Source organism: Paraflavisolibacter caeni, assembly GCF_025628885.1.
GTDB lineage: Bacteria > Bacteroidota > Bacteroidia > Chitinophagales > Chitinophagaceae > Flavisolibacter > Flavisolibacter caeni.
On the sequence record NZ_JAOTIF010000005.1, the window covers coordinates 173,015 to 261,572 of the forward strand.

Annotated in this window: 62 protein-coding genes (1 of these 62 only partly in view); 32 read left to right on the forward strand and 30 right to left on the reverse strand. The window is 42.0% G+C overall.

The genetic code is table 11. The annotated features are described in order from the left end of the window. The 9 genes from OCK74_RS09695 to OCK74_RS09735 all read left to right on the forward strand — a co-directional run. On the forward strand, positions 1-1,428 hold the 3' portion of the coding sequence (locus tag OCK74_RS09695) for an aspartate ammonia-lyase (RefSeq protein WP_279296828.1). Its footprint begins 66 nt before the window's first position; only the last 1,428 of its 1,494 coding nucleotides appear in the window; the start codon falls outside the window, past its left edge; the stop codon is at positions 1,426-1,428. A gap of 21 nt (positions 1,429-1,449) precedes the next feature. Continuing rightward, the gene (locus OCK74_RS09700; RefSeq protein ID WP_279296829.1) at positions 1,450-2,586 is read left to right on the forward strand and encodes a type II asparaginase; all 1,137 of its coding nucleotides are present in this window, start codon (positions 1,450-1,452) and stop codon (positions 2,584-2,586) included. A gap of 68 nt (positions 2,587-2,654) precedes the next feature. After that, positions 2,655-2,828, forward strand: a complete 174-nt coding sequence (locus OCK74_RS09705; protein ID WP_341483183.1) for a hypothetical protein — start codon at positions 2,655-2,657, stop codon at positions 2,826-2,828. Positions 2,829-2,844: 16 nt separating this feature from the next. Then, complete coding sequence (locus OCK74_RS09710; protein ID WP_279296831.1) at positions 2,845-4,134, forward strand: OprO/OprP family phosphate-selective porin; 1,290 nt, start codon at positions 2,845-2,847, stop codon at positions 4,132-4,134. A gap of 364 nt (positions 4,135-4,498) precedes the next feature. Continuing rightward, the gene (locus OCK74_RS09715; protein ID WP_279296832.1) at positions 4,499-5,824 is read left to right on the forward strand and encodes a DcaP family trimeric outer membrane transporter; all 1,326 of its coding nucleotides are present in this window, start codon (positions 4,499-4,501) and stop codon (positions 5,822-5,824) included. Between the two features lie 63 nt (positions 5,825-5,887). Then, entirely contained in the window at positions 5,888-6,967 is a 1,080-nt protein-coding gene (gene glsA / locus OCK74_RS09720; RefSeq protein WP_279296833.1) for a glutaminase A, read from the forward strand. Positions 6,968-7,024: 57 nt separating this feature from the next. After that, on the forward strand, positions 7,025-8,380 hold the full coding sequence (locus OCK74_RS09725; protein WP_279296834.1) for a hypothetical protein: 1,356 nt from the start codon (positions 7,025-7,027) through the stop codon (positions 8,378-8,380). A 43-nt stretch (positions 8,381-8,423) separates the two neighbouring features. Continuing rightward, positions 8,424-9,584, forward strand: coding sequence for an amidohydrolase family protein (locus tag OCK74_RS09730; RefSeq protein WP_279296835.1), 1,161 nt, complete (start codon positions 8,424-8,426; stop codon positions 9,582-9,584). A 20-nt stretch (positions 9,585-9,604) separates the two neighbouring features. Further along, a complete protein-coding gene (locus tag OCK74_RS09735; RefSeq protein ID WP_279296836.1) occupies positions 9,605-10,399 on the forward strand; it encodes a bestrophin-like domain in 795 nt (264 codons plus the stop codon). Between the two features lie 34 nt (positions 10,400-10,433). Here OCK74_RS09735 and OCK74_RS09740 read toward each other — a convergent pair whose 3' ends face one another. After that, entirely contained in the window at positions 10,434-10,685 is a 252-nt protein-coding gene (locus OCK74_RS09740; protein WP_279296837.1) for a hypothetical protein, read from the reverse strand. A 13-nt stretch (positions 10,686-10,698) separates the two neighbouring features. Next, entirely contained in the window at positions 10,699-11,433 is a 735-nt protein-coding gene (locus OCK74_RS09745; RefSeq protein ID WP_279296838.1) for an OmpA family protein, read from the reverse strand. Between the two features lie 280 nt (positions 11,434-11,713). Here OCK74_RS09745 and OCK74_RS09750 point away from each other — a divergent pair, with 280 nt between their 5' ends. From OCK74_RS09750 to OCK74_RS09765, 4 genes are all read left to right on the forward strand, one after another. Then, positions 11,714-12,568, forward strand: a complete 855-nt coding sequence (locus OCK74_RS09750) for an OmpA/MotB family protein (protein WP_279296839.1) — start codon at positions 11,714-11,716, stop codon at positions 12,566-12,568. A gap of 65 nt (positions 12,569-12,633) precedes the next feature. Next, positions 12,634-13,404 (forward strand): DUF3575 domain-containing protein, encoded by a 771-nt coding sequence (locus OCK74_RS09755; RefSeq protein ID WP_279296840.1) that lies wholly within the window; start codon positions 12,634-12,636, stop codon positions 13,402-13,404. A gap of 91 nt (positions 13,405-13,495) precedes the next feature. Then, entirely contained in the window at positions 13,496-13,621 is a 126-nt protein-coding gene (locus OCK74_RS09760) for a hypothetical protein (protein ID WP_279296841.1), read from the forward strand. Beyond that, positions 13,611-14,051: a helix-turn-helix domain-containing protein gene (locus OCK74_RS09765; protein WP_279296842.1), complete on the forward strand. Its 441-nt coding sequence runs from the start codon at positions 13,611-13,613 to the stop codon at positions 14,049-14,051. Before OCK74_RS09760 ends, OCK74_RS09765 begins: the two co-directional genes overlap by 11 nt. Before the next feature lie 7 nt (positions 14,052-14,058). Here OCK74_RS09765 and OCK74_RS09770 read toward each other — a convergent pair whose 3' ends face one another. Together OCK74_RS09770 and OCK74_RS09775 are read right to left on the reverse strand one after the other, a co-directional pair. Continuing rightward, complete coding sequence (locus OCK74_RS09770; protein ID WP_279296843.1) at positions 14,059-14,481, reverse strand: secondary thiamine-phosphate synthase enzyme YjbQ; 423 nt, start codon at positions 14,479-14,481, stop codon at positions 14,059-14,061. 53 nt (positions 14,482-14,534) lie between these two features. Further along, complete coding sequence (locus OCK74_RS09775) at positions 14,535-15,287, reverse strand: sulfite exporter TauE/SafE family protein (RefSeq protein WP_279296844.1); 753 nt, start codon at positions 15,285-15,287, stop codon at positions 14,535-14,537. Positions 15,288-15,587: 300 nt separating this feature from the next. On the opposite strand from OCK74_RS09775, the gene OCK74_RS09780 reads away from it, so the two are divergent. Beyond that, positions 15,588-16,691 carry a hypothetical protein gene (locus OCK74_RS09780; RefSeq protein ID WP_279296845.1) on the forward strand — a complete coding sequence of 368 codons (1,104 nt, stop codon included), beginning with the start codon at positions 15,588-15,590 and terminating at the stop codon, positions 16,689-16,691. A gap of 102 nt (positions 16,692-16,793) precedes the next feature. On the opposite strand, the gene OCK74_RS09785 is transcribed toward OCK74_RS09780, so the two are convergent. From OCK74_RS09785 to OCK74_RS09845, 13 genes are all read right to left on the reverse strand, one after another. Further along, a complete protein-coding gene (locus OCK74_RS09785) occupies positions 16,794-17,270 on the reverse strand; it encodes a YybH family protein (protein ID WP_279296846.1) in 477 nt (158 codons plus the stop codon). 148 nt (positions 17,271-17,418) lie between these two features. Then, positions 17,419-19,944, reverse strand: coding sequence for a beta-galactosidase GalB (gene galB, locus OCK74_RS09790; RefSeq protein ID WP_279296847.1), 2,526 nt, complete (start codon positions 19,942-19,944; stop codon positions 17,419-17,421). Between the two features lie 183 nt (positions 19,945-20,127). Beyond that, positions 20,128-21,849, reverse strand: a complete 1,722-nt coding sequence (locus OCK74_RS09795; protein WP_279296848.1) for a LamG-like jellyroll fold domain-containing protein — start codon at positions 21,847-21,849, stop codon at positions 20,128-20,130. 47 nt (positions 21,850-21,896) lie between these two features. After that, on the reverse strand, positions 21,897-23,927 hold the full coding sequence (locus OCK74_RS09800; protein WP_279296849.1) for a M60 family metallopeptidase: 2,031 nt from the start codon (positions 23,925-23,927) through the stop codon (positions 21,897-21,899). A gap of 48 nt (positions 23,928-23,975) precedes the next feature. Then, positions 23,976-25,760 (reverse strand): LamG-like jellyroll fold domain-containing protein, encoded by a 1,785-nt coding sequence (locus OCK74_RS09805; protein WP_279296850.1) that lies wholly within the window; start codon positions 25,758-25,760, stop codon positions 23,976-23,978. 29 nt (positions 25,761-25,789) lie between these two features. After that, complete coding sequence (locus tag OCK74_RS09810; protein WP_279296851.1) at positions 25,790-27,442, reverse strand: DUF5008 domain-containing protein; 1,653 nt, start codon at positions 27,440-27,442, stop codon at positions 25,790-25,792. 46 nt (positions 27,443-27,488) lie between these two features. Next, positions 27,489-28,211: a hypothetical protein gene (locus tag OCK74_RS09815; protein WP_279296852.1), complete on the reverse strand. Its 723-nt coding sequence runs from the start codon at positions 28,209-28,211 to the stop codon at positions 27,489-27,491. 45 nt (positions 28,212-28,256) lie between these two features. Then, a complete protein-coding gene (locus OCK74_RS09820) occupies positions 28,257-29,870 on the reverse strand; it encodes a RagB/SusD family nutrient uptake outer membrane protein (protein ID WP_279296853.1) in 1,614 nt (537 codons plus the stop codon). Next, the gene (locus OCK74_RS09825; RefSeq protein ID WP_279296854.1) at positions 29,842-33,009 is read right to left on the reverse strand and encodes a SusC/RagA family TonB-linked outer membrane protein; all 3,168 of its coding nucleotides are present in this window, start codon (positions 33,007-33,009) and stop codon (positions 29,842-29,844) included. The genes OCK74_RS09820 and OCK74_RS09825 overlap by 29 nt, the downstream gene beginning before the upstream one ends. A gap of 45 nt (positions 33,010-33,054) precedes the next feature. Beyond that, a complete protein-coding gene (locus OCK74_RS09830; protein WP_279296855.1) occupies positions 33,055-34,104 on the reverse strand; it encodes a DUF5007 domain-containing protein in 1,050 nt (349 codons plus the stop codon). 41 nt (positions 34,105-34,145) lie between these two features. Continuing rightward, positions 34,146-34,853 (reverse strand): fasciclin domain-containing protein, encoded by a 708-nt coding sequence (locus OCK74_RS09835; protein WP_279296856.1) that lies wholly within the window; start codon positions 34,851-34,853, stop codon positions 34,146-34,148. A gap of 52 nt (positions 34,854-34,905) precedes the next feature. Beyond that, on the reverse strand, positions 34,906-36,474 hold the full coding sequence (locus OCK74_RS09840) for a RagB/SusD family nutrient uptake outer membrane protein (RefSeq protein ID WP_279296857.1): 1,569 nt from the start codon (positions 36,472-36,474) through the stop codon (positions 34,906-34,908). A 40-nt stretch (positions 36,475-36,514) separates the two neighbouring features. Beyond that, complete coding sequence (locus OCK74_RS09845; protein ID WP_279296858.1) at positions 36,515-39,457, reverse strand: SusC/RagA family TonB-linked outer membrane protein; 2,943 nt, start codon at positions 39,455-39,457, stop codon at positions 36,515-36,517. A gap of 435 nt (positions 39,458-39,892) precedes the next feature. Here OCK74_RS09845 and OCK74_RS09850 point away from each other — a divergent pair, with 435 nt between their 5' ends. Together OCK74_RS09850 and OCK74_RS09855 are read left to right on the forward strand one after the other, a co-directional pair. After that, positions 39,893-40,924, forward strand: a complete 1,032-nt coding sequence (locus tag OCK74_RS09850; RefSeq protein WP_279296859.1) for an LLM class flavin-dependent oxidoreductase — start codon at positions 39,893-39,895, stop codon at positions 40,922-40,924. Positions 40,925-40,974: 50 nt separating this feature from the next. Next, on the forward strand, positions 40,975-41,175 hold the full coding sequence (locus OCK74_RS09855; RefSeq protein WP_279296860.1) for a DUF1737 domain-containing protein: 201 nt from the start codon (positions 40,975-40,977) through the stop codon (positions 41,173-41,175). A gap of 106 nt (positions 41,176-41,281) precedes the next feature. Here OCK74_RS09855 and OCK74_RS09860 read toward each other — a convergent pair whose 3' ends face one another. From OCK74_RS09860 to OCK74_RS09875, 4 genes are all read right to left on the reverse strand, one after another. After that, entirely contained in the window at positions 41,282-41,578 is a 297-nt protein-coding gene (locus tag OCK74_RS09860) for a hypothetical protein (RefSeq protein ID WP_279296861.1), read from the reverse strand. A 323-nt stretch (positions 41,579-41,901) separates the two neighbouring features. After that, positions 41,902-42,618, reverse strand: coding sequence for a 3-ketoacyl-ACP reductase (locus OCK74_RS09865; protein ID WP_279296862.1), 717 nt, complete (start codon positions 42,616-42,618; stop codon positions 41,902-41,904). A 45-nt stretch (positions 42,619-42,663) separates the two neighbouring features. Next, positions 42,664-43,344 (reverse strand): type 1 glutamine amidotransferase domain-containing protein, encoded by a 681-nt coding sequence (locus OCK74_RS09870; RefSeq protein WP_279296863.1) that lies wholly within the window; start codon positions 43,342-43,344, stop codon positions 42,664-42,666. A 155-nt stretch (positions 43,345-43,499) separates the two neighbouring features. Beyond that, positions 43,500-45,056 carry a peptide ligase PGM1-related protein gene (locus OCK74_RS09875; RefSeq protein ID WP_279296864.1) on the reverse strand — a complete coding sequence of 519 codons (1,557 nt, stop codon included), beginning with the start codon at positions 45,054-45,056 and terminating at the stop codon, positions 43,500-43,502. A 502-nt stretch (positions 45,057-45,558) separates the two neighbouring features. Here OCK74_RS09875 and OCK74_RS09880 point away from each other — a divergent pair. The 14 genes from OCK74_RS09880 (at position 45,559) to OCK74_RS09945 (ending at position 65,932) form a co-directional block, all read left to right on the forward strand. Continuing rightward, positions 45,559-48,522, forward strand: coding sequence for a SusC/RagA family TonB-linked outer membrane protein (locus OCK74_RS09880; RefSeq protein WP_279296865.1), 2,964 nt, complete (start codon positions 45,559-45,561; stop codon positions 48,520-48,522). A 24-nt stretch (positions 48,523-48,546) separates the two neighbouring features. Next, positions 48,547-50,160 carry a RagB/SusD family nutrient uptake outer membrane protein gene (locus OCK74_RS09885; RefSeq protein ID WP_279296866.1) on the forward strand — a complete coding sequence of 538 codons (1,614 nt, stop codon included), beginning with the start codon at positions 48,547-48,549 and terminating at the stop codon, positions 50,158-50,160. Positions 50,161-50,244: 84 nt separating this feature from the next. Beyond that, entirely contained in the window at positions 50,245-52,026 is a 1,782-nt protein-coding gene (locus OCK74_RS09890) for a hypothetical protein (protein ID WP_279296867.1), read from the forward strand. A gap of 60 nt (positions 52,027-52,086) precedes the next feature. Continuing rightward, the gene (locus tag OCK74_RS09895; RefSeq protein WP_279296868.1) at positions 52,087-53,376 is read left to right on the forward strand and encodes a DUF4861 domain-containing protein; all 1,290 of its coding nucleotides are present in this window, start codon (positions 52,087-52,089) and stop codon (positions 53,374-53,376) included. 14 nt (positions 53,377-53,390) lie between these two features. Beyond that, positions 53,391-54,755 carry a glycoside hydrolase family 88/105 protein gene (locus OCK74_RS09900; RefSeq protein WP_279296869.1) on the forward strand — a complete coding sequence of 455 codons (1,365 nt, stop codon included), beginning with the start codon at positions 53,391-53,393 and terminating at the stop codon, positions 54,753-54,755. Between the two features lie 51 nt (positions 54,756-54,806). Next, on the forward strand, positions 54,807-55,748 hold the full coding sequence (locus OCK74_RS09905; RefSeq protein WP_279296870.1) for a class II fructose-bisphosphate aldolase: 942 nt from the start codon (positions 54,807-54,809) through the stop codon (positions 55,746-55,748). Between the two features lie 5 nt (positions 55,749-55,753). Further along, positions 55,754-56,635, forward strand: coding sequence for a 5-deoxy-glucuronate isomerase (gene iolB / locus OCK74_RS09910; protein ID WP_279296871.1), 882 nt, complete (start codon positions 55,754-55,756; stop codon positions 56,633-56,635). Between the two features lie 2 nt (positions 56,636-56,637). Further along, positions 56,638-57,684, forward strand: a complete 1,047-nt coding sequence (iolC, locus tag OCK74_RS09915; RefSeq protein ID WP_279296872.1) for a 5-dehydro-2-deoxygluconokinase — start codon at positions 56,638-56,640, stop codon at positions 57,682-57,684. Positions 57,685-57,695: 11 nt separating this feature from the next. After that, positions 57,696-59,561, forward strand: a complete 1,866-nt coding sequence (gene iolD, locus OCK74_RS09920) for a 3D-(3,5/4)-trihydroxycyclohexane-1,2-dione acylhydrolase (decyclizing) (protein WP_279296873.1) — start codon at positions 57,696-57,698, stop codon at positions 59,559-59,561. A 21-nt stretch (positions 59,562-59,582) separates the two neighbouring features. Beyond that, positions 59,583-61,055 carry a CoA-acylating methylmalonate-semialdehyde dehydrogenase gene (locus tag OCK74_RS09925; RefSeq protein WP_279296874.1) on the forward strand — a complete coding sequence of 491 codons (1,473 nt, stop codon included), beginning with the start codon at positions 59,583-59,585 and terminating at the stop codon, positions 61,053-61,055. A gap of 11 nt (positions 61,056-61,066) precedes the next feature. Continuing rightward, positions 61,067-61,966 (forward strand): TIM barrel protein, encoded by a 900-nt coding sequence (locus OCK74_RS09930; RefSeq protein WP_279296875.1) that lies wholly within the window; start codon positions 61,067-61,069, stop codon positions 61,964-61,966. A 25-nt stretch (positions 61,967-61,991) separates the two neighbouring features. After that, on the forward strand, positions 61,992-63,056 hold the full coding sequence (gene iolG / locus OCK74_RS09935) for an inositol 2-dehydrogenase (RefSeq protein WP_279296876.1): 1,065 nt from the start codon (positions 61,992-61,994) through the stop codon (positions 63,054-63,056). Positions 63,057-63,120: 64 nt separating this feature from the next. Further along, positions 63,121-64,752, forward strand: a complete 1,632-nt coding sequence (locus OCK74_RS09940) for a sodium/sugar symporter (protein WP_279296877.1) — start codon at positions 63,121-63,123, stop codon at positions 64,750-64,752. 157 nt (positions 64,753-64,909) lie between these two features. Further along, complete coding sequence (locus OCK74_RS09945) at positions 64,910-65,932, forward strand: LacI family DNA-binding transcriptional regulator (RefSeq protein WP_279296878.1); 1,023 nt, start codon at positions 64,910-64,912, stop codon at positions 65,930-65,932. Positions 65,933-66,079: 147 nt separating this feature from the next. On the opposite strand, the gene OCK74_RS09950 is transcribed toward OCK74_RS09945, so the two are convergent. Beyond that, a complete protein-coding gene (locus OCK74_RS09950) occupies positions 66,080-68,176 on the reverse strand; it encodes a carbohydrate-binding protein (RefSeq protein WP_279296879.1) in 2,097 nt (698 codons plus the stop codon). A 382-nt stretch (positions 68,177-68,558) separates the two neighbouring features. Here OCK74_RS09950 and OCK74_RS09955 point away from each other — a divergent pair, with 382 nt between their 5' ends. Together OCK74_RS09955 and OCK74_RS09960 are read left to right on the forward strand one after the other, a co-directional pair. Beyond that, entirely contained in the window at positions 68,559-72,371 is a 3,813-nt protein-coding gene (locus tag OCK74_RS09955; RefSeq protein ID WP_279296880.1) for an ATP-binding protein, read from the forward strand. A gap of 3 nt (positions 72,372-72,374) precedes the next feature. Next, positions 72,375-72,764 carry a response regulator gene (locus OCK74_RS09960; protein WP_279296881.1) on the forward strand — a complete coding sequence of 130 codons (390 nt, stop codon included), beginning with the start codon at positions 72,375-72,377 and terminating at the stop codon, positions 72,762-72,764. Positions 72,765-72,825: 61 nt separating this feature from the next. Here OCK74_RS09960 and OCK74_RS09965 read toward each other — a convergent pair whose 3' ends face one another. The 8 genes from OCK74_RS09965 to OCK74_RS10000 all read right to left on the reverse strand — a co-directional run bounded on the left by OCK74_RS09965 (position 72,826) and on the right by OCK74_RS10000 (position 88,374). Beyond that, positions 72,826-73,155 carry an RNA recognition motif domain-containing protein gene (locus OCK74_RS09965; RefSeq protein WP_279296882.1) on the reverse strand — a complete coding sequence of 110 codons (330 nt, stop codon included), beginning with the start codon at positions 73,153-73,155 and terminating at the stop codon, positions 72,826-72,828. Between the two features lie 232 nt (positions 73,156-73,387). Beyond that, entirely contained in the window at positions 73,388-74,029 is a 642-nt protein-coding gene (locus OCK74_RS09970; RefSeq protein WP_341483184.1) for a pseudouridine synthase, read from the reverse strand. A gap of 214 nt (positions 74,030-74,243) precedes the next feature. Then, on the reverse strand, positions 74,244-78,755 hold the full coding sequence (locus OCK74_RS09975; RefSeq protein WP_279296884.1) for an alginate lyase family protein: 4,512 nt from the start codon (positions 78,753-78,755) through the stop codon (positions 74,244-74,246). A gap of 226 nt (positions 78,756-78,981) precedes the next feature. Then, positions 78,982-82,362: an alginate lyase family protein gene (locus tag OCK74_RS09980; RefSeq protein ID WP_279296885.1), complete on the reverse strand. Its 3,381-nt coding sequence runs from the start codon at positions 82,360-82,362 to the stop codon at positions 78,982-78,984. A 36-nt stretch (positions 82,363-82,398) separates the two neighbouring features. Then, positions 82,399-84,357 (reverse strand): glycoside hydrolase family 127 protein, encoded by a 1,959-nt coding sequence (locus OCK74_RS09985; protein ID WP_279296886.1) that lies wholly within the window; start codon positions 84,355-84,357, stop codon positions 82,399-82,401. Position 84,358: 1 nt separating this feature from the next. Further along, entirely contained in the window at positions 84,359-86,002 is a 1,644-nt protein-coding gene (locus tag OCK74_RS09990) for a hypothetical protein (RefSeq protein WP_279296887.1), read from the reverse strand. A gap of 66 nt (positions 86,003-86,068) precedes the next feature. Then, entirely contained in the window at positions 86,069-86,365 is a 297-nt protein-coding gene (locus tag OCK74_RS09995) for an MFS transporter (protein ID WP_279296893.1), read from the reverse strand. Positions 86,366-86,475: 110 nt separating this feature from the next. Further along, the gene (locus tag OCK74_RS10000; RefSeq protein ID WP_279296888.1) at positions 86,476-88,374 is read right to left on the reverse strand and encodes a glycoside hydrolase family 97 protein; all 1,899 of its coding nucleotides are present in this window, start codon (positions 88,372-88,374) and stop codon (positions 86,476-86,478) included. Positions 88,375-88,558: the final 184 nt, after the last annotated feature.

Here is an 88,558-nt window from a genome sequence, read left to right on the forward strand (position 1 = left end):
CATGCACAGACCCGGACGGAAAAAGATCTATTAGGTGAAAAACAGATTCCCATCGATGCTTACTATGGTGTGCAAACAGCACGGGCGCTCGAAAACTTCCAGGTAAGCGGGGTAACCACCAAATTTTATCCAGATTATGTAAGGGCTTATGCTATGGTGAAACTGGCAGCAGCGCGTGCTAATACGGATGTTGGCAGGATGAGTAAAGAGAAACTTGCAGCTATTGAAAAAGCCTGCCAAGCTGTTATTGATGGTAAGTACCATGAACATTTTCTTGTTGACTTATACCAAGGTGGTGCGGGAACCTCAGCTAATATGAATGCGAATGAAGTACTGGCCAACATTGCCCTGGAAATGAGCGGTCATAAAAAAGGTGAATATCACGTTATTGAACCACATGACGACCTGAATATGGGGCAATCGACCAATGATGTGTATCCTACCACTATCCACGTAGCCTTACTGCTCCATAATGACAAGGTGGTAAAAGAAGCAAAGGCGCTGTCGGCTTCCTTCCATAAAAAAGGCGAAGAGTTCAGCAAGCTTCTTAAAATGGGACGTACCGAAGGCCAGGATGCTGTGCCCATGACCCTGGGACAGGAATTCCATGCGTTTGGATATCAACTAGATGCAGCCATCGAAGGGCTAGTGAAATCGGAGGCATACTTGTATGAAGAGAACATGGGGGCCACAGCCATTGGTACTGGTATTACGGCTTCTCCTGGCTATGCTGAGAAATGTGCTGCACACCTGGCCAAAATCACCGGTAAGCCGATGATGCTCAGCAAAGACCTGGTAGCCGCCACCTCCAGTATGCAAGGCTTTGTCATGTATTCTTCAGCCCTAAAAAACCTTGCAGTAACCCTGTCTAAAATCTCGAGTGACCTAATATTCCTTGCTACCGGACCACGTACAGGTATTTTCGAAATCAACCTCCCTGCACTTCAGCCTGGTTCTTCCATCATGCCCGGAAAGGTGAATCCAGTGATGCCAGAGTTGATGAATGAAATTTGCTATAAGGCCATTGGTAACGATGCCACGGTTACGATTGCCTCACAAGACGGGCTCCTTCAACTGAATGCCTATGAGCCAGTAGTTGCCGTTGCCATTATGGAATCGCAGGGGTTGTTTTTTAAAAGTATGCCATTGTTCCGAAAACAATGTATAGATGGGATTACTGCCAATGAGCAGGTGTTGAAGCATTACATGGAACGCAGTGTAGGCATTGTTACAGCATTGAACCCAATATTAGGCTATGATAAAACAACTGAACTGGCTAAAGAGGCTCTGGAAAAAGATAAAGGCATCCTGGAATTGATCCGGGAGAAAAAACTGCTGACTGAGCAGCAAATCAAAGAACTGATGGATCCAGTAAAAATGACAGCTCCAACAGGTCCAACAGGCCCGGCAAAAGCTAAACCATATTGATCTACCTTAAACTGAAATAAAATGAAAAAGTTCAGTATTTCTTTGAGCACTTTCTGCACCAGTGTATTGCTGTTCACCAACATTATGGCGCAGACACAATACAGAGAACTACCTGATGCAACACGAGTAGCACCTCCCATTGAAAAAACAGTAGCACCAGGTGATAAATACCTACCTAATATTGTTATACTCGCTACGGGGGGTACAATTGCTGGTTCTGCCGCCAGTTCCACCCAAGCTGGATACACATCAGGGCAGGTAACCATTGATGCCATGATTGCAGCAGTACCCGATGCCAAAAAGCTGGCTAACATCAAGGGTGAACAAATCTCCAATGTTGGCTCACAGGACATGAGCTTCGATATCATGTTAAAACTGGCCAACCGCATCAACGAACTTACCAAATCAAATGCAGCGGACGGTATTGTGATCACGCATGGCACTGATACTATGGAAGAAACCGCATACTTCCTGAACTTAGTGGTAAAAACTGATAAGCCTGTTGTACTGGTAGGCTCCATGAGGCCGAGCACTGCTTTGAGCGCCGATGGTCCTTTAAACCTGTATGATGCTATTGCCGTAGCCGCAGATCCGGAGGCAAAAGGCCATGGTGTTATGCTGGTGATGAATGACCAGATCCACTCAGCACAAAGCCTAGTCAAGGTGAGCACAACGGCTGTTCAAACTTTTATGTCACCGCTCCGGGGCATCATAGGCTCGTCAGCATATGGCCATAATGAGTTTTATCGCATTCCCCATAAAATATATGGTGCTAATAGTGAGTTTTCCGTTGAGGGCGTAAAAACTCTACCTCGTGTTGATATCGTATATGCATGTGTCGACATGCCAGCTGATCTTATTGATGCATCTGTTCAACGTGGAGCAAAGGGAATTGTTATTGCCGGGGTTGGTAATGGAAACATGACCAAGGCCGCCCTTGACGCCTGCCAACGTGCCGTCCAAAAAGGCGTGGTCGTAGTCAGGAGTTCAAGAGTAGCTACCGGTGATATAGGCCGTAATGTGGAGGTGGATGATAACAAAATAGGCACCATAGCTTCTTATGAGTTGAACCCACAAAAATCGAGAATACTGCTGTCTGTTGCCCTTCTGAAGCAACGTAAGCCAGAAGAAATTCAAAAACTGTTTATGGAATATTAATAGCCCCCGGAAGTATTAACTATACATTCTAGCACCCGGCTGCGCGTACGATATTGATCCCACTGGGTATGGCCATTTTTACTGGTCTTGAACAACAGGCAGTAATTGTTGCAGGCCTCCCAGCTTCTACGGCATTGTTCCTTCCAGTATCCACACCACCCAATGCTATCATATACAGCACCGGATTTTTGACGCAAAAGGATTTCAGGACAGGTGGCATTCTGATCGGGCCACGAAATTGATAAGTATTAAATTCTAATGAAACCTAGTTTATTTTTTATAGCTTTTTTTGTGTTACTCAGCCATTTATCACCTTGCAGATTATACAGTCAAGACACACTAAAACAAACCCCTGATGGCACAACAGGATTATTTCTCACTATTCGTGAATGGGATTCAATCAGGTTGAAAAGCCTGCCAATAAACGAATTTGAAGGCGCTCATTCCTCCTTTAGAATTGGACTTGGCTATATTCATGATTTCACTACATATGCTCAAAGTGAGGTATTCAAAGAGCAAATGGACTCATTAAAACTATCCTTAAGCCCAACCTTCAAACTAAGAGATTTCCGGATACTTGGTAGCGGGGTGCTTAAAACCAAAAGACCGATCTCCTGGAAATTTGCTTATATGTGGGATGGCGACAAGAAAATTTGGATGGCCCGTGAAACCGGACTTACTATTGGTGTACCTGAGTTAGCAGGACATATTTTTATCGGTCGGACAAAAGAAGGATATTCTATGATCAAGGTCATGAATGGTCATTCCGGAGTGACCAATGAAAGGCAAATGGCATTGGATCCCATTCCTATTTTGGCAGATGGAATTAAATGGTTTGGTTACCTGCCAAAATCGAGAATATTCTGGAACCTTGGAGCTTTTAGTGATTTGACCTCTAAAGGCCAGGGATTCGCCACCTATGAATGGCAATTTGTGGCGCGGGTTGGGTGGATGCCGGTATATGATAAAGCAGACAATAAACTGATCCATATAGCGACCAATCTTAGATATGGCAAGCCCCTGAATGGGAAATTTACAGTTAAATCGCGGCCTGAATCCAATCCAACTCCCCATCTTATTAACACAGGAGAATTTCAGACTGATCATTCCAGTAGTATAGGAGCTGAAATCTTTTATAGTAACAACAGCCTGACATTAGGTTCAGAAGTTATGGTTCATAATTTCTATTCAGAAAAATTTGAAGACCATAAATTTTATGGCGGAGATTTCATAGCCAGCTATTTCTTTACAGGCGCTAAGCGACCTTATAACACTGTAGGGAGCATATATGGATTTGTACCTGTGAAAAAATCTGTTTTTAAAGGAGGCCTGGGCGAAATAGAAGGCGTTCTACATGCTTCTACCTTCAACTTAAATGACGGGTCTATCCAGGGAGGTCAATTTTGGCGTATTACGCCAATGGTCAACTGGTATCTTTCGAAGGCTATCCGATTGGAATTGATTTATGGCTATGGTGTGCTTGACCGATTTCAAAAAAAGGGAGCCGTTCATTTCTTCGAAAGCAGATTCCAATTAACTGCTATGTAAATTAATTACATCTTCCTGAAGGGTTATTTGACATTCTTCAAACCATAAAATCAGTCATTAACGTCAAAAGAATGGCTTTATATCTCTTGTTACATCCTTTGGCAAGTATAAACGAATGCTGCCAAAATTTATAATTTTTGGCAATTGAAGGACCTATTTTTTTTGTATCGCAGAGAGAAAGATAAAACTTGCACTTTGATTGTATCGGATTCACTCATGGCTTGGCTATAACTAGAACTGCGACCCTGCTGATATCATTTTCTTACACCCCTACTTATTTTATTGTGGTAAACAGATCGAATGATTTATTAAAAGTTTACCTCAACCAGGCTTTATAAAATCGCAACCTCAAAAACAAATATGTATGGATTCAAACTTCACCGATATTGTATTCTATCCAAAATGGAATACACCGGCTGCATACACAACTGCTCCTTATCTTGAAAATGCTGCTCACAAACTTATCTCAATGTTTAAAAATTTAAAAAGAGGTCTTATTACTTTATTGGTTTGTGCACTTGCCAGCAATGCAAATGCACAAGAAAGCGACAACCAGAAGCAGGTTAGCATGGAGCTATATGGCTTTGCCATGATGGATGCCGGCCATAATTACAGACAAATTGATCCAGACTGGTTTGATGTGATGCGTGTGACCAAATTACCAGCATCTAAAAACCAGTTCGGGGCTGACGGGTTTACTTATTTTAGTGTAAGGCAAACCCGTTTTGGGGTAAAAGGTTATTTACCAACTGCACTAGGAGAACTTAAAACCATATTCGAATTTGAAATGTTTGGAACTGGTGTTGATGCCGGGCAAACCACTATCCGTCTTCGCCATGCATACGGGGAACTGGGGAAGGTTGGTGCGGGTCAATACTGGAGTCCATTTATGGACATTGACGTATTTCCCAATTCGCTTGAATACTGGGGCCCAACTGGGATGGCGTTTTTCCGCAATGTGCAAATACGATATATGCCCATACAAGGTGATTCCCGTCTAACCTTTGCCCTTGAGCGTCCTGGCGCCAGTTCTGACCAGGGAGTTTATGCTGGTCGTATAGAGCTACAAGGTGTAAGGCCAAAGTTAGACCTTCCGGACTTTTCTGCTGAATACCGGCATGGCAGAAACTGGGGTTATGTAGAATTAGCGGGAATATTAAGGCGTCTGAAATGGGAAGATATTGATAACGTTGCTCCAGACCTTAGCGATACAAAGTTGGGATGGGGCTTAAACCTGAGTTCAGGACTTAAATTCTTAGAGAAAGATTTGCTGCACCTGTCAGTGGTATACGGAGAAGGTATACAGAATTACATGAACGATGCTCCAGCGGATGTGGCTATTGAGAGAAAAGACGGAAATGTAGTTGAAGGTGTGGCGCTCCCCGTTTTCGGTGCAGTTGCCTTTTACGACCATTACTGGAACAAAAAATTCAGCAGTACAATTGGCTATTCATGGGTAGATATCGATAATTCAAATGGGCAATCTGCCAATGCTTTTAAAAGAGGAGATTATGGTTTGGTTAACCTTGTTTATTACCCGGTCGATAATGTAATGGTCGGTGCGGAATTCCAGTACGGTAAACGTAAAAATCACAGTGATGGTTGGGAGGTTGAAGGGTATAAATCACAGATTTCCTTTAAATATAATTTCTCGCAAAAGTTCTACCGAGATACTAAAACTGCTCCATAAACACAAAGTCACTTACAGGTAAATCACTTATTCACAAGGATCATTCAATTCAAAAGAAATATTATGAAATACCTTTCTTTAAGTCATCGCCTTGCACTTGCATTTGTTTCATTTATACTGTTCTTTTCCGGTTTCTTTTTAGATATTCAAGCCCAGGAAAAGAAAAAAACACAAGGCAAGAAAACAGAAGGTGTTATGAGTGCCGACAAAGGAATGATTGAAGCGGCGTTAACTGAAGCTTATAACAAATTCAAGGATTTACAAGAAGGTAAAAACGCCGACTATATTAAAGAGCTGGCGAACGTAGACCCCAACATTTTTGGCATTGCCCTCGTCACTACGGATGGACAGGTTTATACTCAAGGCGATATCACCTCCATGGTTTCTATCCAAAGCGTATCGAAAGTATTTACTATGGCCAAAGTCATTGAAGAGCAAGGCCCACAGGCTGTACGGGACAAGATAGGCGTAGATGCAACCGGTATGCGTTTCAATTCTATTGTAGCTGTTGAATTACAAAAGGGAAAAGAAATCAATCCTTTGGTAAACCCGGGAGCTATCGCTGCCAGCAGCCTTATTAACGGCAGCGATTCTGCAGCCAAATGGAAAAGTATTCTTGATATTCATAGTGATTTTGCCGGCCGGCCGCTTACTGTAAACGAACCCGTATATATCAGCGAAGCCGGTGACAATTTGCGTAACCAAGCCATTGCGCACTTACTGAAGGCATACAACCGTATGTATTTTGACCCTGTACAGGCAACCGATATCTACACAAAACAGTGCGCCATCAACGTGAATGCAAAAGACCTGGCAACGATGGCAGCCACATTGGCCAACGGAGGTGTGAACCCGATTACAAAAAAGAAAGTGGTTAGCCCAGAAACAGTAATGTACACCCTACCGGTTATGGCTACAGCAGGCTTGTATGATGATTCCGGGCAATGGCTATACACTTCCGGCCTGCCCGCTAAAAGCGGTGTGGGAGGAGGTTTGTTAGCTGTTTGTCCCGGCAAGTTTGGAATAGCAGTTGTATCTCCACCATTGGATGCAGCAGGTAACAGTGTAAAAGCACAAAAAGCCATCGCTTATGTAGTAGAAAAATTGAAGGCAGATCCCTATTTGATTCAGCCTAAATTATAATAGGAAGCTTACACCAATTAAAACAGAAAGGAATTTTTATTGAACAAAAAAAGGTTTATGAAGACATGTAAACGTGTGTCCGCACATTTGTTTTTCACAATTGGTCTCACCCTATCAATTTGCAGCCTTTTCGCCCAAGATGATGCGAAGTATGATGTATATGACACTACAACACTCAGTACCGAAAAATATCCCTATGAAATTAATACAGAAAAAAGCTTACCCGCTGAGACTGCTGGTGAATATACGCCTGGTAAAGGCTTCACTATTTATCAAAACAAATTGATTAGTCTTAATTTAAGTTTTTATGGACTGATCCGGTACACCAATCAACTACCAGCCACCCAATCTTTCACCGATCACCTGGGCCGGGAAAGGGCAATTGATACCCGCCATGATATTCAATGGCACCGTACATTCATCTGGGCATCAGGATACTTCTTTACCCAACGGCTACGCTATACAATAAGTGTTTGGGGACTTGGTTCAACCGGGCAGACCCTGTTATTCGGGAACATGCAATATCAATTTAATAAGGCTTTTAGACTTGGAGCGGGTATTGGCCCTAACCTTGGTGTCCGGTCTTTACAGGGGCCCTGGCCCTATTTTGTAGGAACCGACAGGCAAATGGCTGAAGAAGCCTTACGCCCGGGCTTCACCGGCGGAATCTGGTTGAATGGACAGATCTTGCCCAAATTTCATTACTGGCTAATGCTTGGTAATAATTTGAGCCAGTTGGGTATTAACAATACGCAAATGACCAGACACCTGACTCCAAGCGCCAGCGTCTGGTGGATGCCAACCACTGGTGAGTTTGGCCCCCGCGGTGGCTACGGGGATTTTGAGTATCATACCAAACCGGCTACTCGGTTTGGCGCTTCAATCAACCATGCCCGTGAAGACCGCTTTAATGAGGTTTCAAATCCAAACCCGGCCGAAACCCAGATCCGACTATCCGACGGTGTCCTCTTCTTTGAAACTGGCGCCCTAGGTGATGATATTACTATACAAAGAACCAACTATGATATAATGTCTTTTGATGCCGGCGTAAAATACAAAGGACTACATGTCCAGACAGAATTTATCCGGCGAAAGCTTTCAAATTTCCTGTCCGACAAACCTGTACCACTTTCTAAAATTGTAGACAATTCATTTTACGTGACAGCATGTTACTCTTTAATAAAGAGGAAACTGGATGTGTACGGTGTGTATGGCAAGTTGATCGATGAATTTGACCGGAAGCCGTGGGAGGTAACAGGTGGGATGAGCTTTTTTCCCTCAGGGACCCGCAGTTTGCGCATCAACCTGCACGTCATCCGGATAGAAAAATCACCAGCAGGCTCAACCTTTGGATATTATATAGGCGGCCAGAGCGGAACAACAATTTCTCTTTCAACCGATTTACTTCTATAAGGACCTCATGAAAAGATTTCTCAAATACTGAAACCATTCAAGTGTGAAACATTCAATGATCGAACGATATATACACACCATCAATTATAAGAATGTTTATAAGACAATCCTAAGCATCCTATTGGTCATTATATTGACCCGTGCTGCTGAAAGCCAAGAAAGCAGCAAGAAACCCCCGCCACCAGCCAATGATTTCAATGACTCCCACTTTCACCTGACCAATTACATACAAGAAGGTGCCGATATTCACAAGTATCTAGAGATCATGGGTAACCGAGTAGGACGTTCTACCTTATTTGGTATTCCCCTACAGCAAATGTGGTCTTACCAGAATTCCGGTACTTACGGGCCAACCTATTATTTACAAAGTGATGCCCCCCTTTATTATTATTCATTCACCGATGCTTATATAGCCAGCGTATACAATTCACTTTCTCCTACAGAAAAGCAACGCTTCGATCCCATGATCACGGGTTTTAACCCGGCTGATATGTATGCAAAGGCGCACATCAAAAGGGTGTTACTTACATTTCCAGGTGTATTTTCGGGTATTGGTGAATTCAGTATTCATAAAGAATTTGTTTCCGCTAAAGTTGCCGGAGAAGCAGCCAGCCTTACCAACCCTGCGCTCGATAGCATACTTGATTTTGCAGGGGAAGTTGGCCTGGCAGTAATCTTACATAATGACATGGATATGCCTTTTGCCAAAGCCGGGGCTGAACCTGTATACCTTGCTCAAATGAAGGACTTGTTGAAGAGACACCCTAAAACAACAATTATCTGGGCACATGTGGGCTTAGGCCGTGTAGTGCACCCGGTGCAGCAATCCGGTTCTGAGCCAATCAACAACCGCAACCCCAGGCAATTGCAGATTGTAGAAGATATACTTACGGATCCGGCCTTGAAGCATGTATATTTTGATATATCCTGGGATGAAGTAGCTAAATATGTTATCGCCTCGCAACAGTCCTTGCAAAATACCATTACTATTATCAATCGTTTCCCAGACCGCTTCCTGTTTGGAACAGATGTGGTAGCGCCAACCAGCCCGGAAATGTATTATGCGGTGTTCAACATGTACGAGCCGCTCTGGAAGGGGTTAACTCCTGAAGCAAGCGAGAAAGTACGGAAAAGAAATTATGAAAGGATCTTCAACGAAGCCCGGCAAAGAGTTAGAGAATGGGAGAAAGCCCATTTGAAATGATAAAAAAGATATGGCCTAACATGAATATAACATCGTTTATCAATTTTATGCCATCATGGATGTTATTCATCCTGATTATAATCGTAGGTATGCTTATTGCCGAAGCCGGTGCCTACATTGCCGGAAAAAGATTACAGAAAGGAGAAAAAGAGCCGGATACTCCTGTTAACTCCGCCTTAGGAGCCATGCTGGCCTTATTAGGATTTATGCTGGGCTTTACTTTCTCTATTACAGCGAACAGGTTTGCCGAACGAAGGGAATTGGTTATTCGACAGGCCAACGCTATTGGTACCTGTTATCTGCGTACAAGTATGATCCCGGAAAGACAGAAATCAGAAGTCAGGAAACTTTTCCGGGAATACGTTGACAATTTACTCCAAATCCAGAAGACTGAAAATGTGAATGTGCCAAAGAGCATATCCAGAATGAACGATATTCACTTATTGATCTGGAACCAGACAGCCTCCTTAGCAAAGGAAGATATGGACTCAGAATTACGGTCGCTTTTTACCAGTTCGGTAAATGAAGTCATAGATATAGCTTCTGAAAGAGAAACAATTGCCTTACTTGTAAGAATTCCATCTATCCTGTGGATTTCCCTTATCGCACTTTTCATTATGAGTATGTTTCTCGTGGGTTACCAAATCGCTTCATTTGACATACGCAGGATATATAGTTTACCTTTACTGATAGGGGCTGTTGCTATGGTCCTTGTATTGATTGCCGAAATGGACTCCAGTGAAAAAAAAGGCTTCCGGATCAGTCAGAAACCGCTGGAGAATGTCCGGGAAATGTTGCAAACAAATATTCCCTAATTAAACATTTGTTCAGAACTATCTTAGGTTATCATTATTTAAATAACTTCCAGCGTTTACGGTCCTTTTGCTGTTTCGCATCCTTATTACATCCACCAAAGCAAGCAAACTGAGGTGTAAACAACATGATGCCAAACTCAAACCCCGCACCAAGGTTACCGTTAAATTCCTGTCCATGGGTTACCTTACCATGAGGCTTTGACAGCCAACTATCTGAATTAAACTGTTGAGCACTGGTCTGGCTAATAGCTAAGACCAGTATATAAACCAGCCAGATCCGAAACATAAGCAGTTCATTGTTATTGAGCAGTTTCCCACACTCGCTTTAGATCGGGATTCAAAATAATCTCTGTCCGCCTGTTTTTGGCCTTTCCTTCTGCTGTTGCATTATCGGCAACAGGAGCATATTTTCCTTGCCCTGCAGCAACAAGGCGTTCCGGGCTTACACTATAATCATCTCTCAGGGCACGTACAACACCATTGGCTCTTTCCGTACTTAAACTCATGTTATCTGTATTAATGCCTTTTTTAAAAGGCACATCATCAGTATGCCCAACCACAATCACCTGCAGGTTAGGATATTGGTTTAAGGCTGAAGCCAGTCCCTCCAATGCTTTTTTGCCATTTTCAGTCAACTTAGAACTACCGCTCGCATACATGAGATTATCCTGCATGTTTACATAGACACGACCGTCTTTTCCATAAACATCAACACCCTTTTCTTTGAAATCAGCCTCGGCAGCTTCCAATGCCTTTTGGACTTCCATCATTTTGTCCCTAGCCTCCGCCAAGGCATTACGGTATTCTTCATACTTCTTTTGCTTTGCCTCACAATCTGTCTTGTAACTGCTATATTCTGAGCTCAATGACTTATTAGTGGCCGTAAGTTCGTTTACTTGTTGTTGCAGTGTACTGATTTGAGCATTTAACCCATCTACAGTGGACATTGCACTTTTGTATTTCTTACTGGACACGCAAGAAGAGATCATAATAGTTGCTATCAATAAAACCGGCAGCAAGGATTTGTTCAACATTGTATTTGGTTTTAGTATGGAAAAATTGTGTTTACAAATTTTATTCTTTTCACCGCTTCTATAATAAAACTCAGGCGCTTGAATTGCCAAAAATTATAATTTTTGGCATATAAAGGGCCTGGCGATTTTGAAGTATGGCCAGGTTGACAAAACTTGCATATCCTAATATCCCATTGCAAAGTGATACACTTTGCCTTATGTGGTGATACCGTTATCAATGCTCTATTGATTGCTTTTCCAGATCCGGGTATATTATTTCATCAATTCAATTATCACAACTATGAATTTTCCAACTTTCATTTTCGTGGTTGTTCTCTCCTTTGCGGGGAGCGCTTGCGTAAGCAGTAAAAAGTATAAAAGCCTTTCCAAGGAATATGAAACATTAAACAGCCGTCAAACCTCGTTACAGACAGAGCTAACCCAATGCAATACAGACAAAAGCAAGCTGATGGGACAGCAGCAAGCTCTTAGTGAGCAGGTTACCTTTCTGAAAGAAAACAATACACAGGCATTATCACAATTGGAAAACATGTCTGTGATTTCAAAACAGCAGGCGGAAAGTATACAAAAGTCCATGGAAAATATTGGGGTGAAGGATGCCTACATCCAAACTCTGCAGCAACAAATGGCTAAAAAAGATTCACTCAATATGGCGTTGGTGATGAACCTGAAAGGGGCTATTGGTAATTTGGCAGATGAGGATATCAACATTAAAGTAGATAAAGGAGTGGTTATTATTGACATTTCTGATAAGATGTTGTTCAAGAGCGGCAGCTATGATATAACCGATAGAGCAAAGGAAGTATTGAGCAAGGTAGCAAAGGTGCTCAAAAACCAACCTGATATTCAGTTTATGGTAGAAGGACATACAGACAATGTTCCTTATAAGGGCAATAAAATACTGACTGACAATTGGGACCTGAGTGTCAAAAGAGCCACCACTGTTGTCAGGTTGCTACAAAATGAATACGGCATGGATCCTAAAAAAATGCTGGCAGCCGGGCGCAGCGAGTACAACCCAGTAAGTGAAAATACATCAGCAGAGGGAAAGGCTCTTAATCGCCGGACAAGGATTGTGATCTTACCAGAACTAGACCAGTTCTTCAAATTACTGGAACCACAACAAAAAACATAACACTTCTGCAGGGGAGAATTATTTATTAGCAATAGAAATCACTTTCCATTCAAACTATTCAGTTTATGAAAAATATTCACTGTTTATTTCTAATGACCGTTGCTTTTTGCATTGCAACACTTCGTCTACAGGGTCAAGCTACACAAGAAACAACAGGTAAAGCCTATAAGAATGTCATCCGGTATGATTTGTCAGGAGCCTTACTTTATGGACCAGACCGACATATCGTTTTTGGATATGAACGCGTACTTAAGAATAATCAAAGTATTTCTATTAATGTTGGTAAAGCGTCCCTCTTCACAGCTGACAGAAATGATATTAAAACCGATTCCTTTAGTTTTAATGATGATTTAAAAAATAACGGTTTTAAAATAAATGCTGATTACCGGTTTTACCTGAAAAAAGAAAATAAATATCAGGCGCCTCATGGCGTTTTTATAGGTCCCTATGCTGCTTTTGCCCAATTCAAAAGAGACAACCAATGGGCTTATACTGATCCTAATTCACAAGGCAAACTTGTGCAAACAAACTTAACAATGAACATATTTACAGTAGGTGGAGAAATGGGCTACCAGTTTATTTTGGGAAAGAGAGTTGCTCTTGATTTTGTTTTGATCGGACCTGGATTTGGCTACTATAAAATCAATGCAAAAATAAAAAGTGACCTTAGCCAAGCACAAAAAGAAGAATTACGTGGGGCAATTAAAGACCTTATTACTGAGAAATTTCCCGGGCTAAATAATATACTGGCTAATAAGAATTTTGATAATGAAGGAGACATCCGTACATGGAATTTTGGCTACCGTTATATAATTCACATAGGCTATGTATTTTAATGCTTTGATCCCCTAAAGTTCTAACCGAAGATACTGGTAACATCAAGTTCTAATGCAAGAACAGATATCACTTTGCCAACAATTAAAAATCATGGCAGAAGTCTGTGCAATAGATGTATGGGGTATTCAACCAGTTGCTTATTTTGGCATCAACCAACACTTTGATATAAGCATTCTTCATACCCAGGGCTCCTTATCAGCTAACGGTGGCGCATGATAAATTACCATACAGTAAGTTGCTTTCCTTTTTAAGGGAAGATGATCCGCAGGAAGAGAAGCTATACTTGTCACCAGTTAAAGTAAAAGAGCTTCAAAGGCGTATAGATCAGCTCATGGAGGAACAAAAGCCATTTTTGCGGCAGCATTACACCATGACCGAAATGGCTCATGACCTAGACATACCATCCTATCAACTCTCAGCATTTGTCAACAAAGTGATGGAGCGGCGCTATACCGACCTTGTGAACCGCTACCGTATTGCGTACTGTTTGAATTTCATTAATAACAATTCATACACTACACTCAAAGTGCACCAACTTTCATTGGCCTGTGGCTTTAGCAATCGTAATACCTTTATCAGTGCTTTTAAAAAGTTCACAAACTATACACCGCATGAATATCTCTCTCAATTGAAAACAGCAAGGTAGAACAACATTACTCACCCCATGCAGTAATTACCAGGTTTCTTGATCCGCCATGATTACGATGCTCACACAAATAAATACCCTGCCAGGTGCCTAAGGCCAACTTTCCATTATGAATGGGTATCACCACAGAACTACCCAATAAAGAGGCCTTCAAGTGGGCTGGCATATCATCTGCCCCTTCATAATCATGTTCATAATCCAGATCATTTTCCCTGACGGTCTTGTTGAAAAACATTTCAAAGTCGATACGCACTGTTGGATCGGCATTTTCATTGATAGTGAGCGCAGCAGAAGTATGTTGAATAAACACCTGGCAAAGGCCTGTTTTGATATCTGCAATCTGAGGCGATGACCTAACTACTTCCGTAGTGATCAAATGAAATCCTCTTCTTTTTTCTGGTAATGATACTGCTTGCTGGTAGACCTTCATATGCTTCAAAGTTAAAACTAAATACCTGGCATGATGGAGAGTGACCGCATTCATTATCGTTTCAAGAAAATAAACACGGCGCCTATCATTGTCAGGAGGATCACGACTTTGCGATAACTGTCATCTTTGATTTTCGAAACAATGCGAATACCCGCAAAGAAACCAATGAAAAGTGCGGGCAATAATAAGAGGTCTATTTTCAATGTATTGAGCGTAATATTGTTCCAGTAAACAAACTGGAATGGTAATTTAAAAAAGTTAATCACTAAAAACACCCAAGCCGCAGTACCTATAAAATCATTCTTTTCCATGCGCATGGCCAGGAAGTAGATGCTGGAAAAGGCTCCTGCCAGGTTACCAAACATTGTGGTAAAGCCGGAGATCAATCCCATTAAGGCTACAAATAACTTGTTGTGAGGAATGGTGAAACGTTTATAAAATTCCAGCAGCAACATGATGACAACAGTAAGGATGATAATAAAGGCCATGACCTTCCTGAAGATGCTTTCATTCAAATCTTTGCCAATAATTACGCCTATTAAAATACCCACTACCATCCAAGGTAATAGTTTCCAGAAATGATTCCATTGGGCATGGCGATGGTAATAATTTACCGCCATTACATCTGCTATACACAACAACGGCAATACAATACCTGTAGAGGCTTTGCCACCAAACACAATAGCCATGATGGTCACGTTCATCATGTCGAGGCCTTTCATGCCAGATTTGGACAATCCGATGATCAAAGCTGACAGAAAGATCAGGAACCAATGGAGCATGGATCCTTCAAATAAACCATTCATAATCGACGAAAATAAAACAATCGCTCCAGGCAGGCTGCTTAAAACTGTGCTGTTTCAGCATTTCATTGTGAAGTTTTTATTGAGGGAAAATCAAAAATATATTGTAAATTGTTACAAGCAGCAACTTGAAATCAATACAGAATCCGGAACTGAACCAAACAGGATCTCGCCCTTTAAAATAAATATTCCTCTGCCTTACACTATAAAAACGAATTAAGAACGGTGTAAGTTTTACAGGCAAACCCAGGTACAAAGAGCTTAGTGATCGCTTACACTCTTCGATTTAAAAATGACCATATTATGAAAAAATTTCTTTTGCCATTTTTAGCGGCAATAATGAGTTTGTTAAGCTTGCAGGCTTTTTCTCAAGAAAAAGAGGATACATCTGCTATGTTAGGCTTACCGGGAGACAACCTGGATCTTTATGCCGTATTGGATGTGTTTCAAAAGTCAAAAACAATTGAAGAATTTGAAAAATCAATAAATGATGAAAAAGCAAAAATCAATAACCTGGATTTAAACCTGGATAAAAAAATTGATTTTATCAAAGTGGCTACTAAGAAAAAAGATGAGTCGTATCAATTTATACTCCAGGTTGATGTCAACAAAAAAGAAACACAGGATGTTGCAGTGATCTTATTAGACAAAGATAAAAGTGGGAAAGTCAGCATGCAGATTGTTGGTGACGAGGAGTTGTATGGTAAAGATTATGTTATTGAGCCAAAAGGAAATTCGTCCGTTACCGCTAACCCAGGGTATACTGGTGAAAACCCTGTAACAGTGAATGTACCGGCAACAACTACTGTAGTTGTTCAATCTGCACCAATCGTACAGTATGTGTATTCACCAGCCTATGTACCTTATTACCCGCCTTATCATTATGGATATTATCCGCCCTGGTTTGGGTTTGCAACAGTTATGGCAGTGGGCATATATCGTAGCAATCATTATTATCACCACCATGGTTATTATGGAGGTCATTATGGCGGTGGCAATACGGTAGTTATTAACAATAATAATAACTTCAATAATTATAATAGTAATAGAAACAGGTCTACTACCGTCTCGAATAATATGAATAAGGGTAGTTATGGCAATCGAACAACAAATAGGGCTGGAGATAGATCTTCTGCATCAAACCGACAATCTCCATCGGCATCCAACAGGGCTGGAGACAGAGCTTCGGCCTCGAATCGTCCGTCTGCCTCTACATCAGATAGGGCTGGAGATAGATCTTCTGCATCGAATCGTCCTTCTGCATCAACACGACAGTCATCAAACTATTCTTCTCCGTCATCCAGGTCTAGTTCAATGGGAGGAGGTGGTCGTTCCATGGGCGGCGGCGGAGGTCGTTCAATGGGCGGCGGAGGCTTTGGTGGTGGTGGCGGTGGAAGAAGACGTTAATTATGTACCGAAAACTAATGATCACATCAAAACCACTTTATAAACAAAAAGGCTGTGCGAAAATGCTTTTCGCACAGCCTTAAAAATATATACTGAGTCTTCTTATTCAATTGGCATATCAGAAGCACTCATATCTCTTAAAGCAACATATTTTCCATCTCTTTTTTCAAATAAGCTCATATAATTTCCCGAGTTAATTGGAGTATTGACAGAATCAACCACTTTAAAAGAACCAATTTCTACAACCTGATTTCCATCATTGGATACAAATACTTCTTTCGTTGTAAATGAAATCTTATTAGGATTTGAAATGACATCGGCTTTTAAAAAAGATATTATTGAATCCTTGCCCACTAAAGGTGCTCTGTTTTGAAAAAAGCTGATTGCATCATCTGCATAATAGCCTATATTTCTCAATTCTCCGCTATTGTAAACCGCAGCAAATGAATCTTCTTTAGCCTGAATTTCATTTTTGATTTGTTCTTTATCAATCACTACTGCTTCCGGTTCTTCTTTTTTTGCATTACACGCGAACAATAAACTGATGATACACCCTAATGATATCTCTTTTACAGTCATGTTTTTAAGAATTAAATCACCTTTAAGTTATGAAAAATAAACCTGATTTTTTAAAATTAATTCTAATAACCAGCTCCCTAACAATAACCAGCACGGTCAAATGAAGCAAAATCGTAAATCAACAATGTGTTTGCTATGATTCAACTGGCTACCTAATATCAATTGCTTGCTCAGCAGATCTAAGTCCATTTGCTTTCACCAATAACCGGCATCGACCCTTGGTTCCTGACTTTGCTTTGATGATGACCAGCAATTTTCCATTGAATGCAGGACGCACAGGAGAAGCAAATGCAAGCAGGCTGGTTGGATCGCCATTGTCGGTCGCTACAATCCCGCCGGCACCTCCTATGCTGCAGTGGATGGTATCTTTTGCCGTAGGCATTATGATGCCATCTTTATCTGTCACGTCAACTGTAACAAAAACCAGATCGACGCCATCTGCTTTCAAAACCGTTTTATCGGCAGTTACCTTCAGTCTTGCAGCAGTCCCGCTAGTCTTTACCAATGTATCTGCCCATCGTTTTCCATTCTTGTACGCAATTGCTTTTAATTCACCGGGTTCATACACTACAGAGTCCCAACGCAGGCGATATTCATACTGCCCCTTCTTTTTGCGCCCCAGCGATTTGCCATTCAAAAACAATTCAGCTTCATCTCCCGAAGTATAAATAAATACCGGTGTTACTTTACCGATACGATTGGGAAAGTTCCAATGCGGCAAAATATGCACCATGGGAAGATCTGGACGCCAGCGTGCCTGATAGAGGTAGAAGCGGTCTTTAGGAAATCCAGCCAGATCAATGATGCCAAAATAACTGCTACGCGATGGCGGACGGCTCTTCTGAATTTGCTCCAGCTTCTGTTTTTCTTTTTCTAATTCTTCCGGGCTAAGTGTTGAATGGTTCAGTAACACACTGGCATCACTGTTGAAGGGCGTTGGCTCACCCAAATAATCAAAACCTGTCCATACAAACTCACCACAGATGGCAGGCGTACGATCAAGCTCTTTAAACTCTGCATCAGGTAAAGAACCCCAGCCTGGTTCAGTAAGGTCATAAGAAGACACTTGAAACCTGCCGGGGAAGTATTCTCCTCTTGTGCTAATAGTAGAGCTGGTCTCGCTGCCATATCCCGGTAAATGCTCATGACCATTAAAGTCTAAAAAACGCTGATACAATCCATCTCCGCCGTATCCCTTACCGGAAGCATAGTTCATGCCATGCACATCCACATTCAGTTCTACACCACTGAAGGCTGTTTTATTTGGCGCTGAAATACCGCAGGTAGCCGGACGGGTCGTATCATATTTGCGTATGATATTTCGCATCTCTGCAAACAGGTAAAACTTATCTTTAGAATACTGCTCTGGAATTTCATTTCCCGAACTCCACATGATAACAGAGGGATGATTTCTGTCCCGCAGAATCAAGTCTCTCAAATCAGTTTCATGCCATTGATCAAACCAACAGGCATAATCATTTTTGTTCTTAGTTTTTGAAATCCGAAAACAATCAAAAGCTTCATCCATTACCAAAAATCCCATCTTATCTGCAAGGGCCAGCAGTTCTGGAGCAGGAGGATTATGTGAGGTACGCAATGCATTACAACCCATGGATTTCAAAATTCGTAACTGCCGCTCCAAAGCATGAATATTCATTGCAGCACCTAATGCACCAAGATCATGGTGATTACAGGTTCCATTCAACTGCACTCTTTTACCATTCAGTAAAAACCCGTTATCGTGTGTAAATTGAATGGTTCTAAACCCAAATGACTCACGATATTCATCTACCAGCTTGTTATTCACATAAACTAAAACCCTGGCCTGATACCTATTGGTGTGTTCTATATCCCACAATAAAGGTTGGGATACATCAAGAATAAAGTTTCCTGTCTGGCTCTTCAACGCCGCTAACTGCATAGACTGTTTTGAGCTGGAAGCAACTTTCTTGCCCGGCTTGTCATTAGCATCTAACTGGTAGATTTCAGCAGCATAACTAATGCTTTGGCCCTTCGATGTATTATTATCAATCGCAACATCAATTTTTGCCACACCTTTTTTATCAGAAATGCTGGGCGTTGTTACAAACACACCCCAGTGGCCAACATGCACCGGATTGTTTTTTACCAATCGCACATGACGATAGATACCAGCGCCGGGATACCATCTTGAACCCAATTCTTCTGTATTCAGGCGAACAGCTATTACGTTGTCTTTTCCCAACAAAATATGCGGTGTAAGATCGACACGAAACGAACTATATCCATAAGGGCGCTCCCCTATTTTATGTCCATTCAGCCATACTTCTGCATTGGCCATGGCGCCATCAAAGTCCACATAAAACTGTTTTCTTTTTTCTGAAGGAGCAATTGTAAAATGTTTCCGGTACCAGCCAATTCCACGCCAGGGAAGTTTTCCTGTTTTGCCATCAAGATCTTCTCTAAATGGACCTTCAATACCCCAATCATGCGGTAGGTTTAACTGACGCCAATCAGCATCTTTAAAATTAGTTTGGAATACCTGTTCCGGCTCTGCTTTGCTTGAACCATCAGGCTGTGAACCATAACGAGCAAACAACCATCCCCGGTCAAAATTATCTTCCACATGCACTGATTGGCAATAAACTGATTTGAGGCAGCACAACAGCAAGGCCACCAATAATTTTCTTTTCATTTCGAATTTTCAAGTCGTTAAAGTAATGATACCATATTTATACTCGGAAGTTATTCTGATGCTTTTATCATCATTGTCTCTCACAAGGAAGTTTGCAACCATTGTTGTTCGAAAAAAAAAAGGCTGTTCCAATACTAATTTGGAACAGCCTCACTTTATCAATAATTATTGAAGCTGACTATATTACAACTTTACAAACTCCATTTCATATTGGTTTAACCAAACCGAGCCGTCTAATTTCCAAGTAGACTGAACAGGTATTTTCAACCAATACATTAAAGTAGTAGCTACGTCCAAAGATTTTGCCCATATAGGAGCTTTTGCCGGATCACCCACAGGTGCTGTGCATGGGAAGGAAGAAGGCGTACTCCAAGCATAAGCTCCCTTTAGCATAATGTCTTTATTAACCTGGCCGGGAGCTCTATTTCTGAAAAGTTTACCATACCCCTCGTTACAAGGCCAATAACCGACAAGGTTACCATACTTAGGATGCTTTGTAATATCCTGTGCACAAACCATGTCCTGTACTTCAGCATCAGTTAAAGCTTTATTAAAGATCATGCAGTCAGCATAGTAAGCCGTAATACCACCATACCCGGGATCTGCTCCCCAGCCTAAAGTAAGAGGAGAAGTACTAGAAAGAGAATTGGCAACTCCTGCGCCAGTCAAGTCCGTAGCTTCCAGCCTATTACCATCTGTATATCTAACAACCCAACGCTTACTAGCACTATCCATAAACTTAAAGGTGAGTGTATGCCAATTATTATCAAATACGTTAGAAGTTGCAGGCTCTATTTTTTTAGTAGAAACAGCTAGATTCCAATTCCCGGCACTATTCGTATATAAAGTCCAGCCATTTCCTGTAAAAGCTTTCTGTTGTTTTGAGAAAAAGTGAGGCCAATTTGCTTCTTTGGAAGAGCACTTAATCTTAACAGAAATAGTTTGCTCTCCTGTACTACCGAGATTATAGAATCCGCCATCATCTGGAATTGTAGCATTCACAGCAGATGTACCCTTACCCGTTATCTGCGCTCCGTTATATCCTGGCTTAACAAGCTCAGTGGGCTTAAATTTCTCATTGTAATAAAATGCAACAGTGTTCACTTCTTGTGTAGTGGAACCACCATAAGTAGTGCCGGTTCCACCATGTGTACCCAATATAATCACCAACCACTCTTCTTTTGTACCATAGCCAGGTCTGCTCTTAAGCGCGGTCATGATATTGCCAATATACCCATCGACTGTTGTTACGGCATCTTTATATCCCTGTGCCGTTGCCGAAAAACCACTGATCTTACCGGCTTTGGCTACGCCATTAAAGTGGACAATAACAATATCTGAATTACTGGTTGGCAATTTAGCCACAGCAGAGTCTTTTACAGCGGCATCATCGACACCAAGTATTTTATTCTCAGCCTCTGCAGCTAATTTACTCATCAGAGTACTCCAACTTGATATAACTGTAGTACGGGTGTCAGACTTTGAAGAACTAAGAATATAGTTCAGGAAAGATGGATAGTTCTTAATGGCTCCGTGCTCATCTCCATCCTGAGGTTGCGTATACACCAAGGAGCTGTCCGATATCTGATGTTTAGCGAAAGGCACACCGCTCATCAGCGTTTTCCAGGAAGAGGCATCTGTTGTGGACTCATCAGAAAAACCATCATAGGTGTACTTGCTATGTAGCTTCATGCCTTCCAGTACTGTTGGCTGAATCGTTTTATACTCAGCCCCAACAGCTCCATCAATACCAATAATGAGCACTTTCCTTTTTAGAGGAGCAACTGTATCTGTATTATTCTCAAAATATGGAGGAGGATCATAATAACGTACACAGGAAGGAAGTGTAGCTAATGCCAGCATCAACACCGGCAGTAGAAAATTTATTTTAATTCTTTTGATCATATCTTATTTTTTACACGATTGTTTTCTGTTGCTTACACTACTTATTATTAATACAAGACATTAAGTTCAGATAATGCTGCGTTAGGACCATTATAAAGATCGGTGGTGCCGGATGGTATAATGAACCTGAAATAACGCATTTTTATGCTAGCTCCACCAGATAGGTAAAAGTTTTGAAACTTCTGAACATTCGCAAGCTGAACACTATAACCTGTTGGCGGTTGTAGCGTTAGCGTAAATTGCGATTTGTCAATTAAATTATAGGTTACGCCATCCGTGCTATAATATAACTGCATATTCTTAATAGCTCTGGATGTTCCTGTTCCGTTCTCCCTTTGAGCAAAGGCAAAGCCCTTAACATCAACAGGTGTCAACATATCAACATCTATTTGGTATGGAGCCGCTGTAACACCGCCACCTGTACCGTAGTTGGTATGCCAATAAGTAGTGAAGTTACCATCTAACATTTTAGGTAACGGGCCATTACTATTTGCCTCTTGAGTTGAATATGACCCGGTTAATGTCCATAAAGACCTCAGGTCGGTAAGTATAGTATTACCTCCTTGTCCTGTAAGAGGATTGTAGTTCCAAATATCCTGCCTCATTAAAGGATATTTAGACATCTTGGCAGAGGATATATTACTAATATTGATACCCCATTGCTTAAAGAAAGGAAGCCAATTCAACCCTGTGAAGTTACACACCGTTTCATACACGAAATCTCTTTTGTCCTGATCATTCTGGGAGATGCGTACTGCCTGTCTTGCCTTTGAATATAGCTCACCCATGATGTCCCATCCATTATAGTTAGCACCTGCTGGTACTTTTTCAAATAACTGCAGGAAAGGTGTCAGGCGGGCAAAGGGATCATTAATTCTAGAATCCGTACCATCAAAGTTTTTGCCGGAGGTATTGTCTGCGGCAAATGTCAATGCAGACGGTATCATGGTTGCCAAAGCAGGATGCTTGGCAGGCCATGCGCCCGGATAAGTTGCAGACTGACGCTTAGCAGCCTTAAAGACAAACAAGTTGTTGGAGGTTTCACCCAAGGATGACCAGCTCCAGTATTTGCCCTGCTGGTTATTATGCCCCAATTCATGGTAGATACCCCAACAGCCGCCACCTCTAACCTGGGAAATATCCGTCATCATGGCAAACCAGTTATAGTCATTATACGTTACCACAGGATAACCGGCGTGCCCATAACCTGCAACCGGCTTGATATCCATCACAACACGCCAAGGCAGTAAAGGAGCTTTATCTGCGGGGTTAGCAGGATTGGCAGATAGTTTTTCCCATTGATAAAAATCATACTTAATGGAGTTGTCCCATTCTGTCATCAATGCAACAGGATCTGCTATTGGTTTGGAGATGCAATACTCTCTAGGCACTGTAAAGATGGCATTCTCGCTACGCAGCTCCAGCCAGGGAACACAAGAACTTTGAATTGCCGCTTTCCATACAATAGGATCGGTTTCGCCCAGTATAAAGTCAGGAGATCTCAACACGTTAGAAAAAACAAGATCCACGGGAGTTTTCACCGGAGTGGCCGCAAGAATATATATATGTCCACCGTAAAGATTCCGGATATAGTTTCGACCAGGAGACAATTGAGAACGAGAATAGATGATAGGGTCTCTGTCCGGATTCTCAATGCCTGACAGGTTATCAGTCCAGGCGCCTACCTGAACAGACAAATTGTATAAGCCGGTAGGCACATCCACTATCGCCAGTTCACCAGGCCCGGCATAAAGCCCTGTGCTGAACAGAGGTTGCGGCGGTACACTCATCCGAAGATCCTCGCCCACATAGTTATAATCAAAGTTCATGCGGACGGTTGTGTCTTTCAAACGAGGCGCCTCAGAGCACACAAGTCCGGGAAAAACCCTTGCCTGTGCATACTTACTGGCATCCACTGTTTTGATACTGGTATCTATGGTCACACTAGCAGGCAATTTACTATCCCCGGGTGTTCCGTCTTTAGCCTGGTATAGATCCCTCTTAGCACAGGCAGTGCCAAGAACAACAAGGGATAAAGCGACTATTGTAAATCTTTTGGCAAGAACAATAGAGTTCATGTTCATCGTTTTTGTATTCAACTAATTTTATAATCTGTTATCCTACCCTTAGTTTATATCAGCATAAGTAGGTATCCAACTCTTTCCATCTAAGCCCCATCCATTTATATTAACTCCTAACCAGTAGTAGATCTGAGTAGCTATATCAACAGAATTAGGAACCGTTTTCCAAGCATCCTCATTCATTGGCGGCGGACATACGGTAGTTGCCTGATCTGCAAAAGTCATCTCGCTATAATTTGTAGGATCCACTATCATATCTTTACCAGAAGGACTTAGGTCTTTCAATTTTTTCACTCCTCCTTCTACTACTACTGGAAATCCTGGCCAAAAACCAATCAGATTGCCATAATATGGATCAGAAGGATCTATAGTAGTAGAGCAATAATTACTGGAAATGTATGAATCACTCACCGCTGTATTCCAAATCCTTAAGTCAGTTATTAGGACATTATCAAATTTAGGGTTATCATTGGCTTGAAATAAACCAACTCCAATATTAAGTGGATCAGTGTTGCCAAAATCAGTGTTAGCGATATCGCAATACGCGTCACTAGCTAAGGCCTTTGCACCATCTGTATAAACATTTACCCTACGCGTATTCGCATCAATTTTTTTCACCACCATTACAAGGGTGTGCCATTTATTATCAAAGCAAACCTGCCCACTTTTAGCTTCTTTTTTTGTAGCACCATCATAAAAAGTTGCAAACCAAGTCTTACCATTATTAACAGAATAACTGCCAGGAATGAATGTCCAGCCCTTAGTGGAGTTATGATCTCTCTTTTTTGCAAAGAAAGGCACATAATTATAATCAGTATTTACAGCCGGAGCAGCTGCTTTTATTTTACACCACATAGTCATTTCCTTGTTTGCTCCAAGATCATACCTATCATCATCTGCCACGGTTGCCTGTTTTTTATCAGCCTTCTTTCCAGAATACACTGGAGCGGTACCTAAATAAGGGAAAAATGCTCTAGTTCCAGAATTTCCAACGGATTTACTACTAAATCTTGGGCTATAACAAAAGAAAAAGGTATTATGCCTGCTATCATCAAATGGTACCCATGGATAAGCCGTCGACGCAACATTACCACCTTTGTTGGAAGTGATGATAACCATCCAGTTCTCGTTTTTAAAAGTTGGTCGTCTTTTCATTGCATCCAGGATATCACCAATCTTAGTATCAACATCTAAGATGGCATCTCTGTATGCTAAAGAAGTGGCAGAATAAGATGAAGCAGCTCCCGCCAAATCCACACTATTAAACTCTGCCATCACCACAGATGAGTTCTGTGTGGCCAACTCATTCACAACAGCGTCTCTTGTAGCCGCATCATTGCTGAAAGAGCCTTTAACTGTAGCATCTGCTGCCAGATTATCAGCGAGACTACCCGTAGAGCAATAGGCTACACTTCTCAAGCCAGGTTTTACAGATTTCAACCTGGAGAAGATTGTCGGATAAGTAGCAAAATCATTGTTAGAGAAATTTGTACCGGTAACCTTATGCTTATCACTTGTAACGCCTGTAAGTAAGGTTGCCCATCCCAGTTCATTGGTTTGAGCTGTGTTTTTATAGTTATTCAGCGAATTCCATGAATAAATAGAAAAATCAACAAGGCTATTCAAAACCCTGGGGTTAGCCTTCTGTACCTCGGTACCCACAGCACCGTCAACCACAATCAGTAACACCTTGACGTCACCTGCAACGGCATTATTGGCACCACCGGCAACCGGAGGGAGCGGATTAGTAAAAGGTTTGTTACAGGCAAACACAACTGCGCCAGACAATACCAATATCCCCGCCTTTATGAAATTAGATATCCTCTTCATATATGCAACATTGTTAGTTTTAAAATTCATTAATTTTCAAGCTTCACTTTTACAATATCAGCAACTTCTTTATTGTTAAACCGGTCGAAGTTACCTACCAGGATTACAGCCGGAGAGCCGTCACTAGTTGTAGATTCTATAAAGCTATTGATAGTACCTCTAAATAACCCGGTGTTATTATAGCCGGCAGCTAACGTACCATTGCTATTCAAAATCATAAATCCGGGACGAACAATATAATTACCTGCCGAAGTACTGTATTTACTGAAGCTACCGGCAACCATGATCTTTCCGTTATTTAACTGAGCGGCAAAGTTAGGTTGCCCGCCATCCACACTACCAAACGTAAAGGTGTTGTCCACATTACCATTTCCGTCAATCATCACAATTCCATTGGCTGGTACTCCATTGAAGCTTTTAAATGAACCTAGCAGCAAATACTTGCCGGTGGTTGCATTATAAGTGATACGGCTAATAGAACCACCCACAGCACCAGCCTTACCTGCGTTGAACGTAGCATCAACAGATCCGTCTGTATTATTGATACGGGCTATATAGTTTACAGCCTGACCATTGAATGTAGAGAAGTTACCTACGATAATAATCTTACCATTACTCTGTTGCACGGCATCATAAATAAAACCGTTCCCATTAGTCAAACCCTCTTTTTTGGTCATATCAAAATTAAAGGTGGAATCAAAAGTACCGTCTGGCTTCATGCGAATCAACTGCCTGATCTTCACGAGATCAATTTGAAAACCTGTTTTGGTTGAACGTTCATAAAACGTACTGACATGGCTGCTAAAGTTACCCACAACAATAGTGTTGCCGGTTGACGCATCATTAAACGCCTTAGTGATACCTCCGGATGTTCCTCCATTAAAAGCAGGAACAAGAGCGGTTCCATCTTCGGGACGATTAACCGGGTCAGGATTAATCACATCAACAGTTTTAGTCGACAATGCTCCGCTTGATGTCAATAGGGTAATATTATTGATATTCCCCATGGTATCAACCGATCCAAACGAGCCGAAAGCTAAATAATTACCTGAAATCGGAAGTAAACCGCTCAGCGAACCACCGAGTCCACGCTTACCCATAGAAAACGTTGAACTATATTCACAGGTATTCTTAATGATGGCAACGGAAGTAATGGGTATATCGACGGTTGCCTTATTATTATAATTAGAAAAACTGCCATAGATAATATAGGAGCTAGCATCATCGGGTTTAGAAATAATACCACTGATCGAGCCGTTTGATACATAAACATCAGTTTTGAAATCAGGATCAATAGATACCTTTCCTTTTACGGTAAAAGTAGGTCCAAAGTAGTACTCTCCATTAATCAACACCGCCGAAGCTCCGGAGCTTGCCCCAACAGGCACTTTCACGGCTACAGTGTTTTCAGCAACAGACACAACTTCTGCTTCCGTTTGGTTAATTAAGAACTTAAACTGTCCCTCTTTTCCTTTCAATCCGTTTACATTAAAGGTTACAACAGAACCCTCACCCCCAGTAGCAGGATAAGGGGCTCCGTCTAAAAACTTAACTAGCTGAGTCAGAGCTGCAGGGTATGTTTCTGTCGGCTCCAGGTCTTTTTTCACACAAGAAAAGATCATCACTGCCGCTAAAAAGCAACAAAGTGCCAGTGATATTTTTTGTTTCGTTTTTCCTGTCATTATTGAAAATTTTGTCATGAATATTCTTGTATTAAATCAGGGCAGATTATTTGGTATAATCAATTCCTTTATCAATTACATCGTCAATAAACTGTGTTGTTTCAAATCCAAAATTGTGATACGCATAATTCAAAATATGCACAAATCCGTTGGATGGGGTCACATTCACGGTAGAAACCGTTACAGAATACCAGCTATTGTAATCTAATGGAGTTGAGATGGACGGGATATAGGATAAACGCAACTGATGGTATCCTGCATATTTAACTCCTCCTGCATCATTATAGATAACGCCAATATTCATCAGGGCACCGGCATAAGACTCATAGATCTGTCCTTGATAAGCCGACAGGTTGCCAGGATCAAGTTGCGGAAAGTCATTCATAGACTTTGCAGACTTGAACAGATAGCGTGATAATTGCCTTCTCCATACAGCAGAATCAATTTGCTCCAGCTTTGTAACCCAAGGTTTGCCATCCCTCTCAAGCCTTTGATTTAAGGCAACGAGCGTACGACGTACACAGGAATCATCAGGCAGGAAAAACGTTAGTTTTTTAGTTTTCAAAGAATCTTCCAAACCGGCAAGCTTAACAATCTTATTGATTGAATCCCAGGTGCCGGGCTTGGATTTAATATAATCCAAAATAGTTCCGTTGAAAGTAGCGGTCTGTTTTCCGGTATCCATAAAATATCCGTCTTTTTGGCAACCAACCATAAACAACAAGGCCGCGATCAATGCAAATACCTGGATTTTTTTTATAAAGTTCATGTGAGTTCTTTTTTGATTAATGATTCATTGCTTTTCAACAGTCCCTTACTCCCAATAATTATTCAGGGTCATTAATGGATTATTCGTCAACGCACTCTTATTAATTGGCCATGTCCATGCACCAGCCTTGTACTGCTCCACAGTGCAGTGGTAACCAAACTTATAGGCAGGGTCAATTATTCTCCTAGTACGCACGATGTCATACCAGTAATGCCCTTCACCGATCAATTCACGGCAACGCTCAAAGAAAATGTCATTTTTTAACACATCACCAGTAGAAGTCAAAGGCGCAGCCGCCGCTCTGTCGCGAACAATGTTCACTACAGACAGCGCTTTTTGCTCATTCCCCAGGTTAGCTAATGCCTCAGCCTGCAGCAGGATAGCATCAGTATAACGGAAGATGATCTGACTGGCATCAAAAGAGGTTCCGTCAATTGCTTTAGGATCCAAACTCACATAAAACTTAGTCATGTGCGACTTGCCAGAACCACTATACATATCAGCCCCTCCGCCATCAAACCAATATGTTTTTCTCTTATCAGACTCTCCATCGGGATAGATAGCCTTTAGATAAGTAGCATCATAATAAACATACGGGTAACCAGACTGAGAAGGGTTCAGACGATTATAGTACACAAAATCGTAGAAATAAGACCATCCGAAAGACTCTCCATAGTTTGCATTTTGAGGCACTTCAAAAAGCCCTTCTTTCGAACGACCTTTAAATATTTCTCCATTTCGAGCCAGGTCCAATAGAGCATAAGCACCGCCATTTTCCTGTCTCAATTCATCACCAAGCTTATCAACATCCGTATAATATTCAGCTGCGTTGGGCGCATCAAAGGAAGCCAACCACATATCAACATGCATCAGAAGGGCAATAGCAGACCCTCTCATGCCTCGTACAGCCACAAATACCGGATCAGAATATGTCCAGGGCAGGTCATTTTTCACAGCCTGCATATCAGCCTTTACGTTCTTCAACACATCCACCATCGGCATCCGCTTCAACGGAGCAGTGTGGTATGCATCCGTATAGTAGGCAACGTCGCCCCACTGGCGAACCATCAGGAAGTAACTCATGTTGCGAAGAAAGATGGCTTCTGCCTTGTATTGCTTTTTTTCTGCATCAGTAAGCCCCGGAACTCCATCTACACGATCAACCGCAATGTTAGCAGCAGCAATAACCTTGTAAAAGAATTCCCATTTAGAAAAACGAGCAACATTGAATATTTGGTACCAGTTGTAACTGCCACGTTTAGCGTCAATAAATAATGATTTAAGACTATTATTAGAAAGGTCGCCAATATAAGGACGCGTCCCCGCTATCGAAGGATTCTCTCTAGTCATCCCCCCCCTCACTTCACCGGCAAAGGCAAAGAAAGGGAAGTTGTAACTGCCATTGTCCGCTTTCATATTTTCACGAGCTACCGCCTTACGGAATTGCTCATACATCCCATTGGTAAAATTCTCCACATCAGTTTTTGATTTCCAGAAGTTATTCCCGGAAAGAGCATTCGGCGGATCCAGGCTGAGAAATTTCTTACAGCCTGTGCCGAAAAAGAGTATGCTGAAAAAAACTGATAAACTGATAATACGTTTCATAGATTTCTTATCCATTTTACGATCGTTAAAACTGAACATTAATACCTGCTGCATAACTGCGTGCATTAGGATAACCACCCGAGTTATCACGTCCTAATTGCGTTACCATCTCAGGATCTGGTCCGGTATATTTAGAGATTGTCAGCACATTGTTGGCTGTCAACGTCAACTTACAAGATGTCATGTGCAAGCGAGTCAACATTTTTCTGTCCACATTATATATCAACACTACGTTGTTGAGCTTCCAGTACGATCCGTCTTCCAAAAACAATGTCTGATTAGAGCGGTAAGGTTGCAGCTGTTCTGCCCTAAGAAAGTCAAACGGGTTAGGGTAACGTGCATTGACGGTTCCTCCTCCAAGTTTTTCGCCGGGAACGGTAGGTTTCCAATAGTTATATTTATCAATGGGCACCAGAGCGCTCATCGTAGCCGGTTTAGCAAAGTTTTGCATCATCTGTGCAAAAGATGCGTTCAATAAATCACGATCCAGCGTAAACGACCAGTTCATATTGAGCTGGAATCTTTTATACTCCATTTGAGAAGCAAAACCACCGACAAATCTTGGAACAGGGTTACCTATCGGCAAAAGATCTTTTTCGTCAATAATATAATCACCATTAACGTCTGTCCAGCGAGGGTCGCCTGCCTGGAAAGATAAATAGCCGGAAGTTGTGCTCAGTGCCTGTCTCAAGCCGGTTGCCATGTTTACAGGAACATTTTCAGTGTTTGCATACACACCCTGAGTATAATACAGAAGGTTTGAAAATACGTTTCTTCCTAAACGATAAACAATAGGAACATTGCTACCACCATCAGAAATTGTCTGCGTGATCTGACGCAATCCATCAGGAAGTTTAGCAAGTATATCTCTGTTCATAGAACCGTTAGCAGAAACCGTCCACTTGAATGGATTGGTTGGTTTAAACACCCGAACGGTTGTTGTCCATTCCATACCATAGTTTACAATACTCTTAGCATTGGTGTTCATTTTAGAGAAACCGCTCGTATTACTCAGATCAATTCCCATCACCTGGTTATCCACAGACCTGTAGTAACCTTCCATCGTAAAGTTGACCATGTCGCCAAATAAACCGGTTTCAATACCTACGTTTGACTGAGTCTGAGTTTCAGGCAAAAAATGTTCATTTGGAATTGTTCCATAATCAATGGATACCGTAGGATTATTATTGTAAGGCAAACCTACATTATAACGCCCGTAGGTATCAAAGATGTTACCTGTCGGCTTGATATTTCTACCCCATGAAGCTTTTAAAGAACCATAGCTTAACCAATCGTACTTCTCCATCCATTTTTCCTTACCAAAGTTCCAACGAGCACTCACAGAAGGGTTGTTTGAGTAAGGCTGTTTGGCCCCTGTGGTAGAAAGACCATCTAAACGGAAATTGAAATCAAGCACATATTTACGGTCATAGTTATAGGAGAAAGAGCCTCCATAACCATGCTGACGCGTTTCATTAAGACTGTTTAACGTACCTCCCAAAGTGTTAGCCCATGAATAACCAATAGGTCCGGTTATCTGATCACTCGCCGTTTGGCTCAATTGGATCACATTCGGACGGAAACTAGTGGCATTAATTTCATTAAATACATAACCACTCAGGTTGTGCACCCTGTTAAGTGTTTTAGTAAGCGATAGCATGGTGCGATCATAGATCGTATAGTTGCGATCATTAGAGCTATATGCCTCTGAAGTACCACCACTCAGGTAAGAGGGCGTGAACCTGTCAGAAGATCCGGTAACCAGGTTATAACTCAGCAAATTGCCAAAACGAACGCCCTTAACCGGCTCATACTGCATATCCCAGCTTGACGAAATATTAATCGTCTTATTATTATTAACCACATTCGCTGTAGCCAACGCACTATTGTTATCAGAGAACAACGAAGGTGGAGGCAACAGTGAGGAGGAATTAGCACTGCTTGCCACACCGGTTTGAACAAGCCCTACCCCACTACCATTTTTCTTTTGTCCCAAAGAACTTGACAAATTAACAGTCATTCTAAACTGTTGCGAAGGGGCATATAAGGCATTCATACTTAGTGAATATCTTTTAAACCCGGTATTTTGAATGATACCGTTCTCCTGGTAGTAGTTAAGGTTGGTTTTATAGTTAAACTTATCATCACCACCCCTGATACTCATGTTATGTTGCTGGTTGTAAGTATTCCGGAAAAAATAATCCTGCCAGTTGGTAGCGTTATTATAATACGGATTCAAACTATCTGATAAAAACGGAGTTGAATTAATCAGGGACAGTGCATGCTGATAAGAAGTATCATACTGCAGGATGCTGTTGATACGAAACGCACGCTCTTCCTTACCACCAATCGTTTCTCTCAATTTTGGGGGAGTTTTCACAAACACGTTTGTAGAATACTGCACAATAGGCACTTTCGATTTACCACGCTTTGTGGTAACGATAATAACACCATAAGCAGCTCTGGCACCATATTGAGAAGTAGCAGCAGCATCTTTCAACACGTCCATTTGCTCAATATCTTCCGGTGGAATCAACGATAATGGGCTGATACCGGCACCACCGCCCTGGAAACCATACTCAAAGTTTGAGTTCATATCTACAGGTACACCATCAATCACAAACAAAGGTGAGGTAGGAGTCAGGAAACCATCAGCACTAACAGTGCTACCTGATAAACCACGAATATTGATAGTTCCCATACCGCCCGGAGAACCAGAATTGTTCTGTATGTTCAAACCAGCTACTTTACCCTGCAAAAGTTCCATCACATTCGATACCGGTACATCCTGCAAAGCTTTACCACTCAATACCAGGCTTGAACCGGTAGATGTTTCACGAGTTTTAGTTTTAAATCCCTGAACCACAACTTCCTGCATGGAATTGTTATTCGGTGAGATACTGATTTCAACCCCAGATACACTGGATAAAAAAGTTTTACGGATCGGCGTATAACCTGCATATGTAAACACCAGCTCCGAACCTGCATCCACTAAAACTGTAAAAGCACCTTTTGAATCAGTTGCTGCAATTGTTTTTTGCGGTTTGGCCGTAGAGATACTGACTCCTGCCAATAAAGTTTGTTGCGCCTGGTCCTTTACAACACCCCTTACCGTTATTTTATTTTGCGCATAACCCATGTTACCAAAAGATGTAACAAGGATCAAAGCAGTTATAAATGACAACAATCTCATTCCAATCAATTTTTGTTTTTTTATACGATACATGTATGGCGTGTATTAATCGTTGACGAATTTGGGATTATCTGATTTGAAGGCAAACACAATTTCCCAATCTCCGGGCTCGTAAATAGCAAAGTCCAGCCCCAGCGTTGCCTTCTCCGTTGCACCACCAAATCCAAGTCTTGAATAGGAGAAGCGAACTTTAGCCCTTTTACCATCACCGGTGGTAAAGCGCGTAGGCAGAGCAACAGCAGGAATAGGGTATGCCACTTTATACGTAACGGACTCATTGGTCATCACTTTATTAAAACCATGCACCAGGTTATCCCAGTCAGTTGTAGCAAACTTAGCTGGATCAATCGGGTTGTATAACGTGTCCAGGAACCTGAACGTAAGTGAGTTAGTTGGTGTAACACCTTGCTTGATCACTTTTCTGATATAGACTTCTATATCGCCATAAGAAAGATAGCGGTCTGTGGTCAGTCCTTTGATTGACGAAACAACAGAAGGCGTAACACCATTAGAAGTTGGTTGTCCGGTTGAAGCATTATAGTTAGAGGGCTCATAAGGGCGCTCTCTCATAGGCTGCAATTTCAGATTACGGAAATATCTACGACCGCCGGAGTTAGAAAGCTCCACATCAAACAAATAGCCTGAGTCCGGTTGCGCTCTCATAAATGAGGATTTAGCAGCAGCCCACATTGTAAAAGAGCCGGAGTGCTCTCCAATTTCAAAAAGTGGCCTGTTTTGTATTTCTCTTTTAGCATCTATCTCTTCTACAGATTTTTCCAAACCAGTATATGCCGTTTTCCAAACCAATACAGGAAATACATCCGTAAGCTCAGGAGCCGGCTGACCATTTCTTCTACGTGGATTCACAACCCGGAATGTAGAGGGATAAGTAGTGCTTCCCTGGTAAAAGTTATTAGTATAATTGGTAGTGCGCCCCAATATAGGTTGATAAACATCTGTTGTATACTGCGAATCGCTACCCACAGTTTCCCTTTCCGCTGGCAAGAATTTTTGACAGGAGGAAAGGAGCAGCACAGTTCCGGCGCAGAGCAAAGACATTGCAATACCTGGTATATTTTTAATTGAGCTGTTCATTGTAACCATCTTTCGATTAATAATGTTATGACTGATAAAAACTATGGTTTTTGGTTAATTAACCGGATAAACTCATATCCGAATCCAAAATCATGACCTGGAGGCAGCAAATGCACAATACCATTGGAAGTTTTAATATCAACTGTCATGGTATTTACCCGAACCCAGTTTTTCACAAAAAGAGAGTTCTTTGGATCGCTGAAACAAATAGCCTTGGGGCCTCCATTTAAAAATCCTGCCGCATTGGTAGGCACATATTGCACCTGCATATTATACCCATAACGTATAGATGCAGCCATTCTGCCATCCGTATATCCCTTTAGGCTGTCACTTGCCAGCTTTCCGGGAATAATATAGCGGGCCAGGAACATATCCAACGTTGTAGAATCCATTGTGCTTAAAGTAACCGGAGGCAACACTTTAGGAAGAGAGTCCTTACGTGCTTGGTTAATATTTTGCAACGCCAGCGAAAAACTGCTGTTATTGGCCGCGAAAAGAGTAACCGAGCCTGTTTTCAGAGAATCAGCCAAACCCGTTACACGACCAAGCACCAAAAGGAGAGAGTCGTACAAACCAGTTTGTGATTGCAGATACTCGTAAGTTGTACCATTATACGCACCTGCAGTAGTCTTATAGTTATAATAGGTATCGTCTTTGCGACAGCTTGTCAAGGAAAACATGCTTATAGCAACCAGGCATAGCATCAACAAAGAACTGCCGGGGATAAACCTTTTCAAATTCATTTTCATTTGTTTAAGTTTTTTTGTTACACGAGCAACGGTATTCATTCAAGACTCCGTGCTACTGCCAATAAGCATTTTGTACAAGTTTGGGGTTACGATTCAATACATCCTGGGCTATTGGCCAGTAAATGCCTCCTTGATCGATCAACTCATTAAAGGCAGCATTATTATGTTTAATTCGGTTATAACGAATGAGGTCATACCATCTCCATCCCTCACCCATTAACTCTCTTCTTCTTTCTGCGAAGATCTCATCAATCGGATCAGCACCTGATGCTGGAGACACAGATGTAATCTTTCGTTGTCCCCTGATAACATTCAACTCCGTAAAAGCATCGTTAGTTTGTCCGAGCACGGCCAATGCCTCAGCACGTAACAATCTGATCTCTTCCAAACGAGTAAATACAATGGAAGAGTTAAACACGGCAAATTTTCCACGATTACCAGCCGAACCATCAACCACACGTACTTTTTTAAATACAGGAACAGCAGAACTATAATTTTCAAAATATCTGGTAGTAGGCAGCTTGAGGAAAGTAGTAGTATCTACGCCAAAACGATCATCATTACCATTAGTTTTTGGGAAAATAACAGAGATAACATCTTTCGGAACATAAATATCAGGCATCTGCTTAGACATTGCATACAGCGTTGTATTGGCAAGTGTCAGTTCCTCAATATGCCCTTCAGTAGTGGTTTCACCTTTTGTCTTTAAAAAGCTGAAACCAAGTAACTGGTTATACCCTAAAGTGGTATTTGATGCATCAAACAAACTATTGACCACCTCATCACTGCTTAGCAACTTAAGATTACTTTTTGAAGCATTGTTAATGATAAAATCAGTGTAGATAGCAACATCCACATAACGTCCCTGCCATGCTGCAACATGCGCCAATAAGGCATAAGCACCCAGGCGGGTCATTGGCATATTCAACCAATAGGCGGAGTTATTGCCATAATAGTTGTTAGGGAACTTCTGCTCGGGATCATTTCCTGAATATAAATAAGGAAGATATGGAGCAGCCTCTTTCAACTCCTGTTCAACAAAAGAAAGAACAGCATCCTGTTTAGTACGAGGCAGTTGCTCAAAAGTGCCATCCTGCGACCTGGTGATCAGAGGCACATCGCCCCAAATCCTCACCATATAAAAATATACGAATGCTCTGAGTGTTCTTGCCTGTGCGATATCCAGCTTATAATAAGATTCTGTATATCGTTGATCGGCCTCACATTCTTTAACTCTTTCGATAAACAGATTGCAGGCATTAACTACCGCATAAAAACGACGCCAGTTAGTTACCGATTGAATAGCAGGAAACGAAGCGTTCAGGTTTCCGTCTATGATAGCCTTTAAATCAGGGCGGGAAACTGATTTGAAATCACCGCTACGCAACTCGCCTAACAACCAGTGCGCATTGTTATCCGCCACCGCTGCACGGAATAGTCCATACAAGCCTATTAAACCACTACGCGCATCTTCATATGAGGTCCAATGACCGGCCTCGTCAGCCTGGCGCGAAGACTGAATATCTAATTGCTTATTACAGGAACCAAGGATAAGCAGCAGTCCTGTTGCCAGTAACAAAAGCCAACTCCTGTTCATAAACTTATTTTTAATTTTCGTCATACCTGTATAGTTTCTTGACAATTGGAAAGATTTTACCTGATTACAAATTCAGTTTTACACCGGTGATAACAGAAGGTGACATCGGTAATCCATAACCTGTATAGATGCCGTTGTAATTCACCAACTCAGGATCATCACCTTTAAATGGAGTGATCGTGAAGAGATTAGTTGCTGACAAATAGAGCTCAAGCTTTCTGAATGATTTGTGCTTGCTCATGCTCTTTGCAAAATCGTAAGAGAGCGACAAGCTACGCAGCTTTAAGAAAGAAGCATCGTCTAAGAATAAGTTTTGATCAACCCGGTAAGGAACAACACTGCTCCATGGATTATATACAGGATAAGATGAAAGATCCATCTTTTGCTCCCAGAAAGTGATCTCTTTTATAGAATTGATATCATTATTAGCGTCCGTATTAATAAAGTCAAGACGAGATGAAGCGTACTGATTCAATACTTTTCTGCCCAAAGCAACATAAAACTGCACATCCAAAGAGAAAGCTTTATAACCAAGGGTACTTCCAAAACCTCCGCTTACCTTAGGCAGGTAATTCCCCTGTAATGTTTTGTCGTTATCATTAATTACATAATCTCCATTGATATCACGCCAGCGAGCGTCACCAACCTGTATAGGTGTACCTTGGTAAGAAATGCGACGTCCTTTTAAAGGATCAACCGGGATCTCTGCATCAGATTTATAGTCTCCTAAATTATCCAACAACCAAAAAGCATCAATTCTTTTGCCTACAACCAGCTTATTATTGCCGATAACCAACTCATTCAGCCCTCCTGGTAATGCAGTCAGTTTGTTTGTATTGTAATTCATATTCAAATTACCAACCCAGCTTATTGCATGATTTTTGGCGGCGACAAGCTCTGCTGTAATAAAAAGATCTACCCCCTTGTTATTTACTGACATACCCGATTGATAAGCTCCAGTATAACCCCACTCAGATGCAACAGGAATAGGAAGTAATTGATCTTTATCATCTCTGTTGTAAACATCCGCAGCAACTCGTACACGATTGTTCAACAAGCCTAAGCGAACACCTACATTCATTTGATCACTGTAAGCCCATGGAATACCATAACCAACCCAGCCACTAGTATAAGGTCTTGAAATACCAGCAATACCATTATAAGAACCTAACCCAGGCTCGCTACCCCATCCAAGATCAACACGGTATTGAGCACCCGCATTAAAGCGGTCGTCGCTCAACAGTTTACCCAATCTTCCCCATGAAGCAGAAAGAGATAGAGCGTCTGTAACAGAGCAAGAGGAAAGCAAATGCTTTTTGATATCCCAGTCGGCACCCACAGAATAATTAGTCATCCATCTGTTGTCAGGCTGCATATTGGAAGAACCATCACGCCTAACAACAGCATTAATATTGAATATATCATCAAATGAATAAGTAGCCTTACCGGAAAAAGAGATCAATGCACTACGCATTTTAGCGGGATAGTAATAAACCATAAAAGAAGTAGGCTTCAAACTTGCCGGATCAACCACATTGATCTTCACAAAGTCATTCGGACCGTTGTATGCATAGGCGTAATCATATTTATATATATCGCCCATGAAAGATTGGCCAGCCTCGAAGTTTAGTTTGTTCTTGCCACCAAACCTAACATCATAACCAATGGTATTGCTACCGATGGCACGTTGATTATACGAGGAGTAGTTAGATACAAAGTTATTGCCCTCTAATAAGGTAGTTGGCCAAAAGGCATCGCGAATACCTTCATTATAATCAAATGCCAAACGTCCATTATAGTGGAATTTATTAAGGTCTGCAGAGACAGCAAGATATCCTTGTATTGCATTATTAGCATTATTATCTATCGCCTTATCAAATTCGCTCAGATAAGAACCATACAGATTTTTATTTGGCGTAAGAGGATTGGTAAGATCAGGAATATAACGTTGCTCAGCCAGGCGATCACGCACATTGCGATTTCTCACTCTTTGCAAGCGGTTATAATTGATCATGCTAGACACCGTCAGCCATTTAAGAGGAGCTGCATTAATGAAGAAAGAACCGGTATAACGACTCAAAGATGTGTTATCTGCAATATTGGCGTTTTTGGTAGCGCCTCCGAAGAAACGGAAGTTTGCTCTATCCGATCCACCCGTAAGACTCAGGTCCATATTATAAAGAGGCGCATTCTTATAATAAAGATCACCCCAGTTAGCAGGACCATAATAATCAGCATTGGTAGAATCTCTTAAATAAGGAGGATAATTTAAGCGATCGCTAATGCTCGCATACTTATCATAAAACGGCGCACGGAAATTATTTTCATAAGCGGCGTTCACCGGAGTAACGTTTGGCTTCAGTGCATAACCATAATAGCTGTTTACTGAAATATCACGGTAGCCCGAGTGAGCATTTTTGGTGGTGATCCAAATAGCGCCATTTGCAGCGATAGGACCAAGAGTCGCCAAAGTAAGCGGATCCTTAATTACTTCGATCGACTCAATATTATCCGGGTTGATCGTAGAAAGAAGATTCGTTGCAGGTCCGATTCTATTAAAATCGTAACGCTGAATTTCATAAGCAAACGGATTATCCTGAATCAGAGGAATTCCATTCAGAAAAATAACCGCCTGCTGGTCAAAGAGTTCACGTTTACTAAGTAATGGCGAAGATATGCCTCGAATAAAAAGATTCTGCTCTGTACCCGGTTCTCCACTTGGCTCCTGTACATACACACCGGCCACATTTCCTTTTAGTAATTGTTGTAACGAAATATAAGGTTGGGAACTTACTGACTTTAAAGGAAGCTGGTTGAGCCCTTTGAAGTTTGCAGATAACTGTTCCAGTTTCACTCCATTTGTAACAACAATAGACGAGTCTTTTAGTTTAGTATTCGATACCGAAGATGTATCAGATTGGGCACATACTTCAAAAACAGAAATGATGGCCAACGCAGAAAAAATTGCTTTCTGAAAAGTTCTCGAGGGCAACAACCGGATTTTCATAATTAATTTAGTTGGGTTTTCCCTTTCCAATCACAGCCAACATCATATTAAATTTTTACCCCATCCTTGAAGGACTAGTTCAAACTAAATTTGGCACAGATTGATTAAAGGAGCTCCAAATTAGATGGTAAATTGCACCCTGCAAAACGTGCAAGGCTGTAGTGCAGCAGCGCAAACGTTTGCATTTTAATGCAACCGTTTGCGCAATATTTTGATCAGTTTTTCATTCTTTATGGTCGGCCATTATTGGAAATTCTATTAAAAGCAGTAAAATATCATCTATTACATATTCAACTATTTGATTTCAAACATTTAATATAATTTTATATAATATTATATTATTATATAAATGACACAAAACTGTTATTCCGGTTTTCATTGTTTGCATTAGGGCCTAACCTGCATAGAAAGTACATTCGTAAAAAATAAATCAAGATGGAATTAGGTATCGGTATGTTTGGCGATCTGCGTATCAACAGTAAAGGTGAAGTGCAACCCGCTCAGCAACGAATGCAGGAGTTGATCGAGGAAATCAAATTGATGGATGAGGTTGGCCTGGACTTTTTTGGTATTGGAGAGCACCACCGCCCTGACTATGCCGTGTCTACACCCGAAATTATTATAGCTGCCGCAGCAACAGTGACGAAAAATATCAAGCTTGGAAGCGCAGTTTCCGTATTGAGCTCGTCCGATCCGGTTCGGTTGTATCAGAGCTTTGCGACAGTGGATCTCATCTCTGGAGGCAGGGCTGAACTGATGGTAGGCCGGGGCAGTTTTACGGAATCGTTTCCACTATTCGGTTATGATCTGAAGGATTATGATGAACTTTTTGAAGAGAAACTAAACCTGCTGTTGCAAATCAATAAGGAAGAACGGGTAACCTGGAAAGGCCAGTTCCGGCCGGCCCTGGCGGACCAGGAGGTTTTGCCCCGTGCAGTCAACAACGACCTGGATATCTGGGTTGCGGTTGGTGGCACCCCCGAATCGGTGTTGCGGGCAGGACGTTTGGGACTGCCAGTGATCTTTGCGATTATTGGAGGCAACCCAGCCCATTTCAAACCCCTGTTCGATTATTATCGAAGGGCATACGATCACTTTGGCCACAATCCAGACAATTTCCAGGTGGGTGTGCATATGCATTCTTTTTTTGGTGAGAACAGCCAGCAAATTGCGGATGAGTACTACCCATTGTACTCTGCCCAGATGAACAGGGTTGGCCGGCAAAGAGGGTGGCCTCCCTATCAAAAGCAGCAATTTGAGCAGGGGCGGGCGCCGCATGGACACCTAATTATTGGAGACGCCCATGAAGCGATTGATAAGATTTTAGAGATGCAGGAATTGTTTGGCTTAACCCGTTTTTCTGCCCATATGGATGTAGGTGGACCTTCGCATCAATCGATGATGAAATCGATTGAAATTTTTGGAACGAAGATCGCTCCTAAAGTGAGGGAGGCATTAGGGAAATAGATAATCCTTGCTGTCGCATGGGTGTATTTTTAACCCATAAATGATCCTATATGAAAGATGCATATGATTATAAAATTTTAAAAAACATTGACAGCGATGACTTGGCAAAAGACGTGGTCAAAAGCTTTAGAGAGGGGTGGGAGCCGATAGGGGGTGTATCAATGATCACTGCCAGGCTAAACAATGAAGCTAAGTATGAAAAGGATGGAGAAATATTGCTGGTCTATGCACAAGCTTTGGTGAAGAGATGAAAGGCTGGGGATTGCAATCCCCAGCCTTTCATCTCTTCAGCGCCTCCCATATTGAGCGGGTTGCACTTCACCTTTAAAATACTTCATCGGTATTCCTCTTGGCATATTATTTCCGTCTCTTTTCAAAAAATTCCTTCTTCGCCTTATGAAATACACTCTCTCCAGGTTTAAGTCCCTGCTCATACAGTGCCCGCAGCTTTGGATCCCTGTGAATCCTGCTGGCATAGGCATTGGCTTCTGCTAGTAATTGTCGCTGAACCTTCTGTCGTTGGGTTGCCTTATGACGGCTCATATCAGGATATTTGCTCGCCACCGTCTCATCGCCATACTGTTTAAACACAATTTCTTTTCCGATAGCACCACGCAGTGCTTTCAACAGGGAATTACTGATTACTCTTGCCATAGCGGTAGGATTTAATGATGTTTCATTTTTACTTCATAGATAAGCCGTACTTAAGCTATACTTAAGCTATACTTAAGCCATACATCAGCCGTACTTAAGGCTAGGCTACTTCGACCATCCTTCGACTATCTTTCGACTATCCTTCGACCATAGTTCGACTATACTGCGATATTAATTCAGATAATTCTTAAAAACAAGGGAAAACCAAAGTTCATGCTGGAACACTAGGAAAGCCTTTAAAGGGGTGAAATGACCTGAGAATAAAGTTACAAAACTAATCAATCCCATACTCCATCTATCATCTGCCATTTCAGGTAAGTGAATTAGGGATTGGTGGAAAATACACTGGCCTCTTTCACGAACACTCTCCTATTCAGCTTTAGCTGGGCGATGATCAGTTCTGCAAAGTCTTCAGGATGCATCACACGCTCAGGATCACCTGTAATTAAATTCCCCTTGTGCGCCAGTTCTGTAACAACAGTGCTCGGGGCCATAGCCGTTACACGGATATTATGCTTTCTTACTTCCTGCATCAGGCTTTCCGACAGACCAAACACTGCAAATTTTGAAGCTGCGTACGCACTGGTAACAGCACTGCCCGATTTGCCGGCCGTAGAAGAGATATTGACGATATCGCCTGTTTGGCGCTCAATCATTTGCGGAAGCACGGCACGGGTTGTATAATAAACGCCAAAAACATTTACCTTGATCTGTTCTTCCCAGACCTCGGGTTCCAGTTCCAAAAAATTGCCAAATGTAGCAGTACCAGCATTGTTAATCAGGATATCGACAGGTCCCAATTCATTTTGTACTTTTTCAACAGCGGATTCCACTTCGGCCCTGTTACTCACATTTGCTATAGCGTATGCTGCCTTTACTCCTAGTTTCCTGATTTCTTCTGCAACTGCCTTAATATCCTTTTCCGTTCTGGCCACCAGGCCTACATGTACACCTTCTGCTGCCAATGCGAGGGCTACAGCCTTACCAATTCCTTTACCTGCGCCGGTAACCAGCGCTACTTTTCCGTTTAATGATTGCATATTACGTTCTTTGGATTTGTATAAAATAAGTATTACTTCAGCAATTTACTTCTTTAACAATTGCAACAGCTGGTGCGCTGCATCTTCGGAGGAAGCGGGATTTTGACCTGTTATCAATAATCCATCTTTTACCACGTAAGAGGCCCAGTTTTCTTTTTTGGAATAAAGACCGCCTTTTTTCTTCAGTTCATCTTCCAGCAGGAAGGGTACCACATTGGTCAACTGTACAGCTTCTTCTTCGGTGTTGGTAAAACCAGTGACATTCTTTCCTTTTACCAATGGTTCACCATTCTTCTCTTTTGCATTGAGCAATACAGCCGGCGCATGACATACTGCAGCAATTGGTTTATTTGATGACCAGAATTTTTCGATCAGTTTGATAGAATGTTCATCGGATGAAAGGTCCCATAAAGGGCCGTGTCCGCCGGGAAAGAAGACAGCATCAAAATCATCGGCATTTACTTCACTTAATTTTTTAGTATTGGCCAATTGTTGTCTTAATGCCTGATCATTCTCAAAGCGCCTGGTGGCGTCTGTTTGCGCACCTGGATCTGAACTTTTAGGATCAATGGGCGGTAGTCCACCTTTGGGTGAAGCCAAGGTAATTTCCACACCATTATCAGCCAAAACATAATATGGTGCAGCGAATTCTTCTATCCAAAAACCTGTCTTTTCACCTGTGTTTCCCAGTTCTCCATGCGAGGTCAATACAATCAATACTTTCATTGTTTTTCGCTTTTATTTTAACCGGAGGAAATTCTGCTACAAGAAACGGGCCTATCTGAAAACATCATTCCAACTTATACGCCAAGTTGCAGCGTCCATGGGTTAAAGATTCTGGAGTTAGTTAGTTTTTGCCCTGTTACTAACTGCTATTTACTCTAGCTGCATTCATGGTTTAACACATTAATCACTCTTTCGTAATACTCCCATGCTTTTTCCGGAGTACTGCCAATACACAGAACACCCAGTTTTCCATATTGAGATAAGGCGCCCATCAGGTGAAAGATGACACCTTCCTGGGAAGTACCGTCATACATCAATGAATGAAACATGGCAATATCAATGAGATCAGGCGGAGTTAATCCTTTATATTTTTCAGAAGCCAAATTATCCGAAGAAAAATAAAAACGCTGATTTCCGGATGCAGTATAATAAGCACCTGTTTCTGCATTATATTCCCCATCCGTTAAAAACTGAAGCATGAGGAGTGGATGGGTGGTTCCTCCTTTCCGCAGGTTAATTTCAATGCCATAATGCTTCCAGGTATTGCCTTCTTTTACTGAAATAAAATCAATGGAAAAACGGCCTAATACACCTTTTTCTGCCAACGCCACAGCTACAGACTGTGTTGCTTTTGCAATGGTTGTATTGTATTCGTTGGATGCAGGAAAATAAGCTCCTAAAAAGATCTGTCCATCTGCACCACCCAATAACTGATCGTGGGTGCTCACGACCTCTATTTCGATTGGCGTAATGCGGTATTGAACGGAAGGAGATGCTTTTACAGTTCCTTCAATAAAAGCCTCCACTACTCCACCCATAGCATCGAACTTTTCAAAGAACAATGCTTCTGTCAGGTCGCTGGCAACTAATCTTAATTGCCCTGACATGGCAGCCTTTATTTGCTGGTGCATGCCAGGATTATCTTTTATCGTTCCGTATTCAAAAATTGCATTTCCTTCGCCACTGAAACCATCGTTTAATTTGATTACGGCTTTGCGAAGCGAATGATTTTTTCTTTTTAACTGGACCAGCGCATCAATTACCTCATCACGATTTTTTACATCCTCATAACCTTCCGGCACTGGCAGACCACATTGTTTGAACAACTTCCTGCTATTTGATTTTGAACCCAAAGAAAGCAATTCCGGGTCTGTACCGAAAATGGGAATACCTAACTGCACTGCCAATGTTCTTTCAAAAGGCGTCACATTAAAGCAGGCCAGGTGCGACATATTCTTATCTATAATCTGCTCTTTTATTTTCCGGATCAGCCGTGGCCGCTCCAGTACTTTTTCGGTGAGGGATTTGGCAGAAGCATCATAGCAACTCAGCATGACCAAGCGGCTGCGTGCATGATTACCCGTGATCCCCTGCAAAAGATGCAGGTAATAATCTACAACAGTTGCATCGATAGGCGTGCTGGTCACATAAACTACTTTTGTCCTGGGCATGCGCAGCAGCATCAATAAGCAAAGCAACCGCTCCTCGTAAAATACATGACCACTTATTTTGTAAAGTATTTGCTGGTCCAATGTAAGTGAAGGAAGAATGACTACAGTTTTTTCGGCCAGTTTATCTGGGAAATATTGTTCAAACTGCCGGCCAAACTGGCTTTGGATTTCAGCAAAAGTTTCCAACTCACTTAAGGAACCCGGCAGCGGAAAAGTTTCATTGTGATAAAAGGATTTTTTTGTTGCAAGCGTATTTTGCATACATCTTTCTTTACAGGAATTTACCACTTTTTAACTGTTCAACAAGGAATTAAAGTGTTAGCATCCGTAAATCATATCGTATTAATTCAATGTAATAAAACGTTCCAGTCATTTAAAATCATCAATTTTTTCGAAAAAATTTGTTTGTTAAATTAAAACAACTATTTTCATGCTAGTAAAACGTTTTACTTGAACGTTTTACTAGCCATAAACAACAAAACACATTAAACGATTGGCCTTATGTTCAAACCATTTTCTCCAATTGACTGGTTAGTATGCCTATGTGATACTCCACCTAGATAATTTCTTATTAAATATCGGCTGAAACAACAGATAGCTTTCACTGCAGTACATTCTGATGGAAAGCTATTAAAATTAGTGGCGTTATTGTGATACGCGGAGGGAATTGTGTGTCCTTAAATGAATATCCTACTATCGACAAAGGGTTTTCCTACTTAAAACGAATTAGATAAGTATTTTTTTATTCAACCAACGATTGTATATGAAAATTAAATCCTGCCTATTTCTATTGCTGTTGTTTTCGTTTACAGCTGCTTTTGCTCAAAACCGATCAATAACTGGTCGTGTTACTTCTTCAAAAGGCAACACCATGCCGGGAGTCACAGTTACTCAAAAAGGATCCCAAAACTCAGTTGTAACGGATGAAGAAGGTAAGTATAGTATAATAGTTCCATCAACCGAAAATCTCCTACTCGTATTTTCTTCTGTAGGCAGTAAAACCCAGGAAATTGCCCTGGGCACAAAGAAAGTTATCGATGTTGTATTGACAGAAGGGGTCTCTACGCTGGGGGAGGTTGTTGTAGTTGGTTATGGTAGCCAAAGCCGGAAAAACCTATCGAGTTCAATTTCAACTGTACGCCCCGATGATTTTAACCGAGGGGCCATTACCGACGTAAGGCAGTTAATGCAGGGAAAAGTTGCAGGGCTCAATATTACTGCCAGTGGTAACCCCAATGCACCTGCTGCCGTTGTATTAAGAGGAGCATCCACTTTAAACAGCTCTCAGTCGCCTTTATACGTAATCGATGGAATTCCAGGTGCAGATATTTCTGCGATTGCCCCAGACGACATTACCTCAATTGATGTTTTAAAGGACGCAGCGGCTACAGCCATTTATGGGAACCGCGCAGCCAATGGGGTTATCATGGTCACTACTAAAAAAGGAAGAAGAGGACAATTTTCAATTGGCTACTCGGGATATGTAGGGCATGAAAAGGTAGCGAACAGGCTTGAAATGATGGATGCTGACGAATTAAGATCCCTATTAACCAAGAACGGCCAGGCTTTTGCCCCGGCAGATGATAAAGGAGCAAATACAGATTGGCAGAAAGAAGTTGAGAGGTCTTTTGCGATTTCACATAATCATAATTTGTCCATTAGCGGCGGCACAGAACATGGTAATTACAGCGCAAGCATCAACTATGCGGAAAAAGAGGGCATCATGAGATTCAGTGATCTGAAGCGTTTGATTGCCCGCTTATCAATAGAACAATCAGCACTGAAAGATAAAATAAGGTTTGGAATGATGGTTACCAATTCCAACAGTAATGCCAACAATGTTCCATTGTTAAATACAGTGTTGACTCAAATGATCCGGTACCTGCCTGTATCACCAGTAAGAAATGCTGATGGGACTTATTTTGAAAACTTTGCAACGGTAAATTCATATAACCCTGTTGCTATGATTGAACAAGCACAGGATAATACTAAATCCAATAGCCTGATCGGAAGCTTTACCACACATGTAAAACTTCCTTTTGATCTCACCTATGATCTCAATGCTTCTTATCAAAATTACACCAACCTTCATGGAGAATACTATAATAGTTATTATTCCAAATACAGTGCCATCAGGAACTTTGGCACCAATGGTCTTGCCTTAAGAAACGCATACCAAAACACTAATAAAATATTGGAATCCTATTTGACCTGGAATAAAAAGTATGGCATTCATTCAATCAATGCTGTACTCGGATATTCCTGGCAAGGAAATGTAATTGGGGAAGGTTTCCAAACAACAAGCACCAATTTCCCGACTGATAATATTGGTTACAATAATCTTTCCTTAAGCAATCCATATGCAATCGCACCTTTCCGGGTTGACTTTGGTGCGGATGGGATTTACCAGGAAACACGACTTATATCTGACTTTCTCCGATTGAATTACAACCTTAGTGATAAATACCTTTTACAGCTTTCCGTAAGAAGGGATGGCAGCTCTGTGTTTGGGGCCAATAATCAATGGGGATATTTCCCATCAGCTGGTTTAGCCTGGAGAATCATCCAGGAAGGTTTCATGAACCATCAAAAGTTTTTCACAGATCTTAAATTAAGAGCAAGCTATGGCGTTACGGGGAATTCTACTGGATTCAATGCCTATACAGCGCAAATCATGTCCGGCAGCTTAGGAACATTCTATAATAACGGTACTCAAATGGCTGCCTATGGACCTATTCAAGCTGATAACCCGAATCTTGAATGGGAAAAAACAGCAACAGCCAATATAGGGTTGGATTTCACAATATTGAATGGAAAAATTAGCGGTACACTGGAGGCATATAATAAGAACACTACAGGAATGATCTACGGTTACACTGTCAATCCGGTATTGATCCCAACCGGCAGGATCACAGCAAACGGCGGCAGCATGAACAATAGAGGAATAGAACTAAGTCTGAATGCCAGTCCAGTAAGAACCAGCAAGTTTAATTGGAATACAAGCCTGAACCTGGCCCATAATAGAAATGAAATTACCGGCCTTACCAATCAATTATTTGCAGGAGGAGATTCTGTACGTATTACAGGACCGAACGGACAAGGACAAACAGGAAGTACCATACAGATCCTGAAATCAGGAAAGCCTGTTGGACAATTCTTCACACTGGAATATGCCGGTAAGACAGCTGATGGTATTTCTCAATATTATGATCCGAGCAGAAAGCTCACGACAACGCCAAGGATAGGTGTAGATTATGGATACCTGGGAAGCCCTCAGCCTAAATTATTACTTGGATGGACCAACACATTCCAATATGGAAATTTTGATTTGAATGTTTTTCTCAGGGGATGTCTTGGAAACAAGATATTTAACGCGACCCGCGCTGACCTGTTCAGGCCAAGTACCGCACAATACAGCAATATCCTGAAAGATGCTGCCAATGAACCTATCAACGATGTAAACGTTTACAAATATTCTACCCGCTTTATTGAAGATGGAAGTTATGTACGATTAGACAATGCAACCCTGGCTTATAGTTTTAAAAAGCTTGGCGATAATATTAGAATGCTCAAGGTTTATACAACAGTTAACAACTTCTTTGTGATCACAAAGTATAAAGGAATTGACCCTGAAATCAGCCAGGGAGGTCTCGCGCCAGGCTATGATAACAATAATTTTTATCCCAGAACAAGAACAATTCTCCTAGGCCTGAATGTATCATTCTAATTAATAAAAATGAACCTGATCAATATGAAAAGAATATTAACATATATCCTGTTCTCAGTGTCTGTTATCGGTTTGTTGGAATCATGTCATAAAATAGATGTGCCGATAACATCAGAACTGACCCCAAATGTCTTTCCCCAAACTGACGCTCAGTTTTTACAGGCAGCAGGCCCGGCCTACGCTGCATTAAGAGGAAACTATGGATTGGATTATTGGTTCATGCAGACTTTAAGCTCTGATGAAGCAATCATGCCTGCACGTGGCGGCAACTGGTATGATAACCAAAATTACCGCATGCTGCATTACCATGACTGGACAAAGGATCATGGATTCACTGGCGCAACCTGGACCTGGTTATCAAGACTTATTGGCACCACGAACCAGGCGCTTTCCATACTGGGTCAAACAATGCCAACCGGAGCAACTAAAACTGCCAGTCTTAGCGAATTAAAAGTTGTTCGTGCCCTCGGTTATTTTATGATGATGGATCTGTATGGCAACGTACCCCTTGATACGGTTTACGGAGACTTCACACAACATAAAAACCTGCCAAGAGCTGAAGTCTTCAACTTTATTGAGAAAGATGTAAAAGCAGCATTGCCCTACCTAACCCCGACTACAGGTCAGCCTATGTATGGAAGGGCCAATAAGTACACAGCCTTTGCCTTACTGGCGAAAATGTATGTGAATGCAGCTTATTATACCGGTGCAGATCGTTTTAATGATTGCATTATTGCCTGTGACAGTATCATCAATTCCGGAAAGTATGCATTGGAGCCAAGAAGTAGTTACCTGAAGATGTTCTATCCGAACAATGGACCGCAAATGAAGGAATTCATTTTTGCCATTCCCTTTGATCCTTCAGCAACTGCGATGCCTAATACAAATGGTTTTATGTATCGTGCCCGCTATGATGTACCAAGATCAATGAGATCAAAATACAGTCTTCCTTATACTACTGAAGGCCCCGAAAGCACATTGCCTGAATTTTATGCCCATTTCAATGACCCAAATGACATCAGGAATAACCAATGGCTTACCGGCTTACAATACTATCATAACGGCAATCCTGTTATGATCACCACAACAAAAAAAGGATATGACCAAACATATACGGGTTCTGACGGAGCAGCAACCTATACGTTCCAACTCAACCTTACACCTAATATTACGCTTAGGCAAAGTGTAGCAACATTTGATGTTGGCAATGATGAGATTGGATGGAACATGGGATATCGTAATATCAAGTTCTACCCTGACAGTACATCCATTTCCAGGAACCAAAACAATGACATGCCTCTCTTCCGCTATTCAGATATCCTATTAATGAAAGCTGAGGCCATTCTTCGTGGAGGTACTCCGACACAGAACCAAACAGCACTTTCTTTAGTGAATGATTTGAGGGCACAACGCACGACTTCTGCGCCATTAACAGCTGTCACTCTTGAAAATCTTTATTCTGAAAGATCCCGTGAATTTGCAATGGAAACCTGGCACCGCAATGATATGATCCGGTTTGGAAAGTTTGAAGGTAGCTGGGGCTTTAAAACAGACGCTAGTGTAAATCGCCGCATTTTCCCTATTCCGACTTCAGCTCTTACCGTCAATCCTAACCTGGTTCAAAATCCAGGTTATTAATGGTTTAACTAAATGATATACGTTAACAAATTTGTATCACATCCATACCAAAAATAAAATCTTGTCCCAATCAATTTTATAATTATGAACAAAATTAACCGTAGCGAATTTTTGAAAACTTCCCTGAAAGCTGGCAGCCTAATGATGTTCAATCAATTGGGTGGTCCTCTTTTGTCTTATGCAACAGATACGAACTATAAACCCGGTCAAAAAGATATTGAACTTCTTAACCGATTGTTGGCCGCCAATGATATTAAAGTTGCAACTATATTGAAATCTGACAAACAAAGTTCGGGACGCGGACTAGGACAAGATTTTGCGTTCCTTGCATCTGCTTATACCTCCCAGGGTTCAAAATATTACCACAGTTCATCAATCATTCCTGCACTTGAAAAGTTAGCGTCTGTTTTACAGGAACACCAATCTGCAGACGGCACGCTTAATTTCGGGAACCTCGAATCACCGCCAGACACAGCATTCCTATTAGAATCGCTCGTTCCAGGTGCTTATATTCTGACAAAGGATGATTCCCCGGCTTTAAATAATGTCAAAGGTGAAATCAAGAAGTTTCTACTAAAATGCGGTGAGGGATTGGTAACTGGTGGCGTGCATACGCCTAATCACAGGTGGGTAGTCTGTGGGGCATTAGCCAGGCTTAATGCCATCTATCCCAACCAGCGATATTTAAATCGAATAGATGACTGGATGGGTGAAGGCATCTTTATGGATAAAGATGGTCATTACCCGGAAAGAAGCCAGAACTATGGAAATGTAGAAAACAACTCACTCATTACATTAGGGCGATTGCTCAACAAGCCGGCATTGTTTGCTTTTCCCAGAAAGAACCTGGAAATGGTCTATTATTATATGGAGCCCAATGGTGATCTTGTTATCAATGATTCGCGCAGACAGGATCAATGGTCCTCGAAAAGCATTATGGCTTTTTACCTGCACTACAGATATTTAGCCATCAGGGAAAAAAATGGCATGTTTGCGGCTATTACCAGATTCATTGAACAAATGGAAGGTTTTGAAAAGGAAGTAATGGATAATCTTATTTATGACTTTTTAGAGAATCCATTGTTGCAGGAACAGCTTCCTGTCCCTTCAAAACTTCCCATCGAATATGAAAAACTGTTTACTACTTCCAGTTTATTAAGGATTCGTCATAACGATACGGCCACAACACTATTTGGTGGTGCTGATTGGCCAATTACTATCGCGTCTGGACGTTCCAATAGTCCTAATTTCTTTTCATATCGTAAAGGCAAGGCTATATTAAAATACATGAGGTTGTCGTCCAGCTTTTTTAGCATGGGTTATTTCTATAGTGATGGCATGAAAAAGGAAGGGAATAAATATGTACTATATAAAAAATTAGAAGTTCCTTATTACCAGCCATTACCCAAAGATAAAAGGAAGCCAGACGGAGACTACAAATTGTCACCAAGTATAGATGACCGTTTCTGGAATAAAATGGATTTCTCTAACAGGCCTGTCAGCAATGTTAAGACGCTGGAGACGAAGGTTACCCTTACGGATAATAATGGGAAAAATGAATTGAATTTCCAGGTATCAGGACCATCGGGGGTTTATGTAACAATAGAGCTTTGCTTTAACGAAGGAGGAAAACTCACAGGTGTAGTTGAAGGGGAAAATGATAACACCTTTTTACAAAGCGGGGAAGGCACCTACGAATTTGAAGGAGATAAGATCACCTTCGGCCCAGGAACAGGAAATATTAAAATGATCAGGGGCCTGGAAGGTGAAAGATATAGCACACACTTCGGAAGCCTGAGAACTAAAGGCATGCATGTTTACCTGACAGGGGTTACACCATTTAATCACACGCTAAAATTCAGTTAAGCGGCAAAATAATTTTTTAGTAATCAAACTTCATTATTACACAAATCCTATGTTTTTATCATGATCAGAAACGTTTTATTTATTTGGTTGAGCATCACGATCGTTGTCTCTTTCTCATGCAAAAACGGAAGCAACAGTGGCAACCACCAAATAATTCTAACTAATACATCAGATGTCAAGCTAACCGATAAGCCAGTCATCATTAAAAGGCAGGATTTGCCCTACAGCAAGGATAGTCAATTATTTCCCTTAATTACCAGCAGTAATGGTGATACTATCCAGGCGCAGCTAGATGATACTGATCATGATAAAAAATGGGATGAATTATTCTTTGTCATTGATCTTTCTCCAAAAGAAGAGAAAACACTGAGTTTGGCATGGACCAGTTCTCCGATCAAGTATGAAAATAGAAGCCATGTCCGCTTTGGTGTCCGCCAAACAAAGGAGAGTCATGTAGCTCCTGCAATGAGTGATACTTTTTATGCAGATCAATTACCTGGTGTTATTGGCTATCAACACTACCAAACGGACGGCCCTACCTGGGAAAATGATAAGGTTGGATTCAGACAATATCTTGATGGCCGTAATTCAATTGACGTCTTTGGAAAAACAGTTTCCTATATGACGCCTGATAGTGTTGGAATTGGCAAAGATGGCTATACAGAGAATAATTATAGTGTGATGAAAGACTGGGGGACCGATATACTTGCTGTTGCCAACTCGGTTGGCATTGGTGGCATATCACTTATGATCAAGGATAGTTTAGCAAGACTTGGTGTAACAGAACAGGATTCTATTAACAATGTTGATTCTACCATCTTCAGGATTCAATCAAATGGTCCTGTGCGCTCTATCATGAATTTTTCTTACAAAGGATGGAAACCATTGGACAGGAATTTATCAGTTGAACAAACTACCAGCATATGGCCCGGAATGTATGCATTTAAAAATACAGTGAGCATCGATCATCTTCAAGGGGATGAGCAATTGTTGATAGGCCTGGCCAACTCAAATACTGCTAAGAAACCAACAGAACTCATATTGAATGATCAATGGGTTGCACTGCTTACCCACGATAAACAATCCATAAATAAAACATGGTATTTGGGAATGGCATTGATCCTTCCCAAAGATGTCTACCAGGGATATATAGAGGCGCCAAAGCAAGGCAGGGTTTCCAATACTTTCCTTGGCAGGTTAAAAATCAGGAATCATCAACCAATCAGTTATTATGCAGTGGCTTGCTGGGAACTAACTGATCCACAATTCAGCAAGGCTGATTATTTCACTAATTATGTCCGTAACATGGTTGACCAAATGACAGCAGAAGTTAAAGTAAAGATCCAATAATATACCATTCAGTAATGAAATCAATTACCACAACATACATTAAACTCACTGCGATATTAATGTATTCAACCATACCTTTTGTTGGAAAGGCGCAGACAGAAATAAACCTGAAAGATGGGAACACGCCCCTGCATATGCTGCAGCCCGATTATCCAACCCGTTATGGCAAAACAACGGTCCAGGACATTAAGCAAGTATTGGATAGAGTGTATGGATATCTTAATGCAACTACCCCGGCTAAACTGATTAACAAAGAATCAGGAAATAAAGTCTCTAACTATGGATCGCCCGGGAAAAACTCTGTATTTGAAAAGGGTGATTTCAGGTTGATCAGTTATGAATGGGGTGTTACTTATGCCGGTATGCTACAGGCAGGCCAGGTCACCGGAGATCAAAAGTTTATAGATTATACAAGTGAGCGTTTCCAACTAATCAGCGATATCATCCCTTATTATAAGGAAGTTTTAGCAAAAGATTCTGCTGAAATAACGCCAGTGAATTCAGTAGTAAAGCCCCATGCCCTGGATGATGCAGGAGCTATGTGCGCAGCTATGATCAAAGGGCTTAATGCAGGCTTAAAACTTGATCTCCAACCTCTCATTAAAAATTATATTGATTACATAAGTTATAAGGAGTACCGTTTAAAAGATGGCACATTGGCAAGAAACAGGCCACTACCCAATACACTTTGGCTTGATGATCTCTTTATGAGTGTGCCTTCCCTTGCACAAATGGGAAAGTTCACAGGGCAGAGCCGCTACTTTGACGATGGGGTGAAGCAAGTATTACAATTTGCAGGGAGGATGTTTAATAAGCAACAAGGCATCTTTATGCATGGATGGGTGCAGGATATGAAGCCACATCCTGAATTCCATTGGGGCCGTGCCAATGGATGGGCACTTATGTCCATTATTGAATTACTTGACGTATTGCCAGCAAACCATCCAGGCAGACAACAAATTCTTGACCTGTTGCAGGCACATGCAAAAGGACTTGCCTCCTACCAGTCATCAACCGGTTTCTGGCACCAGTTGCTGGATAAAGATGATTCTTACCTGGAAACCTCTTGCACCGCAATATATACTTATTGTTTTGCAAAGGCTATTAACCGTGGCTGGTTAGATAAAACAGCCTATGGTCCGATAACCCTGCTTGCATGGAATGCTGTAGCATCAAAAGTGAATGCTTCAGGACAAGTAGAAGGAACCTGTGTGGGTACAGGCATGGCCTTCGACCCAGCCTTCTATTACTACCGTCCTATTAGCAAGTATGCAGCACACGGCTATGGGCCAGTACTCTTAGCTGGCGCAGAAATGATCAATTTACTGAAGTCTCATCATTATGAAATGAATGACAGCGCAGTTCAGTTTACTAAATAGCTGTGATTAAAAACATGCAGTATCGATGAAGAAACCTGTTATCTAAAAAGTATGCTAGTATCGCCACATATATTATTTAACCATTGTTATGGCAAATACACCATTGCTGCGGTCAATGTATTTAACATGGAGCAGATACATGGGTTATTTGCTGCAGCGGAGTACTCCTCCACTCCTATTATTGTTCAAGTAACGCCGGTGGCAAGAAATTATGCTCACCCAACAATGATCATGGCAATGATCAAGGCTGCGGCTAAAATATATCCAAAAGTGGTTTTTTCCATTCACCTGGACCATGGTAATGAAACACATGCACTAGATGCAATTGACCAGGGATACACTTCAGTAATGATCGATGCATCTCATGATGATTTTGAAAGTAACATACAAAGAACCAAAACAGTTGTGGAAGCAGCACATCCGCGGAATGTATTTGTAGAAGCAGAATTAGGTGTCCTAAGCGGTGTGGAAGATGATCTTTCTGTTGCTGAAAATCATGCAAAGTATACAGACCCCTGCCAGGCAAAAGAGTTTGTGGACAGATCGGGGTGCGACAGTTTAGCGGTAGCTATTGGAACCAGTCATGGCGCTTATAAGTTCAGTGGTGGCAAGGGGTTGCAATTTGCTGTATTGGAAAAGATCCAGCAGGCTCTGCCAGAATTTCCATTGGTATTGCATGGCAGCTCAGGTGTGAAAAGAAATGACATAGATGAAATCAACCGACTGGGTGGAGCGCTGCTGAAAAATGCCAGTGGGGTAACGGATGAAGAAATAAAAAAGGCCATTCCTTATGGGATTTGCAAAGTGAATATTGCCACCGATCTGCGATTGCTATGGACAAAGGTACACAGGCTATTTTTTGCAGAACATCCAGACCAGTTTGACCCTGTAGTGCCTGGTAAAATGTATATGGAAGCTTATAAAACATTTATGATAGAACGCTTTGAAGTATTTGGCTCTAAAGGCAAGGCTTCTGCGCTCAAATTAAATTAATGCACATGACTCATCCTAAAGAATATAAACTGGCAAGACGGTCATCCCCTGATAGCAGGGTATATCAAAAAGTTACGGCTGCTGATGCCAACTGGACACACCTGAACTTTGAAGCACGCCTGATGCAAGAAGGCGAAACATGGAGTGGTGATACCGGAGCAAACGAATATGTTTTTGTTCTATTGAGTGGCAATTATTCTGTAACGACCAACAGAGGTTCCTGGAAAACTATTAATGGAAGGAAAGGCGTATTCTCCGGCATCGCCCATACTTTATACCTGCCCAGGCATACATCTTTTAGCCTGGTTGCCGAAAGTGAATGGCTGGACATAGCTGCAGGCTGGTGTCCATCTGCACATGATTTTCCTGCGAGATTCAAAAAGCCGGAAGAAGTTGCCATAGAAATCCGGGGAGGCGATAACGCCACAAGACAAATCAACAGCCTGGCAGAACCAGGATTTGGTTGCAGCAATATAGTAGCAGTTGAAGTATATACGCCATCAGGAAACTGGAGTTCGTTTCCTGCGCATAAACATGATGAAAGAAAACTAGCACCGGATGGAACACTAATCGAAGCCGCTCTTGAAGAATTCTATTTTTATAAAATTGATCAGGAACAAGGCTATGCCATTCAACAGGTGTACACTGAAGATGGAAGCCTGAATGAATTGATGCAATTGAGGAATAATGATATCGTGATGGTTCCCAGAGGTTACCATCCTGTAGTGGCTGGCCATGGTTACAATTGCTACTACTTAAATTTTCTTGCCGGCAGTGACCAATCACTTGCAAATACACCAGATCCCGTACATGAATGGATTTTCAATTCATGGAAAGGAAAAGATCCAAGAATACCTATGGTAACTGCTGAAATGAATAAACAATAAACATGAAAGATAAAATATTTGACCTGATCACCTTCGGTCGTTCATCCATTGATTTGTATTCTCAAAACATTGGGGCTGATTTCGTAGACATCAAAGGATTTGATGCCTTTGTTGGAGGTTCTCCCCTGAATATAGCAGTAGGTGCAAGCCGCCTGGGCGCTAAAGCATCCATTATAACAGGAGTTGGCAATGACAAGATCGGCGACTTCATTATCAACTTCTTAAAAAAACAGAATGTCGGTACGGATGCAATTCCACGTATCAATGGTGCACGTACCAGTGCTGTCATTTTAGGCATAGAACCCCCGGATAAGTTTCCGCTGGTGTATTACAGGGACAATTGCGCTGATAACCAGGTAACCATTGATCATGTCATTGATGCCAATATCAGTCAATACAAAATTCTTGAAATTTCAGCAACAGCATTAAGTGTTGAGCCAAGCAGAAGTGCAGTATTTTATGCAACAGAGATAGCGCAAGATCATGGTGTAGACGTTGTTCTGGATATTGATTTCAGAGCAGATCAATGGAAAGATGTCAGATCATTTGGATTAATGGTAAGAGCTCTATTGCCAAAAGTGAAGATAGCCATCGGAACTGAGGAAGAAATATTAGCGGCAACCCTTCAAAATGCGGAACAAATCAGTATCAAACATCAACAAATTTCAGCACCAGAGATCAAAGGAAATTTAGACGCTTCTATACAAAAGATCATCAGCTCCGGACCTGAAATCCTGATTGTGAAAAGAGGGTCCAAAGGAGTCAGCATTTATTACAAAGATGGGCAACAGCAGGATGTGCCCGGCTTTCCTGTTGAAGTACTGAATGTTCTTGGTGCCGGCGATGCTTTTGCCAGTGGCTTTATCTACGGTTATTTACAGGGCTGGAGTTTATATAAAGCCTGCAGGCTTGGAAACGCCTGTGGCGCATGGGTTGTACAAAAGCCAGGATGTGCCAATGATATGCCCTATTATAAAGAAATCATGCAGTTTGCTGATTCCAGGGGTGGCTTAATGCCTAACGAGAAAGAAACATTTATGGTCCATTAACACATAATACAATGGCAACAAAAACTAAAAGGTTAACAGTAGCGCAAGCAACAATTGAATATCTACAGAATCAATTTGTAGAAAGAGATGGTATCGAGTATCCCTTTTTCGGAGGATGCTTTGGAATATTCGGACATGGCAATGTTGGAGGTATTGGCCAGGCTTTACTGCAATATCCTTCCTTTCAATATTACCAGTGCAGAAATGAGCAGGCCATGGTTCACACCGCCATTGCATATGCCAAGGTTAAAAACAGGTTAGGCGCTTTTGCATGTACAACTTCCATTGGCCCGGGAGCAACTAATATGGTTACGGGCGCAGCAACGGCAACCATCAACAGGATACCCGTTTTACTTTTGCCAGGAGATATTTTTGCAAAGCGTTCAGTTGATCCGGTACTGCAGCAGTTAGAATACCAGTATTCAAACGATATTTCTGTTAATGACTGCTTTAAACCGGTAAGCAAATACTGGGACAGGATCAACAGGCCAGAACAGTTGATTGCGGCCTTGCCAAAGGCCATGCGCATTCTCACCTCCCCTTCTGAAACGGGAGCTGTTACCTTAGCACTTCCACAGGATGTCCAGGCAGAATCCTATGATTTCCCCATCACGATGTTTCAGAAGAAAGTCTGGCAAATTCAAAGAGTTCGTCCTGACAAGTCTGCACTTCAAAAGGCTGCGGATTTGATCAGTTCTTCAAAACGACCAGTAATCATTGCAGGAGGAGGTGTCATTTACAGCGATGCCTGCAATGAATTGAAAAAGCTGGTAAACCGCACAGGAATACCAGTTGTTGAAACCTATGCCGGAAAAGGTTCTTTACGATTTGATGAATTACAAAATCTTGGTGCAGCCGGTGTTACTGGCACGCCGGGCGCTATTTCGACCTGTCAGCATGCTGATGTGGTGATTGGCATAGGCACACGTTATAGTGACTTTACTTCCATATCACAATCTGCTTTTCAAAATCCAGATGTCAGGTTTATTAATATCAACGTTTCGGAGTTTGATTCATTCAAACAGGGAGCTTTGCCTATAATCGGAGATGCAAAAGAAACCATACAGGAACTAGATCAATTATTATCTTCTTTTACCGTGCACAACCAGTATGGTTCTGATATCAGCAGGCATAACCAGGAATGGAATGAAACTGTAGATAAAATTTATAGTTTACAACATGGCGTTCCTGTTAGCCAGGGCGAAGTGGTAGGAGCAGTCAATAATTTCTCCTCTTCAAAAGATATTGTACTGTGTGCAGCAGGCAGTTTACCAGGGGATCTGCATAAACTATGGAGAACTCAGGATAGCAAAGGTTTTCATATGGAATATGGATACTCTTGCATGGGTTATGAAATAGCCGGTGGATTAGGGGCTAAAATGGCAGATCCATCCCGTGAAGTATACGTAATGGTGGGAGATGGCAGTTATTTAATGATGGCGCAAGAGATTGCCACATCCATACAAGAAGGTTATAAAATAACGATCATTCTCATTAACAATAACGGGTTTGCAAGTATCGGCGGATTATCCAGATCATTGGGATCAAATGGTTTTGGAACGCATTATAAATTCAGAAACAATACCACAGGGCATTTGGATGGTAATTACCTACCTGTTGATCTTGCAGCCAATGCTGAAAGTTTAGGAGCCATTGTTTTAAGGACTCAATCCATAGATGAATTTAAACATGCACTTGCGGAAGCTAAGCAAACAAACATCACAACAGTAATTTATATTGAAACAGACAGGGATCAACGGGTTGATGGATATAGCTGGTGGGAGGTACCAGTGGCAGAAGTATCTACCATAAAAACTGTCCAGGAAAGCTTTGAAAGATTAATCAATAATAAAAAACGGCAACGCTATCATTTATAAAACTTAAATCAAAATTGAATAATGCTGGCACTAAAAAATTACATTAACGGGAAATGGGTAGAAAGTGTTTGTTCAGAGACAACAGATGTACTTAACCCAGCTACGGCGGAAGTATTAGCAAAAGTCCCTTTTGGTCCTTCTACAGCCCGGGATATAGACGATGCGGCTCTTGCAGCACATGAAGCCTATTTGCAATGGAAAGATGTTCCTGTATTGAAGCGTATTCAACCATTGTTCAAGCTCAAGCAATTATTGGAAGAAAATCGTGAAGAACTAGCCAGAATTATTACCATGGAATGTGGCAAAACGCTGGCAGAGTCGAATGGGGAACTACAAAGATCCATTGAAAACGTAGAAGTGGCCACAGGAGCTCCTATGCAGTTACAAAGCGAATTCCTGGAAAATATCGCAAATGGTATCGATGAATATATGATCAGGCAGGCTGTAGGCGTGACTGCCTGTATTGCGCCTTTTAATTTTCCAGCCATGATCTCTTTCTGGTTTTTGCCCTATGCGATTGCATGTGGCAACAGCATGATCATAAAGCCTTCAGAAAAAGTGCCTTTGACCATGATGAAAATATTCGAGTTGATTGATCAGTTGGATCTCCCCCCCGGGCTTATCAATTTAGTACATGGAGGCAAGCATTCAGTAGATGCCATATTGGATCATCCGAAAATCAACACGATCAGTTTCGTTGGAAGCACGCAGGTAGCCAGGTATATCTATTCACGCGGGACTGCAAATGGAAAGAGGGTGCAGGCACAAGGAGGCGCGAAGAACCCGGTTGTAGTATTGCCAGATGCCGATATTGAAATGACATCGCAGATTATTACGGATAGCGTTTATGGTTGTGCGGGGCAACGTTGCCTGGCAGCTTCTGTGGTTATCACTGTAGATAATAATTCTAAAATCAAAGAGTCCTTATATGAATCAGCCAAAGCAAGAGCAGTAGGTTATGGGTTACATAAAGGAGTCGATATGGGGCCAGTCATTAGTAAAGAAAGCAAACACCGGATTGAAACCCTGATTGAGAAAGGCGTGCATGAAGGAGGATCTGTTTTATTGGACGGAAGGAAACCCAATATCAAAGATTACGAACAAGGCAACTTTATTACCCCCACGATCCTTGAAGATATCCCTGTACATGGTGAATTAATCAAAACAGAAATCTTTGGACCGGTTATGAGCCTGCTTCACATGAAAACGGTAGAAGATGCACTTGCTTTTATTAATGCCGGCACCTATGGTAATATGGCCTGCGTATTCACGAATAGTGGCTCAAGTGCCAGAAAGTTCAGAAATGAAGCAATGGCAGGAAATGTAGGCATCAACATAGGTATTGCAGCGCCCATGGCACAATTCCCTTTTAGTGGCTGGAAAGAAAGCTTTTTTGGAGACCTGCATGGCCAGGGGAAACATGCATTTGAATTTTTTACACAAACAAAAGTCGTAGTTGAACGCTGGCCAAAAGAATGGTCCAGGAAATTTTAAACTTACAACATATGAAAATAGCCAATGCACCTTGTTCCTGGGGCGTCCTTGAGTTTGAGCTGGATGGTCCTGCCCTGGGATATGAACAAGTACTCAATGAGATTGCCGAAACGGGATATAAAGGGACAGAGTTGGGCGACTGGGGCTTTATGCCAACAGAGCCCAAAGCTTTAAGAACTGAAATAGGGAAAAGAGGCCTTTGTTTATTAGGCGCCTTTGTACCAGTTTCATTATCGCAGGAAAAAGAACATGATCAAGGTATCATGGAAGCCTTAAAAGTGGCTGGTCTAATGTATGAGGCTGGTTATAAAGATGCATTTATTGTACTGGCCGATAATAATGGAACTGTCGCATACCGCACTAAAAATGCAGGCCGTATCAATGGCGAGGGCGGCCTTACCAAAGACGAAATGAACATCTTTGCTTCAGGAGTTGAAAAAATAGCAAAGGCAGTTAAGGAAAAGTATGGCATGAGGACAGTCTTTCATCATCATGCGGCAGGATATATAGAAACACCGGCTGAAATAGAAAGCCTGTTGCAGCTGACAGACCCAGACCTGGTAGGATTATGTTTCGATACGGGACATTTTCAATTTGGAGGAGGTGCAGACCCACTAGATTTCCTGAACAAGCATTGGCAACGAATCTGGCATGTACACTTTAAAGACCATTCTGACCAAGTAAAAGGTTTGTCAGCCAGGAACAATTGGGATTATTTTGAATCTGTAAAGCATGGAATTTTTTGCGAACTGGGAAAAGGAAATGTTGATTTTAAGGCTATCAAGAAATTTTTGGAGGAACAAAATTATGATGGCTGGATTGTGGTGGAACAGGATGTGTTACCAGGCATGGGTAATCCAAAGCAATGTGCAGAAAACAACAGGATGTACCTGCAAACAATAGGTTTATAACTTAATTATTCTTAAAAAAATTAGTATGAAGCAAATCAATTTAGCGCTTTTAGGAATGGGGCGTATTGGTAAAATTCATTTTAATAATATTCAACAACATTTTCCTCATGCAAAAATAGTTACTGTTGGGGACCCCCAGATCGACGAGACATCTTTTAAAAAACAATATGGTGATGTTTTCATTTCAAACGATCCAAATGAAGTAATAGAACGGGCAGATGTAGATGCGGTATTAATTTGTACACCCACAAGTTCTCATGCTGACCTGATTCAAAAAGCAATCCTTAATGGCAAGCATGTATTCTGTGAGAAACCTATGGATCTTTCCCTTGAGAAAACAGCAGCATTATCTGCAATGGCTGCAGATATGGGCATCAAATTAATGCTAGGTTTTAACCGGCGTTTTGATCCTGATTTCATGGAAGCACGCAAGGCAATTATGGAAGGGAAAATAGGAAATGTTCAAATTGTAAAGATCACGAGCAGGGACCCGGGCTTACCTCCTATCGATTATATCAAAAACTCTGGCGGATTGTTCCTGGATATGGCCATTCATGATTTCGATATGGCAAGGTATATCATGGGTAAAGAAGTGGTAGAAGTATATGCAAGAGGGTTGGTTTTGGTAGACCAGGCAGTTGGTGAAGCGGGAGATATTGATACAGCTTTAACTACGTTGATTTTTGAAGATGGCACTTATGCTGTCATTGATAACAGCCGAAAAGCTGTATATGGCTATGATCAGCGATTGGAAATATTTGGCAGTGGCGGGATGATACAGGTAGAGAATAGCCTTCACAACAGAAACATTATCTTCAACGAAAAAGGTATACACCAGGCACTGCCTCTTGACTTTTTTATGGACCGCTATACAAAGTCATATTTAAAAGAAATGGAATTGTTTATTGATGCATTGCTGAATGATACACCAATGCCTGTGGGCGGATATGATGGCTACCAGGCCACAAGGATCGCCATTGCAACCAGGAAGTCTATGGAAGAAGGCAGAAGTGTCAGGTTATCTGAAATCACTATCAAGCTCAAAACCAGCTTAAACAGCATGCAACTTAATGAACAGACATCTATTTGATATTTACAAAGAAGAAAATAAATTTTGAACGTTCAAGCTTATTGCTGAATTAAAACCATCGATAATGAATAGATTGCAAGCCGCTGATTATATAGTTTTCTTTATTTATTTTATTGTAGTCGCTGCTTATGGATATTATATCTACCATAAGAAAAAATCGGCGACCACAGATTCCAAAGACTTTTTCCTTGCTGAAGGTTCTCTTACATGGTGGGCTATCGGGGCATCTCTAATTGCTTCAAACATATCTGCCGAACATTTTATTGGAATGAGCGGATCTGGCTTTGCATTGGGCCTTGCGATTTCCACTTATGAATGGATGGCAGCAGCAACATTAATCATTGTAGCTGTATTTATTATTCCCCTTTATTTGAAGAACAGGATTTTTACAATGCCTCAATTCCTATCTAAGCGTTATAATGATAAGGTAAGTACTGTAATGGCCGTGTTCTGGTTGTTGGTTTATGTATTTATCAATCTTACTTCTATCATTTATCTAGGCTCCCTGGCCATATCTTCCATTTCAGGTATTTCATTTGAATGGTGTATCGTTGGATTAAGCCTGTTTTCCCTAATTGTTACATTAGGAGGCATGAAAGTGATAGGGTATACAGATGTAATCCAGGTATTGGTTTTATTAATTGGCGGGCTGATCACGACTTACCTTGCTCTTTCCTTATTATCAGAACAATTTGGATATGGTAAAGACATCATGAAGGGCCTTTCTATATTGAGAAAAGAAGCGCCGACACATTTTCATATGATATTTGACTCTACCAATCCACACTATAAAGAGCTGCCAGGGATGTCTGTTCTGATCGGAGGCATGCTGATCAACAACCTAGCCTATTGGGGATGTAACCAATATATTGTCCAACGCACTTTAGGAGCCGATCTGGTTACGGCTCGAAAGGGGATACTATTTGCAGCTTTTTTAAAGCTATTGATACCAGTCATTGCAGTATTGCCTGGCATCACCATGTATGTTTTGCATAAAAATGGCTTATTCCAACACGAAATGCTTGATGGATCAGGCATCATTAAACCAGACCATGCTTACCCAACGCTCATGAACCTGTTGCCAGCCGGGTTAAAAGGCATTGCCTTTGCTGCACTCACAGCCGCGATTGTAGCTTCATTGGCTGGTAAAGCGAATAGTATTTCAACAATTTTTTCTTTGGATATCTATCATAAGTATTTTGATAAAAATGCCTCGGAAAAGAAGTTGGTTATAGTGGGCAGAGGCGCTGTTATTGTAGCGTTGCTGGTAGCAGCCCTGGTAACTCCTGCTTTAAAATCTTTAGACCAGGCCTATCAATTTATACAAGAATATGTGGGATTTATTTCTCCAGGCGTGCTGGCAATATTCCTTCTAGGACTGTATTGGAAAAAGACTACAGCCAATGCAGCCATGGCCGGAGCCTTGCTTACCATTCCAATCTCAACAATATTGAAGTTTTTACCTGCGTGGACCAATGGTGTTTTCCCTGACTATCCTTTTCTAGACAGGATGACAATTACTTTTGTATTATTGGTAGTGATCATGGTTATCATGAGCCTATGGCACACAGAAAATAAACAGGAAAGAAGCATTATTCAAATTGATCAGACCTGGTTCAGAGTAAATCCGGGCTTTATATATGCCTCCATATTAATATGCGGCATACTTACTGCATTATACACCGTGTTTTGGTAGTTATTTTGTTATAAATAAATATAATGCGATATTATTTTGTTCTTAAGGCAGAAAAATTACCTGATGTAGCGTTCCTTGAAAACATACAATTGTTTAAATATATTAGTTTTGCTTGTATTTTTAAAAGCCAGGAAATAACGATTTATTCAATTTAGATATGAAAAAGGTTTCTATTAAAGACATTGCGAAAGAAGCGGGAGTATCTTTTTCAACTGTATCAATCGTTTTAAACGGACAGGGCAAGGAACGCAAGATCAGCGATAAGATGATCACAGAAATTTTTAAAGTGGCAGATCAATTGAACTACCGTCCGAATCAATTTGCTAAAAGCTTACGTACAGGCAAAACCTTTACATTAGGATTGATCGTAGATGATATATCGAACTATTTCTTCGGACACCTGGCGAAATTTGTAGAAGAGGAAGCAGATAAGTTTGGGTATACGGTTATGTTTTGCAACAGTGAAAATAATGAGGGCAAGGCAAGAAACGTTTTAGGTACACTACTGGATAAGCAAATGGATGGATATATTATCGCCCCCACATCTGGTATGGTCAACGAAATAGAAAACTTAGTTCGGGAAAAGAAACCAATTGTTTTAATAGACCGTTATTTCCAAAATGTACCGAGTAGTTATGTAACGATCGATAACTACAAAGGAGCTTATGATAGCGTTGACTATTTGATCAGGCAGGGGTATCAAAAAATTGCTCTTGTAACGAATGAGACAGATCAAATACAAATCCTTGATCGTGTTGAAGGGTATAAAGCTGCTTTAAGAAAACATAAGATATCTTTTTTACCAGAGTTGGTAAAAAAGATATCTTTCAAAAATACGGAGCAAAAAACGATCAAGGAACTGGAAACATTCATAAAAGCACAGCCAGCTATAGATGCTATTTTGTTTACATCCAATAACCTGGGAATTCCAGGACTTCAAAGTCTCAGGAATTTAAATATTAAAATCGCAACTGATATTGGCGTGATCTGTTTTGATGATCATGATCTTTTTCGTTTAGCATTTCCTGGGATCACAGTAGTATCACAACCTATCAAAACTATTAGTAAAAAGGTTGTCAAACTTCTTTTGGACCAGATCGACGGTAATGTTTCAAAGGATCATCAAATTGTTTTACCTCCCAACCTTATCATCCGGGATTCCACTCCTTTGCGTTCTTGAATTATTACCACTTCCTAGATTGAATTCAAATTAAAAAACTTAACAAACCAGATCATAAACAATTGTTTCCAAAAACGGAAGTTTTAAAGTAAAGGCTTTCTCATACAGGAACCTTCCGTTGTCACGAATCATCGAGGATGGATCACCTCAATGATTCGTTACCATTAGTTTAGTAGACGCCTGTTCGTTCCCCTGCCTTACAAAAATTACATAAACTCCGGCAGGTAAATCCTGAACAGAAAAATCAACCTGACCTGTACTTACATTTCTAACCGAAAATGTTTTATAAACGCCTCCCGTTGTATTTGCTATTTTGATCTCAACCGGCGCGTGGGAAAATCCCTGTAAAGTCAATTTAGCCAGTCCGGAAGCCGGATTAGGAGCAATAAAAGCTTTAAAGCCTGTAGTTAGGGCTGTTTCTGAATGATCCTGAGCCTGTATCGATGTAAGGTTTGCATTGGAAGTCACATCTGACCATACCAGGTGGTCGATGTTTGCTCCGCTTGAACCGATTGCTGTCAATCTTACTTTATTAACTCCATCCATTAAGTTTGCCGTTATATTCACTGTTGACCAATTGTTCCATGCGCCTGTAGGAGGAAATGCCAATGCAGAAGCAATGACCTTGCGATTTACTTCTAATTTTAATGCTCGATTACCAGTTGAACCATTAGCATAACGGAATTGCAATGAAACAGCGCCTGCACCAGGTTTATTTACAGTCCATTCAATATAGTCCCCGGAGTTATTGATATAATCACCAAAACCTGTTCCCGTATAACCTGGATGGTTAGACGCAACCACCACTTTATTCAGAAAGGCATTTTCAGCTTCCAGCGTGTTTGGCGAGAGTATGGTTAAATTGACACAGTATTGTGCGGCAGTATAACTGGCGCCGTTTTCTGTGCCTGTTGCCGTAATGGTGCCCCGGTACGTACCGGGAGCCAATCCCTCTGTATTGACTGCTGCTTCCATATCTACTGCATTTTGTATGGCTGTCCCTGTAGCATTTTTTGTCACCGCCAACCAGTTTGCATCAGACGATGTTGTATATTCTTTACTGCCATCAATGGTAAAAAGCAAGGCTTTTGTTTTTACCAAACTTCCTGTAGGCAGCTGCAGATTCTCACATTCCGGAAGAAAACCCAACTTATAAACAGGAGTTCGAGACAACGTTCTTGAATAAGTAACTTTACTGGGATTATTGTAGCGAGGCTGGCCACCATGAGAGATGACGAATGTGTTATCAATTACTTTTGCTGATAAAGTTTCAAACACTTTGGGAAGGGTTAAACTCGTGTCATCTTTCCAGGCCCCGACACCATTGTTTGCAGCGGGATTAAAAATAGTGACTTTGTTCGTACTTGCTCCATTTGTTGCCTGACCACCTACGACATATATTTTTCCATCAATTGCGAATGTACTGCCTTCAGTATGAGAACGAGGCGTAGGTAATGATGGCAACGCAGTCCAGGTATTCGTTACGGGATTGTAAACATGCGAATACTGCTTGTCCTGGCCGCCCCCGCAATCATGTCCAAATTGTCCTCCTATTGCATAAATTTTGCCTCCAAGTACAACCGTACTTAAATGATTTCTTTTGACGGGCATCGGCGCAGACTCATTTTTCCAAGGAGCAGGCTGCGATGGATTAGCCGACCAGTCGTCTACATTCAGGGTCAGATGATATTTCTGTTGATCCCCTGTTCCTAATGTAGCATCGTTACAGGCCGTAATGATGAATCCGCCAAAGATATGAAGCGTTCTGCCTAAAAATGCAGCCCCTCCTGCAGCCCAAAGTATTGGGTTGCCGGTAGCTGGATCGATTAATTGCGGGCCAGGAGACCAGGAATTAGCAGTGATGTTATAAATCCAAATTTCGCTGGTAAGAGGTCCGGGATGTTTTCCTACACGACCACCGATATGCCAGACATTGTCATCGATCAGTGCTGCTGCGGCGTGCGTGACTGCTTTACCAGGCGGCACAGAATCGAGCAAAGTCCAGGTATTTGATAACGGATCAAATACTTCAGCGCTGGGCTCCACAATACTTTGCGCAGAATCACGGAAGCCGAAAAAAGCATATACCTTACCGTTGTAAACAACCGAAGTAACTTCCGATCGTGGTTTCCATCCATTAGGCTGGCTTTGCCATTGGGCAAAGGAAGGTGCTGAAACCAGGATTAAAGAAATGAAAACATAAAGGTGGTTTGATGGCTTTTTAGGAGTAAAGGGGTTTTTCATACAAACGCACTTAATCTGTTAGATAAAATCCAGCTTACTGCATGGTACCACCATTTTTCTCCTCTTCTTTGATCAGGAAGAAGTACAATGATGGCATATAACGAGCAAGTATCTAAGTTATCTTATAATGGCACTAACCCTACAGAAGTCAATTAACAGGAGTTTCAATAACAAACTTTGCACCTATTTTAGCGTTTATGCCTTATGTTTTGAATGCCAGCATTTTATTAATTTTATTTAAATCATTTGCAGTGTTTATTGTTGTGCTTCCCCTGTATAAAAAAATTCTCAGTTTGCATTCAGCAGTATCCTAATAGCGAATAGTAAAGCAGAGGTTTTTTTACGGGATATAAATAGTATTTTCGACACCACACTCTTAATTATGCAATCAAGTACCTTAGATAATAAACCATCTTCTACCCTTGAGTTTTTATCTGGCGGTGGCGAAATGGGTGAGCGAATCAGAAATTTCGATTGGTCAACAACACCTTTAGGTGCTTTTGAAAACTGGCCACAAAGTCTGCGTACCTGTATCCGCATCATGCTCACCTCCAGGCAGCCCATCTGGATCGGATGGGGGAAAGAACTCATCAAATTCTATAATGACCCTTACCAGGCTATTGTCGGGGGCAAGCATCCATGGGCACTAGGCAAGCCGGCATCTGCGGTGTGGAAAGAAATCTGGAAGAACATAGAGCCCATGCTCAGGCAGGTGATGGAAAAAGATGAAGGTACCTATGTTGAGTCACAACTACTCATCATGGAGCGTAATGGCTACCCGGAAGAGACATACTATACATTTTCCTATACACCTATTCCTGGCGACGATGGAAAAACCGAAGGGATGTTTTGTGCCAATACTGATGATACTGATAAAATCATCAGCGAACGGCAACTCAAAACACTAACGCAACTGGGTAAACGACTTGCCAATTGCCATTGCAACCAAGAGGTGATTGAAAACACCATAGATACTTTGCAGGAGAACCCGCAGGATTTTCCATTTGCCTTGTTCCATACCATCAAAGATGGTAAGGCCATCCTGGAACGTTTCACTACCATAGGTAATCACCAAAATGTATTTTTAAAAGAAACGCTCTTAGACTCTGATGATCCTATTGCCATAGCAATCAACCGGGCTTTAACTACCAGGGAGTTACATGTATTTGAATACCCGGAAAAAATATTGAAGCATCTTCCTACTGGTGCATGGCAAGTACCCCCCAAACATGGCATTGTCATACCCATTATCCAAACCGGGAAGAATGTCCCTTATGGCATCCTCGTTGTGGGCATCAATCCATACCGGTTACTGGAAGAAAAATACACCAGCCTTTTTTCTTTAGTAGGTGACCAGGTGGCGACTGCATTTGCTGATGTGCACGTATTGGAAGAAGAGCGCAAGCGTGCGGAAGCCCTGGCCGAGATCGATAAAGCTAAAACCACGTTCTTTTCCAACATCAGCCATGAATTCAGAACACCTTTAACCTTATTGCTGGGTCCCATTGAAGAAGCGCTTAATGATCTTAATACAATTGAAGAAAACAAAAGGCGTATGGACATTGCCTACCGCAATGCCCTGCGCATGCAGCGACTGGTCAATACCCTGCTAGAGTTTTCCCGTATTGAAGCAGGAAGAATTGAAGGGTGGTTTACCAAAGTAGACATTTGTTCCTTAACGCAGGAACTTGCCAGTACCTTCCGGTCGGCTATTGAAAAAGCAGGTTTGCAGCTTCAATTTCATTGTGAGGACATCAAGTCGGAAGTATATGTTGACGTGGACATGTGGGAGAAAATTGTACTCAATCTTATTTCCAATGCCTTCAAGTACAGTAAAGAAGGATCGATCACTGTATCTGTAAAGGAAGAAAGTAGCATGGTGCAGTTTTCAGTTGCAGATACGGGCGTTGGCATTCCACACGACCACCTGGAAAAGATCTTTGACCGTTTTCACCGCATAGAAAACATACAAGGAAGAAGCCAGGAAGGATCCGGAATCGGGCTAGCGATGGTTAAAGAGCTGGTACGGTTGCACCAAGGTTCTATTGAAGTGGAAAGCCAAGTTGGAAGAGGTTCAACTTTCACGGTTTCTATCCCGGTTGGGAAAGATCACCTGCCTGAAAATAAAATAGTAACAGATTCCTCTATATCAGTAACCGCCCGTCATGCGGATGCTTATGTGCAAGAAGCCATGAAGTGGATTCCCTCACCGGAAGAAGACGAACAAGAAGAAAGTGTAGCAGATGCTTCAAAGGAGCCTACTCCGCTCAACACCCCTACTGACAAGAAGTATAAAGTACTGGTTGTGGATGATAACAGCGATATGAGGGAATATGTGGAGCGGTTGCTGTCCGTCCAGTTTGAGGTAATAACGGCAGCAGATGGAGCAGATGCCTACCGAAAAGTCCTGCATTTCAACCCGGATCTTTTGCTTTCTGATGTGATGATGCCAAAGCTGGATGGATTTGGCTTGTTAGAAAAAGTGCGCCAACACCCCGACAGGAAAATGCTGCCGGTCATTTTATTGTCCGCAAGAGCCGGTGAAGAAGCCAAGGTGGAAGGGTTAGAGGCGGGGGCCGATGATTACCTGATAAAGCCATTTTCGGCCAAAGAACTGATTGCCAGGGTAGATGCCAATATTAAAATTTCCAAGAGCCGGATTGCCGCTGCCAAAAACCTGCAAAACATCATTCGCCATTCCCCGGTAGCTACAGCGCTTTTGCAAGGCCCTTCTTGCATTATTGAAATAGCCAACGAAATGGCACTGGAGATCTGGGGTAGAACCAATGAAGAGGTTATAGGTAAGCCCCTTATGCAGGCTCTACCAGAAATAGAGGCACAAGGTTTTGGTAAATTACTAGCAGAGGTTTATACAACAGGCAAAACATTCAGGGCCAATGAGACGACAGTGGAACTGATCCGCTTCGGACAGCCGCAGACAGTGTACGTAAACTTTATTTTTGAACCCTTGCGCAATGACGACAGTGAGATCACTTCCATTATCGCAGTAGGTATCGATGTTACCGAGCAGGTCATCAGCCGGAGAATAACAGAACAAAGTGAAAAAGAACTCAACGAGCTGGCAAATGCCGTTCCCCAGTTGGTATGGGCGGCCAACCAAGCCGGCCAAATTACCTATTTTAATGACCGGGTAGCTGAATATGGCGGGGCAAATAAAAACGAAGACGGCACCTGGACATGGGAAGGACTTGTTCACCCTGATGATTTAATTGCTACAGCAAATACATGGAAGCAGGCGTTGGAACAAGGTACTGCATATCAGGCGGAGCAACGGATCCAAATGAAGGATGGAACTTTCCGGTGGCATTTGAGCCGTGCTTTCCCCTTTAAAGACAAATACGGAAACATTCTTAAATGGTTTGGCAGTGCAACAGATATTCACGTGTCCAAGGAACATTCCACCATACTGGAAGAGGAAGTTAGAAAGCGGACTGCAGAATTGCATGAACTGAACCATTCTTTACAACGCTCCAACGATGAATTGCAGCAATTTGCGCACGTAACCAGCCATGATTTAAAAGAGCCACTGCGCAAGATCAAAACCTTTAATAGCCGCCTGGCTGAAGATCCAGATAATACTTTAACAGAAAAGTCGAGGAAATTCATTCAAAAAATTGACTCTGCTTCTGACAGGATGTTTGCCATGATCGAGGGCGTTTTAAACTATTCGGTTCTCAATGCCAGCGAACAAAAGATTGAAGCGGTTCAGCTTGATGGCATTCTCCAAAATATTGAGTCTGATCTGGAGTTGCTGATCACGCAGAAACAGGCAGTTCTTCATTATACGGGTCTCCCCATCATAGAAGGATCAGCCGTGTTGTTGTATCAGTTGTTTTATAACCTGATCAATAATTCATTGAAATTTTCCAAGCCTGATGTACCTCCTGTGATCCATATTTTTGTCGATTGGGGTTCTCACCATGAAAGTGGATGGGCAGTTATTAAGGTGCAGGATAATGGAATCGGCTTTAACCAGCGTTATGCCGAAAGAATATTTGAAAGTTTTACACGTCTTAACTCAAAGGACCAGTTTGAAGGTACAGGTTTAGGATTATCTTTATGTAAAAGGATTGTAGAACGACATGGTGGTTCCATAGAAGCCACCGGCAAACTGGGTGAAGGAGCGATCTTTACCATTCGTCTCCCGATCATCCAAAACCGAACAAGCATTTAAACTATGAAGAGAGTTGTTTTAATAGATGATGACAGGGATGATGCAGAGGTATTTCAAGAAGCATTGGAAGAGGTAGGCAATCATTTTGTTTTTCAATACTTTGAAAATGGAGAAAGTGCTTTAGCCGAATGGTCAAAGGAAGAAAAGCTTTTGCCAGATATTATTTTCCTTGATCTTAACCTGCCCCAAATCAGTGGCTGGGAAATTCTACAGCATGTAAGGCAGACCCATGACCTGGCTTCCATCCCGGTGGTCATGTATACCACATCGTCCCTGAAAAGTGAGTTGGAAATGTCACTTGACCAAGGTGCCAATTTCTTTATTACCAAGCCAACCAATTACAATGAGCTCAAACGTTTGCTCGCAGAAGTGCTCGGTAAAGTATTGATGTAGTAAAAAAAGCACCTCATTTCTGAAGTGCTCTATTCTTAGATGTCTTTATAAAGACGTTGGCTTAATACCTGTTCTTATTAAAACCGCCACCTTTGTAACCACCACCGTTATTGCTACGGAAAGGATTGTTACTACGAGCAGGCCTGTCTTCTTTAGGTTTAGCTTCCATTACTTTAATGGTTCTGCCATCAACAGTTGCGCTATCCAGTTCAGCAATTGCTTTTTTAGCAGCTGCATCATCAGACATCTCCACAAATCCAAAACCTCTGGATCTTCCTGTTTCCCTGTCACTGATCACTTTAGCTGATGCTACTTCTCCATAAGGAGTAAAAAATTCTCTTAAGTCTTCATCCTGTACGTTGAAGCTTAAGTTTGATACATAAATGTTCATGCTTGATTATTGATAATTTTTTTAACAGATCTGAGAAAGGCAAGGAGTAAGAAACTAACTAAGATGCAGGTGAAGCAGAATAATTAACGATTACTAATGCAAAGCTCAAATTAACGTGGCGAAGATAGCATTTAATTTGAATTCATCTGCCAATTATTTCATAAGAAATCCTTATTTTATCAATTTGAATGCACCAGACCAGGCAATCAGTCCCCAATTATCCCTCAGAACATTATTTTTCCAGCTTTAATTGTTCAAAAAACACATCTTCAGCAGCTTCCCTTATTTCTCCTGGTTTCAGATCACCCAACGACAGGTCTTCAATCGATACGCGGATCAGGCGCATACAACGATGCCTTACAGCCGCTACCATCTTACGAACCTGGCGATACCTGCCCTCGGTAAGTGTTATCAACAGCCAGGTGCTTGTAATATAAGCTGGAAAGTTACGGGGAGAAGGAAAAATATCCCCCGGCGGCTCCACGATCTGAACCTCGCAGGGAGGTGTTGTGTATTCACCTCCTCCTTTTATCCTGATCGTTACACCCGTGCGTAACTGATGCAGGGCTTCCGCATCCATCTTATGTCTCACCTGGACCAAATAGGTGCGCTTGTGGGGCACCTCACTCTGAAACAGAAGGGCTGTTACCTTTTTGTTCGTCGTCAACAGTAACAAACCTTCAGAATGTTTATCCAGCCTGCCAATAGCATGAGTACCTTCAGGAAAATCAAAGGCAAGATCACCTAATAAATCACCCGGATAGGGACTAATGAACTGTGATTCCATACCATAAGGTTTGTTCACAATAAAATAGCGGAGTGGACCTGGATTCATGAAAACAAGATAGGGCAATTTGCCTGAATAACCACTCATTTACCAGTCGTTGCACAATAGCATCATCTTCACCTCTCTCCAACGCACCTGTTATTCAGATTTATTAGTCCGGCATTTATATGGGAGCCGCCAATGTCTCGGACTTCTTCATTAGACTGGCAATCGAGTCTTAATAGGATTAGAATAGGAAGCAGGAAAGGGTACCCCCTCTCCTGTTTCTTTGATTGAGGCACATTAACCCCAGACTTCAATATTATTGTTTTATCACTTTTTCTCCTGTCATGTATTCCCCATTTTTCACCTGGACGTAATAAATGCCTGCAGATAATCCTTTAATTGAAATAACCTGGGTGTTACTTGTCAGGCGTCGCTTTATCACAAGTGCACCACTTGCATTATACACCTGGATGATAGCACCTACTTCCAACTTGTTGACTCGTATGTTCAGGTTGTCTGTTGCCGGATTGGGATAAAGCGTCACCTTGTTAGTAGCGATGTCCTCTGGAGCCATATCCACTTTCAGGCTGATTGAAGAAGCAGAAGCACAACTACCCAATTTGCAGCCATGCTCCAGATGATCCTGAACATCTGAAGATGCAACACAGATGGTTTTTCCATTATGACAGATCATGACCTTGTCACTGTTCCTGCCACAGGTTACATCCAGGATGTTGATCGAAATAGAAGCAGTGGCTGTGCACCCCTTAATATCCACAATGTTTACTTTATAAGTCCCTGCTTTGCTTACTGGTATAGACTGACTCGTTTCTCCAGTGGTCCATTGATACGTATATGGAACTGTGCCTCCGGATGGTTTTGCAGTAACGGTAAGGGAAGAGGGACCATAGCCAATATACAATGTATTTTTTTCATCAACAGACGAATTCATAGCATAGACATCCGGAATGGCTACTGTTAATTGAACAGGATTAGCATCATCACAATCTGTATTTAGAATAGAATAACCTACAGGAGCTACTGGTTCCGCTAACAACTTTGGCTCCTTGCCAAGACCGTCACCATCTGCATCTACATAATACAGTTTGTATACGGTTAATGTTTGTGTCTTTGGTGTTGCAGGAGCAAAGGTATCATCACCTTCCTGCATCGCAGTAATCATAGCAGTACCAGCTTCTATAATATGAACTTTACCATTAACAATTGTTGCTACATTTTGATTTGAACTGATATAGGTTATTGGTAATTGTGATGAGGCTGTCGCCTGAGGATCAAAATCACTATCACCTGCAATTTTATCAGCTATGGCATTAAAGGTTATGATTTGATCATGTTTCAAGATTGTTAAAGCAACATCATTTCCTGTTCCTCCTTTATATGTAATTGTAAAAGAATTCACTCCTAATGAAATAACACTTCCTTCTTCAAGACCTTGAAAAGTACCACTTACTGGTTTGTTACCGGAGTTGTCGATGATCAAATGGCTCTCAGCACTCAGTAAGGAATTATTACCCAGATCTGTAAGAGAAAGCTTCGCGTTATTCAGGGTAACACCATTTGCAACGATTTTGTCAAAAGCTTTTAGATCACTGTTCAATTCAAGGGCATAAGTTGCATCGGAATTTAAAAATATAGAGCCTGTGGTGGTAAATGTACCTACAGAATTACCGGGAGCAATTGCTGCTCCTGTGCCAGAACCTGTACCAACAGTTATAGCGGCAGAACTGCTGCCTGAGCCACTAAAAATACCGGCATTCACCAACAGGGCACTGCGAGTGGAACCGTTCACGATAAGCGTTCCTCCATTTACATTCGTTACTCCTTGATACAGGTTGTTGCCGCTTAATATAAGCTTGCCTTTATTGACAGTTACGGCACTTGAATTAGGACCGGTAATGGTTGAAGTAACACCGGAACCACTAATAAAATTACCATTGCAAATAGGGCCTGAAATCACCTGGGTCCCTGTTCCAATTTTAATCAGGTCAACCCTGCCCAGATCTACAAAAAAGCTATGATTTGAAGTATCCAGTGGGCCGCGGCCAATAGTTCCGGCAAAATTCCCATCCTGGTCATCAGCTCCAATCACCAAAGTAGCGGGTCTTGCTGTCATGCTTGTTTTCGAAATGATATAAGCATCATCAGTTCCGTCTAAAGCACCAATGGTTTGTTTCACTGCTGCATTACCGGAACCTGTAAAAATCAGGACGGCCGTACCTTCTGAACCAAGGATCAAACGTTGCTTCTTCGGCAATAACACATCGTCTGCATCGGATGTATTGCCTGTTGTATTGTGTAGTTCAATATTGCCTTGTGCCACATTCAAAGGTCCGCTAAATTCGTCCCAATTCATGGCTGCCTGAATGCGTAAGCCTGCAAATGACCCTGAATTCCCATATATTGGCGTTTTCACCTTAAGCCCCTGTATTCCAGCTACTTTTAGAGGAATCCTTGAATTGTTGTTGGCACTTCCCATGAAAAGCTTACGGGCTCCACTATTGATCAATGTCATATCAATGGAAGGCATTCCCGAAAGTGTAGCAAAAGTTAATTTACCATCGTTTAATCCGCTTGCCAGTGTCAATTCCGATGTTCCACCTGCCGCATAACTTAATGTTCCGATCGTGATGTTATCTTCAAGCGTTACGCCTGGAATATTCGCAAAGGAGATACCACCAAATGTAGCAGTTGCATTATTACCACTTGGCAGCACACCCCCACTCCAGTTGGTTGGAACAAGCCATTTTTGAAAACGTTGTGCCGACCCGTTCGTAATTGTATTTGTAGCATTGATTGCAGTACCACCGGGCTTCAAGGCCAGCTGGAAAGTATTTTCAGAAGCAGCTACTACAGTATAAACAGTATTGGCAGTAAATCCGCCTGGTACAGTACCTGTTAATTTCACATGTTCACCCGCTACCAGAGTTTGGCCTGGCCATAATAAATCAGGACTGCCACCGGTAGAAGATATTGTACTGGTAGTAATTCCTGATGGTATACGCTCTCCCGTGCCGTTTGCTATGGTGGTGGTAGGTGTAATGGGACTACCACCTGCAGTAGCGGAAAGTCTAAAGGTGCTCCCACTTGCAAACACAACATAATATGTGGTATTGGGTGTAAAACCGCCTGGAACTATATTGGTTAATTTAATTAGATTACCAATTGCAAAAGTCTGTCCCAGCCAGGTCAGTGTCGGGTTGCCACTGGTAGAGGTTATAGCTGTAGTTATCGTTCCATTTGCATTGCTCCAAGTTCCGTCATTTGTACCGGGAACTTTGTTTACCGTTAAAATTTGCTGCGCAACGGGTGCTGCATAATATGTGTCATTCCCTATTTGTTGCGCATAAATAACAGTTGTCCCTGGTTTTAAAATATGAATGGTACCATCAGCATTTACTGAAGCCACATTAGGATCTAGAACAGAATAAAAAACCGGTAGGCCCGAAGAGGCTGTAGCTCCCGGATCAAAATCAGGCGCATTATACTCTTTGGTACTTATTGCAGGAAAGGCGATTGTTTGGTTACCAGGTTTTGCAGACTCACCCAGTGAAAAAGTTAACGATCCATAACCTAGCTGATCGTACCCGCCACTATTGGGACCATAGTTACCACCTCCACCTTCAGGTCGCACCCGTTGTGCGTACAGGCTGATATAAGGAGCATTTAAACCTTTTCTATTTACATAATGGTTATAAACTATTTCCCATGCCGGACGAACATTACCTCGACCATCAGGAGATACCACTGTCTGAATAACACCAATACAGTTGGAATAAGTAGTAAAAGGTACGTCGTATCCAAGATTATACCTCGCAATATATTCATACGCCTTCAGCAAACGGTTGTTGTCATACCCATAGAAATCATCACCTTGATTCCAGGCCATTTCACAAAAGGACGCGGACAGTGCTACGCAAAGCATGGCATGTCCCTGGTCACGACCGCTTTCCTGAAATTGCCCGAGTTCCCCATACAGATATGGCACCATGTTTTTTATAGATCCGTTACCAGCTCCATTTTTAAAATAATCTACTGCTTCGTTATAGATGTCCCTCCTATCGCATAGCACACCTATGCTGATCATTGAGGACATATTGGCAAGATCCCAGTTCGCATAGTAATTGCTGATGCAAGCTCCATTATGGGTTTCAAGGAAGTTTTTATTCATAGGGTAAAAAACTGTCAACATCATATTTTTAAAGCGATCAAAGTCTGCAGGTACCCATCCACTATATGTCCGCATGATCTCTGCTGCATTAGCAAACTGATAGCCATAAATTCCAGCTGCCAGAAATTTATCAGAAGTTCCGCTGATGGCTGTTAATGATGCAGACCAAGCATTCATAATTGAAATAGATTTTTCTGCATAAGCTTCATCCCCTGAAATTTTCCAACGCAGCGCTGTTGCATATGCTGAAGCAACGTCCCTGAAAAGCGATGCATAATTTTCTGGGTTCGTCCCGTCAAATCCTCTATAAATAACACTTGGAACAGGGTTAGCATAGGCGCGGGTAAGAGAAGAATGTGAATTGGCAACCAGGATATCGTAACTCGATTTCCATGGTTCCTCACCTGCGGCAACCTTTTCTTTCATACGATCCAGGTCCGATTGTTTGTGGAGTAAGCCGGGATGGACAAAAGATTGAGCTGTTACGGTTTGTCCTGCAAAAAAGACAAAACATAACAATAGCAATAAGAAGTTACCGATATTTTTTTTCCTCCTACCAGTAAATGATTTCTGCTGTCTAAAGCATTTACTGTGAACAAAGAGCGCCCACGAAAGCGGCAAGGTCGTTTTTACGTTCATGTTAATTTTATTGGGGGTTATTGAAGAACATTTTTATACCAGTGTAAGGCTTGAAAAAAAAGGATTGCAACAAATATGTTTAGAAGTGGAGGTTCTACATAACAATCCAACCTTAGAGTCTATCCATTTGTCAGGATTTGCCACAAAGGATTGACCTATTTATTTGAAGGTTTGCCCATCTTTGCTATAGGTAAAGCGGCAGAGTCATCGGGGTCAGAAGAACAATTTACTCCGCTGCTTGTACTCTTACACGATCAAACATGATAGTTGTTGAATTGGGCATACCTGAAGCAACCAAAAGGCCGACAAACAGTGTTTTCTTTACAGGCACGACAACGCTTCCCAGCTCTGTCCAACTTTTACCATCAATTGAAGAAAAGCCTGTGAAGGTGTCGCCTTTTCTTTGTAAACGCAGCCAGCAATAGCCTGTAAACCTCCCATAAGTTACTGAGGGCTCAGAAAGGCCAGTACCAGAACTTTTTACTGCCGTTTGTTCGCGAGCCTTTCCACGGGCCAAAAGCCTTACATGCCATTTGGGCGCTTCAGTTTGCCCTGTCTTTCCAGGATATAGTAACAGCGATACATGGGGCGCATCTGCAGTAAGTCTTTCGCGCATCATAACACCCATCCTTGAGAATTGAGAGCTTGGTTGCGGTACGAATCTGACCGTTATTTCACCACTTCCAGTCACGGGCTTATAAGCATAATGAAACGCATCAATGCTGCTATCAATGCCCATACCGCTACCTTCGATTGTAAAAAGTTGCCCATCATATTTGGTAAAGCCAGGAACATTTACAATTCCTATGTCCTGTTGCTTCCATAAATTGGGCAAACCGGCAGCAATACCCGTTTCCATAGCATTTTTACTTTCACCATTTGCATTGGATGCGGAGACTGTATAATAGTAAAGCATCCCTGCTTTTACATCTTTATCCGTGTATTTTGCTGCTTCCACATTCTTTGCAATGACTGTATATGGACCACTGCTTTTGGCAGCCCTTTTCACTGTGTAACTTGTTGCCCCTATTGAAGCAATCCAAGTCAGGGTGTTTTCTTTAGAAGATCCCACAGCAATCAAACCACCAGGTGCAGCAGGCACCATAGCAGGTAATGCACCAGTTCTTTCAGTAGGTATTGTAAAAAACAAGGTTCCATAGCCCGGATGGTCAGCGCCTGGTTTTCCAGGTCCTTCTGGACGGATTTTCTCCGCAGCCTGCCTGGTGAAAGGAGCCTGTATCCCTATACGGTTTACATAGTGATTGAATACCTGTTCGTATACTGCACGCAAAGGGCCGCGGTCCTGGCGGGCAATATTTATATGGAAGTATTTACCTGTTCTGTCCAGGGATTCTGTAAAAGGCACTTCATCACCCAGGTTGAATTTGGCTACGTATTCGAAACCTTTCAACAGACGATTGTTGTGGTACGCATACAAGTCTAATCCCTGCTTCCAAGCGATCTCTGAACATTCTGCCAGCATGCCGATCCCCAGTTGCGTATGCCCCTGGTCACGACCGCTTTCCTGTATTTGTCCCTCATCGTTGATGATGTAATGGGTCAGGCTGCCATTTCCATGTCCTGCAACATAGTAGCGCAGCGCCTTCTCAAATAATTGACGGTCGTTACAGAACACACCAATGGCCATGACGGTTTTCATAGCAGCCGCATCCCAGTTGCCATTGGCAAAAGGGGCAAAATCCTTGATCACCGGATAAATCACCTCCCTGAAATGCTTTTCACTTTGTTGGATGTCGGTTTCAGCCCAACCTGAGTTTGTATAGCGGAGGATCTCAGCCGCATTGACCATTTTAAAAGGACCAAGGCCCGCCATCAGTACAGCATCACGGCCGGTAATGGATTTTAAAGTTTTGGACCAGGCATTGACGATTTCAATGGCTTTATCCGCATATCGCCTGTCACCGGTGATTGCCCACATCACTGCGTTTTGATGGGCGGCATTGGCGTCACTGTCATATGTTCCCTGCCCGACGGTGGGATTGCGGCCCACTATTTCCAAGGGCCCCTGCATTTGATAAGTGTATTGCGATGCTGGATTTTGAATAAATACCTGATAACCTGAAAAAACAGGTTCTTCCCTGTTAGCTACGGCTTTCCGCATCCGTTCCAGGTCTTCACGGCTGTGCAAGATACCAGGGTGTGCGAAAGACTGGGCGCCAGCTCTGCTCACACCATTCTCCTTTCCATTGGTAAATACGACCCCTTGCGTGAATGCCCCGATTTTTATATTAGCTTCATCTTCATCCTTTACCAGTTTGCCGTTGATGCTCAGTTCTTCAATGGTGATATTTTGAATGCCATGCCCTGCATCTAAACCTTGAATGAGAGAAGGGTTCAGGTTTATCCCTTTATAGTTGATATTCCTGAAGGTGATGTTCCTAATGCCTCTGCCCGGACCAGTATTGTACTTGGCATTGTTCACTACGCGCAGGTTTAGGAGTTGTCCTTCCTGGAAATCTTCAATACGGATATCTTCAAAAGAGATGTTCTGCACCAGGTTCAGGTCGCCATCACTAATTGCCATGCAGCCCTGGTAATCCGGATCATCTTCATCCTGCTCCAGGATGTCAATATTTTTGAATGAAAGGTTTTCAATGACTTCTCCTTCCTTTTCAGTATTGCCGTGAAGTCCAATGTTGATGGGATGGGCAATGTCGGCCCAAAGCGTAGAATTGGTGACACTATAGTTACGGACATCGCCATAATAATCCCAGCGGTGACCATAAATGGCAATACAATCATCTGAGTTGCGCATGAACACATCATCAATGGTCACATCGCTACAACTCATCAGGTCTATGCCATCACTCCAGCCATTAGAACTGAATGATTTGATGTTGCGGATGGTCAGTTTGTTAGCCCCTCCGCCATAAACAGTGTAGTGCTTTGGATTCACTATAATGATCCCTTCAATCGAAACATTGGTGGAATGCCTAACCTCCACACCTCTTTGTGGTTGCAACAAGATGCCCCTTCCCATTATTTTAACATTGCTTACCCTGTCGCATACCAATTTGGCTTTAACTACAGCCCCACCAGCAATATACACGGTCTTACCGCTTGGAATGTTGATTTCATCACCCGGTAAGTCTTTGGGCTGATGGACACCGGGACCAAAGTAGATGACATTGGTATCCTTAGGGTTTGGTTTTTCCTTTTCCATTGCATTACCAAAAACATGCAGGTTGTGCAGCTTATCCCCGTTGAATTCTACAGATACTTTGGAAGGCTTTGCCAAAGTGAAAAAAACTGTATTTCCCTGCACTGCAGGATGAATTCCATATGAGCTTGGACGCACCTCCACTGATTGTACACTGCCATTGTTTTTACGCACGGCTACCTCCACAGCACCCAAGTGATCGAAGTAAACCATGGAAGCATCCTGTGGTTTGTCCAGATCTACCTGGACGTTGTATTCAAAAAGGTCCTGCCACTCCCCACCCGGTTTGCGCACTTTTACTGTGTAATCATCATTGTGCTGCAAATAAACTACACCCTGGGGGGCAGGATATGTCACCAGTTCCTGGGCTTGAACACTTCCTACACAAATGATGTAAAAGCATAAAAGAAAAAATTGTTTTTTCATTGATGGCTGTGTATTCAGGTTACGCTATTAACTACTTTATTGATGTTTTACTTTATCTTTTGACGAGCCAGGGTTTATGTTCCAATACACCACATAACGCTCCCGGTGAATATCATAGAGCGGTTTCAACAGCACACCTTCTTTTGCGGTTTTAAACGTCAGTTTTTCCCCGGCAACAGGTTTTATGGAAGCATCAGGTTTCTCAACATCTATATCCAACACATTGCTGATACCTTGAGGTACATTGTAATTGTACGTGTAGTAATCGTTGTATAACTCAGGGTTTGAATAAGGTGCAGGTATCGTCATTCCTTCTGTGCCCATAACACCAGCCAATACAATGGGTCCATAGGCAAAGGCAACTGTGCCGGGATTATCATTGGCAGGTATTGACCTAAGGGTCATGGGAAAATGAACAGCTACACGATCCCCCTTGTTCCACTTTCGGTTGATAGATATATAACTTCCAGGCTTTCCTTTAACGGGTATTTTTTTACCATTTACAGTAACAGAAGCTCCTGCAACTGCCCATGATGGATAACGTATGTGCAATGCAGCAGGTACACCAGGTGCTGCTTCTATAGTTAACAACGTAGTCCCCTCTTCAGGAAAACTGGATTCCAGGCGGACCTTCATGCCTTTTTCCTTCCAAGTAAGTTCAGAGGGAATAAAGAGATTCACATACAGGCCGTCCTGATCATGATAATAAATGGCTTCACCATACTTAGCCTGGTTCTCAAAACCACTACCAACACAACACCAGAAAGAATGCTCCGGAGTACTATATACTTTATGCGCTCCAGGCAACATGGGCAGGAAGTAAGCAATCATCCCGGTTGCAGGATCCTGTTGACCCAGGATGTGGTTATACAATGCTTTTTCATAATAATCCGCATACTTTGATTCGGCAGTGTGTGTGAATAAATGCCGGGTAAGCTTGAGCATATTATACACATTGCACGACTCACCTGTGTAACCGGTAAGGTGCTCAGACTGATGATCTGGTTTAAAGAATTTTTCCTGATCACTGTTGCTGCCTGTAGCAAATGAATGATGATCGATCACAGTCTGCCAGAAAAAGTCAGCTACCTTATGGCCGTCGCCCTTACCTTCCAATTCATAATCACGTGTCAATCCCAATAATTTAGGAATGTAGGTATTGGCATGTTTCTTTTCGAGTATGTCTTTTTCCTCCTTTAAAGGGTCCAGCATTTCATTATGGTAAAAGAATTCAGCCAGCCACTGATACTCTTTATTACCAGTAATAGCATACAGGTTATAAAACGATTCATTGATCCCGCCAAACTCGTTGCGCAGCATAATGGTGCGTTGTTTAGGAGTTACTGGCTTTAGCTTTTGATAAGCCCATGAACCCATCCTGGAAGCTACATCTAACGCCTGCTTGTTTTCGCAGTATAGATATTGATCGATCAGTCCGGATAAGATCTTGTGCAAGGTATACCAGGGTGCCCATACCCTTTGTCCACGCATATTTCGGTTAATCAACTCCTGCGGAAAAGCGCTCAGGTAACCATCCTGGTTTAAAGCTATCTGCACTTCTGAAAGTCCCCTCACCAGGCTGTCTCCTTTGATCTTGTATTGTCCATCTCCTGTTGATGCGTACATCAAAGCTAATCCCGAAAGAATATGACCAGCTGAGTGCCCACGCACCTCACAATCCAAAGACTCCCATCCACCCAGCTTATTTACCACATGATAACCGCCCTCATTACCCGCATAAACACCTGCATTCGTACGAAAAGAATGCAGCAATCTATAGGGTTCTATGGATTGTAACCATTTTTGTTCCCGTTCCATATTCTCCTTGAAACGGCTGTCCAACAGGCGCACATCCTGCAAGTCAAATGCATAAACTGCAGGCTTTAATTGGTCCGCAATGGCGAACTTGCCTTTATGCTGTCCTGGATAATGGGACTGAGCCTTACCACAAAAGAAGCACAGGATCATCAACCCTAATAATGTTTGTCTTTTCATGCTATTTCGTTAAAAAAAAACTTTGAATGACCGGCTGTGCACTTTGAACCTTAGGTTCCATCGAACGTCCATATTGCCATGCAACAACCGTTACCTTAACCGGGAACTTGGACCGGGGAGGAATTTTTGTGAACTTCAATATGTTACCTTCTATCTCGGCTGGTCCTTCCTGTACATAGTAATAAACCTGCATGCCGGAATTGGAGGTTGCTCCAAGTGTCAGCGTCTTGACACTTTCTTTTTGATCGCCCAGTGCCGGGAACGTAATCTTCTGTTCCGCGCCTTCCGTATTTTTTAGCGGGAATCTTATATCGGCTTGCTGTACCACGCTCTTATATTTTTGATCACCGGGATGACTGGCCAACAGCCAAATATCATTTGAACGTCGAGGATTGTTCATACCCATGCGATAGAACTGCAGGCGGAAAGTGTTCGTACCAGTTTGCACCACAGGCCCGCAGATCCTTGAAATGACGGGATCACCGCCAGCATGGCCAGTCGTACACACCAAGGGCTTTTCTGCATTACGAAAAATAGTATCACTAAAAACAGGTGTGATCTTGAAACTGATACCATCATCCATAGGCATGAATTGTGGCCTGTATTGCGGGTGCCCACCCGTATATGGCACCAACTTTCTTTCTTGCGCAAAGCGCAGGTATTGCGGCCGTTTACCCCTAGATACTGCATAATATTGCTCTGTTGCTCTTGCTATTTCTTGATCGAAATACCAGAACGCTTCTGCTCGATCACCTTTATAGTCTGTATAAGTTGCAGCACTGGCTTTAAGCGGTTCGTCTTTACGCCATTTGTCCAAAAGCCAACCTTTCTTTGGATCTACAGGCTTTAGTGAAGCCGGCTTGTCTAAAGATATTGTAGCTGGTAACCGGTACTTTGCTGCCTTTTGAATGAACAGGGCGAGATACTTTATTAAAGCATCTGAGTAATCAAAATGTCCATGTCCAGCATCTGCTAAAAGTGAAATAGGCGCATTGGGGTACATGGACCGGAATTTCATCGCTGGCGAAACCCTTTCTTCCATCCATTCATATTCACCGATTACCATCAGTCCGGGTATGCCTTCAATATTGCGATTGCCCCATTCAGGGTTAGGACGCCCGCTGCCTGTCAGGTTGGTAAGCGGTGCATCGCCATGAATAGAAAGAATAGCCAGCGTTCGCGCAGGATTCCAGGTTGCAAAATTCCAGGGAAAGCTGGCTAGCGCCGAATGACCAATCGGTACAACTGGGGCCAATGCTAACTCGGTATAACCCGATTCATTTGCCAGTGATTGCATCATCTCGTTGAATTGTTCACCTGCCTCCCTATTAAAATCAAAGACAACATTGATACCCGGAGAAACCCATACCTCTGCGAAGCCAAGCTCTGTCATCGCTTTCCGAAAATGAGGATGTTCCAAAATGCCTTCTTCAGTCATGTTGTGTTGACCAACCACCACACCACGCACCTGTTTGCAGTCAGGTGGTATCCAAAGGAATGCTCTTGGATGACCATTGGTCTCACTGGATACAACGCTTTTCACTTCAACTGACCATTGCCACTCCGCCGCTCGCACTAGGTGCATTTGCAAGATGAAAATGATAAATGCTATAAAATGTTTTCTTATCAATAAAGTCTTTTCCATATTAGATTCCATTTGATCTTTTTGCTCGTAACAGCGGAATGGAACTATATTGTTTCATCATTCTTTTTACTTTATGCCCAATTCTTTTTGGATTTGCTCCAGTGACTTTCCTTTAGTCTCCGGCATTACCCTCCAGATAAAGATGAAAGAAAGCAGCATCATGCCACTATAGAATATAAAAGAGTAGAAACCACCATTGGAACTGCTTTCAACGATCACCGGGAAGGTCCAGGAAATAATCGCCGCCATGATCCAATGGGTAAAAGATCCTAATGAACCACCCTGGGAGCGAACAGAATTGGGGAAGATCTCGGAAATAAACACCCAAATAACAGCACCTTGTGAAAAGGCAAAAAACGCGATATAGTTTCATAGTGGGCAACATTTTCTGTTTGAATATGCATACGTTAGTGGTTTATATGTTGTTTGTGTTTGGTGAATGGCGAATCGTCAATGGACCAAGGTGTATTTGTCTATTTTATTTCAGGCGTCAGCCAAATAGCTTGCCCTCCTGATGGCAATAGATTTACCGTCAATACTGTTTTACTATCAACTTTCCTTTTCTCTACGCTGACTTTCGTTTTGGTTGCGCCCTTTGGATCATCCGAGTAAATAAAAGCTAGGTACTTCTTTCCTGCACGTAAAAAGTTGAGTGGAACTTTTAAGATTCTGCTTTCGTTGTTGGTGAGCGTTCCAACAAACCACTCATCCCCTTTTCTTCTTGCTGTGGTAATGAATTGTCCCGGCGCTCCTTGCAATACCTTTGTTTCATCCCAGGTAGTTGGAATCTTCTTCCAGAATTCCAATTCTGGTTCTCCTTCATAAGCAGCAGGTTTATCATACCAGAATAGGGTTTGAATGGGGCTATAATAAACAGCTGCCATGGCCAGTTGGTGGGCATGCGTGGTTTTGATCCTTTTGTCAAAATAACAAATGGTGTAATCAGCTGCGCCCGCAATGTAGCGGGTAAAGGGAAGCACGGTATTGTGAGTAGCATCCGGCATTTCCTCGTTGCCACGAATGCCTTCAGCAGTCATCAGGTTCGGCCAGGTGCGTTGTTCTCCCGTCGGACGCCAGTCATCATGGATATTTACCATGATACCATTTTCTGCGGCCTTTTGAATGGCCTGTTCCACCCAGGTGGTCCAGCGGTGGGACCCTACCTGTACAAAGCCAAACTTCACACCAGCCACACCCCACTTTTTATAAGTAGCAAACAATGAATCCAATTGTGCCAGCAATGCCTGCTGGTTGACATAGAGCCACACACCAATGCCTTTCTCTTTTCCATACTGAATTATACGAAGCAAGTCAAAGTTGGGGATAGCAACTTTGGTGGCATCTGAGCTAAAGCTGAAAGCTGGCCCATACCACTTCCAGTCGAATAACACATACTGAAGGCCCTGGGCTACAGCAAAGTCTATGTTGGCCAGAGCATCATCTGTAGTCTGACTCATGACCCGCATGATCTTGCCTGGCTTGACCCAGCTGGTATCTTTGATCTTATTGGGCTCATTCAGATTGAGTACAACATAATTATGCTCAATCAGCTCCCCGGGCTTTTCCGCTACCATGATCAACCGCCAGGGTGTGGCAAAGGGAGAGATCAGGTCAGCAGGATCGTGTATGGAAGTTACTATGGTATTGGGCTTTTCCTTGCTTAATTTAAACTTGGTACGACTGTAATCCACCATCTGGGCTTCTGCCAGGCAGGCAAACAATCCGCTAGGCAGTTGCAGCGTTAATGGACGTTCACTTTCATTAGGCCAGTTACTCAGGGGCAACAATTGATAAGGAGCCTGCGCCCAGGAATGATGCCAGGCCATGGTGCCTTCAGGCAATGTAAATTCAGTGTTTTCTGACACTACACGATAATATGTTCCTTTTTCATTTTCAGGAAAGAAGAAACGCATTGCAGCCCCTTCATTGTATGCCCTTATTTGCACATGAACAGGATAAATAGGATTGTCTTCCTTAACCAGCTCAATGGAAGCAGCATTATAATGATCACGAATGGTCTGACGCTCACCAGCTACCGGTTGCCAGTTAGTATCCTTTGTTTCAGTAGTGATCTTTTTAACAGATAGATTTTCCATCCAGCGGGCATGGGTATCTACCTTCAAAGCCATGGCACTTTCAGAGAGGTGGTTGTCGAGTTGAAGATCTAATGCTGATTCCCTAATGACTGGTTTATTTTTATAGGTAACAGAGTAATAAAGGGTACGCTTTCCCTCCCCTTTACTTTTCTGGTAAAATTCAATGGAGAGATTTTGATCCGGTGACTGAATGGTCGTTTGAGAACCCGGCACTACTTGTTGCGCAGCAACTTGTATGTACATTACAACAGGCATTAGCAGGAAGAAAAGTTTCATATATATTCCAATGGTTTGAATTTTGTTGATAACAGGGACAGAGTAAGCCTCCATTCATCCAGATTTCTATTTACAGCTTTTCATAAAGGCTCTTTCCTTCTTTTAGTTTTTTTGCTCTGAGTAATGCTTCGATATAGTAGTAATCAGCATAAATGATGGAAGCGTCTATTTCACCACCATTGGG

Excerpts from the sequence above, each read along its gene's own strand:
- iolG (WP_279296876.1), top strand. The coding sequence starts at position 61,992 with ATGAAGCAAATCAATTTAGCGCTTTTAGGAATGGGGCGTATTGGTAAA.
- OCK74_RS09980 (WP_279296885.1), bottom strand. The coding sequence starts at position 82,362 with ATGAAAAAACAATTTTTTCTTTTATGCTTTTACATCATTTGTGTAGGA.
- OCK74_RS09780 (WP_279296845.1), top strand. The coding sequence starts at position 15,588 with ATGAAAAAATTTCTTTTGCCATTTTTAGCGGCAATAATGAGTTTGTTA.
- OCK74_RS09735 (WP_279296836.1), top strand. The coding sequence starts at position 9,605 with ATGAATATAACATCGTTTATCAATTTTATGCCATCATGGATGTTATTC.
- OCK74_RS09715 (WP_279296832.1), top strand. The coding sequence starts at position 4,499 with ATGGATTCAAACTTCACCGATATTGTATTCTATCCAAAATGGAATACA.
- OCK74_RS09950 (WP_279296879.1), bottom strand. The coding sequence starts at position 68,176 with ATGAAAAACCCCTTTACTCCTAAAAAGCCATCAAACCACCTTTATGTT.
- OCK74_RS09895 (WP_279296868.1), top strand. The coding sequence starts at position 52,087 with ATGATCAGAAACGTTTTATTTATTTGGTTGAGCATCACGATCGTTGTC.
- OCK74_RS09945 (WP_279296878.1), top strand. The coding sequence starts at position 64,910 with ATGAAAAAGGTTTCTATTAAAGACATTGCGAAAGAAGCGGGAGTATCT.
- iolD (WP_279296873.1), top strand. The coding sequence starts at position 57,696 with ATGGCAACAAAAACTAAAAGGTTAACAGTAGCGCAAGCAACAATTGAA.
- OCK74_RS09885 (WP_279296866.1), top strand. The coding sequence starts at position 48,547 with ATGAAAAGAATATTAACATATATCCTGTTCTCAGTGTCTGTTATCGGT.
- OCK74_RS09990 (WP_279296887.1), bottom strand. The coding sequence starts at position 86,002 with ATGGAAAAGACTTTATTGATAAGAAAACATTTTATAGCATTTATCATT.
- OCK74_RS09800 (WP_279296849.1), bottom strand. The coding sequence starts at position 23,927 with ATGAACTCTATTGTTCTTGCCAAAAGATTTACAATAGTCGCTTTATCC.
- OCK74_RS09785 (WP_279296846.1), bottom strand. The coding sequence starts at position 17,270 with ATGACTGTAAAAGAGATATCATTAGGGTGTATCATCAGTTTATTGTTC.
- OCK74_RS09760 (WP_279296841.1), top strand. The coding sequence starts at position 13,496 with ATGGCAGAAGTCTGTGCAATAGATGTATGGGGTATTCAACCAGTTGCT.
- OCK74_RS09725 (WP_279296834.1), top strand. The coding sequence starts at position 7,025 with ATGAAGACATGTAAACGTGTGTCCGCACATTTGTTTTTCACAATTGGT.
- OCK74_RS09750 (WP_279296839.1), top strand. The coding sequence starts at position 11,714 with ATGAATTTTCCAACTTTCATTTTCGTGGTTGTTCTCTCCTTTGCGGGG.
- OCK74_RS09830 (WP_279296855.1), bottom strand. The coding sequence starts at position 34,104 with ATGAACAGCTCAATTAAAAATATACCAGGTATTGCAATGTCTTTGCTC.
- OCK74_RS09970 (WP_341483184.1), bottom strand. The coding sequence starts at position 74,029 with ATGAGTGGTTATTCAGGCAAATTGCCCTATCTTGTTTTCATGAATCCA.
- OCK74_RS09875 (WP_279296864.1), bottom strand. The coding sequence starts at position 45,056 with ATGCAAAATACGCTTGCAACAAAAAAATCCTTTTATCACAATGAAACT.
- OCK74_RS09860 (WP_279296861.1), bottom strand. The coding sequence starts at position 41,578 with ATGGCAAGAGTAATCAGTAATTCCCTGTTGAAAGCACTGCGTGGTGCT.
- OCK74_RS09865 (WP_279296862.1), bottom strand. The coding sequence starts at position 42,618 with ATGCAATCATTAAACGGAAAAGTAGCGCTGGTTACCGGCGCAGGTAAA.
- OCK74_RS10000 (WP_279296888.1), bottom strand. The coding sequence starts at position 88,374 with ATGAAACTTTTCTTCCTGCTAATGCCTGTTGTAATGTACATACAAGTT.
- OCK74_RS09825 (WP_279296854.1), bottom strand. The coding sequence starts at position 33,009 with ATGAGATTGTTGTCATTTATAACTGCTTTGATCCTTGTTACATCTTTT.
- OCK74_RS09755 (WP_279296840.1), top strand. The coding sequence starts at position 12,634 with ATGAAAAATATTCACTGTTTATTTCTAATGACCGTTGCTTTTTGCATT.
- OCK74_RS09845 (WP_279296858.1), bottom strand. The coding sequence starts at position 39,457 with ATGAAAATCCGGTTGTTGCCCTCGAGAACTTTTCAGAAAGCAATTTTT.
- OCK74_RS09855 (WP_279296860.1), top strand. The coding sequence starts at position 40,975 with ATGAAAGATGCATATGATTATAAAATTTTAAAAAACATTGACAGCGAT.
- OCK74_RS09775 (WP_279296844.1), bottom strand. The coding sequence starts at position 15,287 with ATGAATGGTTTATTTGAAGGATCCATGCTCCATTGGTTCCTGATCTTT.
- OCK74_RS09710 (WP_279296831.1), top strand. The coding sequence starts at position 2,845 with ATGAAACCTAGTTTATTTTTTATAGCTTTTTTTGTGTTACTCAGCCAT.
- OCK74_RS09985 (WP_279296886.1), bottom strand. The coding sequence starts at position 84,357 with ATGAAAAGACAAACATTATTAGGGTTGATGATCCTGTGCTTCTTTTGT.
- OCK74_RS09795 (WP_279296848.1), bottom strand. The coding sequence starts at position 21,849 with ATGATCAAAAGAATTAAAATAAATTTTCTACTGCCGGTGTTGATGCTG.
- OCK74_RS09900 (WP_279296869.1), top strand. The coding sequence starts at position 53,391 with ATGAAATCAATTACCACAACATACATTAAACTCACTGCGATATTAATG.
- OCK74_RS09880 (WP_279296865.1), top strand. The coding sequence starts at position 45,559 with ATGAAAATTAAATCCTGCCTATTTCTATTGCTGTTGTTTTCGTTTACA.
- OCK74_RS09870 (WP_279296863.1), bottom strand. The coding sequence starts at position 43,344 with ATGAAAGTATTGATTGTATTGACCTCGCATGGAGAACTGGGAAACACA.
- OCK74_RS09840 (WP_279296857.1), bottom strand. The coding sequence starts at position 36,474 with ATGACGAAAATTAAAAATAAGTTTATGAACAGGAGTTGGCTTTTGTTA.
- OCK74_RS09940 (WP_279296877.1), top strand. The coding sequence starts at position 63,121 with ATGAATAGATTGCAAGCCGCTGATTATATAGTTTTCTTTATTTATTTT.
- OCK74_RS09815 (WP_279296852.1), bottom strand. The coding sequence starts at position 28,211 with ATGAACTTTATAAAAAAAATCCAGGTATTTGCATTGATCGCGGCCTTG.
- OCK74_RS09700 (WP_279296829.1), top strand. The coding sequence starts at position 1,450 with ATGAAAAAGTTCAGTATTTCTTTGAGCACTTTCTGCACCAGTGTATTG.
- OCK74_RS09965 (WP_279296882.1), bottom strand. The coding sequence starts at position 73,155 with ATGAACATTTATGTATCAAACTTAAGCTTCAACGTACAGGATGAAGAC.
- glsA (WP_279296833.1), top strand. The coding sequence starts at position 5,888 with ATGAAATACCTTTCTTTAAGTCATCGCCTTGCACTTGCATTTGTTTCA.
- OCK74_RS09835 (WP_279296856.1), bottom strand. The coding sequence starts at position 34,853 with ATGAAAATGAATTTGAAAAGGTTTATCCCCGGCAGTTCTTTGTTGATG.
- OCK74_RS09770 (WP_279296843.1), bottom strand. The coding sequence starts at position 14,481 with ATGAAGGTCTACCAGCAAGCAGTATCATTACCAGAAAAAAGAAGAGGA.
- OCK74_RS09925 (WP_279296874.1), top strand. The coding sequence starts at position 59,583 with ATGCTGGCACTAAAAAATTACATTAACGGGAAATGGGTAGAAAGTGTT.
- OCK74_RS09705 (WP_341483183.1), top strand. The coding sequence starts at position 2,655 with ATGGCCATTTTTACTGGTCTTGAACAACAGGCAGTAATTGTTGCAGGC.
- iolC (WP_279296872.1), top strand. The coding sequence starts at position 56,638 with ATGAAAGATAAAATATTTGACCTGATCACCTTCGGTCGTTCATCCATT.
- OCK74_RS09745 (WP_279296838.1), bottom strand. The coding sequence starts at position 11,433 with ATGTTGAACAAATCCTTGCTGCCGGTTTTATTGATAGCAACTATTATG.
- OCK74_RS09810 (WP_279296851.1), bottom strand. The coding sequence starts at position 27,442 with ATGACAGGAAAAACGAAACAAAAAATATCACTGGCACTTTGTTGCTTT.
- OCK74_RS09930 (WP_279296875.1), top strand. The coding sequence starts at position 61,067 with ATGAAAATAGCCAATGCACCTTGTTCCTGGGGCGTCCTTGAGTTTGAG.
- OCK74_RS09890 (WP_279296867.1), top strand. The coding sequence starts at position 50,245 with ATGAACAAAATTAACCGTAGCGAATTTTTGAAAACTTCCCTGAAAGCT.
- OCK74_RS09955 (WP_279296880.1), top strand. The coding sequence starts at position 68,559 with ATGCAATCAAGTACCTTAGATAATAAACCATCTTCTACCCTTGAGTTT.
- galB (WP_279296847.1), bottom strand. The coding sequence starts at position 19,944 with ATGAAAAGAAAATTATTGGTGGCCTTGCTGTTGTGCTGCCTCAAATCA.
- OCK74_RS09740 (WP_279296837.1), bottom strand. The coding sequence starts at position 10,685 with ATGTTTCGGATCTGGCTGGTTTATATACTGGTCTTAGCTATTAGCCAG.
- OCK74_RS09975 (WP_279296884.1), bottom strand. The coding sequence starts at position 78,755 with ATGAACGTAAAAACGACCTTGCCGCTTTCGTGGGCGCTCTTTGTTCAC.
- iolB (WP_279296871.1), top strand. The coding sequence starts at position 55,754 with ATGACTCATCCTAAAGAATATAAACTGGCAAGACGGTCATCCCCTGAT.
- OCK74_RS09960 (WP_279296881.1), top strand. The coding sequence starts at position 72,375 with ATGAAGAGAGTTGTTTTAATAGATGATGACAGGGATGATGCAGAGGTA.
- OCK74_RS09850 (WP_279296859.1), top strand. The coding sequence starts at position 39,893 with ATGGAATTAGGTATCGGTATGTTTGGCGATCTGCGTATCAACAGTAAA.
- OCK74_RS09805 (WP_279296850.1), bottom strand. The coding sequence starts at position 25,760 with ATGAAGAGGATATCTAATTTCATAAAGGCGGGGATATTGGTATTGTCT.
- OCK74_RS09820 (WP_279296853.1), bottom strand. The coding sequence starts at position 29,870 with ATGCAGCAGGTATTAATGTTCAGTTTTAACGATCGTAAAATGGATAAG.
- OCK74_RS09905 (WP_279296870.1), top strand. The coding sequence starts at position 54,807 with ATGCTAGTATCGCCACATATATTATTTAACCATTGTTATGGCAAATAC.